Source organism: Chryseobacterium sp. CS2K3, assembly GCF_059515185.1.
This window is the reverse complement of record NZ_JCAKRW010000008.1, coordinates 57672-173014: the sequence shown is the minus strand read 5'-3', so window position 1 is coordinate 173014 and position 115343 is coordinate 57672. Positions and strand designations below refer to the sequence as shown.

The window sequence follows — 115343 nt, the reverse complement described above, 5'->3', positions numbered from 1 at the left end:
CCTTACGGTAGGAGCCAATAACGTATTCGATGTTTTTCCGGATCTTCAGACCTATAAAAATTCATACTATGGAGTATTCAAATATGCGCCCGTTCAGATGGGAACATTGGGAAGCTATTTCTTTGGAAGGCTTAATTTTAATTTTTAATCAGTAAATGAGTACTTCTTCACATCAGATTGGCTGGAAGACAGCTGCTGCCATCGTCGTTTCCAATATGATAGGAACCGGGATATTTACAACGCTCGGGTTTCAGTTATCCGATATTACCAATACCTATAGTATTTTCCTGTTATGGATTATTGGCGGGATTCTCGCCTTGTTCGGAGCTTTCTGCTATGCCGAATTAGGCTCACATTTTAAAGGAAATGGCGGAGATTTTATTTACCTTAAAGAAACTTATCATCCTTTATTCGGATATCTCATAAGCTGGATTTCCCTGATCATCGGTTTTTCTTCACCTGTGGCACTGGCTGCACTTGCAATGTCCAAATATCTTTCCGTATTTGATTATTCCTTCGGGAACGGTTTCGCAATTGCAGCTATATTTTTAGTTGCAATAACTTTGTCTTTTAGCTTAAAAACGTCAAGCCGGTTTCATAACTTCTTTACCTTCATTAAAATAGCCTTCATTATCGTATTGGTTATTCTTGGGGTTGGATTATCAGACGATCCACAAATTGGAAATAGTCTGAACTTTAGTGACAGCTGGCAGAACGAAATCATGCTTCCTGCCTTTGCTACTTCACTGGTTTTTGTTACGTATTCCTATACTGGCTGGAATTCCGCATCGTATATTGCAGGAGAAATAAAAGATGTTCAGCAGAATCTTCCCAAATCCCTGATCATAGGAACTGTTTTTGTAACCGTGAGTTATATTCTTGTCAATTATATTATGCTGAAACACGCTCCGGTAAGTCAATTAGCAGGAAAAGAAGATGTAATGGGTGAAGCGGCGGTGAATATGCTGGGACTTTCCTTTGGGAAAATTGTTAATATTTTCATCGCATTACAGCTTATTGCAACTATCAGTGGCTATCTATGGGTGGGTTCAAGGCTTACACAGGCTTTTGCAAAAGATACCCGTATTTGGAAACCGCTTTCAGCAGGAAATAAAAAAGGAATTCCGGTAAGGGCTATCTTTGCTCATGCAGTGATTGCCACAATCATTATTTTAACAGGAAGTTTCAAGGAGATTTTTGTCTACACGGCCTTTATCCTTCAGTTATTTGCAAGTCTGGCAATTTCAACGGTTTATTTTCTTAAAAAGAAAGACCGTAAAATATTTAAATCCAATGCATTTTACATATTTCCGACTGTTTTTTTACTGTTCAGTATTTACATCCTTTACTTTACATTCATCCATAATCCTAAAGAAAGTATGATCGGATTGGGAATAATTGCAGTAGGGCTCATTTTATATTGGGTAGACAGAAGACTTTCCAAGGACGTTTAGAGTAAAAATGATGTATATAAAATACAGACAGGTAAATTCACAAACCAGCCTTTTTACTATTTTGTCCCTTTATCCTTCATGCTCAAAAATTTATACTTTAATTTTGAATTAATAATTCTTATCTTTGCACCCACAAAAATTCCACAATGTCTAAATCATTAATTCCAAAATTAGAAGCTATAAAACAAAGATATAATGAGGTTGCAGACCTTATTATACAGCCTGATGTCATTTCAGACCAAAAAAGATATTCTTCTTTGAACAAAGAATATAGTGATTTGGGAAAAATTGTAAGAGTTTACGATCAGTACAAAGGTGCATTGGATAGCATCGAAGAATCTGACGAAATTATTGCTGACGGTTCAGACAGAGATCTTGTAGATCTTGCTAAAGAAGAAAAACTGGAAGCACAATCAAAAATTCCCGGATTGGAAGAAGAGTTAAAAGTTCTTTTAATTCCTAAAGATCCTGCTGATGACAAAAACGTTATCGTAGAATTACGTGCCGGAACAGGAGGTGATGAAGCTGCAATCTTCGTAGAAGATGTGTATAGAATGTATACCATGTATTTCAAAACAAAAGGCTGGAGACATGAAGTGACCGATTCCAATGAAGCTGCAAAAGGATATAAGGAATTGATCATGAAAGTAGAAGGTGAAGGCGTATATGGAATCATGAAATTCGAATCAGGAGTTCACCGTGTACAGCGTGTACCTGAAACAGAATCTCAGGGTAGAGTTCACACATCAGCAATTACCATTGCTGTTTTACCGGAAGCAGAGGAAGTAGATTTCGAATTGAATCCTGCTGATATTGAAATGCAGACATCGCGTTCAGGAGGTGCCGGAGGTCAGAACGTAAACAAGGTTGAAACCAAAGTACAGTTGACGCACAAACCTTCAGGATTAGTAGTAGTTTGTCAGCAAGCTCGTTCTCAGCTAGCAAACCGTGAATTGGCAATGGAAATGCTAAGAACAAAACTTTACGATATCGAATTACAAAAAGTACAGGGAGATATCGCTGCACAACGTAAATCTATGGTTTCCACAGGTGACCGTTCTGCAAAGATCAAAACATACAACTATCCTCAGGGAAGAGTAACAGATCACAGAATCAACAAATCTATGTACAATCTGGATGCTTATATGAATGGAGATATTGCTGAAATGATCGATGCCGTAATCATGGCAGAGAACGCAGAAAAAATGAAAGGAGAAGAAGAAAACTACTAAAGTTTTAAAATAAAAAATAGAAACCTCTGATTTTTTCAGAGGTTTTTGTTTTAATCACCAGTAATTAATTAAACTATGAAAAACTACAAAATTATTTTCGTGCTGTTGCTTACCATCATGGGGCAATACGTTTCTGCACAGACAGAAGTAAAGAAACCTAAAGAAGTTTTTGAACTGTTCTTCGGAACTTTTCTGAACAATGATGAGCCAACACGCTTAAAGCTTAATGATTATCTTAGACCCACTGTAGAAGGAAAAGATGCTTTTGAAGTAAACTTTAAAGAAAATACAGATGATATGATTAAAACAAGCGCAGACAGCTTTTTATCCATATTTCCTAAAGCTGCAGCCACAGCATGTCAAAAAGAGGCAGAAGACTATTTCAAAGCCGTATTTGCCAATTTCCGAAATGGTAAGCTGAACATCAAGAAAATCAATGTTGAGCCTAACGAATATGTAGAAGGACAGAAAATTGCAAAGGTAGAATATACCGTAAGCTTTAAAGTTCCTGCCAATCCTACTCCTGAACCCAAAACAGATCCTAAAAAGATAAAAGCAGACGAGCTGAAAAAGTTCCTGAACCAAATGATTCAGGATTTTACTACTGCAGATAAAACAATTACTACAGACCAGGAATTCAGCTTATACGAATTGAAAGAAGGAGATAAAATATACTACTGGAACGGTGGTCCGGATGAAATTGTTACCAATCTTACCGACTTCTATTTCGACAGTTTCTAAGTAATGAACTGCTGATTAATAGCTGTTTAAAAAATAAAAGTTCCGAATTCTCGGGACTTTTTTTATTTCACATACTTTATGTATTTTTGATAAAACCGTTCACTATGAATTTTAAACCTATATTATTAACTGCTGGAGTTCTGTTTTCAGCATCATTTTATTCTCAAACAATGAATTATCCAAAAGCATTAAAGGGAAGCCAGACTGATACTTATTTTGGAACTGCTGTTGCTGATCCGTACAGAGATCTTGAAAACGATTCCGATGCTACTAAAAAGTGGGTAGATGAAGAAGTAGCTTACAGCCAGAATTATTTGTCTAAAATTCCATTCAGAGATAAAATCAGAAATCAATTGAAAGATATCTGGAATTATGAGAAAATTTCAGCACCATTCAAAGAAGGAGATTATACATATTATTCTAAAAATGATGGGTTGCAGGCACAATCTGTATTATACAGAACAAACAATAAGACCAAAGCAACAGAAGTATTTTTAGACCCGAATAAATTCTCGGACAAAGGAACCACTTCATTGTCTAACCTTTCTTTCAACAAAAAAGGAAACCTTGCAGCATATTCTATCTCAGAAGGAGGAAGTGACTGGAATAAGATCATCATCATTGATGCTGTTACCAAAAAACAAATCGACGAAACATTACTTGATGTAAAATTCAGCGGAATTTCTTGGCAGGGAGACGAAGGATTCTATTACTCAAGCTATGACAAACCAAAAGAAGGAACCGTTCTTTCCGGGATGACAGATAAGCATAAGGTTTATTTTCACAAATTAGGAACAAAACAATCTGAAGATAAACTGATTTTCGGAGGAGAAAAAACGCCTAGAAGATACCTTGGAGCGCACGTTTCAGATGATCAGAGATATCTTATTATTTCTGCGGCTAATGCTACCAACGGAAATGAAATATATATCAAAGACCTTAAAAAAGGCGGTGATTTTGTTCAGATTACAAAAGGATTTGACGTCAATGCAAATATCGTAGATACACAAGGAGATGATCTTTTCATTTTTACAGATAAAGATGCTCCGAATATGCGTCTTGTAAAAACAACAATCAGCAACCCGGCTCCTGAAACATGGAAAGATGTTATTCCACAAACAGAAAACGTATTGGGAATCTCTACAGGGGGCGGATATTTCTTTGCTACCTATATGATTGACGCTATTGATCAGGTAAAGCAGTTTGATAAAACAGGAAAACTGATTAGAGAAATTGTACTTCCAGGAAAAGGAAACGTTGGCGGATTTGGCGGAAAAGAAAAAGAGAAAGATATTTACTACTCTTTCAGCAACTATATTACGCCGGGAACTACATACAAATTCAATGTAGATTCAGGAAAATCAGAAGTATACCAAAAACCGAAAGTGAAATTCAATCCGGATGATTACGTTTCAGAACAGGTATTCTATACTTCAAAAGACGGTACAAAAGTTCCTATGATGATCAATTATAAAAAAGGAACTAAGCTTGACGGTAAAAACCCAACAATTCTATACTCTTACGGAGGTTTTAACATCAGCTTACAGCCATCTTTCTCAGTAGTAAACGCTATCTGGATGGAAAACGGCGGAATCTATGCCGTTCCAAACATCCGTGGAGGAGGTGAATACGGTAAAAAATGGCATGATGCAGGAACAAAAATGCAGAAGAAAAACGTTTTTGATGACTTTATCGCGGCAGGAGAATATCTACAGAGCAAAGGTTATACTTCAAAAGAATATATGGCACTTTCCGGAAGATCAAATGGTGGTTTATTGGTAGGAGCAACAATGACTTTACGTCCAGACCTTGCAAGAGTGGCTTTCCCTGGAGTTGGAGTATTGGATATGTTAAGATATAACAAATTTACAGCCGGTGCAGGGTGGTCTTATGACTACGGAACAGCAGAAGACAACAAGGATATGTTTGAATACCTGAAATCATACTCTCCTGTACACAACGTAAAAACAAAAACTTGTTATCCTTCAACAATGATTATTACAAGTGATCATGATGACAGAGTAGTTCCGGCTCACTCATTCAAATTTGGAGCAGAACTTCAGGAAAAGCAAGGATGTAAAAACCCAATCCTTCTAAGAATCGAAAAGAATGCAGGTCACGGTGCCGGAAGATCTACAGATCAGGTAATCGGAGAAAATGCAGACCTTTTATCATTCGCATTATATGAAATGGGAGTGAAACTTTAATTCATAAAGAATAAAATCACTCTGGTCCAAAAAGCAGAACGATATCAAATTCTATAAAGTAAAAACCCCGGATGACATTCATCCGGGGTTTTATTTATTATTGCTAATTGTTTAGTTCTTCATAAACTTAGAGCTTAAATCGCCAATCTTATAAACATATATTCCCTTTGGAAGATTTTCTACATCAATAGAAATCTTACCTTCTGAAGCTGAAAAAGACTTGTTAACAAGTAATTTTCCGGTTACATCAAAAACCTCAATTTTATTTGCTCCGTTTCCGGGATTCATCACATTCAAAATTTTGTTAGTAGGAATCGGGAATGCAGATAATTTACTGCCAGCCTGAATTTCTTTTGCCGCTAAAACTGTTGAGGGTAATCCATAAACATCCGTTAATGGAATACTGCTGATATTGAAAGCTGTCGCACCACGAACAGTTAACTTATTGGTGTTTGTTGTAGCATCATGAAAAACGTGAAATTCTCCTCCGTAGAATGTATTGGGATTCGTATGAAAATCTTTGATTAGTGTTCCATCTTCATTGATTAATAATAGCTTATAGTAATTTTGTGTGTCATTAAAAACGCTTACCATAAATTCAAATTTACTATCAGTATTAAAGATATTTTTTGAGATTGAAAATTCTTCACCATAAAAATCTGACCTGTTAAAAGTAGCCGGCATTGGAATATTCACTGTTTTATAAAGTGAATAGTCTGAATTAAAAATTTTCAGTTTGTGATCAGTGGTCTTAGAAATATAAAATGTTTCTGTAGAAGTAGAATAAACAAAAGTATCTTCATTAGAGAACGAATGTTCAAGAGTTAATTGCGCAAAAGCAAAGTTTGCAGCCATCAAGGCTACAGCAGAAAATAATAATTTTTTCATGGTTTTAATTTTTAAATTTGAAGTGGCAAAGATACTGAAACTTATATTGAAAATACAATTTATAGTTCTATTAATTATCTTTTTGATGAGGTTTTTAAACAGAATTTAATATAAAAAGATTATAATTTAAAATGCAGATAATCACGAGGTTATTAATACTTATTCATTATTCTAAAAATGCTTAAATTTAGCATCTAATAAATCCGTAAATATGAGAAGAGAAGTTCAGAATAAAACTCCTCAATTTAATATAACTGAAAAAATAACTGAAATCTATCCTTTCGAAAAAGATGGACTCCAGTTGAAATCTTCCTATAAAAAAGAAGATGTTAAAAATGAATCTTTAACGGAAACCTCTCCGGGAATTGTCCCTTATTTAAGAGGACCGTATTCTACAATGTATGTTCAGAAACCCTGGACGATTCGTCAATACGCAGGGTTCTCCACAGCTGAAGAATCCAATGCTTTTTACAGAAGAAATCTTGCTGCAGGACAAAAAGGACTTTCAGTAGCTTTTGACCTTGCTACACACAGAGGATATGATTCTGACCATGCAAGGGTAGTAGGAGACGTAGGAAAAGCTGGTGTGGCAATCGATTCCGTGGAAGATATGAAGATCCTTTTCAACGAAATTCCGCTGGATCAGATTTCCGTTTCCATGACGATGAATGGAGCTGTGCTTCCGATTTTGTCTTTCTACATCGTAGCTGCAGAAGAACAGGGAGTAAAGCAGGAATTGCTTTCAGGAACTATCCAGAACGATATTCTGAAAGAATTCATGGTAAGAAACACTTATATTTATCCGCCTACACCTTCTATGAAGATTATTGCGGATATCTTTGAATATACTTCGAAGAACATTCCGAAATTCAACTCTATTTCGATTTCAGGATATCATATGCAGGAAGCAGGAGCTACTCCGGTACTGGAAATGGCTTACACTTTGGCAGACGGTCTTGAATACGTAAGAACCGGGATCAAAGCAGGAATGAATGTAGATGATTTTGCCCCACGTTTATCATTCTTCTGGGCAATCGGGATGAATCACTTCATGGAAATTGCCAAAATGCGTGCAGCAAGATATATCTGGGCAAACCTTTTAAAACAATTTAATCCTCAGAATCCAAAATCATTAGCATTAAGAACCCATTCGCAAACCTCGGGATGGTCTTTAACTGAGCAGGAGCCTTTCAACAATATTACCAGAACAGCTATTGAAGCATTATCTTCAGCATTGGGAGGTACACAGTCTCTCCACACCAATGCATTGGATGAAGCTATTGCCCTTCCTACCGATTATTCAGCTAAAATTGCAAGAAATACACAGATTATTCTTCAGCAGGAAAGCGGGATATGTGATGTTGTAGATCCTATGGGAGGAAGTAATCTTGTGGAAAGCCTTACCCAGCAGATGATTGAGGAAGCGATGAAGTACATTGATGAAGTAGAGCAGGAAGGAGGAATGACCAAAGCAATCGAAGCAGGAATCCCAAAAATGAGAATTGAGGAAGCTGCCGCTAAAAAACAAGCTAAGATTGATAGTGGCGAAGAATTCATCATTGGAGTAAACTCATTCAAATCATCACTAAAACAAGATGCGATAGAAATTCTTGACATCGATAATACCGAAGTTCGCAGAAAGCAGATCGAAAGACTAAATAATATTAAAGCAGAAAGAAATCCGGAAGCTGTAACAGAAATCTTAAACGAGATCCGCGAAAGCGCTAAAAACGGAAAAGGAAATCTGCTTGCCCTTTGCATCGAAGCTGCAAGAAGAAGAGTTACCCTTGGTGAAATGAGTGATGCCATGGAGGAAACCTTTGGAAGATATAAAGCAAACATTAAAACAATCTCTGGAGTATATGCAATGAATGCCGGTAAAAATGAATACTTTGAAAAAGCCCTGAACCTGACTCAGAAATTTGAAGAAGAAGAAGGACGCCGCCCAAGAATTATGGTCGCTAAAATGGGACAGGACGGTCACGACAGAGGAGCAAAAGTAGTAGCTACAGCATTTGCTGATATGGGATTTGACGTCGATGTAGCACCATTATTTCAGACACCGGAAGAAGTAGCGAAGCAGGCAGTAGAAAACGATATTCATATTTTGGGTGTATCTTCATTGGCTGCTGGGCATAAGACATTAGTTCCTCAGGTTGTAGAAGAACTGGAGAAGCTGGGAGCAGATGATGTTACCATTGTTGTAGGAGGTGTAATTCCACAACAGGATTATGAATTCCTTTATGCCAACGGAGCAGACTTTATTTTCGGTCCGGGAACCAACCTTCCGAAATGTGCCGTAGAAATTTTAGAAAAGTTATTAGCACAATCTTCTGACTAATAATTGGATATATTATAAATAAGGCTGTTTCAACTGAAACAGCCTTTTATTTTACTTTTTCTGAACGATTTTACCATCATCCATAATCTGGTAATGAACCTTGGTTGTCTTTTGACTATTCCCGTCAGTCTTATGATCTGTTGTCACAGTGATTTCTCCTGTTTTATTAATTTCATAACTACTGAACTCTTCTTTCTTATCATCACTTCCGGGATTAAACCAAATCCCATCTACATAAGCTTCGCCAACAATACTGTTATTCAGTACAGTAAGCAGATAGTAGCGGTAATCAAAATCTCCGCAATCCATAGGTACAAGAATTAGTTCAATATTCTTATATCGGGTTAAAGGAAAATATCTGAAATTTGGTTCTCCACAGCTGTACTTTTCTGAACCTTCCACCGCAAAATCTGTTTCTATAAATTTTATATCTACCTGAGGAAGGCTTTCAATAGGTAGGCTATAAAGCCCTGTTTTCAATAAAGATTCCGTTGGGGCAGGCGTATCTTTACTTTTTCTCCACTCTTCAAGAGAAATATCTTCTCCAGACACAGGATCTGAAATAGTCAGGATATTACACTCATTACTTGAAGCATGGAAAATATGATAAGTTTCAAAACGGTCTGGACCGTTATACCCTACAGAAATAGAATACTCCCAGCCGTTATTCGTTTTTGTACTGTCCACAAGAAAACCGATTTTACCTTTTCCCTGCGTCTCTGAATCCAGAAACTTAGCCTGATTTTTTATTTCCTCCAGATCCATAATTTTTTCCATAAAATGAGGCGAAAAACAGCCTTTCTCCAATACTTTTACCTCCTCCTTTTTTACAGGCTCTTCTTTCTTACATCCTATAAAAAACAGTAGAAGTAAGGCAAATAAAAATCTATACATAAAACTCTTTTTTCACAAAAATAAGACTTAAATAATTGAAGAATAAAAAAATAATTCTATATTTGCACCTGAAAATCAAGTTTAACCATTTAAAAACAACGAAGCAATGTTCAGAACAAATCAGAATTCTACAGTTGGATTACCCCTTATGGTGGTAAGGCTTCGCGGTTTGGTACACTCTTAGAAAAATAGTAAAATACAATATCAAAACCCGAAGTCGTAGAGATTTCGGGTTTTTTATTGCGCAATATTTCAAACTCACGTTTCCCCGAAATCTTTTAAGTGTTATTAAGAACAAAATAGGTTGAGGTTTGCCTCAAAACTATACCAGTTCATCATTATTAATCCACTCAACTAATATTTTAGTTGATTAAGAAAATAGCCTAAGAGCAAATCCGGTATTTCGGGTCTTGCATCTGGTATCCTGTGTCTTACATGGAAAATGATAACCTTCTGTTTTACCGGCTAAGAAGTCTGAGAAGCAGAAAAAGAACAATAAAAAAAGATGTAGAAAAACAGATAAGAAAAAAGTATAAACGTAGTAAGGAAGTCTGGAACATAAGAAAAAATATTCCATTGATTCCTTTGGAAAATCCCTACCAATTAGGATTCGTAAGGTTCTTTGTAGTAAGGGATGATGTTATGAGGAGTAGCGATGGAGAGTTCTTTGAAGAGCTTTTAAAGAAAATCAATACTTACATGTATTCCGGAAGCCGCCAGTTTTTAAAAAAGAAAAGAAAATTTGGACGAAGAATATATGTAGAAAGAGAGCAAAAACTTAAGCGTATTTCTTCATTTTCCTGGAGCTGTCCGAAATTTGGACTTACCCCTAGAGAAAGGCTGTATTTTATAAAAAAAGAAGAATACTGTCCCTTTCGGAAACGCTATGACACTTATTACGAATTTACTGAACCGTGGCGATATATTCTGAGGACAAGACCTCATATGATTACCCATCAAAAACCAATAGATGCCGAGCTTGAGAAAGAGCAGGCAGAACTGGATGAATATTTGGGACAGCATAAAATTGTAGGAATTCTTCAGAAAAAAATGCACGGAAAATCTAATCCATGGAAAATGGAATATGAAACAGATCTTATCAAAAGCAGGAAATACTTTACCTGCACAATGTCTGCAACAGAGATTGCAGAATGTTTTCAGGACTTGTAGTTCTGATGATTTTTAAAACAAAAACAATGGGAAATTTAAAACTAAAAGGAAAAGATATATTAAAACTGGGCTATCCAAATAATCAAAGTGTAAACGTTGCTTTGGAGGTCATGAAAAGAAATTTTGCAACCAAAAACATTCATTATGTAAAATCTCTTTTAAAAGAAATCCTGGTTCATCCGGAGAACTTTGAGAAAGACCTTACTTTCGGACAGATTGCAGAAACTTTGCTTTCATCCAAAAAAACAGAAAAAAGAATGCTGAACTCTCAGCGCGCAGGTTTTCAGATCTTCGGGAATAATATTTCAGAAGAAGCAAAAAATCAGCTGTACACAGCTTTGAAACTGCCAATTTCTACCCAAGGCGCATTGATGCCTGACGCACACAGCGGTTATGGACTTCCGATTGGAGGCGTTTTGGCTGTAGAAAATGCCGTAATTCCTTACGGAGTAGGAATGGACATCGGCTGTAGAATGAGTCTTAGTATTTTGGATACTCCCGTTTCATATCTGAACGGAGCAAGAGATAAATATGAAAAAGCTCTTGCCGAACATACAAAATTTGGGATGTATGAAACTCATAAATCTCATATTGACCATGAAATCTTCGATAGGGACACATTTGACTTAATCCCGATTCTTCGAAGATTAAAAGGTAAAGCCATTAAACAAATGGGATCCTCAGGAGGCGGAAATCACTTTGTAGAATTCGGAGAAGTAGAAATTACAGAAGAAGATGAACAGATCGGTTTACCAAAAGGAAAATATCTGGGAATCCTTTCTCATAGCGGCTCAAGAGGGCTGGGAGCTGAGATTGCTCAGTACTATTCAAGAGTAGCAGTTGATCAATGCCCGTTACCTAAAGAAGCACAACAGTTTGCATGGTTGGATTTAAGTACACATCTCGGCTTGGAATACTGGACAGCCATGAATCTTGCGGGAGACTATGCATCGGCATGTCATGATGATATTCACAGAAGACTGGTAAAAGCCGTAGGCGGAAGAGTAAAAGCTAGAATTGAGAACCATCACAATTTTGCATGGAAGGAAACTCACTATGGCAAAGAAGTAATTGTTCACAGAAAAGGAGCTACCCCAGCCAATGAAAATGAACTGGGAATGATTCCCGGATCTATGACGGCAAAAGGATTTATCGTCCGTGGAAAAGGAAATCCAGATTCTTTGAATTCAGCTTCACATGGGGCAGGAAGAGCTCACTCAAGAGGAGAATGCAGAAGTCTTTTTACTCAGAATGATATTAAAAAAGAATTGAAGCTAAAAGATGTTACACTGATGGGTGGAAATACAGAAGAAGCCCCAATGGCATATAAAGATATTCATGAAGTAATGAATGCGCAAAGTGAATTGGTAGACATTCTGGGAACATTTCAACCAAGAATTGTGAGAATGGACAAATAAATGGCTATTCATTAAAACGAAATGTTTTGTGCTGATATCCAAACCTTATAGGTTTTCAAAACCTATAAGGTTTAATAAAGATAGAGCATGAACAATTATTAAAAACAAAAAAATGGGAGCACCTCATAATATAAAAAGATACGGAGAAGTCTGGTCTGAACGCAGAATTCAGTTGGGACTTGAAGTTTTAGAAAAAATAAAGAATAAAGTCATTATATCAGGAGGATGGGCATGGCATTTTATGTCTGAAAAAGGACATACAGAATATAAACACGCCCATGATCATAAGGATATAGATGTCTTTGTAAGGAAAGAAAATGTAGCTGAAGTTGTGACAATCCTTTTACAGGACGGATTTCAGAAAGTATGGACCCGTTACGATCATTTGCCAAGTAAAGAAAATTTCAGGCGATATGAAAAAACAGTAGAATCAGAAGATGAAAAGTTTCATAGAATCACGATTGATTTTTTTGAAAGGAATGATCTTGAGACAGTGGAAACCAATGGGTTTACTGTGGTAAGACCAGATGTTCTGCTTTCATTCTACAGGAATATTCATTCCAGTGACAAATGCTGGGCGGTAACAGCTGCAAAAGAATTATTGGAAAAGGGTATAACCCCCATTGGTAAACCTTTATTAAGCAAAATACCAAAATAACAATGGAAAAATTAATACAGATAACTTCTGGAAGAGGTCCTTTAGAATGCCAGTGGGTTGTATCCAAGGTATTGAAAACCTTTCTTGAAGAAACAAAAGATAATAATATAGATTACGAAATCATTCACCGTGAAAATGGCGATGTAAATATGACCGTAAAATCAGTAAGTATACTCTTAAAAGGAAAGAATATCAAAGAATTTCTGGAGACCTGGCAGGGAAGCATCTGCTGGGAAGGGAAAAGTACTTTCAGAAAACTACACAAGAGGAATAAATGGTTTATTGGCATATTCGAATTAGAAAATTTTGAGACCATTGACTTCAATGAAAAAGACATCAGGTTTCAGACAACAAGAAGTCAGGGAAGTGGTGGGCAGAATGTTAATAAAGTAAATACAGCCGTTCGCGCTACTCACATCCCTACAAATGAATCCGTATTTGTACAGGATACAAGATCGCAACTGAATAATAAAAAGCTCTCTATTATCAGATTAAAAGAAAAAGTGTTGAGCACTTATATTCAGCAATTGGAAAACAGAATAAAAGAAACATGGAACCAGCATTTACAGGTAGAGCGAGGCAATCCGATCCGTACATTTTTAGGAACTGATTTTAAGAATATTCATCAGGATAAATCCTTTAAGAAAAAGAGAAATAACCTTAAAAACGAATTAAAAAATTACTGCAATGACCTTAACTAAAAATAAATACTATTTCGAAGCGCTGGACTATTTCCCTTACAATATGTCCGAATGCCTGGATGCTTTGAACTATGCACTTTCCTATGAACCGGAAGATGCAGACAGCCTATGCCTTATGGGAAGAGTGTATGCAGAGGTGTTAAAAGATTATGAAACAGGGAAAAAATACTTTGAAGAAGCAATGCAAAGTAATATAGCGAATGTCAATACACCCAAATTTTATATTGAATGTCTTTTAAGCAATGAAGATTACGAAGAAGCAGAAAAACTTATTGAATACGCTTTAAAAATAAAAGGAATTGATAAAGCGGAAATTCTAAACTGTAAATCACTTTTATTCGAAAGGAAAGGAGATCATAAAAAGGCTTTAGAAATACTCAAGGAAGCAAGAACCTTTAGCTATTGCAGAAGTACACTTGATATTCTGGAAGACAGAGAAAAACTGGTTCAGGAGAAAATGCCTGAAAATAATCAAACAGAGAAGGCTGAATAAGTCTTCTTTTTTTTTGTATATGCTTGTAAATCTATTCGTTATTATGTTTTTTTATTTATATTTTTATACATAAAAACTATCCCATGAACACAAAATTAGGTCTATTATCAGTATCAATGGCTGTATTTTTTTTCTCGAATCCTGTTAAAGCACAGAATACTTTAGATGTTATTAAAGAATATTACCAAAAACAGGAGGTATTGACTCAAAAGAATAGCAGTAGCGATAAAAGCGGAATTATTATTTTAAATGAAGATAATTCCAAGAGTTTGGGTGTAAATATTGTAAATATACAGCAGACCTTTAATGGGATAAGAGTATATAATGCATTAGGAAAAGTACTCATCAAAGAAGGTAAAATACTTTCTGAAAAAAATGCTTTCAGCAGAAACATTACGATTGCCGGATTAAAACAGCCTAAAACTCAGTTTTCAGAAGAAATTGTAAAACAGAGACTCGGGTTGAAAGAAGTAATGAATATCACTTACCTTCCTGATATATACTTTGAAAATAACGGGTTATTTATTCTTGCCAAAGAGATGATGGTTAAAGATAAAAGATCTTCGGATGTATGGCATGTAGTTGCAGAAGCAGAAACAGGAGAAATCTTACAGAAAACAAATCAAACGCATTACTGTAATTTTAGTAATAGCTCTGATAATGACCTAATAAAGCCGGTTTTAGAACCATTGTCATCTGTTGAGATCAATAAAGACAAAACGTTATCCCCTTCAGCAGCCTCCTATAATGTCTTTCCTTTACCCCTTGAGGCTCCGTCATTTGGTGCCCGGTCAATCGTTAATAACCCCTGGGACCAAACCGCATCCCCTGAAGGATGGCATTCTGACGGCACAAATAATTATACTAATACACGAGGGAATAATGCTTATGCTTATTCAGATCAGGATAATACAGATACTCCGGGATATTCCCCTGATGGCGGAAGCAGTCTTAATTTTAATTTTCCCTTCGCTGATGGACGGAATGAGAATCCTATGGCTTACCGAGATGCCGCAATTACAAATCTGTTTTATATGAATAATAAGTTGCATGATATCTTCTATAGATTTGGATTTACAGAAACAGCAAGGAACTTTCAGACCAATAATTTCGGGAAAGGAGGAATAGGGAATGATGCAGTAAGAGCGGAAGCTTTCGATGGAAGTGGTCTTAATAATGCATTTTTTAATTCCGGATACGAAATGATGGTGAACGGAACTCCTATTTCTGAGGCTCCAAGAATGCAGATGTATCTTTGGGACAGAATAGAAACCGCCAATGATCCTATTATAAGATATCAGTATAATTCTCCGGCATCAATGGTCAATAGACCTAAAGCGATAACGGCAGGAGCTGATTTTGGATCTCTTCTATTAAGCGGGCAGGCTGTAACAGGTGATGTAATGCTTTCTATCCCTGATGATGCATGCAGCCCTTTGGTCGCAGGAAGTATGAACGGCAAGATAGGATTTGCAAAAAGAGGAACATGTACCTACGCAAGCAAAGTAAAACGAATGGAGGAGGCAGGAGCTATTGGAGCAATTATTTATAATCCCTTAAGTGTAATTCCATTTACAATGCCCAATGATAATACAGCAGGACCTATCAATATTCCCTCCATTATGATGGGAAAAGTAGAAGGAGAAAATCTGATGAATCAGCTAAATTCTGGAGTAACGGTAAATGCTACCTTAAACTTTGATTATAAAGGTTTTAAACACTCAAGCTTGGATAACGGAATTGTCACCCATGAATTTGGACATGGTATTTCAGACAGATTGACGGGACAGGGATATAACTGCCTTAATTCTGCTGAACAGATGGGAGAAGGCTGGTCAGATTATTTCGCTTTATTACTTACAGCAAGACCAGGTGATACTTCAGGTATGGCAAGAGGATTAGGAACTTACATGAATGCAGAACCCACCACAGGAGGAGGCATAAGAATGGCAAAATATTCTCCGGATTTTAGTGTAAACAATTATACCTATGCAAAAACTAATGAAGCTTTTAACTCTCATGAAATAGGTTTTGTTTGGGCTACCATGCTATGGGATCTTACCTGGAAGTATATTGAGAAATATGGATATAACAGTGATGTCATTGCCAATACAACTTCAGGAAATGCAAGAGTTTTACAAATTATAATGGATGGTCTGAAATTACAACCCTGTAATCCATCCTTTATAGATGGAAGAAATGCTATTCTTGAAGCAGATGCTATAGGAAATGCAGGAGCAGACCAATGTATGATATGGAACACATTTGCGAAAAGAGGTCTTGGACTAGGAGCCTCTGCAGGAGCTGGTCATCTTAGTGATGATCAGGTAGAAGATTTTACGGTACCTCAGGAATGTATTGTTTCTTTAGTTTCCAAAAACGCTAAAGAAGAAAGAAAATTTATAGTATTCCCTAATCCGACTTATGACGAGTTTTTTGTAGGAAATACAGATTATTCTTCTAAGGAAATAATGATAAGAGTATTTGATATATATGGTAAGCTTGTATTTTCAGATTCCAGAGATTCTGTTTCAAAAAAGGCAATTTCTACAAAAGGATTTGTAAAAGGAATTTATATGGTACATATTCAGCAGGGTGATAAAGTACAAACAGAAAAACTGATTGTAAGATAAATTTTTACCATAAAAGAAAAAAAAATAAGCTTTCCTTGGAAAGCTTATTTTTTATTTACAGAGATCAGATAATCATACACCATTTGATGCTGATCATCAGTAAGTTTGGCTTTAGGAGCCATTCTGCTCAGTGTATTGATCCAGCCCTGATTATCATGCTTGGTGGGTTCCGGCAGTTTATGGCATTTTGAACAGGAATTTTCAAAAATGGTCTTTCCCTGAGCCAACTGTTCGGATGAGGTATACTTCGGTCCTGTTACAGCCGTACTTTTTGGTCCGCAGGAAATCAGGAATGCTGATGCTGCAATACCGCTTAAGATTAGTTTTTTCATACCTTTATTTGTTTGGTGAATTACTTTTTCACAGAAACAATGTAATCATAAACCCATTTGTGCTGGTCATCCGTAAGCTTTGCCTTTGGAGCCATTGCATTCATAATACCTACCCATTGTACAGAATTATGTGAAGCAGGATCAGGTAGCTTATGACATTTTCCACAAGAATTCTCAAAAATAGTTTTTCCCTGAGCGATCTCTTCAGCAGTAGATGTTGAAGTTCCGGCTGTAGCAGCAGTAGATGCTTTTGGAGTACAGGAAACTAAAAGGATAGCAGTAAACGATGCCGCAGCAATGAGTTTTTTCATGTTTCTTATTTTGATATATAACAAATGTAATAAATTCCGGAACCCGTTGATACAGCGTGTTGTAGTTTTAATTTAGAAGAAATAAAAATTAAATTAATACAAATATAAATGTGAAATCAAAAGAATTCAAGCTTTTGTCTTTTCATTGGATACCAGCTATTGACCATTCCCATTTTAATTATTAATTTTGAATCAATGAAATTTTCTACAGAAGAACTAACAGAAGGAATAAAATCAGGAAACAAACGCCTGATCGCGAAAGCTATTACTTTAGTTGAAAGTAAAAAGGCTGAGCACAGAATACAGGCGGAAGATCTTCTGAAAAGAATTATGCCTTTAACGGGAAATTCCGTAAGAGTTGGAGTAACAGGGGTCCCTGGTGCCGGAAAATCTACATTCATTGAAAGTTTCGGTAGATTGGCAATTGCTCAGGGTAAAAAAGTTGCTGTTCTTGCCATTGACCCAAGTTCTTCAATCAACAAAGGAAGTATTCTCGGGGATAAAACCCGTATGGAAGAGCTTGCCAAAGAAGAAAATGCATTTATCCGCCCCTCTCCGAGTTCAGGATTTTTAGGAGGAGTCGCCAATACAACATTCGAGACAATGATGATCTGTGAAGCTGCAGGCTATGATTATATTTTAATTGAAACCGTTGGAGTGGGGCAGTCAGAAGTTTTGGTCGCTGATATTACCGATGTTTTCTTATTCCTTAAAATTATCGGTGGTGGAGATGAACTTCAGGGAATAAAAAGAGGAATTATGGAAATGGTTGACGTCATTTTTATCAATAAAGTAGACCAGGATAATTTTCAGAAATCAAAAAATACAAGACTTGAACTAAAAAGAGCGCTGGATTTTATTCCACCTAAAGAAAAAGGCTGGAAAATTCCTGTATTATTGGGTTCTGCTTTAAAAAATGAAGGATTACAGGATGTTTATGATAAAATTTCAGAATTTATAGAGCTTAAAAAGAAAGAGGGAAGATTTGATGAGGTTCGAACCCAGCAGGCAGAAAAACGGTTTGAATATTGGGTTCAGGAATACATTTTATCCCTGATGAAGAAAAGCAATACAGTAGAAGAAGCCTATCAGATGCATAAAAAAAATGCTTCAGAGATGGTTTCCAATCCAAGCACTGAAGCAAAATTATTTGTTGAAAAATTTTTATCGGGTGAAAACAGACATTAAAGTTTTTCTTTTTCATGTTTTACCTCTATTTTAGAAATATATCCGTCATAAGAAATCGGTTGTCTATCATTACTTTTTATAGCAACAAATGCTTTACCGCTTTTGAAGATTTCTATAATGATCTCTTGTGTAGTTTTTACATCATTAGGCTTGATTTTTACAATCCATGTGCCTTTTTTGTTCTGAGTTTTATCAACGGTGAAGTCCTTTGAAGTGAATCTGTATCCGTTGTCATTCGTGTTTCCGTAAGTAGGATTAAATAATCTTCCGAAGTAAGGTAATACTACGTCTACACTATTTTTAGTAACATCAATAGTATAATCTCCGTTTAAGTTCAACATTCTGGTAGACGTTGAATTCGGCATCGAATTCATGACATTGATGACATCATAATTCGTGGGATTCGCTCTTTGTGCATAGAATGTAAACTCCTGGGAATCTACCAACGTATTCACTACTGCAGGATCTGAAGAACCCTGGGATGCACAGCTCTGAAAAAAGAACAATGCCCCGAAAATCATCAGAAGAGAAATATACTTTTTCATGATTGATATAAATTAATTAAATTTAAACAGCAAAATGTATGCAAATATATTCTTTCTGGAATATTTTGGAATAAAAATTGTTAAGGTTGAATTATTAACACTCAAACTATGAAAGTTACACATCTATTAGGATTTGGAGCATTCGCTCTGTCGATTGCTGCTTGTACTACCAACCCGATTACCGGAAGGTCGTCTTTACAGTTGGCGAATAATTCAGAAATTTTAACAATGTCTGCACAGGAATACAAAACGACATTGTCTAAAGGTAAGCTTATTACCGGAACAGCAGATGCAAAGAGAGTGGTAAATGTAGGAAACAGAATAAAAAGCGCAGCGGAAAGATATTACCAGAGTATAGGAAGATCAGCAGATCTTGCCAATTACAGCTGGGAATTTGCTCTTTTGCAAAGTAATGAACTAAATGCATGGTGTATGCCTGGAGGTAAAGTAGCTGTTTATACAGGAATTTTACCAATTACAAAAGATGACAACGGACTTGCTGTAGTAATGGGACATGAGGTTTCCCACGCACTGGCTGGTCACGGAAACGAAAGAATTTCACAAGCGATGATGGCTCAGTACGGAGGAGCTATTCTTGGAGGAGCTATTTCAAATGCTCAATGGGCAAGTGTTTTCCAGAAAGTATATCCTATCGGATCTCAGGTTGCCTTATTGAAATATGGTAGAGGTCAGGAGTCAGAAGCTGATGAAATGGGGCTTTACCTGATGTCTATGGCTGGATATGATCCAAGAGCTGCAATTCCTTTCTGGAATAGAATGGAAGCTGCTTCTTCAGGAGCAAGACAACCGGAATTCTTGTCAACTCACCCTAATCCGGAAACAAGAATCTCGGATATTAACAAAGACTTACCAAAGGCTTTAGAGTATTATAAGGCTGCGGGAGGAAAAATATAGCTTATTGCTTATTATAGAGAGGGAGGACTGGTTGATGAAATTAAGTCCTTCTTTTTGTTTATAATTGTTTTTTATGGGAAGAGAAAGTTTTGTGAAATAAAATGGTTATTAAAACATTCACAGAATTAAAATCTATTCCCGGGGAAAGGCTTATTAATTTTTAGTAAATTTGATAAGGCTTTTTAAATATAATCACTTAAACACAATATTATGAAGAGTTTATCAATTACCGGACTTATCCTTTTAGCTGTTTCAGCATTGCTTTTTTATCTTACTACTGATTTTGCTGTAGAGCAGATCAGAATTTCTCATGTCATGGGAATGATGGCTGGAGTAGGTATCGGGCTGATCATCGGAGGTATGGTAGGATATGTAAGTAAAGGAAGTGCTATAAAGGCTGAACAAAAGAAAAAAGAATTCAAACAGCTTCAGAAAGAAAAAGAAGAACTGGAGAAACAGGCAGCTGATATTGCAAAACGTCAGGCTGAACTTGATAATCAAAATCAAAATCCTCAAATATAAAATTTGAGGATTTTTAAAGTTGTTATTTTCGAGTGTTGATTAAAATTTATATCCCAGCCCTAGCATAAATAAATTAGGTCTGTTATCATATCTGATTTCCGAACCGGAAACTCTGTTGATAAAATTTCTTTCATCCTTGCTGAATGCACCTTCATATCTTGCATTTACAATAAGCTTTTTGATTTCAAGCTGTGCCCCGAATTGATATCCTACTGTAAAGTCATTTTTTGCATTTTCCTTGAAATCATTGTAAGTGTTGTCTTTACTCAGATTAAAGCTTCCTACAGGTCCTACAAATACCCCAAGCATATTTCCTAAAACGTTATATCCTAAAAGAACAGGAACGTCGATACGGTTGCTTTTTACATCAAAAGTCGTATTTTCAGTAGTGAATTCATTCTTAAAGTGAGTGTAATAAACCTCCGGCATTAAGAATAATGAAGTAGGCAATCCTACCTTTAATGAAAGACCCACGTTGAATCCTACATTGTTTTTCCCTGTTCCCTCTACGGCATCAGTCACTGTTCCTTTAATGTTGGACCATGAAGGTGAGCCGGTAGGAAAGATTAAGTTTGCTTTACCTGCCAGTGAAATCTGTGCAGAAGCCCACATTGAAAACCCTATTAACGCTATACTAAGTACCTTTTTCATTATCGTCTAATTTTGTATTCTCAATCGTTTTATTATTTTCAAGTAAATATTCTCTCAGTTCTTTGAATAGTTCTGAAGAATAAACGAAGTCAATCAGGTTTTTATTGCCTGCAGTGATCAGGATGTCCTTATTCCCTTCCCATTCTTTGATTCCGAGTCTTAGGTATACAATTTTTTCGCCAATCGTCATTACAGAGTTCATGTCATGCGTATTGATGATGGTTGTTGTATTATATTCCTTAGTAATCTCATATAGGAGATCATCGATGATTTTGGAGGTATAAGGGTCTAGCCCTGAGTTGGGCTCATCACAAAATAAATATTTGGGATTGTTTACAATAGCCCTTGCGATAGCCACCCTTTTCTGCATTCCTCCTGATATTTCAGACGGATATTTTCTTTCAGCCTTATCAAGATGCACTCTTCCGATTACCTCAAAAACTCTTTTCTTTTTCTCTCTGTAAGTAAGATTGGTAAACATATCCAGTGGGAACATAATGTTTTCCTCCACTGTTAAAGAGTCAAACAATGCACTTCCCTGGAATACGGTTCCGATTTCTGAGCGAAGATGCTGTTTCTCTTCACGGTTCATCGTATTCACATCGCGTCCATCAAACAGAATTTCTCCTGATGACGGCATATAAACATTCAATAAGCTTTTAAGGAATACTGTTTTTCCAGAACCACTTTGCCCAATGATGAGATTTACTTTTCCTTTATCAAATGACGTTGAAATTCCCTTAAGTACTTCAACATCGCCAAAATTTTTCTTAAGATCTTTTACCTCAATCATTAGCTTAATATTAATTGGGTTAAAATTAACTCGGAAATGATAATAAAAACCATTGTCCATACCACAGCTTGTGTACTTGCTCTACCTACTTCCAACGATCCTCCTTTCACAAAGTATCCGAAATAGGATGGTACTGTGGCAATAATGAATGCGAAAACTATGGTTTTGGTAAATGCATAATAGATAAACAGATTCGGCATATACATCTGAATCCCTACAATATAGTCATTCTCCGTCCAGTTACCTGTTAAAATCCCGGCAATATAACCTCCACCAATACCAAATACGATACTAATAGCAATAAGAAGGGGATTAAAAATCATACAGGCAATGATTTTCGGAAATATCAAAAAGTTGGGTGAGTTTACTCCCATAATATCCAACGCATCAATCTGTTCGGAAACCCTCATCGTTCCAATACTTGAGGCAATGTATGAACCTACTTTACCTGCTAAAATTAAACTGATGATGGTAGGTGCAAACTCCAGTACAAGTACCGCTTTTGTTGCATATCCTACAAATGAAGGCGGGATAGGAAAAGAAGAAGCATCAAAGTTATTAAACATTTGAATAGCAACTACAGCCCCCACGAATATTGATGTGAAGACTACAAGTCCGAAAGAATTTACTCCCAAATCATTAATTTCTCTCATGAACAGCTTCCAAAAAACCCTCATTTTCTGGGGTTTCTGCAGGGATTTTCCTAAAAGGATAATGTATTCCCCTATTGCTGTGAAAAACTTTTTTAACATACTGCTAAATTAGACTTTTTTATTGAAATAGGCTAGGGTTGAATTGAAGACTGAAGTCCGGAAAATGTTAAAATTATTCTAACCATGATCCCAGCTTTATTTTGCGTTTTTATCGCCCCCAATTACAAGAAGGACCGTTTTTAATATAATCACAAGATCCAGAACAAAACTCCAGTTCCTTACATAAAAGGCATCAGCCAATACACGTTTTTTCATCTCCACTTCCACATCACCAAAATCTCCGCGAAGTCCGTTTACCTGTGCAAGACCAGTAATACCGGGGCTTACCATACTTCTTAAACTGTATCTTCCGATTTTTGGTTTATAATAATTATCAACAGCCAGCATATGGGGACGGGGTCCTACAACAGACATTTGCCCTTTCAATACATTGATAAACTGTGGAAGTTCATCAAGGCTGGTTTTTCTCAAAAATTTACCTATAGAAGTTATTCTTGAATCATTTTCACTGGTGGTTTTTGTTGTGGATTCATTGTTTACCACCATTGTCCGGAATTTAATACAGTTAAATACCTCTTCATGGAAACCATATCTTTTCTGAAGGAAAAAAACCGGTCCTTTTGAAGTCATTTTAATCAAGAGGGCAATAATCGGAAACATCCATGAACAAACAAAAACCATTACCAATATTGAAAAGATAATGTCAAATGCTCTTTTCATCAGAAAATTGGAATAATAATCCAATGGGTATCTTGCCTGATTAAGAACAGGCTGGGTCTGAATATAAGCTAAATCATAAAGGAAAAAATCACTTTGAGTAATACTCGGAATCAGTGAAATATGAACCTTATTCTCTTCTGCCAATCTGAAAATTTCAGATTCTGATCTTTCATCATAGGAGTTTTCTGTAGATAGAAACAGGGTATGAATTCCGTTTTTTTTCCAGAGATTAACTAATTCATCAGCATTAATATCTTTATTTTCGTGTTCAAATATCCTGTATCCATAATCTTTACGATCTTTAAATATATTTTTTAAGATCTCAGTAGAATCACCATCTCCTAAAAACATAATGTTCCTGTAGTTTACCCCTAAAGATCTCAGGTATTTAATGGAAAAATAAATGAGTGATTTTGCCAGAAAAATGAAGATAAACAGATAAAATGAAAGCCAGTATATATCTGAATTAAAAAATACATTATTGCTGACCTTTCCGATAAGCAGAACGCCCAGAATAAAGAATATAAAGTGTACCAAAAGCCTTTCAAGATACAAAGTATAGGTTAAGTTTCTCGGGATATTATATATTTTTGTTCTACCACTCAGGAGTACCCAAAACAAAAATATGAGAATAAGGGAAAAGGTGTTTTGATACCAGGTTTCTTTATGGTATCTTAGGTTCTCGTTTCTGCTTATAAAAAAGAATATGAAGATAGATGCAATAACCATGAGGTCAAGCAAAATAATGATTGATTTCAGGTATCTAGAGTATCGAATTCTCTGCATCTATCAAGGTTATTACGGAAACGGCTAGCTAATGTACATCTTTTTATGGGATATTCAGATATTTATGGGTCTGAACGGATGCCTGCCATTCCGGATGCTCCAAAATGAAGTCCGTAATTTTAGGATACATATCATCTCGCTTGCTCCATTCACTTTGAAGATAAAGCTTGCAGTTTTCTGAAACTTTTGCAGCCTGTTCTTGTGCAAATGCAAAGTCATGATTATTGAAAACGATTACTTTAAGCTCGTGAGCCTTTTGATAAATTTCTTCTTTTGGAAGTCCTGTTTTCTTTGGTGAAAGAGTGATCCAGTCCAAATGTCCGCTCATTGGATAGGCGCCAGAAGTTTCAATGTGAATGGTACATCCAAGTTCCTTTAGTTTAGAGGTAAGGATTTCCAGGTTCCACGTTAGAGGTTCTCCACCTGTAAGAACTATTGTTTTACAATGTTTAGCCGCGGTTTCTGCAATTTCTACAGCATCCATCAACGGGTGAAGTGCTGGGTCCCAGCTTTCCTTTACATCGCACCAATGACACCCGACATCGCAGCCTCCTAATCTTATAAAATAAGCGGCTTTTCCAGTGTGTGCTCCTTCTCCCTGTAAAGTGTAAAAATGCTCCATCACAGGGAGCATTTTACCTTCTTTTAATAAAATATCTTGTTCTTTATTCATTTTAAAATTAGTCGTTATAGACCGAAGTTTTATAAGCAATGATGGTGTTTTTCATCAACATCGCTCTCGTCATTGGTCCTACTCCTCCGGGTACTGGTGTGATCCAGCTTGCTTTTGCTGCGCAGCTGTCAAAGTCTACGTCACCAGCAAGGTAATATCCTTTTGGAGAATCATCATCTACTCTTGTAATACCAACGTCTACAATTACAGCACCTTCCTTGATCATTTCTCCTTTTAAGAAGTGAGGATCTCCCAAAGCGGTAATAACGATGTCTGCCTTTTTAGTATATTCTTCGATGTCCTTAGTATATGAGTGGGTAAGAGTTACAGTAGAGTTTCCCGGGAAATCTTTTCTTCCCATAAGAATACTCATTGGTCTTCCTACAATTTTACTTCTTCCGATGATTACACAGTCTTTTCCTTTAGTCTCAATATTATATCTTTCCAATAATGTTAAGATTCCGAAAGGGGTAGCAGGTAAGAAAGTATCCATTTCAAGAGCCATTTTTCCAAAGTTTTCAGGGTGGAACCCATCCACGTCTTTTCTTGGATCAATAGCATTGATGATTTTCTCCTGATCTACCTGATCCGGTAAAGGCAACTGAACGATAAATCCGTCAACTGCTTTAGATTTATTCAGTTCATCAATTGTTTCCAATAGTTCAGATTCTGAAACTGTGCTTGGAAATTTGATTAAGCTTGATTGGAACCCTACCTCTTCGCAGTCTTTCACTTTAGCATTTACGTAAGCCTTACTTGCACCGTTGTTTCCCACAAGGATTGCTACAAGGTGCGGAGCTCTTCTTTTGCTTGCAAGGATTTTTTCCACTTCAGCTTTGATCTCAGCTTTTATTTCCTTGGATACTTTAAGTCCGTCAAGAATTTCTGCCATTTTTACTTTTTACTTTTATTTAGATTTATTTTTACTTTCTTTTTTACTATTTAAATTCTTTATAATAGTTAATCAATCCATTGGTAGAACTATCATGTGAATTTATGGTCTCATTGCTTTCAAGCTCAGGTAATATTTTATTAGCCAGTACTTTACCTAGTTCAACACCAAACTGATCGAAGCTGAAAATATTCCATATAACCCCCTGAACGAAGATTTTATGTTCATACAGAGCAATTAATTGTCCTAATGAAAAAGGAGTTAATTCCTTGAATAATATAGAGTTAGTAGGCGTGTTTCCATGGAAGACCTTGAAGTTTAATAGTCTGTCAATTTCTTCATCGGATTTTCCTGCATTAGTAAGCTCTTCTTCCACTTCTTCTTCTGTTTTACCGAAGGCAAGAGCTTCTGTCTGAGCGAAGAAGTTTGCTAATAATTTATCCTGATGATCAGAAACTTTATTACTGCTTTTCGCGTATGCAATAAAATCTGCAGGAATCAATTCTGTACCCTGGTGAATCAATTGATAAAAAGCATGCTGTCCGTTCGTTCCAGGCTCTCCCCAGATGATTGGTCCTGTTTCATATTCTACGAATTCTCCGTTTCTGTCTACACATTTGCCATTGCTTTCCATATCTCCCTGTTGAAGATAAGCAGCAAATCTGTCAAGATATTGTGAGTAAGGAAGAATAGCATAGCTTGTTGCGGCATAGAAATTACGATACCAGATTCCCAAAAGTCCCATTAATACCGGAACGTTTTCAGAAAAATCTGCAGTCTGAAAATGTTGATCCGTATCAAAAGCTCCTTTTAAAAGCTGTTCAAAGTTTTCATATCCTACTGCCAATACGATGCTTAGACCGATTGCACTCCAAAGAGAGTATCTTCCGCCTACCCAGTCCCAGAATTCGAAAATGTTTTCTTCCGCGATTCCGAAGTTTTTTACAGCTTCAATATTGGTAGATAAAGCAACAAAGTGTTTTGCTACGTCTTCCTGTTTTCCTGCCTTTAAGAACCAGTCTTTAGCAGAATTTGCATTAGTCATTGTTTCCTGAGTGGTAAATGTTTTGGAAGCAACGATGAATAATGTAGTTTCAGGATTAAGGTTTTTCACAACCTCTGCAATATGATTTCCGTCCACATTCGATACAAAGTGAACGTTAAGTCTTGTTTTAAAATGCTTTAAAGCAGAACACACCATCACCGGACCAAGGTCAGAACCTCCGATTCCGATATTCACAACATCGGTAATGTCTTTTCCACTGAAACCTTTATGCTCTCCAGAAATAATCTTTTCAGAGAAAGCTTTCATGTGATCCAGTACTCTTTTGATCTGTGGCTTTATATTTTCCCCGTCTACCAAAATTTCACGATCTGAAAAATCTCTTAATGCGGTATGAAGTACTGCTCTTCCTTCGGTTTCATTGATTTTATCCCCGGAAAACATCTTTGCAATAGCATCTTTAAGCTGGCATTCTTCTGCCAGTTGCAATAAAAGATCTTTAGTTCTGGAATCGATCAGGTTTTTAGAATAATCAAAAAGGTAGTTATCCTTTTGTAAAGAGAATTCATTAAAACGGTTTGGGTTATACTGGAACAGACTTCTTAGTTCAAGGTCACTTCCTGCAAAATGTTCGTCAAGGGCTTTCCAGCTGTTGGTTTGTATTGGGTTTATTTTTGATAGCATGTTTTGGGAATTTATAGTTCAGAAAAGAGTATATCGGATCAAATCTTTAGAAATCCATAACACTTTATTTCTGATCTGCAAATTTAAGGAAAAATAAAACCTCAGATAAATTTGATGATGATAAATAACAATTTTTTAAAAAACAAAACCTCAGAATTGCTCTGAGGTTTATTTTTACCTTCTTAAAAATGTTTTTTCGAAAAATTATTCATCCATTTCATTCAGAATATTTTCTAATTGTTTAGCATGTCTTCCATAGAAGTATTTTGTCCATAGAATTACACTTACAACTACGGATAGGGTCCCTATTAAAACAGCAAGAATTAAGGCTGACTGACTTGTATTTGTGAGCTCAGAAAGGCTTTTTCCTTTTTTCTCCAAAACATTATAAATTGCCAATCCAATAGTAACCAAGAAGTGTGGAAGCAGTAAAAACCCGAATGACTGGTATCTTTCCATATTCAATCTAAGCTCGTGGTAGATCTTCCAAAGGCTGTTTTTGGTGTTTCCTGTGTAAAGCTCCGTTTGTTTATAAAATTTATAAAATCCATACAGATAATATGTTGATATAACCACCATCATGGTGTAAGATATATAATAAATAATATATTGTGATGTCGGGAAACCTAGTTGAAAAGGGAAAAGCCCGATCAGAATAATAGCAATCACCTGCATTGGAAATTCCTTTTTCATACTTTTCTGAATTTTTTCAATAGGATGTTTACTTTCCTTTAGCTGTTCTATATTGTCAGGAATATTAACGTTTCCGTCCTCATTATTCCATTGTTCTTTTAATTGATCAAAGTTCATAACCTGATTTTTTTATGATTTGTTGTATTTTTTCTTTTGTTCTGTTGAGTTTTACCCGTGCATTTCCTTCACTTAATCCAAGATTACTTCCGATTTCTTTATGTGACATTCCTTCCATGAAATAAAATATGACGGCTTTTTCCAGGGAATTAAGTTCCTGTACGGCATGGTAGAAAATTTCAAGTTGCTTATCCTTGGCTGGGTTATAATCCTCTTGTTGTACCTCAAAATGTTGTGGAGTATCCGCATGGTTTTTAGACCTCTGTTTTTCCTTTTTTAAAAAAGTAATCGCAGTATTGATAGCGACACGATACATCCATGTGGAAAATTCGCTGTTTCCTTTAAAGTTTTGATAAGATTTCCAAAGCTGGATGAGGATTTCCTGCTGGAGATCTTCCCGGTCTTCCAGAGAATCTGCATAGATCCGGGAAGCTTTGTATAAAATACCTTTGTGCTGATTAACAAGCTTTAGAAAGGCGGTTTCAGTTGGATTACTCACAGTAATTTCATGGTTAGGTTGATGATTATTGAGTCACTGGCTTTACGGTGTATCCTTTTGATTTCAGGAGATGAATTAATCCATTTTCTCCCAAAAGGTGTCCGCTTCCCACTGCAAAGAAAGTACTTTTATCCTTCATGATTTGTGGCATTGTTTCTACCCATTTATTATTTCGGTCAGTTAAAACATATTTTTCCTGTTCCTTATTCATAAATCTTGGATCTTTGATAAGCTGGTCGAGATCTTTCAGATTTTCATTTTTAAATGCTTCAGTCATTTTTTTGGATGCAATACTGTATTCATTACCAAGCTTTAGCTGGGATATTGTTTCTTTCAGATTGTATGCTTTTCCTATTGCATAGATCTGATCATTTACTTTTTCCAGACCAGCTATCCTTTTTTTCTCTTCCAGTGCTTTTTTTAACAATTCGATTTCATACATTTTCACTTCATTTTGAGGGCAGGGAATCGCTTTCGTTGCAATAAGAGTATATAGTGCCTGTGGGCTGTGGTTATCTACTTTCTTCAGATCAGTTCCGTAATCTGCAAGTACATTATTCAGTTCTGTAGCTTCTGCCGGTGTCAATTGTTCAGATATTTTTTGATCTGCATTCATCATTTTCTGCATAGCAAGCATTTCGTTTTGATCTGTATAATTAATTTCCATTACAAAATTCTCAGCCTTGTTGAGTGCATTCCAAACCTTAGGTTTGATCTCGAAATCTTTGCTGCATAAGACATGAAATGTTCCTGCAATATAGGATGGTTTCGAAAGACCATTTCCGGATACTTCCCATAGAAGACTGTTGTTGTCTGTGTTCTTTTTTTTGTGCGTTTGTAGTGATAGAACTCATTGATAATAATGCGGCAAATCCAAGTTTAATTAAAGTTTTCATATTATTGATTTTTTGATTTTCTGTTCTTTTAAACAGTAGGTAAGGGGAGTATTATAATCGTTACAGTTTTTTTTGAAAAAAATAAAAACCTCCCGCAAACAGGAGGTTGTAAAATCTAAAATTATGTTGATAACCATTTGGTTAGATGCGCTTAGTCTTGGCTTTTTGGGAGCTCAGGTTTTACTGATTTTCTTTTTCTTAAAAAATAAACCAATGCTCCTGCGATTATTAAAATTGGCCAGATATTGATAAGTCCTACAATGATTTTCTGTATTAAATAAAACCCATACACAAACCCGTCTTTTGCATCATAGATAAAATTATATCTGTATTTATTGTCAATACTTTTTGTATTGGTGACTGCAATTTCTGCAATACGAAGCTTAGGTTCCTTGATATAAATATCAACAGTGCTGTATTTAAGATGATCAGCCATGTTCATGACATTGAGTTTTTGAAGATTTCCTTCAGCCATGTTGTCATTATCAAGGGCTACTTTATCTTTATTCGTTTTTATCTTTTCGATATTTTCAGAAGTCTGTTGATTTCTTTTCGCTTCCAGTTCCGAATATTTAATATTAGCAGTTACATCTTCCGCATTAATGGATCTTGAATTAAGAAATAATTTATTGGTATTAATGGAGGTTAAAAAGTCACCTAGTTTTTCAGTAGGAACTCGCACCTGCATTGTGTTTTCAGTCTGATATTTTTTAATGAGCATTGCTTCCGTATCAGACGTATTGTAAGTTTCTTCAGACATTACATTACTTTGAAGATTACTTTTGGTAACAAAACCTCCAAGTTCCTGAACAGATTTTTCAATTGAAATGGTCGCATTATAAACATCCTTCACTTCCATATTGATGTCAGCTGTTTTGATAAACTTTTTATCTTTTACTTCCATGCTGGCAGCAGAGGAAACACTGTCTGCTATTGTCGCTGCTGCAGAATCTGCAACTTCATAGCTTTTAAGTTCACTTTCGGAAGACGCATCCATTTTTTTACATGAATAAATTCCTAATAAAAGAACTGCTGATAATGATAATTTGATGTAAGTTGTTTTCATAGCGTAAGATTTTTGAGATTTTGCTTGAGTCAAAGTTCAGAAAGGATACTTTGTAACTTTTGAAAATTAGACGTAAAAAACTTGTAAAGGTAATTTTGTATTTTAATTACTTGAATATCATTGATTTGTAAAATAGCGGAAAATGTATGCTTTTGTTTTCGGAGTAATTTTTGCTTATCTTTTTACAAACCAAAATCACAATTATCATTATGTCAAATACCTTTTCTAAAATCAGAAATGCTATTGGGTTGTTTACTTCCATAGATTTCGATCAGCTAAGTGCCATTTCTCAAAAAGTAGATTTACCTAAGCTGATGCATAATTTTTCAAAACTAGATGATAAACAGCTCTCCGGACTCATGAAAATGCTGGATACCGATAAGAAAAAGAAAGAGCTTCCTCCTATTGATGGCGACTTTTATGATATATACCATACTTTAAGCCCTGAGCAAAGAGAAATTCAACTGAAAGTAAGAGCTTTTATGGAAAAAGAAGTAAAACCTTTAGTAAATCATTACTGGCTCAGAGACGAATTTCCTTTTGAATTGATTCCTAAATTTCAAAAACTGGATATCTGCGGAGTTACCTACGAAGGATATGGCTGTCCAGGAATGCCTTTTCTGATGGAAGGAGTTATTGCGATGGAAATGGCAAGAATTGATGCCTCTATTGCTACTTTTTTCGGAGTACAATCCGGGTTGGCAATGGGTTCTATCTACATCTGTGGCTCAGAAGAACAAAAGCAAAAATGGCTTCCACAAATGCAAAAATTCGAAAAAATAGGAGCTTTTGGTCTTACAGAACCGGAGGTAGGTTCAGGAGCGGCAGGAGGACTTACCGTAACATGTAAAAAGACAGAAGAAGGCTGGGTGTTAAATGGGCAGAAAAAATGGATAGGAAATGCCACTTTTGCAGATCTGGTGATCATTTGGGCTAGAGATTTAGATAGCGGAGAAGTAAAAGGCTTTATTGTAGAAAAAGATAATCCTGGATATTCTGTAGAGAAAATCAAAGGAAAAATGGCTCTTCGCATTGTTCAGAACGGATTAATCACATTGAAAGACTGTGTGATTACAGAAGAAAACCGCTTACAAAATGCCAATTCATTTAAAGATACAGGAAAAGTATTGAGAATGACAAGAGCCGGAGTGGCATGGATGGCAACAGGATGTGCAAGAGGAGCTTATGAAAGCGCTTTAGCCTATACTCGGACTAGAGAACAATTCGGTAAACCTATTGCTTCATTCCAGATGATTCAGGGGCATCTGGTAGAAATGTTATCCAATCTTACAGCGATGCAAACCATGGTGTTCAGATTATCGGAAATGCAGGATGAAGGCATTTTAAAAGATGAACATGCTTCTTTGGCAAAAGTATTCTGTACATTAAGAACGCGTGATATTGTTTCCAGAGCCCGGGAAGTGATGGGCGGAAATGGGATTCTTCTGGAATATGATGTCGCAAGATTTGTAGCGGATGCTGAAGCGATTTATTCTTACGAAGGAACAAAAGAAATCAACTCGCTCATCGTAGGAAGATCGATTACGGGATTCAGCGCATTTGTGTAAATGATAATAGTAAGTGAAGATTGATAGAAACTATCAATCCTCATTTATCCGACCAAAGCTTTGTATTTCTCTCTGTTGTCAATCAATATCCAGATATTAATGACAAATAATATCCCGGAGATACAAATACCTGCAGTTGATGGATCTCTGTATACATTATGAATCAAGATTCCCGTCAATACAGGCAGAATAATGATTGCGCCTAATGCTCTTGTTTTTGGAAAGATAAATAATAGCCCTCCTATTACTTCTACAACACCCACTAATGGTAATAGCCATCCGATTTCTCCGAATGCAGAATATATTTTCATTTGTGCCTCAGTAAGTGGAGGAGCAGGATTGTAATGAAAAAATTTATCTAATCCCGCGTTGATAAACATAATTCCGAATAAAAGGCAGATGATGAATTTTAAAATTTTCATATTAAATATTTTATATCAAATGTAAAATAAAAATGCAATTTTATTGTGATTTTATAAATAAATAATAATATTAAATTGGTTAATAGATAATTTTAAGTTCTGTATTGTTTTATTATTTATATTTGGAATACAATAAAACTTATAACTATGTTTAAAAATCTTAAAAAATTGAATCGCACAGACTTGAGAGAAATTCAGGGAGGTGGACGTATCGAATTATGTGATATCGGACCAGTGGGGTGTCCATGTAAAATACCGCCTGGAGATCCTTGTTTAGGAGGAGGTTCTGGAGGCGGAGGCGGAACAGATCCTAACCTTGGATATTGTCATGACAATCAATCTTATATTCCTTGTGAAGAATCCTGTCCGAACGGAATGAGACCACTTTGCGCATGGGGTGTATAAGAGGTATAAATAACGTAAGGCTGCTTGAAAAAAGCAGCCTTATTATTTTTATAGTTATTACTTAATCATTAAAGAACTAGTCCATTTCTTTCAAAGTAATATTCTTAGAGATTTTGTAACTCTTTTTCTTCTTATTGGGTTTTTCTTCTTCACCGAGTAATTTTCCCCAAGGTCTTAGATCATCTACACGCTCACAGATAATCTTGATGATAGCAATCGCGGGAATACATAGAAACATCCCTGCAATACCCCAAAGGTGTTCTCCCAACAGGATTCCGATGAATGAAAATAAAGCATTGATCTTTACTTTTGACCCTACTACAAAAGGTAAAACAATATTTCCGTCCACAGCATGTACAGCAATATAACCCATTGCTACATAAATGCAAGTTGAAGGACTGGATGTTGCAAAAGCTATAAAACAGGAAATTAAAAGAGATATAAATATTCCAAGATAAGGAATCACATTCAGAAGACCGGTAAGAACTGCCAGAAGAATGGCATATTTTACACCTAAAATCGTAAGAAGAATCGAAGTAAGAACTGATACAATGATCACCTGAAGAAATAATCCGAAGATATATTTTTTGGTCATAACTCGGATCTCATTTACAGCCTCCTGTACACTTGCTTTATGTCTTTCATTGAAAACCGTAACAATAAAATTGTTTAAAAGCCTTCTGTAGTTTAAAATGAAGATGAAAAATAAAGTAAAGAATATAATGAAACCAAATCCGGTTGAAAATATCCCGAAAGTGAAACCAAGAATTGCTCCAGATGAAGATAAAAGCTTATTCAGTCCTTGATTGATATAATCTACCTGCTCATCCACTTTTACATTAAACGTTTTCGAAACCCAATGCTGAAGACCTTCAAATACTGTTGTAAACTGTTCTTTGAGATGAGGGATGTCCTTGCTGAAATCAGACAGCTGAGTTGTAAAAAAGTAGATGATCCCACTTAAAATAATCAACATGATAAAAACCGATGTCATCGTTGAGACAGATCTTGGAAATCTTAATTTTCTTTCCATGAATGTAGCTGCCGGTAAAAACAGCATTGCCATTAAAAATGCAAGGAAGAAAGGAGCTAAAATACTTTGCCCCAATGCTAAAAGATAGCCGAGTCCAATGATTGAAATAACAACCAGGGTGAGCTTGACAAGGAAAGGAAGTCTAAGAAAATTCATAATCTAAAAATCTGCAGTGTGGAATAAAATTAAGAAAAACCTAGTGAACTGACATGCTTTTTATTCAATCCCTAACAATTTTTTCTTTCTGCTGATCAAATTTCGTTCCTAAATAGAATATAAAAAGCAGAAACACGTTCTGAAATTCAAAACGTGTTTCCTTATTGAGAAGTTGATATGTTAATAAGTTGAATTATTTTTCGATGGCAATCTCTATTACCTCTTCCATTCTGCTGACGTAGTGTACTTTCAGATTCTTTAAATAATCTTTTTTGATCTCTTCTACATCTTTTCTGTTAGCCTCACAAAGAATCACATCCTTTACTCCCGCTCTTGTAGCAGCAAGAAGTTTTTCCTTAATTCCGCCTACAGGAAGTACTTTTCCTCTTAAAGTAATCTCTCCGGTCATGGCAAGATGGGGCTTTATCTTTTTATTTTTAAAAGAAGAAACCATAGACGTTAGCATGGCAATACCCGCAGAAGGTCCGTCTTTAGGAGTAGCACCTTCAGGAACATGAACGTGAATATTTTTTTTATCAAGATCTTCCTGAGCGATTCCCAATTCATCATGTTTAGCCTTAATATACTCCAAAGCAATTGTTGCAGATTCCTTCATTACAGTTCCCAGGTTTCCGGTCATTGTTAAAGTTCCTTTTCCGTTGCTTAATATACTTTCGATATATAAAATATCTCCTCCCACACTTGTCCAGGCAAGACCTGTAACTACACCCGGAACCCCTGTGATTTCCGATAAACTTTTCGGTCTTGGAACGCCAAGGATCTCGTCTACCTTTTCAAGGGATATTTTAGGATCATATTCTTTTACCAAAGCTGTCTGTAACGCAACCCATCTTGCAATGGCAGCAATTCTTTTTTCCAAAGTCCTTACGCCACTTTCAGAAGTGTGTGCTTCGATGATATGTTTAAGTTCAGGGTTTCCAAGCTTGAATGACTTAGCATCCAAACCATTTTCCTCCTGTTGTTTTTTAATTAAATGTCTCTTCGCAATCTCAATTTTTTCCTCCAGTGTATATCCGGCAATCTGGATGATTTCCGTTCTGTCCAAAAGAGGAGTTTGTATCGTCGAAAGTGAATTGGCTGTAGCAATAAACATCACTTTTGATAAATCGTAACCCATTTCCAGGAAATTGTCGTAGAAAGACTTATTTTGTTCAGGATCAAGAACTTCTAAAAGTGCAGAGCTCGGGTCTCCATGAAGACCTTGCCCGATTTTATCGATCTCATCAAGAACAATTACCGGATTTGAGGTCCCTGATTTTTTGATAGACTGCAAAATTCTTCCAGCCATCGCTCCGATATATGTTTTTCTATGTCCGCGGATTTCACTTTCGTCATGCAGACCCCCTAAAGATAATCTTACATATTTTCTTCCTAAAGAATCAGCAATCGACTTTCCTAATGATGTTTTACCTACTCCCGGAGGTCCTACCAACAATAAAATAGGAGACTTCATGTTATTTTTTAACTTTAAAACAGCCATGTGCTCCAATATTCTTTTTTTGATGTCTTCTAATCCGAAATGCGCTTTATCTAAAACTTTTTCAGCCTTAGCAATATCAAAAATATCTTTAGTATAAGTTTCCCAGGGAAGATCTGTAAAGAAATCAAGATAATTTCTCTGTACATTATAATCCGGAGAATTAGGGTTTTGACGCTGTAATCTGCCAATCTCTTTCTGGAAATGATCTTCTACTTCCTGGCTCCATTTTTTCGTTTTTGCCTTCGCAATAAGATCCTCTACATCACTTTCGGGACCGCCGCCCAACTCTTCCTGGATGGTTCTGATCTGTTGGTTCAGGAAATATTCTCTCTGTTGCTTATCAAGATCCTTTGAAGTTTTCTGATGAATCTGGTTTCTCAGTTCCAGTTTTCTGAAATCCTCATGCATCATTTCATAGCATTTATTTGCCCTTTCCATCATGCTCTTCTCTTCAAGCAGTCTTTGCTTTTCAAGGGATGGGAAACTTGCATTGGTACAGATGAAATTCAGAAGATCATCATTATTATTGATGTTTTTGATCGCAAAATTAGCCGCATTAGGAATATTCGGATCAAGCTCAATAATTTTTAAAGCAAGTTCCTTAATGTTTTCCAGCAATGCTTCATATTCTTCCTGATTTTTAGGCTTTGTATCCTTTAATTTTGAAATTTCAGCTTTGAAATAAGGTTTGTTATCAACAATTTTTTTGATCTTAAATCTATGGAAACCTTTAGTAATAGCTGTAATATTGCCTTCAGGCAGTTTTATAATCTTAATGATCTTTGCCAGTGTTCCCGTCGTATAAATATCCTTCTCCATGGGCTGTTCAAGATCCGAATTTTTCTGGCTTACAATTCCAATGAAATCTCCGTTTTTCTGTGCTTCCTCAAGAAGTTGTATCGATGTTTTTCTTCCGGCGGTAATAGGAATCACTACGTTAGGGAACATAACCATATTTCTTACAGGAAGTATAGGGAATATTTTCTGTTCGGAATTTTTATCAGTCTCCGCAAAATCGGAAAGATTGATTTCTTCAGTTACGATATCAAACCCGTCGCTGATCATTTCTTCTAAACTAATATCTTCAAATTCTGTCATAATAAATCGAATGACAAATTGTCATTTTCGTTTTTAGTCGTTATAGGGATTTTTAATAATAAGCCCTGAAAACGTGTGGCATATTATAATACAGTAAAATGCACAATACTTATGCCATTTGTTTTTTGTTAAAAAATATGGTCAAAATTTCCTTTTTTGAATAATCTTTGGGATTTAAAAGTAAAATAAAGAACTTCTGTTTCTCTAATTTCTTAAAAATGTGTATTTTCGCAAACTGATAAAAAACTATAATTTATAAAATGGCAATTTTAGGACAGATTAGGAGTAAGCCTTGGCTTTTAATGGGAGTAATAGCCTTAGCGCTTTTGGCGTTCTTGGTGAACCCAGATAGTATCGACAAGGTTTTTGGTAAGAATCCTGATGTTTTAGGAAAAGTAAATGGTGAGAAAATCACCCGCGAAGAGTTCAATGATCAGCTTTTCGTGCTGCAGCAACAGGCTGAACAACAGGGTCGTCCAAAAAACGGTCTTGAAGAGCAGGCTTGGCAGTTACTTGTACAATCTAAGCTTATCAAGCAGCAGTTTGAGAAATTGGGCTTTGAAATGACTGATGATTATTTCTGGAACCAAATCCAGTATGATCAGATGTTCGCTCAAAATCAACAGTTCTTTGATGAGAAAGGTAACTTTAAAACTCAAGAGCTTAAAAAAGAAATTGAAACATTACAAAACACCAATCCTCAAGGATATGCTCAGTGGTTGAAGACAAGAAAAACTATTGAGTACAGATTGATGGCTAGACAGGTGTTTACCAATATTTCAGCAGGGATTACTACAGGTAAAAAAGAAGCTGAGGAATTGATGAAAGAAAGAGATCAGCTTGCTGACATCGACTTTGTAAAAGTAGATTATGCTGCATATCTTCAGAAAACGAAGATCAATGTATCTACAGAAGATCTTGCAAACTACATCAAGAAGCATCCGGTAATGTTCAAAGCTGAACCTAGCAGAAATATCGGTATTGTATATTTCCCTTCTAAACCAAGTGCAGCAGATGATGCAGCAGCTTTAAAGGAGATTACAAAACTGTACTCAGGCGGAACAGATGCAAGTGGAGGAGCTGAAAACTTCCAGAATACAAAGAACGACTCTATGTTTGTGATGGCAAATTCTGATATGCCTTTCAATCCTCAATATGTAACGCCTACGCAATTGCCTGCAACTATACAAGGTCAGATCGCTAGTGCTGCGGTAGGACAAACATTTGGTCCGTATAAAGAACAAAACTTTTATGTAGTTTCTAAACTTGTAAACAAGAAAACTTCAGATTCTACATTATCAAGACATATCCTTATTGCTTTCAAAGGAAGCCCTGCAGGAGAAGGTGTAACAAGATCTAAAGAGCAGGCTAAGAAATTAGCAGATTCTATCGGAGCAATAGTAAAAGCTACACCAGCTAAGTTTACTGAGTTTCTTAAGCTTTCTAACGATCCAAACTCTGCTGCTCAAGGAGGAAGCTTAGGATGGACAACTCCAGAAACTCCTTTTGTACCGGAATTCCTTACTTATTTAGCGAACAATCCTAAAGGAGCAACAGGGGTGGTAGAAACTCAGTTCGGTTATCATATCATCAATATTGAAGATAAGAAATCCGGATCTATGGGATATAAAGTAGCAAACCTTGTAAAGGAAATCAAAGCTTCAGATGCTACAGAAACTGAAACAGACAGAAAAGCGAAGAAATTCATTCAGCAAATCCAAGGAAAATCATTTAATGATTTCGTGAATGTTGCTAAGAAAGATAACTATCAATTCTCTAATCCTAAAGCAGCAAAAAGATTTGAAGGTCAGCTTCAGGGCTTAGGAACTGAAAAAGACGGAGAAATTCTTGCTTGGGCTTTTGATAAGAAAAGATCTAAAGGAGATACTGAATTATTTACAGTTGACGGAACAGGAGACAGAATTGTAGTGTACCTTAACGGAAAACAGGAGGCTGGTCTTGCAGACCCTGAATCTGTAAGAGATCAGATTGAAGTCATTGTTAAAAATAAATTGGCTGCAAAACAAATTTCTGATAAAATTGCAGGAGCAAAAGCTTCAAACTTAGATCAGATTGCAAAATTGTTTGCTACGTCAAAACAATCAGCTCAGGTAAATATGCTGAACCCTTCAGTGGCTGGAGCTATGGAACCTAAAGTTGCAGGAGCTGCATTCGGTGTTGCGAAAGGAAAACTTTCTAACCCGGTTGAAGGTGGAACAGGAGTTTATGTACTGATCAAAAAATCAGAAACTGTAAACAAACAACCTGGTGACCTTAAGCAGTTCACAGAGTCTATTACTCAAAGAAATGCAGGAATGTTCGGACAGGCTTGGATGAAGAGTCTTCAGGATAATGCAGATATTGAGGATTATAGAATCGAGATCTGGAACAAAGTTGGAAATCAGCAACAATAAGAGATTCATCTCATTAATATAAAAGCGACAAATAAATTTGTCGCTTTTTTTGTATTTAACGCAGAATAATAAAGGAAAAGATTTATTTAAAATGTACTATATTTGCTTATTAGAAAAAAATTAGCAAGTGAAGTTCAGTAAAGAATTAAAAGCTGGTGTGATTACACTTCTAGCTATCGTAGGCTTTGTGGTGTTGTTTCAATTTATGAAAGGGAAAAGCCTTTTTACTACCGACAATATATTTTACGCAAAATATGACAATGTAGAAGGTCTTGCACAGTCTGCAGCTGTATCTATCAACGGTCTTAAAGTAGGACAGGTTGATAAAATTATACCCCAAACAGCAAAGGATGGTAAAATTAGTTTTGTTGTAAAAATTACGGTAGATAACAAATTTGAATTCTCAAAAAATTCAACTCTGGAAATCTTCGAACCTGGATTAATGTCAGGTAAAGAAATGAGAGTAAACCTAATGTATGGAGGTGTTACAGCAAAAGACGGAGATACATTACAAGGTGCCTTTAAGCTAGGGATGATGGGAAGTCTTTCTTCTCAGGTAGGTCCGGTGAAAGATCAGCTACAGGGAGTATTGCACAGAGTAGATTCCCTTATGGCTAACGCCAACCAAATTGTAGATGCTCAAAACAGAGCTGAAATCAAAGCATTATTATCAAACCTTAATAAAACAGTAGGAGCATTACAAACTACTGCAGGAAGCGTAAATACACTAGTGGGACATAATGATCCTAAGCTTCAGAAAGTATTGGATGATGCCAGCCTTACAATGCAAAGTGGAAAGGTAACATTGGATAAATATGGAAACCTGGCACAAAGTATAGATACAAAACAATTGAATACAACCATTGCAAATCTTGATGCAACCGTTGGAAAATTGAACCAGGTAATTGGTGGAATTGATAAAGGAGAGGGAAGTTTAGGTAAACTGATGAAGGATGAGCAATTGTACAATAACCTGAATTCAGCATCTTCCAACTTGAATTCATTGATTGAAGATATGAAAGCGAATCCGAAGAGATATATCAATTTCTCGGTGTTCGGTAAAAACAATAAAGACTAATACCCCTTATGCAGTACATCGATAACATTATTTTCCTGATTTTATTAGTTGCCGGATTTGGATTATTTGCCAAAAGCCTGCTGAAAATTTATAGAAATATCAGGTTAGGTCACGAAATCAATAGAAACGACAGGAAATCAGAACGCTGGAGTACCATGGCACGAGTAGCTATGGGACAAAGCAAGATGGTGAAACGACCTGTTGCCGGGATTTTACACCTTTTCGTGTACGTAGGTTTTGTTATTATCAATATTGAGCTTATTGAAATCATTGTTGATGGAATATTTGGAACCCATCGTTTCCTAGCTTCAGTTTTCGGAGACGGATTCTATAGTTTCTTTACTGCAACCTTAGAAATTCTAGCACTTCTTGTTGTGATTGGAGTTGTGGTATTTTTCATCAGAAGAAACTTTTATGGAGTTAAGAGATTAACCATGAAAGAACTTTTCGGATGGCCAAAACATGACGCAAACTGGATTCTTATTATCGAATTTGCATTAATGATGGCTTTCTTCAAAATGAATGCTGCGGATTTCATTCTACAGCAAAGAGGCTTATTGCCAGATCACGGAAGCTTTCCCATCAGTTCAGCAGTATTAGGACCTATTTTCAGTGGATTTAGTGATGGATTCTTACACTTTACGGAAAAAGGAGCTTGGTGGTTCCACTTCGTAGGAATTCTTTTCTTCATGAATTACCTTTATTATTCAAAACATTTACATATTATATTGGCTTTCCCAAGCACATGGTATGCAAACCTTGATAAAAAAGGGAAGTTCAATAATCTTGATTCTGTAACAAAAGAAATCAAATTAATGATGGATCCTAATGCGGACCCTTATGCCGCTCCGGCTGAAGGTGCAGAAGCAGATGCTCCGTCTAAATTTGGTGCAGAAGATATATTTGATCTTAATCAGGTACAATTACTTAATGCATATTCATGTACAGAATGTGGACGTTGTACTTCCGTTTGTCCGGCAAACATTACCGGTAAAAAACTTTCTCCGAGATTGATCTTAATGAAAACAAGAGACAGATTGGAAGAAGTGGGAAGAAATATCGATAAAAACGGAAAATTTGTTGATGACGGTAAAAAACTGTTAAACGACTATATCACCAAAGAAGAACTTTGGGCTTGTACTACATGTAATGCATGTACGGAAGCTTGTCCGGTATTGCTTGATCCGCTATCCATTATTTTCGAAATGAGAAGATTCCTGGTGATGGAACAGTCGGCAGCACCACAGGAACTGAACCTGATGATGACAAACGTTGAAAACAACGCAGCACCTTGGCAATATAATCAGGCAGATCGTCTGAACTGGGCAAACGATTAATATCCGGTCATGAAAAAACTGATTTCCCTATTTCTGCTTATCTTTTCAGGGCTTCTATTGGCGCAATCTGCTGATCAGAAAAAGATCCTTGAAGATTCCAAAAAATTCATCTCTTTGTTTGAAAATAAAGACTATGAAGGAATGATGGATTTAACACACCCAGCAATATTTGAAAAAATTGACAGGAAAATTCTGACAGATACGTTCGATAAGCTATTTGAAGGAAATGATGAGTTTAAAATGGAACTGATGAGCTCAAATAACGATGTATTCAATGTTTCAGATATTTTTAATGCTCAGGACAATCTCAAATATGCATTCAGTACTTATCCCATGAAGATGAAAATGATCTTTTTGAAAGAGTCATTTGATGAGGAGAAAAAGAAAATGATGATTGGACTAATGGAGGTTCAGGGAATGAATGCAAAATTTATAAACGATACGACCTTGGAAATGAGTAAGCTGAGTATGATTTTGGCACTCAATGACAAAACAACAGGAAATACCTGGAAGTATCTTAACTATGACGAAGCTAATCCTTTATATATTTCAATCGTACCCGTAGAGGTTATGAAAAAAGCAAAGGAATACTATGCTAATTTACTAATTAAACAAAAAGAAAATGCAAATTAAAACAATGGCAGAATATGCTGCCGAAGGAAGATCCCCGGAAGTTTTATTTTGGGTTGGATGTGCTGGAAGTTTTGATGACCGTGCCAAAAAAATTACAAAAGCATTTTGCAAGATATTAAATAAGATAGGAGTTGAATTTGCCGTTCTCGGACAAGAGGAAAGCTGTACCGGAGATCCTGCAAAAAGAGCCGGAAATGAATTTGTTTTCCAAATGATGGCTCTTACGAATATCGAAGTTTTGAATGCTTACGAAGTTAAAAAGATCGTAACAGCTTGCCCGCACTGCTTCAATACCCTTAAAAACGAATATCCGAGCCTGGGTGGAAACTTTGAAGTCGTTCACCATACCCAATTCCTGAAAACGTTAATGGAAGAAGGAAGACTGAAAATTGAAGGAGGAGCTTTCAAAGGGAAAAAGATCACTTTCCATGATCCGTGTTATCTGGGGAGAGCTAATGATGAGTATGAAGCACCAAGACTATTGCTTGAAAAACTCGATGCTGAACTTGTAGAAATGAAGCGTTGCAGAACTAATGGTCTTTGCTGTGGAGCAGGAGGAGCTCAGATGTTTAAAGAACCTGAAAAAGGAAATAAAGACATCAACATTGAAAGAACAGAGGAAGCTTTGTCTTTTGAGCCTAAAGTAATTGCTACCGGATGTCCATTCTGCAATACAATGATGACAGACGGAGTAAAACACTTCAATAAAAACACTGAAGTAGCTGTAAAAGATATTGTAGAACTTCTTGCTGAAGCAGACGATTTATAAAGATTATCTTTACCTTATAAACGAAAACTCAAGCGTTGGCTTGGGTTTTTGTGCATTATAAACTCAGGAATATTTCGTAATTTTATCCTTTAAATTGAAAGGATATGAAAATTGAAGAATCCAATATTGTAGAAACTAACGACTACAGAGTTATTATATACCCGGCATCAAGACCATTTGAAACAAAAGAGGCAAAAGCAATTACAGAAAAACTGTTTGATTTCCTTGCAACATGGGCAGCTCATGGAAAACCGCTTTCTTCATCTTTTAAAATTGAGAAAAATCAATTCATCATCGTATGCGTAGATGAAGAGAAAGAGATGGCTTCAGGATGCAGCATTGATGCTTTAGGGAAGATCATGAGAGAAATAGATGAAGAATATCAACTTGGATTATTCGACAGAATGAAAGCAAGCTTTATCGAAAATGGAGAAGTGAAAACATTAAAGCTTATTGATTTTAAAACTAAGGTCAGAAACGGTGAGCTATCCAAAGACATCGAAGTATTTGATTTTTCTAAAAACACATACCTTGATTTCTTAAGTCATTTTGTATTACCATTTGAAAAAAGCTGGGCTTCTTCCATAAAATAAATTCCATTGAAAATTCTTTTTATATCCTCATGGTTTCCTAATAGGTTTGAACCTACTAACGGGAATTTTGTACAACGTCATGCAGAAGCTGTTGCATCATTGCATGATGTAGAGATATTACATACCATCGGAGATTCTGCACAGCAGGAAGAATTTATATTTGAAGATAAAAAAATCAATGGGATAAGGACATTGATTGTATATTATAAAAGCACAAAAAATCCAATTCTGAATTTCAGAAGCAGGATGCTTGCCTACCAGAAAGGTTTCTCACAATTGCAGAAGCCGGATCTGGTACACGCAAATATTTTACACAGCTCAATGTTTTTTGCTGTTTATTTGAGAGAACAGTATAAAATTCCTTTTGTGATTTCAGAACACTGGTCTGGCTTTCTTGAAGTGAACAGATCAAAACTTTCTTTTACTAATATACTCACAGCACGTTTTATTGCCCGAAAAGCGGCGTATTTACTGCCTGTAAGTACTATTTTGATGGATAACCTGAAAAAACTGAAAATTGGCAAAAATAAACGTGTCATTGGCAATGTGGTAAATACAGATCTATTTATTCCTAAAAAAGAAGCCCATTCAACCTTTACATTTCTTCATATCTCCAATCTTATTCCGCTTAAAAATCCTGATGTGATGATTGAAGCTGCCGTCCGGTTGAGAAATGAATTTCAGAATTTTGAATTTCATATCGGCGGAGACGGAGATGTTGCGCGATTGAATAAACTTATAGAAAAACATAACGCAAAAAGTTATATCAAGACCTTTGGAGAAATTTCTCACAAAGAAGTGGCATTGAAAATGAGAAAAAGTGATTGTTTTGTCCTTTTCAGTGATTATGAAAGCTTCTCCTGCGTGCTTCTGGAATCATTATCTTCAGGAGTTCCGGTAATCGCAACCAGAGTAGGAGCAATCCCTGAAATTGTCAGAGAAAATCACGGAATTATTATTGATAAATCTGAAGAAGAACTCTACACTGCAATGAAAAAAATGCTTTCAGGAAACTATAAGACAGATTCTAAAGAAGAACTTCATAGGTATGTAGCAGGCAAGTTTTCGATGAATGCAATCGCCAAAGAATTTGATGAAGTTTATAAAAGTCTTGTGTAATGACATTATAAATTCAAATCGGTTGATTTTCTGTTGATCACATACAATGAAAAGCTTAAAAGATTTTATCAGCGCATTTTTTGCCAATAAAGGACAGCATGTATTTCTGTCCCTGTTGATAACGAAAATATGTGCTTTTTCAGGCTCACTTTTCATGATCAGGATCTTACCGGAAAAAGATTTTGGCTTATTGAGTATTGTGGCTTCTGTTTTTGCCATTTTTGCACCTTTCAGCGGGTTTGGAAGTCCCCAAAGCCTTATAAGGTTTGGATCTTTAAGCCATTCTGAAGAAGAAAAAGAACAACTTTCAGGCTATCTTTTCAGGAAAGGCTTTTTATATCAGATGATTTTAAGTGTGATATTTTTTTTGTTGGCTTTCATATATGTAAGTCATTATCATCACATTTTTTATATATTTTTCTTCTTTACTGTTCGTTTGATAGGATTTTACTTTTTGACACATATACAGGCAGATCGTCGTATGTTTCTGAAGAATAAAGAGTTTGCGATGGTGAATAATGTTGTCAATATCTCAGGTTTGGTAATGATGATTGTATTTTCCATGCTTTGGGGATTATACGGATATTTAATCACGAATGCTATTTCTCCCTTTCTTTCCCTGTTTTGGTTTAAAAAATCATCATGGAAGACCGTAAACTTTTCTCTCAAATTCACGAAAAAAGAAATATGGAGTTTTGCTTTACATGCATCCATAACCGCTTTATTGTCCGATGCTTTCTTTTCTGCAGATATATTGCTTCTGAATTATTTTAAAAATGAAAGCGTTGTAGCCAATTACAAAGTAGCACTGCTTATTCCTGCAAATATTACCTTTCTTGCACTTTCTTTTATGCAGAGTGATTATCCTGTGATTGCTAAAAATTATCGGAATAAATCCTTTTTGACCCATTATATCATTAATTATTATAAAATCTTTATTCCTATTTCCCTTGTCATTCTGATTTCAGGAAGCATTTTAAATACTTTTATCATCAGAATGTTTTTTGGAGAACAATATATTGAGAATGCATTTTCTTTTACATTATTACTTGGAGTATTCTGTGGAAGCATGCTGTTAAGAAATCTCTATGGAAATATGTTATCCGCGGTAGGTTTGATGAAAAGAAATACTTTTTATTCAATTCTTTCATTAGTTTTATTAGGGGGATTTTCTTACATATGGGTTCCGCAGCATGGTGTTGTGGGGATGGCAGTTTCGTTGGGAACTTCTTTAACTCTGGTAGGATTTTTAATGATGTTTTCCTTTTTCACTTATCTTAGAAAGTTGAAATAAAGTATATTTGCGCTATGAGAAACATTGTTTTTGGAATATTGGTTATTGTTTTTGCACTGGCAAGCTGTGGTCAGGATGATGAATCTTTGCAAAGAATTGATCAGGTACTGAATATTTATATGAAATCAGATACCAACCAGGATTTGTTGAACGCTAAGAAAAGTGGATCTTACAGCAGTTTTTCTGTTAATGATTTTTTAGGTGACAAAGATATATCTCCTGTGAATACTTTTGCGCTTAAAATGAGACAGGATTCTACTTATTATCTGGAATATATTGCAGGAGCCAAAAGAAAAAAACTAGATTCTGCTGGTACTACTTACTATTCAAGAGTTCGGGTTACATTAACGAAAAATGTTGATAATAAACCTGAATCAATTACAGATACTCTTGAAATCCATTATCGAAATTCACCAAATTTATTTCAGGTTTCAAAAGTTTTTTACAATAAAAAGCCTGTATTTTCAAAAGAAGCAGATAATCCGGCTTGGATTAATAACGTTACTATCACAAAATAATTTTAAATTTGTAAAATTGTTAGCTTATATTAAGCTAAATATAATATTTAACATCTAAATAAAATGTTACAAGTCAATTTTTTACGCGACAATAAGGAACGCGTTTTAGAAGGTCTTAAAAAAAGACAATTCAAGAATCTTGAGTTGGTAGACGAAGCTATTGCTACTGACGAAGAAAGAAAAAGAATCCAATTTGAATTAGATTCCCAGCTTTCCGAGATCAATAAAATCTCCAAGGAAATTGGACTTTTAATGAAGGAAGGTAAGAAAGAAGAAGCGGAATCAGCAAAATCTAAAACAGCACAGTACAAATCGTCGAGTTCAGAATTGAAAACTCAACTGGAAGTTAAGGAAACAGAATTGTTGAATATTCTTTATCAGCTTCCAAACATTCCAAATGAATTGGTAAAAAGCGGAGCTTCTGCAGATGATAATGAGATTATTTTCCAGTCTCATACCGTAGAAGGTCTTGGTGAAGGTGCTATTCCTCACTGGGAACTTGCTAAGAAATATAACCTTATCGATTTTGAATTGGGAGTAAAAATCGCAGGGGCTGGTTTCCCTGTTTATTTAGGAAAAGGTGCAAGATTACAAAGAGCATTGGTTCAGTATTTCCTTGACAAAAATGTTGAAAAAGGATATACGGAGGTGAACCCGCCTCACGTTGTAAATGAAGCATCTGGTTTTGGAACAGGACAATTGCCTGATAAAGAAGGGCAAATGTATTATATTAACGAAGATAATTTGTATTTGATTCCTACAGCGGAAGTTCCTGTTACGAACCTTTATCGTGATGTTTTATTGGATGAAAAGGATCTTCCCATCATGAATACCGCTTTTTCTCAATGTTACAGAAGAGAAGCTGGAAGTTATGGTGCCCACGTAAGAGGTTTGAACCGTCTTCACCAGTTTGAAAAAGTTGAGATCGTAAGAATTGAAAAGCCTGAAAATTCTTATGCCGTTTTAGAAGAAATGGTAGAGCATATTAAAGAAATCCTTACAGATCTTGAACTTCCTTTCAGAGTATTGAGGCTTTGTGGTGGGGATACAGGTTTTGCAGCTGCAATGACGTATGATTTTGAAGTATGGAGTGCTGCTCAGGAAATGTGGCTTGAAGTGAGCTCTGTTTCCAACTTTGAGACATTCCAGGCAAACAGATTGAAATGTCGTTATAAAGCGGATGGTAAATCTCAATTGGTTCACACGCTAAACGGTTCAGCAATGGCATTGCCAAGAATCATGGCTGCATTACTTGAAAATAATCAGACAGCGGAAGGGATTAAGCTTCCTAAAAAGATCGCTGAATATGCAAGATTTGATCTGATTAACTAAAAGATAAAATGTATATTAATCTAAATAAAAAAACCACTGAAATTTCAGTGGTTTTTGTTATTCCAATAGGACGGTATTATTTTGTTTCAAAATTTTCTATTGCAACAATGCTTGCTTGGTTTTCCATTGATCTTGGGTAAGCTAATGTTTTGCTTTCAGGTCTGTAAAGCAAAGCCTGGCTATATACTTCTCCACCTCCATAATGAGGATCATTTCCTGTTGCTTTAGAAAGTGAATGAAGTACACTGTCTCCATTATTATCAAAATTAATTGCCGACAGATTTAATAACGATCCTGCCTTTAAAATATAATTTCCTTTAATATTCACTAGTCCCAAAGAATGATTTTCAAGCTCATGAAGCCTATCGCTGTTTAGCTTATTTACAGCTTCTACTTTACCGGTAGTACTATTGATTGCTACAATTCTTGGATCTCCTGCTTTATAAGCTGTTTCGGTAATCATCATAGTTCCCATAGGAGATTTTACCTGCCTTGTCCCTGCATCCAGTTTACTTTCTGTGAAAATATAAATTTTATCTCCGCTTACATAGGTATAGGGAATAAATAAGTCAGCTATTTTACTGCCATCATTGTATTGCTTAACGACATCATTGGCTATAATTTTTCCTTCTTTAATATCATAAAGCATTAGATTTTCGAAATTACTGGCATTAAATTTTACCGTTTTAGGAGTACTATTAAAGGCAATTAAGTAGTCTTTATCTCCAATTGATACAGCTGTTTCGCTTATGATCTTCATTTTTTCTGTGAAGAATTTTTCTTCCTGTCCCGAAGCTGTTACAAAAAGAAGAGAAGCGTTTTGATTAGCAGATCTTAACAGTCCGATATTCCCTGAATTAGTCACAAAGAAATCAGTATCCGAACTTCCTGCTTCTCCGGTAATATCTTTAGTCCAGACAGATTTCAGACTTCCGGTATCAATGACATTGATGCTTATTTTTACAGGTTCCTTTCTTGGAGAGTGTTGATAAAAAACAACTGCTGCATATCTGCCATTTTCTGATCTTTCAAAATATGTAGTCCCGGATTTCATGGTAGACTCGATAGGGTATGAGGCTAATAGTTCCTGGGTAAATGTAGTTGTACTTTTATCAAAAATTATTTTGTAGATATCTTTCTTTTTTACCTTTCCGGCATAAGTTTCTGTGATGAAAACAATTTTATTTCCAGATTCAAAACTGCCAAGATAATTAATAGGGGCATATTTCTCTATCTGTGGCATTTCGTAAGGGTAAGTCTGCTTCAGGTTATTAGAATTATCAAACTTTCTTACTAATATTTTATTGTTGCTGCGGATACTGTTTTCATTAATGCTGCTCTGCATATAATAAGTATCGGCACCTCCCGAAATAAGTTTTACATCTTTTTCCTGTGTAGGATCAAAGGTAAACTTAGTTCCATACTTAAATGTAGTCTGAGCGAACGTAATTGAAGAGATGCAGATCGCCAATACTGTAAATGTTTTAAGCTTCATATGATTATTTATAAATCTGGGTTTCCAATTGCTTTAATTCTGCTTTTTCACTGTATGATAAATCCAGATCTACTAGCTTTTCCTGCATATCATTAAGATACTTTTCTGCGTCTTTTTTGTTTTCTAGGGCAACATTCAGCCTTATTAGGTTGAAATTGATGTACTTTCCGATTTTTGCATTATAAGGAGCTTTTTTGTCTTTATAATTTACTTTTTGAAGTGCCTGCTCCCAAAGATCTGTTCCTTTTTTCATATTAGCAAATGCAATGTTATTATTAGTTTGATCAGAGTTCGCCTGTAGTTTTCTTAGATTGGTTGTTACATAAATATGCGCTTTTTCTAAATCATCAAATTCACCTTTGTTTTTTACAAACTCCAATTTTACTTGCTTATTAAGCGTTTTATATCCGTAATTGTCATTCAGGAAAGTGTTGATTGCCTTGATGTTGTTCCCAAGATATTTTTTTTCTTCTATAGCTTTATTGATGTTATCAGAAGGTTGAGAGGATACAAAAACGAAATCCTGAGAAATGGTAGTATTAATTTTCTCTGTTCCGTTTTCCTTTACAACAATTTTTGTAGGTTGATTGGCATAAGTTTGCCCAGCATTGTCCTGGAAGTTTACTTTTTCCATTGTTACATAAACATCTACATTGGGATTCCCTTTTTTATAACCGTCAATTGCAATTTGGGAAGCTAAAACATTGTCATCTACAATAAAATAATCATTGAGATTGGGCTCACTGTATACTGGTGGAGATGGCTTTCTATAAACAGGTTTAGTAGGAAGCTGAAGTTGTGGTTTCTGCCCTTTATCCTGCAAAGCCAGACGCTCTAAAAGACTCAGTTTTTTAAACTCTGCAGATTCCAAAGCAAATTTTTCTTTTGCTTTTATGATTTCTTCATTATAATCTTTAAGAGCCTGCTGATAGTCAGTTTGACTTTCAGCGATGGTATTGCTGAAATTGGCAACGGCATCCTGATGATCTTTTTTGGCTTGTTTTATTACGTCTTCCTTAGTTAGATTATAAGGAGATTTTACAGTTATATGATAAGTTCTGGAGTTTTCGCTAATTGAAGTTTGCGGCGCTTTTAAAACACGAAAATCTACGGTTTCAGAATTGATGCTTTGTGCATATAAACTAGCTGCCGAGATCAGAGTAAAGGACAGTAAAAGTTTTTTCATGGTTATTTATTAATTAATGCTCAAAGATAATATTTTTAAGTAAAACTAAAGTTTCTATATATATTATATTCAATTACATTAAAAATAAATAAAAAAAAGACTACAGTACAGTCTTTTTTTTGTTATTCAGTTACAACGATTATTTTCTTATCAGCATTTTTAAACTTTGTATCCTGATCATACTTTGCTTTAATATCGTAATTGATCTTTACAGTATAATCATCAACCTGTTGTAGCCAATCATGTTTACCAGTAACGGATTTTATTTTGTTCTCAAACTTAAGAGTAGTTGTGATACTTTTTAAGAAGGTGGTCATCATACCTGCTACACTCTGAGGATCTGCAGTTCCTTTTGCTGCCATTGCCGCTTCAAAATACTTCAGATTGAAGTTTTCTGTGTCAATTGTAAGCGTTTTTCCGTCCCATAAATTAAAGATATTCTGTTCTACAGGTATTTTCTCCTTTTGGGTATAATTAATAAGTTCCTGATAATCATTTTGAGTTAGGTTCTCAGTTTTCAAAGACAAACCTGTAGGCTGATCATTTTCTTTGTTAGATTTCATGAAGATTTTTTTCATGATTCTGATATGATCAGGATTTGTAGTCTTAGATGCCTTGTTTTTTTGTTCCAGTTCGTAAAGACTTGTCCACGTAGAAGGAAATTTATTCATATCACTGAACTCATTGTCATTTTTTAAAGAGTCCGGGGTCATTGCTTTCATCTCAGATATGAATTGTTTCATGTCAATATCCGTTACAGACGATGACGTCGCATTATTATGATAAACAATTTCAGAATTGATGCTACAGGATTGTAATACAAACAGGCTTATTAAAAATAATAAAATACTTTTATACATGGTAGATCTAAGTGCTGATTAATGACAGTTTACAGCTTCATTAAGACCTTTTGATACAGTCATAGATTCAGCTTTAGGAGAAACGTAAGGAATTCCCAGTTCTAAGCCTCTAAGAATGAAGAGACCTCCCAAAATGATCATAATGATGGGAACAGCTTTTAGAATTTTTGTCCTGAAAGCCTGATTCATGAGATTTCCAGCCAAAACGATGGCAAACATGAACGGAAGAGTTCCCAAACCAAATAAAGCCATATATAAAGCTCCCTGCCATATTCCTCCGCCTGCAAGACTTGCGGTAAGTGCCATATACACCATTCCGCATGGTAAAAAGCCATTTAGAACGCCTGTGGTAAATCGGGAACGGTAATCTGCTTTTTGAAGTACGCGTCCGAGATTTGTTTTTACAGAATATAAAAATTTGGATAAAAAGGGAATCTTTGAAGCAAAATCCTTTCCTCCAAACGAAAATACTGCCATGATGATCAATAAAATACCAGCAGTAATTGTAAGATACTTCTGAAAGCCTGCCATCTCAAATCCTTGCCCTATAATACCCAAAAGAGCACCCAATAATGAATAGGTAAAAATCCTTCCGAATTGGTAGGTAAGGTTCTGAAGATAAAAATTGGCAGCCTGTTTTTTAGTTAATCCCATCGATAAAGCAATAGGACCACACATTCCGATACAGTGAAAGCCGGAAGCGAAGCCTAAAGCGATAGCCGATACAACAAGTCCTATTTCCATATCACGTCATAATCCATTCGATAGTCTGTTTTGTCTTTTGTCCAACTCAATCTTAAGGTATAATTCCCCATTTTCAATACTTGTGCAGGAATTACAAAGGTATGGTTGGCATCAAGGTTTACAGATTTTTTGATGTCTAAATTCTGGTCGTCGGTTCTGTTTAATACAAATTTTACCGTAGTATTAGAAGCTGTATATTCTTGTGGAAAAGTGATTTTAATTCCATTCGTATCCTGGCTGTATACAGGTTTTTCCTGTAACTCGTCAGCTCTTTTCTTGGCATCAATTACATCCTGGTACTGTAATTCCTCTTCATAATAATTATCTGTTACCATTTCAGAGTTCTTTTGCCCGTTCGGGAATAGGAACATCATGGATAATATAAAAACTATGAATGCAAATAATGCAATTACAACACCGTGTCCCCAACTAAAGTTCTTCATTTCTTTTAATTAAAATTGTAGTTTGAATGGTCCTTCAAAATATGTCTGGTAAGAATCCACAAGGTTTCCTTTCATATCGTAAACCCCAATTGTGATATTCTGTTTGGAAAGTTTCATTTCATCCTCCGGGAAGCTGATATTGATGGTTCCCTTAGAAATCTTATCTCTGTCTACCTGAATTTTGCTTGATGCACTATAAGTGATCTCACCATGAGCAGGAGCAATTACCTTAATAGTAACCAATTTTTTCTCATTGGTTTTATTCAGGAATGTATAATTATAGGTATTAATAATTTTCCCTTCTTTTACAAAGAATGTACTTCCTGCCGGTTTAATGAATTTTGCTTCCATCTCACCACGGCTGTAAAGAAGATATCCTAGGAATCCAACCAATAAAAACAAGAATATGGAGAATCCTTTCATTCTTCCTGTAAACTTGAAAGGAATTTCTTTTTCAATTTCATTTTCCGAAGCATATCTGATAAGCCCTTTTGGAAGACCAACTTTATCCATTACTTCATCACAGGCATCTATACAGGCTGTACAGTTGATACATTCCAGCTGTTGTCCGTCTCTGATATCAATTCCTGTAGGACAAACTACCACACATTGGTGACAGTCGATACAATCTCCTTTCCCGGCTGCTTTTCTGTCTTCTCCTTTTCTCCATTTTGATCTGTTTTCTCCTCTTTTGAAATCGTAGAAAACATTAATAGTATCCTTATCAATCAATACACCCTGAAGTCTACCGTATGGACAAACCAACGTACATACCTGCTCTCTGAACCATGCAAATACAAAGTAAAATGCAGCAGTAAGAAGAATCATTACGATAAAATTGGTAGGGTGGGCAAATGGTCCTTCGGAAACAATTTTGAATACTTCTTCATACCCCACGATATACATAAACATAAAGTGAGTAATAATTAAAGAAATAACAATGTAAACAGACCATTTTAAAGTCCTTTTCCAAATCTTTTCGCTGTTCCACTCTTGTCTGTCCAGCTTCATTTGCTTGTTTCGGTCACCTTCAATCAAATATTCTATTTTACGGAAAATGGATTCCATAAAAATTGTCTGAGGGCAAATCCACCCGCAGAAAATTCTTCCGAATGCAATCGTAAAAACGATAATAAAAATTAATGATGCGATAGCTCCTAAAGTAAGGATAAAAAAGTCCTGTGGATAGAAAGGCTGTCCAAATATGAAAAATTCTCTGTCTATTACATTGAACAATAGCAATGGATTACCATTGATCTTGATAAATGGTAGTGAGAAATAAATAATTAATAAAAGATAGCTTACAATGTTTCTATAGTTGGTATATTTCCCTTTAGGCTTTCTTGGGAATACCCACTTTCTCTTACCGGATTGCTCCATTGTCCCTATAGAATCTCTGTAAGTTTCAGGGTCCAGAACCTGTCCCTGTCCGCCTCGTACTTCTATTTCTTCTATGTCTGACATATTGTAATGTGTTTAAAAAAGAAAAAACATAATTCGTTACTATTTTTAAGGTAATAACAAATTATGTTTTTTTCATATGTTTCTAATTTTTTAAATTATTCTTTTTCCCAATGTGCTTCAGTTCCTTGAGGAGCTGCTCCTCCTTGAGCCTGAGTCACTGGTGGTAATTCCTGGTTAATGTGATATACATATGCTGCAATCTTTTCAATTTCAGCTCCAGAAACCTCTCCGTTCTTACCGAATGCTCTCATCGCAGGGTTAGTAGGAGAACCATTCCAGTCCATATGGAATACGTTTTTAAATAACGTTTTCTCTGGTTGGTTGATCCAGAAGTTATCTGTCAAGTTTGGACCGATACCTCCACTACCGTCTTCTTTGTGACAAGAAGCACAGTTTGTTTTGAATAATTCTTTTCCTTCTGCAATGTTATCAGCTGAATATTTAGCTGTTTCAATTGTTACAGGCGGCTGCTCGCTTTCATATTTTGCAATGCTTGCCATTTGCTCTTTGTATTCTTTTTCATATTCGCTTAATGGGTGAGCGAAATCTGTAAATGAATAAGCTGCAATATATACAATACAAAAAGCAGTCCCAAAATAGAATAAACCTACCCACCACTTCGGTAATTGATTATCCAACTCCATGATTCCATCGAATCCGTGGTCGATAAGGATATCTTTTTCCTCAGTATCAGATTGCTTTTTAAATGCAGCGGCATACATTCTTTTGAAGAAAGGTATTTTTTTCTCAGCCAAATAAGCAGCTTTCTCTTCCGGAGATAATTTTTTGAATTTGTTGTTTTCAATCAAATCTCCAATAGCACTGTGGATGAAGGCAAGGATACTTCCTATTACAACAGTTCCCCAGAAGTAAGGCGAAGCTAGGAACGCGTAGCTCTGCACAAACAAATAATAAAAAACTATTAAAAGTCCGATTATTATCAAGATGTTTACAACAACAGGTGTTCTTTGTTTCATAAAAAATAGTTTAATTTTTTAAATTAAAATCGTCATCTTCATCCTCTCCAAGGGGAGCTTCTTCTTCCTCTTTGTAATATTTTTTAGGCTTGCTAAAAACATAGATTACCAGAGCAACGAAGAACAGCATAAAGAAAATCAGAGCCAGTGTCTGGTAGAAGCCAGCATTTTCTGTATTGGATAATATATCTTTAAAGTTCTGAGGAATCATACTAACCTTTTAATGTTTTAGTTATTACTTGCTGTTTTAATTTCAGTTGTTTTAATATCTGTTCCTAATCTCTGTAGGTAAGAAATAAGAGCTACAATTTCTTTTTTCTCTAGTTCTCCCTGAGGTCTCTTAGCATAAGCCTCTTTCAAGTCATTTGCTTCTGAGAAGATATCTTTTACAATTTTAGCCGATTGGTTGTTTGCCCACTTGTCTGCAGAGTCAATTTCAGCTTTTGTGTAAGGTACATCAAATGTATTCTTCATCAGCTTCATTTTATCTACCATTTTAGATCTGTCTAAGTCAGTAGCAATTAACCAAGGGTAACGAGGCATGATAGAACCTGCAGATGTAGATCTTGGGTTATACATGTGCTTGTAGTGCCAAGAACTTGGGTTTTTACCTCCTTCTCTATGTAAATCCGGTCCTGTTCTCTTAGAACCCCATAAGAATGGTCTGTCATATACGAACTCACCTGCTTTAGAGTATTGTCCGTTTTTACCGTTGAATCTTACGATCTCATCTCTGAATGGTCTGATCATCTGAGAGTGACATGCGTTACATCCTTCACGGATATAGATATCTCTACCTTCTAATTCAAGCGGAGAATAAGGCTTCACTGCTGAAATGGTAGGTACACTTTTCTTAAGGGATAGAGTAGGGATGATTTCAACCATACTTCCGATTGAGATGGTAAATAATGATAATACTGTTAAAAGCATTGGCATTCTTTCCAACCAAAGGTGGAATCCTTCTCCTTCTTTACGTTTGTTTCCGATATTTGCTAAAGCAGGTGCTTCTGCAGGAACTTCTTTTTGGAATGAACCTTTTCTTACGGTAGCAATTACGTTAATGATCATTAGGATTGCTCCAGAGATGTAGAATAAACCTCCTACGAATCTCATTTTAAAGTAAGGAATAATCGCAGTTACTGTATCCAACCAGTTTTTCCATAATAAGGTACCGTCCGGGTTGAATTGCTTCCACATTAATCCTTGTGTGAATCCTGAAATATACATTGGTACTGCATAGAAAATAATTCCTAAAGTCCCTAACCAGAAATGCCAGTTAGCTAATTTTACAGACCAAATTTTTGTTCTCCACATAATTGGTACAAGGTAATAGATAACCCCGAATGCCATGAAACCATTCCATCCAAGAGCTCCTAAGTGTACGTGACCGATAACCCAGTCTGTAAAGTGACCAATTTTGTTGATGTTTTTAGTTGCCAATAAAGGACCTTCGAACGTTGCCATACCATAACAAGTAACAGCTACTACGAAGAACTTAAGGATAGGATTTTCTCTTACTTTATCCCAAGCTCCTCTTAAGGTAAGAAGACCATTTAACATCCCCCCCCAAGATGGTGCGATAAGCATGATAGAGAAACCAGTTCCTACTGCCTGAGCCCATGCTGGAAGAGCTGTATATTGAAGGTGGTGAGGACCAGCCCAAATATATACGAAGATTAATGACCAAAAGTGAATAATAGACAGTTTATATGAGAATACCGGTCTGTCTGCTGCTTTTGGTAAGAAATAATACATTAAACCTAGAACCGGAGTCGTCAATACGAATGCAACCGCATTGTGACCATACCACCATTGTACGATGGCATCTTTTGCTCCTGCATATGCAGAATAAGACTTCCAGCCAGAGAATGATAATGGAACCTCAAGATTGTTGAAGATGTGAAGCATTGCTACTGCAACCCAAGTACCTAAATAGAACCAGATGGCTACATAAAGGTGTCTCACTCTTCTCTTCGAAATAGTCATAATCATGTTTACCCCGAAAATGATCCAAGAGATAGCAATCAAAATATCAATTGGCCATTCGTGCTCAGCATATTCTTTAGAAGTATTAATACCCATAAAGAAGGTAATGAACGTAGCCACGATCATAAACTGCCAAGTCCAGAAGTGGATCCAAGATAATGTATCACTATACATTCTTGTTTTCAATAATCGCTGTGTAGAGTAATATACCCCTACATAAACGATATTACACACGAACGCGAAGATCACGGTATTTGTGTGTAGCATTCTGATTCTACCAAAACCGAATGCACCATGAGTGTTTATTAAACCTTGAATATTACCCGATGCTAAACTTTTAATGGTTGTATCATCTGTCCCGAAAAAGAACTCTGGTAATTCAGGGTAGAAAAGCATTAATGCCGCCGTAAGCCCAAACGTAAATCCTATGAAACCAAAGATAATGGTCGCATAGAGAAACGCACGGACAATACTGTTGTCATAACTAAACTTTTGTGTTTCCATATCAACTATTCACTATTTTTCTCAATTTTTATTATTTTCTCCTATTTCTTTTTCGTCTTTATTTTTGTCGCCAGTTTCATCTTTTTCTTTGACTTCATCATCAAAAAGGATTCTGACAGCAGGAGATTCATCATCTTCAAACTGCCCTTTTCTGGCATACACTATAAATACGACCAGGAAGATCGCAGCTAAAGAAACACTGCAGACGATCATTAAATATAGAATATCCATTGGACAACAAAATTAACCTATTTTCGGGGTTCAAATTTAGTGAAAAATAATGACATTCATCACGAAATGCGGATTTCAGCTAATTTAAAATCAGTCTAAATAAGCGGGTTTACGCCTGTTTTTTGAAGTATTTTCGACCCAGTATCCATGTTGAAACTGTCGTAAATGTAACTACCGTGATGGAGCTTGCAGGCATAATGAGAGCCGCAAATAGCGGATGCATGTGTCCTGTAACTGCGTAACTTAACCCAACAATATTGTAAAGAAAACTGATTATAAATGTCATTTTCACAATGGTGATAGAGCCCTTACAAACGTTCAGGTAATTGTCCAGACTCACTACTTTTTCCCCGTTCATGATAACGTCAGAAGAAGGAGTGAAGCTGTTGGTGTCGTCCGCGATAGCAATACCTACATTGCTTTGTTTTAAAGCTCCGGCATCATTCAGTCCGTCTCCCAGCATTGCTACTTTCATATGCTGATCCTGAAGGTTTTTAATGTAATTCAACTTGTCCTCCGGGCTTTGATTGAAAGCCATTCCCTTATAATTTGGAATAAGTTCTTTCAGCTGAGTTTCCTCTGAAGAATTATCTCCGCTCAGGATAAATATTTTGTAGTTGGTTAATTTTTGGAATAAATCTTTAAGCCTAGGACGGTATTCATTTTTGAAAATAAACTTACCTAAGAATTCGTTATTTTTACTGATATATACCGCTGTTTCTAAGTTCTTTGGTTCCTGATTATTATATCGTGCGGATCCAATTTTATAAATATTTCCTCTTACACTTGCTACATATCCTTTTCCTGAAATCTCCTGGAAGTTTTCAACCGGGAAATAATCGTCATTCACTTCAATGAAGTCATAAAGTGATTTGGAAAGCGGGTGGTTTGAGTTCTTCAGTAAGCTTTTGATATTCAGTAAATCAAATTCCTGAATTATGCTGCCATCGTATTTGATGTTAGCTTTTTTTCTATGAGTTATTGTTCCTGTTTTATCAAAAACAATAGTATCCAATTTTGCGATTTTTTCAATCGTTAAAGTGTCTTTTACGTAAAACTTATTTCGACCTAAAATCCTCATAATGTGACCAAAAGTAAACGGTGCAGAAAGTGCAAGCGCACATGGGCAGGCAATAATAAGAATGGCTGAAACGACCTGGAACATTTTCTCTAAATCGATGAAAGCCCAATAAATTCCTGAGATCAGTGCAATGCCTAAAATGATGAATGTGAAATATTTACTGATATTGTTTGTTAATGTATCAAGCCCTGTTTCATGTTTTTTGAAAGCTTCCTTATTCCATAGCTGGGTAAGGTAACTTTGGTCTACATCTTTGATCACTTCAAGTTCTAAAGATGATCCAACCTGCTTACCACCTGCGAAAATTTTATCTCCAGGCTGTTTGCTGATACTTTCGCTCTCTCCCGTAATGAAACTGTTGTCTATATTACCTTCTCCGTTAATAAGAATTGCATCTACAGGGATGATTTCCTGGTTTCTAACCAAAATTCTGTCACCCACTTTTATCTCAGAAAGAAGAATATTTTCCTGTTTCCCGTCAAAATCTACTTTTGTTACGGCTATAGGATAGAAAGATTTATAATCTCTGTCATATGATAGCGCGCTATAAGTTCTTTTCTGGAAGAGTTTTCCCATCAGCATGAAGAATAAAAGCCCGCAAAGAGTATCAAAATACCCTGGACCATAGTCGGTGGCTACTTCATAAATACTTCTTCCGAAAAGAACAAAGATTCCCAATACAATGGGAACATCAATATTAACAATTTTATTTTTGAGTCCGTACCATGCGGATTTGTAGTAATCTGAAGCCGAGTAAAATACAACCGGACATGCCAGTAAGAACATCAATACTCTGAAAAGTCCTTTGTAGTGCTCCATCCAATAATCTTCACCGCCTACATATTCGGGGAATGCTAAGAACATTCCGTTTCCAAAAGCGAAGCCGGCAATAGCAAATTTTACAAGGAGAGATTTGTCCAGATGATCAACATTTTTTTCAGCAGTTTCAAGACTGATGACAGGTTTGTATCCCAAATTGGTTAAAAAATTAGCTAGTTCGCTTAATTTTAAGTCGTTATGATTGAATGAAACCTGTAAGGTCTTTCTTGTAAAGTTAACCTGTGAGTATTTAATATGGTCATTCAGCGTATGAAGACTTTCTAATAACCAAATACAAGAAGAACAATGGATTACAGGGATTTTGAATGTAACAAGACTGGTGTTTCCCTCAGAGAAATCAGTGACTTTTTCAAAGATTTCCGGGGTATCAAGATAAGCGAACTGAGTAGAACTTTCATCACCGGGACGAATTCCGGCACCCTTATTCAGCTCATAGAAATTACTTAAATTATTCGTGTTCAGAATTTCATAAACAGATTTGCATCCGTTGCAACAGAAAGTCTTTTCATCAAACAAAATTCTCTCTTTTTCTATACCTTGACCACAATGAAAACAGTTCTCGCTCACCTCCCTAAAATATTGAACTACAAAATTATAACAATTTTTTTTGTTTATCGAGTTAAAAAGTTCTATTTTTGTGATAAATATCATATAAACATGCCGCAGGAACAACAGATAGCAATTGAAGAGAGGTTCGCCAGAGTTTTTAATGATAAATCATTTAAGGAAAGACTTTCTAGCGCAGATTTTGAAAAATATATTAACGGTAAAAAAAGATTGAGTTTTCAGAAACACGATACTATTTTCGAGGACGGAGAAACTCCCAAGGGAGTGTTTGTGCTTGAAAAAGGAGCCGCTAAACTTTCAAAATCAGGAGCTTTTGGAAAAGATCAGATTTTAAGATTTATCAAAGAGGGGGATATCATCGGCTATCGTTCTTTGCTTTGTGGAGAAAACTTCCAAGCAAAAGCAGAAGCCATGACGGATATTGAGTGTGTTTTCTTACCGGCAGATATCTTCATGTATCTATTGGAAGTAGACCCACAGTTATCTTTCGTAATGCTTCAAAAAATTTCATACGAATTAGGAGAATCTTCTAATACGATTACCTTCCTTGCACAGAAAACGGTGAGAGAAAGACTTGCGGAAATACTACTGCTTTTAGAACAGAAGTTGGGAGTAGATCCTGAAGGTTTCATCAAAATCTCCTTAACCCGAGAAGAAATTGCCAATATTATCGGTACAGCTACAGAAAGTGCCATTCGTCTGATTTCCGAATTCAAACAGGATAGCCTGATTGAAGTGGACGGAAGAAATATCAAAATTCTGAATCACGACAAACTCATGAAACTCGGTCACGTAGTTTTATAAAAATCATACAAAACTTAAGTCGGCTCAATGCCGACTTTTTAACTTTTAAAAATAGATAAATTATGTCTGTTCACTCTGAAATTAAAAAAGTTACAACTGAAACCTTGCGTAAAATGAAATTCGACAAGGAAAAAATAACAATGCTTACTGCTTATGATTTTACCACAGCAAAAATGGTAGATGCAGGTGGAGTAGATGCTATTTTGATTGGAGACTCTGCGGCAAATGTAATGGCTGGTTTTGAAACTACGTTGCCTATTACTTTAGACCAAATGATCTACCATGCTCAAAGTGTGGTAAGAGGAACTGACAGAGCTTTGGTGGTAGCGGATCTTCCTTTCGGAACTTATCAGAGTAATCCTGAAAAAGCATTAGAGTCTGCCGTAAGAATGATGAAAGAAGGAGGAGCGCATGCAGTGAAAATTGAAGGAGGAAAAGAAATTTCAAAATCAATTAAAAAAATCATCAATGCCGGAATTCCTGTCATGGGACACTTAGGATTAACACCGCAATCGATCTATAAATTCGGAACTTATAAAGTAAGAGCAAAAGAAGAGGCGGAGGCTGAAAAACTGATCGCTGACGCACAGCTTTTGGAAGAATTAGGATGTTTTTCTGTGGTTTTGGAGAAAATTCCAGCTGATTTAGCTAAGAAAGTGACTGAAAGTATCTCTATTCCTACTATTGGTATTGGAGCAGGTGCAGACTGTGATGGTCAGGTACTTGTATATCATGATATGGTTGGGATGAACAAAGGTTTCAGTCCTAAATTCTTAAGAAGATACCTTGATCTTTATACTGAAATTACAGGAGCCGTTTCTCAATATGTAAAAGATGTAAAGAACGTAGATTTTCCAAACCAAAACGAAAGTTATTAATTCATGCAGAACCAACAACAATCTATCCAGGGAATTTTATCTATTGCAGCATTAGTTTGCTTAGCTATTGGCTGGTTTAATTTATTTTCTCCGGAGATCAATCATTTACTTTCCAGAAAGGTATTCTATGTTTTAATAGGGGCAAGCTTCTTTATTCAGGCGCCGTTACTTACGAATAAAAATTTCATGTATGCAATGTATGCAGCGGCAGGAATTTGTGTAGTAGGAGCATTTTTACCGGATTCATCAAATCTTTCGGCACTTAAAACAATTGGTCTTTTGGCAGGGATTATTCTTTCAATGTCCAATAGAAGCAGAAACAGGTAGTCTGAAAAATTATGAAGGAGCAGATTGTATATGAGGATAACCATCTTCTGGTGATCAATAAAAAAGTCGGGCAGCTTGTACAGGGTGATAAAACCGGCGATGAATCACTATTAGAATCAATTAAGAATTATATAAAAATAAGAGATGCTAAGCCGGGTAATGTTTTTCTCGGCTTGGTTCATCGTATAGACCGTCCTACTTCAGGCTTGGTAATCTATGCAAAAACTTCCAAGGCACTTTCGCGTCTTACTCAGATGGTGAAGAACCGTGAGGTTAAGAAAACCTATTGGGCTGTTGTGGGAAAAGAAATGATTCCACAGACTCAGAGGCTGGTTCATTATTTAAAGAAAAACGAGAAGAATAATAAAGCTATTGTTTTCCCGAAGGCTACAGAAGGAGCAAAAGAAGCGATCCTTACTTATCATGTGATAAAAACATTGGATAATTATCTACTTCTTGAAATTGATCTTGAAACCGGAAGACATCATCAGATCCGTGCTCAGTTATCCAAAACAGGAGTTCCAATTAAAGGAGATCTTAAATATGGTGCTCCACGCTCTAATCCGGACGGAGGAATTAATCTTCATGCAAGAAAATTAGAATTCATTCATCCTGTTACCAAAGAAGAAATTGAAATTATAGCTCCTGTTCCGCAGAATGATGCGATTTGGAGAGCTTGTGAAGAATAAATTATTAAAAGGTTAGAAATAAAGTTTCTAACCTTTTTTATTTCTATTCAAATTCAATTTTGCCCGTTCTGAAAAAATACCTAACTTCGTCCCACACTTTAGGGGTGTCTGTTTTTACAGACTGAGACTTTACCCTTTGAACCTGATCTGGATCATACCAGCGTAGGGAAAAGTAGATGACTTTTGCTGTACATTCTATTGTACAATAATAGCCATTCCTAAAGTATATTTAAATTATTAGGAATGGAACTTATTATCAACCACACCCGAAAAACATTCGATATACTTCCGGAAAACCTGGAAGCACTATTGGCTATGGAATTACCCGGAAAAAAGAAAGGTATTGCTGTAGCGCTCAATAATCGTATCATCCCACTGTCTGCCTGGGCAGAAACATCCCTTAAAGATCAAGATTCAGTTTTAATCATTACTGCCACTCAAGGCGGTTAATTCTCATACTTAATACCAATATTATGGCTCATTCAATCACATGTTCGCCATTTCCGAACTCAAAGAAAATTTATATTGAAGGAAAAATTCATCCTATCAATGTAGCAATGCGCGAAATAAAGCTTAGTCCTACAAAGCTTACCAATGGAAATTTTGAAGAAAATGCTCCGGTTACTATTTATGACACATCAGGTCCTTATACGGATGAAAACGCAGTAATCGATATCCAGAAAGGATTACCAAGAATAAGAGAACAATGGATTCTGGACAGAAAAGATGTCAATATTCTGGATGGAATTACTTCAGAATACGGAAAAGCCCGTTTAGCAGATCCTAAACTTGATGAATTGCGTTTCTCCTATGATCATAAGCCAAAAGTAGCACAGGAAGGAAAAGAACTTACCCAGCTTTATTATGCAAAACAGGGAATCATCACGCCGGAAATGGAATATGTTGCCATCAGGGAAAATCAAAAAATTGAGCAGCTTAATTCCGTTCCAAAAGAAATGGCTTGCCAGCACATCGGAAATAGTTTCGGTGCCAATACGCCCAAGAGTAAAATTACTCCGGAGTTTGTAAGAGACGAAATTGCAGCAGGAAGAGCTATTATTCCCAATAATATCAACCATCCGGAAAGTGAACCAATGATCATCGGGCGAAACTTTCTGGTGAAGATCAATGCAAATATCGGAAACAGTGCTGTTTCATCAAGTATTGAAGAAGAAGTGGAAAAAGCGGTTTGGGCTTGTAGATGGGGCGCAGATACCATTATGGATCTTTCCACAGGAAAAAATATTCATGAAACAAGAGAATGGATTATCAGAAATAGTCCGGTCCCTATTGGTACAGTTCCTATTTATCAGGCATTGGAAAAAGTAAAAGGAGTTCCTGAAGATCTGACTTGGGAGGTTTTTAAAGATACACTGATTGAACAGGCGGAACAGGGCGTTTCTTATTTCACCATTCATGCAGGAGTACTTTTAAGATACATTCATCTGACCGCAAACAGAGTGACAGGAATTGTTTCCAGAGGAGGGTCTATCATGGCAAAATGGTGCCTTTATCATCATAAAGAAAACTTTTTATACACTCATTTTGAGGAGATCTGTGAGATCATGAAGAAGTATGATGTGGCTTTCTCTTTAGGGGACGGGCTACGTCCGGGATCTATTGCAGATGCTAATGATGCGGCCCAGTTTGCAGAACTGGAAACTTTAGGTGAACTGACAAAAATTGCCTGGAAACATAATGTACAGGTTATGATTGAAGGTCCGGGGCATGTTCCGATGCATATGATCAAGGAAAACATGGAGAAGCAATTGGAAGTGTGTGACGAAGCTCCATTTTATACCTTAGGTCCGTTGACGACTGATATTGCACCAGGATATGATCATATCACTTCAGGAATCGGAGCGGCAATGATCGGATGGTTTGGATGTGCAATGCTTTGTTATGTAACACCAAAAGAACACTTAGGTCTTCCCAATAAAGAAGATGTAAAAGTAGGAGTAATTACCTATAAACTTGCAGCTCATGCAGCCGATCTGGCAAAAGGACATCCGGGAGCTCAATACAGAGATAACGCGTTAAGTAAAGCAAGGTTTGAATTCAGATGGGAAGACCAGTTCAACCTTTCATTAGATCCGGATACGGCAAGAGCGTATCATGACGAAACACTTCCGGCTGACGGAGCTAAAATCGCTCATTTCTGTTCAATGTGCGGACCGAAGTTCTGCTCAATGAAGATCACACAGGAAATCCGTGAGTCTGCAGAGCAGGGAATGTTTGATAAGTCCCAGGAATTTATTGAAAAAGGAAAGGAAATTTATATATGATACTCGTCATCACTCCTGAGACAATAGTTCCAAACGAATCGGAAACCATCAATCAGATGTTTCATGAAGGGCTGGATTTTCTTCATATCAGAAAACCGTGGTTCAGCAGAGAAGAGATGACTGAATTTATCAACAGTATTAATGAGTCATTTTATGCGCAGCTGGTATTGCACAGTCATTATGATCTTGCGAAAAATTATAAAATTTCCAGATTTCACTTTAGAGAAGAAGACAGGAAAAAGGGAAAATATAAGCCTTTTATGAATGGAAATACAATTTCAACGTCTGTTCATGAGATTACTACTTATAATACCTTGGAAAAAGAATGGGAATATGCCTTCATAAGCCCATTCTTTCCAAGTATTTCCAAAAAAGGATATGGAATTGATTCAACAGTAAAAGAAACTTTACGGGAAAGAAACAATCCGGATGTAAAGCTGGTGGCTTTGGGTGGTATTGATGACAGCCGTATTCGGAATGTTTTTGAGCTTGGAGTTGATGGAGCAGCTTTGTTAGGAGCAATTTGGGAAAGTGATGAACCATTAAACGTTTTTAGAAAATGCAGAAAGAACGCCCTTTTGTTATAAGTATCGCAGGGTTTGATCCAAGTGGAGGAGCGGGATTGTTATCAGATATTAAAACGCTGGAACAACTCCATATTATGGGAATGGGTGTATGTACTGCACTTACATTACAGACTGAATCACAATGTTTTAGTTTAAAATGGAGACCCATAGATAAAATTATACAGGAAATTAAGGTTTTGATGAATCATTATCCCGTTTCTGTAGTTAAAATCGGAATTGTAAAAGACGCAGAATTTCTGAAAGATATCATTAATACGATTAAGGCTTGTAATAATGAAACTCAAATCGTTTGGGATCCCGTTTTGAAAAGCACATCAGAATTCACTTTTTTCAATCTTGAGACACTTCCTCTGCTAAAGAATATCCTGAACAAGATCAGTCTTATTACTCCAAACTATAATGAATATAGGGTTTTAAAAGATAATAATCTTTTATCAGATCAAAATTTATGCTCCATACTTATTAAAGGAGGACACAGAGAAGATCGTTTGGGAACGGATGTTTTAGTTGAAGAAGGAGCAGAAACTCTTTTAAACCCAACAGATGAAAAGAGCATATACTATCCTAAACATGGATCTGGATGTGTTCTTTCTTCAGCCATTGCAGGAGAGCTGGCAAAAGGAGCAAATCTGAAAACAGCCTGTAAAAACGGAAAATTATATATCGAGAAATTTTTAAAAAGTAATCCCTCTTTATTGGGAACACATTCATAGTCATATGGAAAAATTACAATACATCTCACAGGGAAAGACGATGCAAGAGCAGGAGCTTAATATCCGAAAAGCTTTGGACAATGGGATAAAATGGGTGCAAATCCGCTGGAAAAATGCTCCGGAAAATGAGTTGATCACCCTTTGTGAAACTTCTAAGCAGCTTTGTTCAGAATATCAATCGGTTTGTATTATCAACGATAATGTTCAGCTGGCAAAAAAGATTGATGTTGATGGCGTTCATTTAGGATTAAGTGATGGTTCTATCAACGAGGCAAGGCTTATTTTAGGTGAAAATAAAATCATTGGAGGAACTGCCAATACCATCTCTGATGTCCTTCAAAGAATAGAAGAATCTTGTGATTATATCGGTTTAGGACCTTTAAAATTTACTTCTACAAAAGAAAATCTCAGTCCTATTCTTGGATTTGAAGGTTATCAGGGAATTATTAATCATTTAAAGGAAAAAACTGTGGAAATACCAAAAATATTTGCCATTGGAGGAGTCACTTTCGAAGATATTCAGTCTTTACAGGAGGCAGGAATTTATGGAGTAGCCGTATCAGGTCAAATTACAAACGAGCCGTCCATCATTAATGAATTTAAAAAAGCAATGATTTATGCATAATCAAAAATTAATAATAGCAGACAGAACCTTTGAATCAAGATTGTTTTTAGGAACAGGAAAATTCGGATCTCTTCAGGATATGGCAGCTTCAGTTGTAGCTTCAGAATCCAATATGGTCACCATGGCATTGAAAAGAATTGATGCTCAATCTGAAGAAGATGATCTTTTGGATTCATTGAAAGGTACCAATGTTCACCTTTTGCCCAACACATCGGGAGCAAGAACGGCAAAAGAAGCGGTGTTAGCAGCGCAATTGGCAAGAGAAGCCCTGGAAACTAACTGGGTAAAGCTGGAAATTCATCCGGATCCGAAATATTTACTTCCTGATCCTATTGAAACCTTATATGCGACAGAAGAACTTGCTAAGCTGGGGTTTGTTGTCATGCCATATATTCATGCTGACCCTGTTCTATGTAAACGTCTGGAAGATGCAGGAACCGCTGTAGTCATGCCTTTGGGAGCACCTATTGGAACTAATAAGGGATTAAGAACTTTAGACTTCTTAGAGATCATCATCAGCCAGAGTAATGTTCCTGTAGTTGTAGATGCAGGGATAGGTGCACCTTCAGACGCGGCAAAAGCTATGGAAATGGGAGCAGATGCCGTCCTTGTTAATACCGCAATTGCAGTAGCCAGAAACCCTGTGAATATGGCTGTAGCTTTTAAAGAAGGAGTTATTGCCGGAAGAAGAGCATTTGAATCCGGTCTGGGAGCTATTGCTGATCATGCAGAAGCTTCAAGCCCGCTAACTTCTTTTTTGTTTGAATAAAAATCAGAATCATGAATAGTTTTAAGGAGGTTTTCGAACAGTACCAGTGGGATGAAGTAAAAACCAGACTTGAAAAAGTAACAATTTCCGAGGTTCGGAACAGTCTTCAGAGAAGAAACAAGACAATGGATGATTTTCTGAACCTGCTTTCACCGGCAGCTTCTCAAGAATTGGAACTGATGGCAACAATGACAAGAGCGCTTACCCAAAAACGCTTTGGAAAGACCATTCAGCTGTATGCGCCATTGTATTTAAGCAATGAATGTCAAAATATTTGTACCTATTGTGGTTTTAGTCTTGATAATAGCCTAAGAAGAAAAACACTTACCGATTCAGAACTTATGATAGAAACCTCCGTTTTAAAATCAATGGGAGTTAATCATGTTTTGCTTGTAAGTGGAGAGGCAAATAAAATTGTCGGAGTTCCTTACTTTCAGAATGCCGTTCGTTTATTAAGACCTCATTTTTCCAGTATTTCTATTGAAGTACAACCTTTGGAAGAAAAAGAGTACAAGTTGCTTCATGAAGAAGGAGTACATTCCGTATTGGTATATCAGGAAACTTATCATGAGGATGTTTATAAAGAATATCATCCAAAAGGAAAAAAATCCAACTTTCACTACCGCCTGGAAACTCCGGACAGAATAGGAAGGGCGGGAATTCATAAAATGGGTCTCGGCGTGTTACTTGGTTTGGAAGACTGGCGTGTAGATAGTTTTTTCAACGCTCTTCATATCGATTATCTACAGAAGCAATATTGGAAAAGTAAATTTTCAGTATCATTTCCGAGACTCAGACCGGCAGAAGGAATTATTGAACCCAACTTTATCATGGAAGATAAAGATCTGCTGCAACTGATCTGTGCTTACAGGATATGGAACGAAGATCTTGAGATATCAATATCCACGAGGGAAAATGAAACCTTCAGGAATCATATTGTTTCACTGGGAGCTACCACAATGAGCGCGGGATCAAAAACAAATCCGGGTGGATATGCTGTGGATAAAGAATCTCTGGAACAATTTGAAACCAGTGACGAAAGAAGCATGGAGGAAATTAAATCTATGATTAAAAAATCAGGGTATGATCCGGTAATGAAGGATTGGGATTCTGTTTATAGCGGTGTTTAAATAGTATAGCTTAGCATGAAACAGGAAGACATTTTTAAAAGATACAGCCGGCAGATTTTTATTGATGAAATAGGTTTAGAAGGACAAAAGAAGATCATGGCTTCGAAAGTACTTGTCATAGGAGCAGGAGGATTGGGCAGTCCGGTCATTCAATATCTGGCGGCGGCTGGAGTGGGAAACTTAGGAATTGTGGACTTTGATCGTGTGGAACTTCACAATCTGAATCGTCAAACTATCCACAACGAAAATGGTGTAGGAGAGTACAAAGTAAAAAGTGCTGAAAAGTTTGTTCAAAACCTTAATCATCAGGTGAAAGTAGTTGCTATAGAAGAAAAGATTAATGTTTCTAATGTTTCAGAAATCCTTTCTCAATACGATGTTATGATAGATGGATCAGATAATTTCTCTACAAGATACCTGGTGAATGATGCCTGTGTAGCTTTAGGAAAAACATTGGTTTATGGAAGTATTCTCGGCTTTTCAGGACAGGTAGCAGTATTTAATCATAAGGGAAGCAAAAATTTGCGTGATTTATTTCCTGATCCTCCTTTCGATGAAGATGTTCCGGATTGTGACAGTTTGGGGGTTTTGGGAGCTCTCCCGGGAATTGTAGGCAGTATGATGGCGCTTCAGACCTTGAAAATTATTACAGAACTTCCCGTAACTTTAAATCAGTTAACATTGATTGATACACTGAACTGGAGATTCGAAACCTTAGATTTCTAACATCAGCTCAATCTGTGAAATATACTTCCCATGCTATAAGGAAATAAAAATGAGGCAGTAATTGTATCACTGCCTCATTTTTGGTTATTAATCATTTAATCTATTACTGTCCTTGCTGCATAACTCCGCCATTATCCTCTTTTTTGGTTTGGTTCAGGATATTAGCATCCTCTTTTGCCAATTTATTTTTTGTTGGAATTTTATAATTGATGGAAATTCCGAAATTTCTGGTATCATATTTACTGCTGATCATTACAGGATTTCCTGACGGTGGATTAGAACGTACCTGCATCATTTGTCCGTTGAAAATATCATTCGCAAAAACAGAAACTGTCAGACGGTTACTCATGAATTTCTTTGTCAGCGTAAGATCAAGAGAGTTGTTGAAAGGTTTCTCTGCGGTAAAATAGAAATATCCTGCTTTGGGAGTTAGGTAGCTGTAATTGGCAGTCAGCTTAATATCTTTAGGCAAGATAATCTGAGTCATGATATTGAAAATCCAGAATCCCTTATTATTCAGATTATCAATTTCATGTTTCTGATAGCCGGCATATAAATACATGAAATTTATTTTATCAGGATTAAAATTAAACTTCATAACATCCTTTAAAGGCTTACTGAAAATCATAAAAGGCACTGGTAATCCAATATTAAAGTTGTGAATTCTCATATTCGAAATATTCACTTGCTCGTTAAAGAGTTTTCTTCCGTCCTTTTTGATAATCTGTGCCACCTGATTGCTTGCAGAGCTTACACTATACCCAATAAAAGCATAGTCAAATGCTGAAACTTTTATTTCATAGTTATCGAAAATGGTAGGCTGTAGATTCGGGTTACCATTTACTTCAGTACTTGGTCCGGAAAATGTTACATTATTTGGGTTTAGAGCTGAAATACTTGGCAAACTAATTTTTCTGTTGTAATTGGCAGCAATATAAACCTGATTCATCATGCTATATTGTACACTTGCATTCGGGAAAAATTTAAATTTATTGAAAGGAATCAAATCAGCTTGTTTCAGCTTTTCATCTTTATCAAAATACCTTGTAATTCCTGAAATATCATAGTTTTCAGCACGGGTACCCAGTGTGAAATCGAACTTTTTCAGTTTAGCCTGAAATTCAAGATAAGTGGAAGCAGTTTGTCTCTGGTATTCAAGATTGGTCAAGCCAAAACTTTTTGTATCATAATTTTGTTTTTCATACAATCCGCCAAAGCTTACTTTTCCACCATCAAGAAGTTTGATTGGCTGGGCGTAATCTACTTTGAAATTAGCTATGTTCATCACAGCTTTATTGTTCAGAATATCTTTTAAACCATTGGTAGGGCTGTCAAGAGGAACTCCAGGGTAGCCTACAAACATACCATCCTGAAAGTAATTGTCCTGTGAGAATTTAGTATCAGACCTTGTATAGCCAAATTGGAAATCAAGCTTTTGAGATTTGTCAGCAAAACGTTTCTGATACGTTACTACTGCTTCTTGCCTTGAAGTATTGGTATGGGCAACATCCGAAGAATTATAAAAAGCCTCTCTTAAATCCTTTACATCTCTCTTGAATGGTAAATCACCATGTCCGTCACTTAAAGTATAGTTATCATTATTGTTATGATAAATATCGTAGTTTAATAATAACCTGTCCTGCCCTAGATCAAAACTCAATCCTGACTTTGCAAAATATCCGCGTGCATATCTGTCTGTATGACTTTTTAAAAGTTCATCCTGCTGACCATTAAGCATACTTTCACGGTAATTTTGCCCTACATTAAGCTGCCATCCGAAATATTTATTTCTTGCATTTAAATTTACGGAATTGGTAGTTCTGCTTCTGTATTGATCATAATTTGTGAAAGAATAATTTCCGGAATAAGTAGCCGTTAAATATTTATTGGCATTTTTATTCGTAATGATGTTCATAATAGCACCACCGGATGTTGCAGGAAACTCTGCTCCCGGTTGCGTAATGACTTCAATTCTTTCTACAGAGTTGGCAGGCATTCCTTCCAGAAAAGAAGTCAGATCATTAGAAGTAATGTTTAAAGGTCTTCCGTTAAGGAATACTTCCAGCATTTTCCCCTGATACATCATTCCCGCAATATCAGTTGCTACAAGCCCTGGAAGCTTCTTTATGCCTTCCAGAACGTTTCCGTTATTCAGTTGAGGTTGTTCAGAAAAATCAAAAACAGTACGGTCTGCCTTTTGTTCAACGGCTTTTTTAGTTTTGGTAATGACGATTCCGTCAATTTGTTTCTCATTGGTTGTGTTCTTGCCTTTTTCCTGTGAAAAAATAAACACAGAACTTAAAAGCGATAAAGCGAATATAGTTTTTTTCATAATGTATTACTACTATTCGGTTAGACGCTGAAAAGATAAATTTGTTACAGACAACTTAGATTATTTTATTTATTTCATAACAGGATATCTTGCTGCTTTGTTGTGAAAGATAGTTTTAGATGATCAGGAAAATGATCATAAACATTTAAGGGTATCCGTATGTAAAATTTATGAATTTGAAACTGGGAGCTGGAAGCAATACAGACCAAAAATTTTGTGTTTTTTGTCCTTTTTAAAGGTGATTTTTATGGTCATAATCAATTTTTGTATAATTAACATTAACTTCCAGCTTCTTTTCCAGCTTCCACTTTCTAACTCTTTTTTAATTACAAACTCTCATGGTTATTAGTTTTTGTATAGAGAAGGTTAAAAGTTTTTAGGTTATTGAGCTCTTTGTTTTTCTTCAAAATTTACTGCTCTGGTGTCGGATTTAACTTTCTGATTTCCAAAATCATAAGTTATACTTAGAGTAAGCCTTCTTGCATCCCAATAATTATTAAAAGATTGAGTGTTATCAGCATAATAAGCGTCTCCTATAAATTTGCCTTGTTTAAAAATATCAGTCACTGAAAGATTAACCTGTAATGCTTTTTCCATAAATCTTATTTTTATTCCGGCATCAAGACTTCCCATGTTTTTTTGATAAGTATTTCCATCTCTGGATGGTAATGTTTCCCAATAGTTCACGAATAAAAAAATTTTTTTTGCTTTATTGAGCTGAAAAGTGTTTTTTAAAGAATAATAAAATGACTGTCCACTTTTTGGAATAAGATTGAATTTCGTAATCTGTGTTTCATTATAACTGAAAGAAGTAGAGATATTGGTTTCCCAGAATTTAAAAAAGGTATCTGTATAAGTGAAATTAATGCCATAAGTATTCTGATTGTAGTAATTATAATAACTGCTGGTAACAGCTTTTTTGTTCAGAAACAAGATTTGTCCCGAATTATTTGTTGTTCTTTGATAATATGCATTGGCAGAAAACTTATTTTTAAAAATATAATTAAGCTCAATATTGTCATTGAAAGAAGGCTGTAACTCTGGGTTTCCTGTAGAATAGCTGCGCGGATTAGAATACCATCTGAAAGGATTCAGGGAATGGAAATTCGGACGGTTAATTCTTCTGGAGTAGTTAATGCTGAACAAATTACTGCTATTGGCTTTATAAGACAGATACGCAGAAGGAAAGAACTTTCCATAATTGTTGTCAGTCTGGGATTGTGCAGTAGGAGAGATGCTGTTGGTTTGAACATATTCATAACGTATACCCAATTTAGCTGACCATTTTTCTCCAAAATCTTTGCTGGCGCTAAAATAGGTAGCGTAATTTTTTTCATCATATTCAAACTGATTGGTTTTACCAGGATCAATTTCATAATTATTGTTTTTCAGATCAAAATATTCAATATCTGATTTGTTAGAAAACTGACTGAATTTAGCACCAGTTTCTACCTGTAACTTTTTAAGATTTAATGTGAGATCTGCCTGTGCAGAAGAGATTTTGTAATCTACAGCGGACAGGTTTCGAACCGTTTCTTTAGACTGATCAGAAAGATCTGTAGTGATAAAGTTGACCTGAGTATCCGGTGTATTTCCATAATAATTATATCCCAGACTCAATTTATGGTCTCCAAATTTATGATCGAAATAAGTATTTAACATTTGTGTGGTAAAAGCAGAACGATGCTTAGAATCCGTTTCTGTTAATAGTGTTGGCATATTTCCGGTGAAATAATTTTGGGTTGAATAGATATCCATATCAATATCACCTTTGGTAATGTCATAGATGAATCCTATTGTAGATGTATCAGAAAGAGAGTAATCAACATTGGCATTAAGGTCTAGTCCTTTATACATATCTTTTCTTTCATCTCTGCTGTAAGATGATTCTTTCCCTACAATCTGATAGTTTTCTACAGTACGTTTTGCGGTATCAAATCCCTGAAATTTCAATGTAGCCTTTACCTTTTTATTCTGATAATTAATTCCTGTTGCATCACCAAAGCTACCGTAAGTTCTTTGGTGATAATAAGTATTTAAATAGCCACTCCACCCAAGATTTACATTCTTTTTTAGTACAATATTGACGATTCCACTATTTCCCTGAGCCTCATATTTTGCAGGCGGAGTGGTAATTACTTCAATCTTCAGGATATTTTCAGAACGGAGATTCTTCAGGTAATTCGTAAGCTCCGCTCCGGAAAGATTAAGCATTCTATCATTCACCATTACTGAAACACTATTTTTTCCGGCAATTGAAATAATTCCTTTGTCTTCATCTACTTTAAGCAGGGGAGTGCTTGAAAGTATTTCAGTCCCACTGCTTCCGTTTGATAACATTGAGTTTTGAACATTATAAACAAGACGGTCTACTTTACGATCTACTAAAGCTTTTTTACCGTTTACCGTTACCGTTTCAATCGTTTTTACTTGGTTGGCAGAATCTTTCGTTTGTCCTGATGCAAAAGAACTTAATAAAGTAGCGATAAGAAGAGTATGTTGTTTCATGAGTGTATCAGACCCTGTTTTATTATTTTGTATAGCAAAGGTATTGGTCATGGCTTTCTCCTGAAATAGCCTTTAGATAAAAGGGGAGATTTAGCCTGTAAGATCATTTTTGTCGATAAAATAAGTCCGTTTATCGAAAACTAGCTTTTTGATGAGGTGTATCTGCTATTTTTGTGTTATGAAACAAAAACAGCTGCTTTTTCTGCATCTCTTCTATTGGATGATGTATTTTGTGGGAACTATTATTATTCCTTATTTTATTTTTAATAAAGAGCATCTTATCTTTGGATTAACCTACTTCATGACCAGCTTTATATGTTTTTATTTCAACTACTTTTTTATTGTTCATCGGTTTTTCGATATCAAGAAACTGTATAAGACTATTATTGGTTTTGTGATTAGTGTAACCTGCTTTGTTTTGGTGCGCTATCTTACGGAGGAGATTCTGTTACAGTATTTCCAGGGATTCGGTAATTATCCGGAAGGGACAGAGTTCTGGTATTATTTTTTCGATAATATTTACAATAGTGTGACTCCTATTTTTATAAGCACCGTTTTTTCTTTATTTAAAATATATTCTTCGCTTGATGCTGAGAGGCTTCAGCTAGTGGAGGAAAAGAAAAATGCAGAGCTAAAAGCTTTAAAAACCCAGATTAATCCTCATTTTATCTTCAATACATTAAATAACATTTATTCATTGGTGTATCAGAAATCAGAAAAGGCATTACCTGCTATCGAAGAGCTGGGACAGCTATTGAGATACAGTACAAAAGATCTTGAAAAAGACTCAATTTCTCTGGATAAAGAGATTGGTTACATCGACAGTTTAATTGAACTTGAAAAGTTGAGACTCAGAAATCCGGAATTAATTCTTGTGGAAAAAAATATTGAGCATCCTCATTTGAATATTTCACCGATGCTTCTGGTTCCATTTGTTGAAAATGCTTTTAAACATGGAGATCTTCGTGGGAAAGGGTTTGAACTGAAAATTTTCGAGCAGGATAAAGTACTGCATTTTTATCTTTTAAACTTTAATAAAGATAAAATGAAAGATTCAGTTTCCGGAATTGGGATTCAGAATGTGAAAAAAAGACTGGAGATATTATATCCAAAGCATGAGTTGAGTATTAAAGATTCCGAAACAGAATTTATTGTAGATTTAATAATTGATTTGCGGGATGAGTAAAATAAAATGTATCATTGTTGATGACGAACCTCTGGGCATTTCACTTCTGGAGCAGTATGTACAGAAAATACCTTTTCTTGAGCTGGTTTTGTCTACAGAAAATCCTATTGATGCACTAGAATATATTCAGAATAATGATTCAGATCTTATTTTTTTGGATATCCAGATGCCTGAGCTTACCGGAATTAATTTTATGAAAGTTGTAGGAGCCAAACAAAAGTATATTTTAACAACAGCTTATTCAGAATATGCTTTGGAAGGCTATGAGCATAATATTGTAGATTATCTTCTGAAACCCATCTCTTTTGACCGTTTTCTTAAAAGTGCTATGAAAGCCAAGGAGCGGTTTTCTTTTCAGGAAGAAGATACTTATTTTTTCGTTAAATCATCAGGGCAGCAGCATCGCATCAGTTTTAATGAAATCCTCTATATTGAAAGCATCAAAGATTATGTAAATATCCGTACCATTTCCGAGGAATATATCGTTCTGGATACCCTTAAATCTATGGAGAATCAGCTTTCTGAGAAATTTGTAAGGATTCATAAATCTTTCATCATTAACCTGGATAAGATCAAAAGTATTGGTGCTAAAAAGCTGTTGTTATCAGAACAGGAAATTCCGATAGGAGATAGTTATAGAGCGAATCTGTTAGAGCGATTAAAATAAAATAAGGGATCAAACCTTATAGGTTTCAAAAACCTATAAGGTTTAGAAGTATAAAACCATTAAGAATCTGCGTAATCAATAAAATCTGCGTGAGATTAAAAAATCAAGCAGATTTTTTAGCTAAAGCCCTTGGAATTGTTAGTTATGAAAGCGGGACTTTAGCCCGCTACTATTCAAATTTATAGCTTTATGAATAAATATGAGTGTGTTATTATACTGTAGTAGAAATAAAAAAGACGACTTCAATAGAAGCCGCCTTTTTATCATTAATCGATCTAACAATTAATTCTTATTATTTCTCTTGTTGTTTAATCAGGTTCAGAGCAGAACCAGCTTTAAACCACTCGATTTGCTGATCGTTATAAGTATGGTTTGCCATGATGATATCTTTAGTTCCATCTTTGTGAATGAATTCTAAAGTCAGTTGTTTTCCTGGCGCAAACTGGTCAAGATCTAAGAAGTTAACAGTGTCATCTTCCTGAATTTTATCATAGTCAGCTTCATTAGCAAAAGTAATTCCTAGCATTCCTTGTTTTTTAAGGTTTGTTTCGTGAATTCTTGCAAATGATTTTACCAATACAGCTTTTACACCAAGGTGTCTTGGTTCCATGGCTGCGTGCTCTCTTGAAGAACCTTCACCATAGTTTTGATCTCCTACAACAATTGTCGGAACACCTGCAGCTTTATAAGCTCTCTGTACGGCAGGAACTTCACCATACTCACCTGTTAATTCATTTTTAACGTGGTTGGTTTCCATGTTGTAAGCATTTACAGCTCCGATTAACATGTTGTTTGAAATATTGTCAAGGTGACCTCTGTATTTCAGCCATGGTCCAGCCATAGAAATATGGTCGGTAGTACATTTTCCGAAAGCTTTGATCAATACCTTAGCACCTTCAATGTTTTTACCATCCCAAGCAGGGAATTCTTCTAATAACTGAAGTCTGTCTGAAGTAGGGCTTACGTTAACAACAACACTAGAACCATCTTCAGATGGAGCCTGGTATCCGTTGTCATCTACTGCAAAACCTTTTGAAGGAAGTTCGTATCCTTTAGGCTCGTCAAGTTTTACCTGCTCACCAGCTTCATTTGTTAAAGTATCAGTAATCGGGTTGAAATCCAGTCTACCTGAGATCGCAACAGCAGCTACCATTTCCGGAGAAGCTACAAATGCATGGGTATTAGGGTTACCGTCAGCTCTTTTTGCAAAGTTTCTGTTGAAAGAGTGAATAATAGAGTTTTTCTCTCCTTTTTCCGCACCTTCTCTGTCCCATTGTCCGATACATGGTCCGCAAGCGTTGGTAAAGATTCTTGCGTTTTCAAATTTTCTGAAAGAATCTAAGAAACCGTCTCTTTCAGCAGTAAATTTTACCTGCTCAGAACCTGGATTGATCCCTAAAATAGCTTTAGGTTTTACCCCTTTAGATACGGCATCTTCTACAATAGAAGCAGCTCTTGATAAATCTTCATAAGAAGAGTTGGTACAAGAACCGATAAGTGCCCATTCAACCTCTAAAGGCCATCCGTTTGCTTCGGCTTTAGCTCTGAATTCAGCAACTGGAGTCGCTAAGTCTGGAGTGAAAGGACCATTTAAGTGAGGAGTCAACTCAGAAAGGTTGATCTCTATTAATTGATCAAAATATTGTTCAGGGTTTGCATATACTTCAGCATCACCTGTTAAGTGTTCCGCAATTTTATCCGCTGCATCTACTACATCCTGTCTTCCTGTAGCAGCCAGATATCTTCTCATTGAATCATCATATCCGAAAGTAGAAGTTGTAGCTCCGATTTCTGCACCCATGTTACAGATAGTACCTTTACCCGTTGCAGAAAGAGATTCCGCACCTTCACCGAAATACTCTACGATACATCCTGTACCTCCTTTTACGGTAAGGATTCCGGCTACTTTTAAGATAACATCTTTAGCAGACGTCCATCCGTTCATTCTACCGGTTAATTTAACCCCGATAAGTTTAGGCATTTTAAGCTCCCAAGCCATTCCTGCCATTACATCTACTGCATCAGCACCTCCTACACCGATTGCTACCATTCCTAGTCCTCCGGCGTTTACAGTGTGTGAGTCAGTTCCGATCATCATTCCTCCAGGAAAAGCATAGTTTTCCAATACAACCTGGTGAATAATACCTGCTCCCGGCTTCCAGAACCCGATTCCGTATTTATCACATACAGAGCTCAGGAAATTGAATACCTCGGAATTTTTGTTGATCCCTTCCTGTAAATCTTTATCAGCACCTACTTTTGCCTGGATCAGGTGATCCGCATGTGCAGTTGAAGGAACTGCTACTTTAGCTTTTCCAGCCTGCATAAATTGTAAAAGTGCCATTTGCGCAGTCGCATCCTGCATTGCTACTCTGTCCGGTGCAAAATCTACATAAGAGTTTCCTCTTTCATGTGCTTGTGTCGCATTTCCTTCCCAAAGGTGGGTGTAAAGGATTTTTTCTGAAAGGGTAAGAGGTTTTCCCACAATTTGTCTTGCTGCTGCAATTCTTTCAGGGTAACGCTCGTACACCTTTTTGATCATATCAATATCAAAAGTCATATTTTAATTTAGTTTTTATTCTGTTCTTTTTCCATTTAATGTTTCTTTCTCCGGATTTTGAAAAAGAAAAATCATTTTTATACATCAAAAAACGTTCCTATAATGCATAAATAGAGCGATTTTACTTTTAAAACTGAGAGATTTTATAACTTTCAATTTAAGAAAAAATAGATTTTGTTTTTGGAATTTTGTGAGAAAAAAATTGTATTCATATTAAAATGGAAACATTCTAAACAAAAAATGGAAGATTTTAAATCCTTAAGGACTAAAATCTTCCATTTATATTTCAAAAGCCTTGCGACTTATGTAACGCTGTTAGTGTGCGTGTGTACTTGTCAATTCTTTGATAGAAGGTACAAAAGTAGTCAGGTCAATACCTTCAACTGCAGCCTTGTACTCATCGATGCTAGGAATACGTCCGATAATAGCGGATAATACAACTACAGGTGTAGATGCTAATAGAGATTCTCCTTTTTTACGTTCAGAATCTTCTACTACTCTTCCTTGGAAAAGACGGGTTGAAGTTGCTAATACAGTATCACCTTTAGCTGCTTTTTCCTGGTTACCCATACAAAGGTTACATCCAGGACGCTCAAGATACATGACATTTTCATATTCTGTACGAGCTTCACCTTTAGGCGCATTGTCGTTAAATTCGAATCCTGAGTATTTTTCTAATAATTCCCAGTCTCCTTCAGCTTTTAATTCGTCAATGATATTATAAGTAGGAGCTGCTACCACAAGAGGAGCATTGAATTCTACTTTACCTTGTTGTTTTTCAAGGTTTCTCAACATCTGTGAAACGATTTTTAAGTCTCCTTTGTGAACCATACAAGATCCTACGAAACCAAGATCTACTTTTTTCTCACCTCCATAGTAAGAAAGATCTCTGATGGTATCGTGAGTGTATCTCTTAGATACATCTTCGTTATTTACATCCGGGTCAGCAATCATAGGTTCTACGATTACATCAAGGTCTACAACAACTTCAGCATAATATTTAGCATTGGAATCTGGAGTCAACGCTGGTTTTTCACCTGACTTGATCTCTTCAATTCTTTTATTAGCCTTATCAATTAATCCTTGAAGAACTTTGTTATGGTTGTCCATTCCTTTGTCGATCATGATCTGGATTCTGCCTTTAGCAATTTCCAGTGATTCGATCAATGTATTGTCTTCAGAAATGTTGATAGACGCTTTTGCTTTCATTTCAGCCGTCCAGTCTGTAAATGTGAATGCCTGGTCAGCAGGAAGTGTTCCGATGTGAACCTCAATGATTCTTCCCTGGAATACGTTTTCTCCTCCGAATTGCTTCAACATCTGAGCCTGAGTAGCATGTACTACATCACGGAAATCCATGTGAGGCTTCATTTCACCTTTGAATGTTACTTTTACAGATTCCGGGATTGGCATAGATGCTTCACCGGTAGCTAATGCAAGAGCAACGGTTCCTGAGTCTGCTCCGAAAGCAACTCCTTTAGACATTCTTGTGTGAGAGTCACCTCCAATGATGATTGCCCACTCGTCTACCGTAATATCGTTAAGAACTTTGTGAATAACGTCTGTCATAGCGTGGTATTCACCTTTCGGGTCACGTGCAGTGATCAAACCGAAATCGTTCATGAATTTCATTAATTTAGGAATATTTGCCTGAGCTTTCTTATCCCAAACTGAAGCAGTGTGACAACCTGATTGGTAAGCACCATCAACAGTTGGAGAAATTACAGTTGCCGCCATTGATTCAAGTTCCTGAGAAGTCATAAGACCTGTCGTATCCTGAGAACCAACGATATTCACTTTTACACGTACATCAGAACCTGCGTGTAATACTTTTCCTGGTGTTGTTCCTACAGCATTTCTGTTGAAGATTTTTTCTACAGCTGTAAGACCTTGTCCTTCGTGAGAAATCTCTTTTGACGGAGCAAAAACAACAGGCGCTTCAATACCTAATGTCTGAGCTGCAAATGTTTGTAGTTTTTTACCAAAAACAATGGCATAAGAACCTCCGGCTTTGATAAATTCCATCTTTTGCGGAGTGAAAGACTTGGTAAGGTCAATCAGTTCTTTGTCCCCGTTATATAATTTCTTTTCTTTTGTATTAATTGTTAAAACAGTTCCTGTAGCTACTGAATAAGCTTCTTCAAGAACTACTTCACCATTTTCATTACGAACAACGTTTCCGTTTTCGTCTACTTTCTTTACCCAGTTTTTAAGGTCAATACCAATACCTCCGGTAACGTCTACCGTAGTAAGGAAGATTGGAGAGATACCGTTTGTTCCTCCTACAATTGGAGCGATATTCACGAATGGTACATATGGGCTTGCTTGTTTACCTGTCCATAAAGCAACGTTGTTTACCCCTGACATTCTGGATGAACCTACCCCCATTGTTCCTTTTTCAGCAATAAGCATAACGCTGGCATCAGGATGTTGAGCCTGTAAAGCTTTTATTTCTTCCTGCGCCTGAGGAGTGATCATACATTTTCCATGAAGTTCACGGTCTGATCTTGAGTGAGCCTGGTTACCAGGAGAAAGTAAATCTGTTGAAATATCACCTTCACCAGCAATGAAAGTAACTACTTTGATTTCTTCTGCAACCTCAGGAAGTTTAGTGAAGAATTCTGCTTTTGCATAGCTTTCTAAGATTTCTTTTGCGATCTCGTTACCGCTATTGTATGCTTCTTTTAAACGGGTAGTATCTGCTTCGTAAAGGAAAACCTGTGTTTTAAGAACTTCTGCAGCTTGTTGAGCGATGTCAGCATCGTTACCTAAAGCTAGATCTAATAATACTTCGATTGATTTACCTCCTTTCATGTGAGATAATAATTCGAAAGCAAATGCAGGAGATATTTCTTCTACTACGGATTCACCTAAAATGATTTCCTTTAAGAATTTAGCTTTTACGCTTGCTGCGCTTGTTGTTCCCGGTAAGGTGTTATAAATGAAAAATTTAAGAGAGTCTGCCCTGTCTGCATTATCTGAATCTTTAATCTGTGCAATAATTTCGCTTAGTAATTCAGCACCATCAATTGGCTTTGGATGAAGCCCCTGGCCTTTTCTTTCTTCAATCTCTTTGATGTAATCCTTATAAATATTCATAATAGAAGTCTTTCACTTTTCAGAGTAGATGTATACAACAGTTGTGAAAGCTGTCATTTCTCCTTTTCCGATCCACTTTAATAACAATTTGAACTCTTGCATTTTGGAATGCAATATGAACCAGCCAAAGAGCGTATAGTCTACGTCTTTCTTTTAAAGTTTTTTAAAATTATTTACTCATTCAAATTGTCCCCCAAAATTACGAATTTTTAATTTTTTAACAGAGTTAATTTATTTAGATTCTTTATAAATATGAATTTTATAATATCTATTTTTGGTCGTATTTTTGTAAACAAATGATGAATATGAAAAGTATCCTGAATGTTTTGTTCGTTTTTATTTCGATTTCCGTTTTTTCACAGACTAAATCTGTTAAGAAAATCGGTGTGAAAAATGCTGTGAAGACCCCGATGAAAAAAGGAAATACGGTGTCCAGACATAATCCTGATCTTGTAGTTATAAACAAAGATCTGCCTTTACTTATTCCTAAAAAGAAAGGCGATAAATTTGGATATATCAATCAAAACGGAAAATTCATTATTCAACCTGAATATCATATTGCTGTATTTTTTTATGAAGATTGTAACCTATTGAATTCTCCCAATGAAAAAGTGAGGAAATTTGGGACAGGAGACTATGCAACGGTAGAGAAAGATATGATTTCCTATCGTGTGGATCAATCTGGGAAAAGAGTTTATCAGTTTAAAGATTCCGATCTTGGGAAATGTAAGTTTGCAGAATATAAGCATCAGTTATTTCAGGCATATATCTTAAACGGATTCTATGGTATTATTGAAAAATCAAAGTTTGTAAATGCCGCAGATTACAGACAATATCAGATCTATCCTCAATACCAGTATCTTTATATCATGGAAGGAGATGATGTTGCTGATCCTATGATTGTAGCTTCCAATAATGATAAATTCGGAGTTATTGATGTTAATAATAAAATTATAATTCCTTTTGAATATGCAAACATTAAAAGAAACTTCAGCTGGAAACTTGGAAAGATGTTTGAAGTAACCAAAGACGGAAAAAATTACTATTACATTGATGCCAATAATAAAACATACTAGCATATAGAATTGAGTAAAGAATGATGAATAATTCGTCTCTCAACCCAATATCCTGTATCCCGAATTTTACATTCATATATTTTTCGTAATTTCGCGGCTGAAATAAAGGGGTGCTTTTACAGGCTGAGATTATACCCACCGAACCTGGAACAGGTAATGCTGTTTAGGGACATCGTCTCCATGGAGGGGCGAATTTGTATAATATCTTATCGATCCCCTTTTATTCATTAAATGTTAAAGATTTATAGAATGAAAGGATTATTTTTTTTAGGGCTAAGCGTAGCCTCTGTGGCTTTTATCCAGGCTCAAAATAAGGATTCTCTGAAAATCAGGGAAATTGAAGCGGTAAACTTTACGAAAAGACTTCCTGTTGCTAAGGAAATTATTAATGTTCAGAAAGATTTAGACGGTAGAAACTTAGGACAGGATCTTCCTATTCTTTTAAAAAATCAAACATCCATTATCTCTACATCAGATGCCGGAAACGGGGTAGGATATACAGGATTTAGAATTCGTGGAGTATCAGGATCGGCAATCAATGTGATGATGAATGGTGTTCCTTATAATGATTCCGAAAGTCAGGGGACCTTTTTTGTGAATGTTCCGGATTTGACGAGTTCCGCATCACAAATTGTCATTCAAAGGGGAGTAGGAACTTCTAACAACGGGGTATCGGCGTTTGGCGCAAGTATCAATGTGATTTCAAAAGAACCTGAAGAAAAGTTCTATTTCAAAACAGATGACAGCTATGGTTCCTTTAATACATATAAATATTCAGCGGAAGTAGGTTCCGGGAAATTCTGGAAAAACCGTCTTTCTGTAATGGGAAGATATACCCGTATTCATTCAGACGGATATATTGACAGAGCATTTTCTGATCTTCATTCTTATAACTTTACTGCTTTATTTGAAGAAGGAAAAACCAAGCTACGCCTAATGGCATTTGGAGGTAAAGAAAAAACTTACCAGGCATGGAACGGAATCAGTAAACAGATGTTGGAAACCAATCCTAAATTCAATGCTTCAGGAGCAATTTATGATGCTGATTATAAAAATATTATAGGTTTCTATGATAATGAGACCGATAATTACAGACAAAATCATTATCAGTTGCTTTGGGAACAGAAATTCACTGACCGCTGGAACCTTGAAACGACCTTTCATTATACAAAAGGAAGAGGATATTACGATAATTATAAACAGGGATATGCTTTTTCAAAATATAATTTACCCAATATTATAGAGGCTGGAGAAACCATTAAATATTCAGATTTTATAAGAAAGAAAATGCTGAATAACGACTTTTATGGAGTGGTATCAACACTTTACGGAAAATTTGAAAATCTTGATTTGAATTTTGGAGCCGTAGCGAATCAGTATTATGGAAGACACTATGGAAATGTTACCGGTGTATTTTTTCCACAGATTAATGAAAGTGAATATTACAGAAACCGCTCAGTGAAAAATGAAGTATCTGGTTTTGCAAAGGCGTTGTTCAGAATGGATAATTTTGAGTTTTTTGGAGATTTGCAGCTTAGAAGTATAAACTACAATACGAAAATCATCACAGCTGGAGATGGTGAAGGTGCCAATCTTGATAAAAACTGGTTGTTCTTTAATCCAAAAGCTGGAGTAAATTATAAGATCAATGGCGGAAAAGTATTTTTATCTTATGCTCATGCTCACCGTGAACCCAACAGAGAAGATTTAATGGCAAATAATGACGTTAAACCTGAAAAACTTCACGATTTTGAAGCTGGTTTGGAAAAGCAGTTTGGCTTTTTATCTTTAACAGCGAATCTTTATTATATGTACTATGTCAATCAATTGGTTTTGAATGGACAGCTTAATAATGTAGGAGCATTTATCAGAACCAATTCAGGGAAAAGTTACAGAAGAGGTATTGAAGTAGGTGCTTTGGCAAAACTCTCAAAACAATGGGAAGTTACAGGTAATGTCAGCCTAAGCCAAAACAGGAATCAGGATTTTAATATTAAAGGTACAGATGTTCCGGTAAGCTTAGGAAATACACAGATTTCATTTTCGCCAAACGTTATTGCCAATTTGGGAATAAAATTCAATCCGACTCAGAATTTCCAGTTTGCATTAACAAATCAATATGTTGGAAAACAATACCTGGACAATACGGAGGATCAAAATTTACAGCTTAAAGATTATTTCCTGACAGATTTTAATGCGCAGTATCAGTTTAAAATCGCTAATAATGATATTGCACTGAAATTACTGGTAAATAATTTATTCAATAAGAAATATGTGAATAACGGATCTGTTTATGAAGGCAGCGCATCTTATTTCGCTCAGGCAGGAACGAACTTTATGTTTGGAATAAGCTGGAAAATACAGTAATTGGCTAAGATGACACTGGAAAGCACAGGCATGCAGATATCTGAATTTACTTTTTAGATGTTTTGCCTCTTTTTAACAATTCCTAAGCTTAATAAAGAAGTTTAAATAATCGTATACCTATTTTAATACGGAATACTCAAGAGACTGTTTCGGCAGTCTTTTTTTATATAAGTTAAATATCTTTAAAAGTCATGAAAAAGTTATAAATTTGCCACCAAATGAATATTTCAGCATACATTTTAGAATATTTAAAACAATTTGGAACTGCCACGGTTCCAGGCTTTGGGGTGTTTTCTCTGAAAAATTCTAAGGCAATTATCAATTCTGAAAACGGAAGTATCCTGCCACCAGCAAGTCAGATCGAATTTACAATAGATTATGAATTGCAGGCTGAAGAGCTTACGGCTTTTATAGCCCAACAAAAACAAATGTCTTTGGAAGCTTCCAGAAGTGATCTGAAGATACAGACTGATTTTTGGAAGAAAAAGCTTCAGGCAGAACAGGTTCTCGAAATTCAAAATCTGGGGACGATCTTTATTGAAGAAGGAAACACTCATTTCAAAGGAAAAAGAGTAGAAGCGGGACGTCCGGATTTTTATGGATTGGAAGAAATCAGATTTTCTGATATTAACAATGGCGAAAAAGTAAGTGCTTCGGAAAACAGTGAGAAAGATTATAAATTCAAAAAAACAATTCTTTGGATATTTCTTCTGATTATCCCGATTCTGGGTATTGCTTACCTTGCTTTTACGCAGAAAGAACTTCTTTTTGGAAAGAAATCCTTTAATAAAGTTTCTGTACAGACTTCCACTCACAGAATTGTAAAAGATACCGTTAAAGTAACAGTACATTCACCTGAAACTGCGGTTTCAGACTCCCTTAAGAAAGATTCATTGGTAAAACCTGCCGGAACAGCTGTAAAACCAATTCCGGTGGCTCCAAAAAACACTAAGAATAAATGGCAAAAATAAAAACAGCGTCAGAATCTCTGACCATTATGACCAATATCGTTCTTCCGAACGAAACCAACTCTCTAAGAAATCTTTTCGGTGGTGAGCTTTTAGCAAAAATGGACAGATGTGCATCTATTTCTGCAGCAAGACACTGCGAAAGAAGAGTAGTAACAGCTTCTGTAAACCATGTTTCCTTTAATCACCCAATTCCGGAAGGAGGAGTTGTAGTATTGGAATCAAAAGTTTCAAGAGCATTTTCTACATCTATGGAAGTATACGTAGATGTATGGTCTGATGACCCGATTAATCAGAAAAAAATTCATACCAACTCAGGTATTTATACTTTCGTTGCCGTAGATGAATTCAACAGACCGATTCCGATTCCGGATATGATTCCTGAAACTGAAGAAGAAAAAGAAAGATATGCAGCGGCATTCCGTAGAAAAGAACTTTCATTGATTCTTTCGGGAAGAATGAAACCTTTGGAATCTGTAGAGCTTAAGAAATTATTCCAGGAGCCTGAAGAACCACAAGCTTCTAAGAAGGACAAAAAATAAAAACTAAAAAATGCTTTTAATACTGGAACTTCCAAATTAAAAGCATTTTATTTTTATATCCGTTTAAAATAACAGACACTTTTGTCAAAAAAATGATAAGGTGTTATTTGTGAAACCAATTTGTATCATTTGTGTTTAAATTATGAAGATACTCCTTTTAGATAAAAATCACCCGCTTATTACCGAACAGCTTTTAGCTAAGAACTTTATTTTGGAAGAAGACTTTACTTCCTCTTATGATGAGGTTTGTGATAAAATCAAAAATTATGATGGTATCATTATCAGAAGCCGTATCCCTTTAGATAAAAACTTCCTTGAGCAGGCGAAAAACCTGAAATTTATTGCAAGAGTTGGTGCAGGGATGGAGAATATTGATATTCCTGTTGCTGAGAAACTAGGCATTCAATTAATCAACTCGCCGGAAGGAAACAGGGATTCTGTGGCGGAACATGTCGTTGGAATGTTGCTGTTGATTATGAACAGACTTTTTATAGCTTCTCAGGAAGTGAAAAATGGCATCTGGAAACGTGAAGAAAACAGAGGTGATGAGCTGCTGGGAAAAACAGTAGGATTGATAGGTTACGGAAATATGGGAAAAGCTACTGCAAAAAGACTTTCAGGTTTTGGATGTAAAGTAATTTTCCATGATATACTTCCCGGACTTTCCGATGAATTTGCCACACAGGTTACTCTGGAAGAACTAAAACAATCTGCAGAAATATTGAGTTTACATATTCCTTTAACTTCTGAAAGCCATTATCTTATTGATGAAGACTTCATTTCTGAGATGAAAAATGACTTCTATTTCGTAAATACAGCAAGGGGGAAAAATGTGAAAACGAAAAGTTTAGTAGAAGCGTTGAAATCAGGGAAGGTGAAAGGTTCCTGTTTAGATGTTTTGGAATATGAAAAGTCATCTTTTGAAAACCTTGAAACAGAAAATGAAGATTTAAAATACCTTTTGGAATCAGAAAAAGCAATTGTTACTCCACACATTGCAGGATGGACCCATCAGAGTAAGGAAAAACTAGCTCAGTTTATTGTAGATAAAATTGTAGCTTCATATTGTCAGACCACTTAAGTAAAAAACTAAGAAGAAAGATTTAAAAATGATTAAAGGCGAATTTGCAAAATGTGAATTCGCCTTTTTATTAATTAAAGTTTTATCGTGATTTTAAAACCTTATTACTGTAATCTGAAGGTGTCCAATATCTAATATTTGCTTTATCAGTAATTTTAGCAATTTTGTTCTTCACAATTTTATCATTTTTAGATTTCTATTTTCCTTTCATTAATGTTAAATTATTCATAATGTGCCCCTCATATTACAATTTAATTTCGACTTTTATTAAATTGCCGCTCATTTTTGAAACTTATGAAGACGCGTAATCTAGTACTTGCTGTAACTGTTGCTTTATCCCTTTTTTCCTGTAAAAATAAATCTGAATCCAAACAGGCTTCAGCTGAAAACACAACTAATCTTCCCAATTACGGAAATGTAGATTTAGGGAATGTTTTTACTAAAGCTGACGGGCAGCTTTCCAATAAAGAGTCATTAACAGGTTATATTGATCAATACTATAAAAAAGTATGGGAAGGTGGTGATCTTAGCGGTGGAATTCTTGTTGCTAAAGGAGATGAGATTTTGTACGAAAATTACAGGGGATTCGGAAGGGAAGGCAATCAGATGCCAATTGATAAAAATACACCATTACATGTAGCTTCAGTTTCAAAAACATTGACGGCTATGGCGATGATGAAATTGGTAGAAGCAGGAAAAATAAAGCTTTCCGATCATCTTACGCAGTTCTTTCCAGGATTTCCTTATCCTAATGTGACGGTTCAGACCTTATTGGATCAAAGAAGCGGACTTCCGAAATATGAATATTTCATTACCCAGATAAAACCTGCACCGGCAGAGCTATCCAAACCATTTATTACCAATCAGGATGTTTTGAATATGATTATTAAATACAAACCTGAGCTGGCAAGAGATACGGATACCGGATTCATGTATTGTAATACAAACTTTGCCTTATTGGGACTATTAATTGAAAAAATAACGAAAACTCCTTTTCCACAGGCAATGAAAGAAATGATTTTCACGCCTTTGAAAATGAATAACACTTACATTTTCCAGGAAAAAGATATTCCTACAGCTTCACAATCCTTCTATTACGGAAAAAATAAGCTGTATCCTCTGGACAGGCTGGATCTTATTTACGGAGATAAAAATGTATATACTACGCCAAGAGATCTATATAACTTTTCAAAAGCAATGTTCTCAAAAAATTTCCTGAAGCCTGAACTGATGCAGATGGTATTTACTCCTTACAGTAACGAAAAAGCCGGAATGAACAATTATGGCTTAGGTTTCAGAATGAAAATATTTGATAACGGCGAAAAACTTACTTATCACAACGGATGGTGGCATGGAACGAACTCTGTATTTGCTCACCTTTTAAAATCTAAAGTTACCATCGTAGCAATTGGAAATAAATACTCAGGTAAAGTATATACCGCACTTGCATTATCAGGATTATTTGAAAATTTCCCTTTACAGCAGGAGAAACTTCAAACCGTAATGAACGATAATAAAGATAGTTTGAATAGCGGACACGAAGTTTTTGGAGAATAATGTTTACTTTTGCTTAAACATTTTCATGAAAAGGTTTCTTCTATTATTCGTTATCAGTTTTCTTGTACACTCTTGTGCAAGGGTAGGATCTCCTGTAGGAGGACCAAAAGATACATTGGCACCAAAGTTTTTAAGTTCAAATATTGATACTACAAGAGTAAATGTAAAAAGAGATATCCACGAGCTTCGTCTGGATTTTGATGAATATGTTACTTTAAAAGACATCAATAAGAATTTAAATATTTCGCCTCCTATTAAAAATATAAAGCGAATTATTCCATCTAATATTGCCAATAAATTTGTACTGATTCAATGGTCAGATACTCTTCAGGCAAATACCACCTATAATTTCAATTTTGGAAACGCAATTGCAGACAATAATGAGTCAAATATCCTGCGTTATTTCAATTTTGCATTTTCTACAGGTGACAAACTGGATGATACCTATATAAGTGGTGAAGTAAAAGATGCTTTGCAGATCAAAAAGAAAGCCGGTAGTAATGAGAATAAACTTGTAGTAGGGCTGTATCAGGCAAAAGATACAATGAACTACAAACAAAAGCCATATTATATTACCAAAGTGGATGACGACGGATATTATGAACTGAACTATCTTTCACCAGGAAAATATAAGATCATTGCTTTTGAAGATGAAAACGGGAATTCGGTATACGATCCGGGAAAAGAAAAAATAGGATTTAAAAAAGAAGTTATAGACTTGGAGAAATCTATTTCAGGATTAAATCTAAGTGTTTATCCTTCAAGAAAACCTGTGAAATATACAGAAATGAAGGAAATTGCCGGAGGAGTTGTTATGTTATTTGAAGGACATCCGGAAGAAGTAAAAGTAGCATCTCTTAATGAAAAAATCAAAGACGTAAAAATAACACATCGCCCGAAATCAGACTCCGTAAGAATCTGGTTTGATGCTGTGAAAGATAATGTAGGACAGGAAACAACAGAAAAACTGGTATTTAGCCATGATAAAGGATTGAAAAAAGACAGTATCTATTCAGCTTCATTATTCTATAAATACAATAAGAAAAACTCAATGGACCTTGTTAGTGATAACAGCGGAGGTTCATTGGCTCCAAAATCGGACTTTAAAATTTCATCCAATTACATTATTGATAAAATTGACCCTGCAAAATGGTCCCTTACGATCAAGGGAGACAGTTTGACAGCTCTGCCTTTTACTGCAAAAATTTCGGCAACCAATCCATATCAGATTCAGGTACAGTCTGATTTTGTAATTGGAAAAAATTATCAGCTTACAATTCCAAAAGAAACAGTATCATCGTTTTATGCTAAAAATACGCAATCAAAACGTTTTGATTTCGAAGTGGATAAGGTAGAAGAGTTTGGCAGTCTGGAGTTTACTCTTTTAAATCCTCCTGTTTCTAAATATTGGATTCAGCTGATGGATGAATCTGAAAAAGTAGTTTATCAAAAATATACCAAAGGAGATAAAGTCAAGTTTGATATCCTAAAACCTGCAGAGTATATTGTAAGGATTTTGGTAGATAACAACGAGAATAATTATTGGGATGAAGCAGACTTTGCTACAGAAACATTTGCGGAAGATGCTTATGTTTTCTATAAAAAAGCAGTCGTAAGAGCCTTATGGGAAACAAGAGAAGATTGGGATCTTAAAGATACAAGAACACTTGACAATCCTAAAGGAGCACCTGCTCCTACTCCGGTACCACCTGTAGATACCCCCGTTTCTACACAGGAAAAGGAATCAGTAAAGCAAGAGGTAAAAAAAGAAATAAAATCCAATAATGCAATTATAACTCCCGTAAAATAGGCTGATGAAGATGGTAAAGAAAATAGTATTTTGGACACTTGTAGCGTTTGCTATTATTCAGTTTTTTCCAATTGATAGAGTAAATAAGCCGGTAGATTCCAAAGTGAATTTTGTTCAGATGAAACAGACCCCGGAAAAAGTAAGTACTATTCTTAAAAATGCTTGCTATGACTGCCATTCTGATGAAACAGTATATCCTAAATATGCTTATATAGCACCTATTTCATGGTCTGTGAAAAGCCATGTGAACGATGGTCGTCAGCACCTTAATTTTTCTGTTTGGGGAACCTATAATAAGGAGTTAAAAGAAAATATGCTTGATCGATCTATGGAAGCTCTTAAGCATAAAACAATGCCATTACCAGGCTATGTTGTCTATCATAATGAAGCTAAACTTTCAGAAGCAGAAAGAGCATTGCTTATTCAGTATTTTGATGAAATGCTGAAATCTAAAACATACTGAAAAATATAATATTATACATGATTTTGCAATATTGTCATGCTGACAAAGGAAGAATCTCATTGTATATAGTTATCTAAGATATAATCCCACAGACTTCACAGGTCATCACAGAGTTTACGCTGTGTAATTCGTGAATTCTGTGGGAAAATTGTTTTCGTGCCATAAAAAAACTCCCGCAGATTTTACAAAATAAGCAGTGGATAATCCAATAATCTGCTGTATCTGCAAAATCTGCGGGAGCTTATATTACAAAAATTATTTATTTAAATAGCTTTCAAAAAATCTCTTCTGAGAATCAAAAGCAATATCTTCAAGATCAAGTTCTTTTAAAGGAATCCATACCGCTTCAGAAATCTCCGAAAGCTCAAGGTTTACCTCAAACTTTTCCGAAACATTATACTCATAAAAGAGATCAATCGTATTATAATCAATTTCCTTATACTGATACACATTTGGAAGACTTGTAAGATATTTTAGGTTTGAAATATCGACATCCAGCTGAAGCTCTTCAAAAAGCTCTCTTTTGCAGGTTTCTTCCGCACTTTCTTTAGGATCCACAAATCCTCCGGCTAGATCCAGTTTTCCTTTTTTAGGATCTCTGTTTCTTCTGGTAAGGTAGATTTCGTCACCACATCTTATGACAACCGCTACAGCGCCTGCCACATTATTGTACAGTGTGAAACCACATTCGGGACAGTTCCATTTTTTTTCACCGTCCCAATGCAGAGTTTCTTTGCCACAGCTCGGGCAATATTTCAATAATTTCATATGTTATTGAGTAACATTAATATTTCTCGGGTGATAACTTAAGATAACGTCTCTTAATTCTTCCGTTTTCAGATGTGTATAGATTTCCGTTGTTGTAATGCTGGAATGTCCAAGCATTTCCTGAATATAACGAAGATCTGCACCATTCTGTAATAAATGTGTTGCAAAAGAATGTCTGAATGTATGTGGTGATATCTTTTTGTTAACCCCTGCTTTATCTGTAAGTTCTTTAATAATAAGGAATACGATTACTCTAGACATGGAAGTGCCACGGCTGTTTAAGAATAAAGTATCCTCGTATTTCTTATTGATTTTTCCTTTAGAGCGTACTTCTTTAATATAGCTTTCCAGCAGTTCAGCGGTGTAATCAGCCAAAGGAACAAAACGGGTTTTATTTCCCTTTCCGTGTACTTTGATGTATTGCTCTTTGAAGTTGATATTGGAGATCTTAAGATCAATCAGTTCAGAAACACGGAGTCCGCAACCATAAAGCACTTCAATAATGCTGTGGTTTCTTCTTCCGAGATCCGTATCGACCTCAATGGCTGCAATAATTTTATTAATGTCTGGTAAACTTAAGGTATCAGGTAGATACAGTCCTAATTTAGGACCTTCAAGTAACGCTGCGGGATTGTCTTCACGATATTCATCCTCCAGCAGAAATTTAAAAAATGCTTTGATGGAAGATATCCATCTTGCCTGTGATCGCTCACTGAATTTCTGTTTAGAAAGATTGAAAATGTATTCCTGCAGGTTTTCGTAACCGATAGAGTCTGGACCGACGTTTGCCAGATCTTCTTGTGCGTAATCTTTTAATTTCTTGATGTCCCGAACATAGGCATCGAGAGTGTTTTCTGAAAAATTTCTTTCGAAGCGAAGAAATATTTCAAAATCTTTGATCTTTTCATCCCAAGTCATATTTGTGCTTATTTTTTTAGTTCACAGTCCGATATTTGTTCTATTTCAATGTTATGGTTTCTCAGGAACGATATCCCATCGTCATCCGAATACTCATTAATGTACACCAGTCTTGAAATTCCTGCCTGAAGAATCAGCTTACTACACTCTTTACATGGCGACAGCGTTAAGTATAACGTAGCGCCTTTTGCAGATTGTGTAGAAGCAGCTAACTTTAATATAGCGTTGGCTTCCGCATGCAATACATACCAGTGCGTTTTCCCTTCTTCATCTTCACAGCAGTTTTCGAATCCCATAGGAGTCCCGTTGTAACCATCTGAAATAATCATCCTATCTTTTACGATAAGAGCCCCTACCTGTTTTCTCTTACAGTAGGAGAGTTTTGCCCATTCCTGAGCCATTTTTAGATAAGCTTTATCAAACTTATTCATACCGCAGCATTAGTTTTTCGAAATAATTTGGATTAAAATCTTTTTGAAAGACTAGAAGTTCGGCTTTCTTTTCTCAAGGAAAGCAGTTACTCCTTCTTTCTTATCTTCCATTTCAAAAAGTTCCCCGAAATATTTAATTTCAGTTTCAAAACCTTTCTCTGTATCAGATAAATTCACGGCGTTAATAGCCTTAGATATTGCCATTGGTGAATTGTGGGCAATAGTGTTCGCTAATTCTTTCGTTTTGGTTAATAATTCTTCAATAGAGTATACTTCATTTACCAACCCGATCTCTTTGGCTTTTTGAGCAGGGATCATTTTGGCAGAGAAGATCATTTCGTTGGCAATACCTTTTCCTACAAGCTTTGGAAGCCTTTGAGTTCCTCCATACCCAGGAATCAATCCTAAGGTTACTTCCGGAAGTCCTAATCGGGCGTTTTCCGATGCATATCTGATATGGCATGCCATGGCAAGCTCTAAACCTCCTCCTAATGCAAATCCGTTTACGGCAGCAATGACAGGCTTAGACATGTTTTCAATTTTGTTGAACAAAGTGTTTTGTCCGTTTCTTGCAAGTTCCTCAGCTTTTTCCTGCCCGAAATCACTGAATTCTTTGATGTCAGCTCCAGCTACAAAGGATTTTTCTCCACTTCCTGTAAGGATAATAACTCTACATGAATTGTCAGAATTAAGCTCATCCAATGCTGTACTGATTTCCTGAATTGTTTTTGCATTTAATGCATTTAAACTCTCAGGTCTGTTTATTGTAATGATAGATAATTTATCTTCCTTTTTTAATAATATATTTTCGTAACTCATTTTTCCACTTTGAAATATCATCCTTTGCAAATTATGAATTTTTTACAAAAAAAAGGAAAAAATATTATTTTTTTTTCCTTTTTTTTTATTTATTGTTCAATATGATTATTTGGAATGATTCATCATATTTGCATCAATATTAATATTTAATTGTGAAGCTACTTTCATGCCAAGCTCAATGTTAGCGCGGAAAAAGTGACACAATTGTCTGTTAATAATCTCCTCTCTTTTAGGTCCGCTGATTCCTTTCATACTTCCCACAATATTTTGAATCAGATTATTTCTGTCTTCCGCATTCATTGCTTTTGAATAAAGAAGCCCAGGCTGAGTATAATGATCATCGTCATTCTCATTTCTGTTATAGTTCGCAACATGTGCGCTATCTAATTCATATTCAAAGTTTTTATAAGATGCATCAGGTTTGATATCATCAAAACTATTGGGATAATAATTCGGCTTATCCTGATAATGGCTTGAGTCCGCCATATAGCCATCTCTCTGATAATTGTTAACAGCAAATGGGCATCTGTTCACTTCAAGTTGGTGAGCATTCACTCCAACTCTGTAGCGATGAGCATCCGGGTATGAGAATAATCTTCCCTGAAGCATTTTGTCTGGTGAGAAGCTGATTCCATTAATTAAGCTGCTTGGAGAGAAAGTAGATTGTTCAACATGAGCAAAATAATTAACAGGAACTTCATTCAGTTCCATTTCTCCAACTTCAATCAATGGGAAATCATCGTGGAACCACACCTTTGTTACATCAAAAGGATTCCATCTGAAATCTTTTACCTGCTCTTCCGTCATTACCTGAATGTACATGGTCCATTTCGGAAAATCACCATTTTCAATTGCATTGCAAAGGTCTTCCTGTGCGAAGTCAGGATTTTCCCCAGCCATCTTTACAGCCTCTTCATCTGTGAAATTTTTTACTCCTTGTTTTGTCTTGAAGTGAAATTTCACCCATACTCTTTCATTTTTATCATTGATCATTGAGAAAGTATGTGAGCCAAAGCCATGCATGTGCCTGTATCCGTAAGGAGTTCCTCTGTCTGACATTAATATCAGAACCTGATGAAGTGATTCCGGATTTAAGCTCCAGAAATCCCACATCATAGTGGCACTCTTTAAATTGGTTTTCGGAACTCTCTTTTGGGTATGAATAAAGTCCGGGAACTTTTTAGCATCCTTAATGAAGAATACGGGTGTATTGTTTCCTACAAGGTCCCAGTTTCCGTCTTCTGTATAAAATTTTAAAGCAAAACCTCTTGGGTCTCTTGCGGTGTCTGCGCTTCCTTTTTCACCTCCTACTGTAGAAAATCGGGCAAACATTCTGCACGAGTTTCCTACTTTTGAGAATAATTTTGCCTTGGTATATTGACTGATGTCGTGAGTTACGGTAAAAGTACCATAAGCACCGCTTCCTTTGGCGTGTACAATTCTTTCAGGAATTCTCTCCCTAACGAAGTGTGCAAGATTCTCCTGAAGAATAAAGTCCTGCAGCAATACCGGACCTCTTGGTCCTACCGTTTGGGAATCCTGATGCTCAAAGTAGGGCGCGCCATTGCTTAACGTTAATTTTTTAGAATCCATATAATTGATGATTTGAATAATTGTTTTCTTTTTCTAAATCCAAGTGTAAAGGTAGTGAATATCAAATTTACTTGAATTTTTAATTGCTAATAGCAAAAACGTTATATCTTTGTAATAGATAATATTAATCAAATGAACATTCAGCAACTGGAGTATCTTATCGCCGTTGATAAGTATAAACATTTTGGAAAAGCAGCTCAGGCTTGCTTCATTACCCAGCCTACCTTAAGTGCAATGATACAGAAATTTGAGGATGAATTGGATGTTAAGGTTTTCGACAGAACTACGCACCCGATCCGTACCACAGATGTTGGTCTTCAGATCATTGATCAGGCTAAGGTGATTATAGAATCTGTCAATGAGCTGAAAAACAAAGCTAACCTTTTGAATAATATTTTAGGAGGAACTATCAATCTTGGAATTATTCCTACTGTTTCTTCATTTATCCTTCCTACGGAGATTTTTAAATTTCTTGAAGAAAACCCGAAAATTCAGATGAATGTGAAGGAAATGACAACAGATAATATTATTAAGGCTTTGAAAGCAGGAGAGCTGGATGCCGGAATTATCTCTACTCCTTACGATACTGCTGATGAGTTTTATCAGGATTTCTTGTTCAATGAAGAATTGATGATCTATAGTTCCAATACTGAAGCAAACAAAAAGAACGCTTACATCATTCCTGAAGAACTGAATGTAGAGAAAGTATGGTTACTAGAAGAAGGAAACTGTCTGAGAAACCAATTTGAAAATATCTGTCATCTGAAGGAAAATACTCTGAAACCTAAAAACTTAGATTTCTTAGCATCCAATATTCAGACTTTAGTACATATGGTAGATAAAGTAGGAGGAATCAGTATTCTTCCGGAGCTTGCATTAAGTCAGCTTTCTGAAGAGCAGAAAAAGAATGTTTTCAGATTCAAAAAGCCTTTCCCTTACAGAGAGATCAGTATCATTTACTATAAGCCTACCTTTAAGCAAAAGATCATTGACGAATTATCACATTCTATCAAAAACTCTTTAGAACTTAAATTAAATTATCACGAAAGTCCGAAAGAATTTGTAAGCATAAAGCCACAGTAATCTAAAGGCTTTAAAATGATATAAGTCATTAATTTAAAGAAAAATATAATTAGTAAACAAAATTTTTGAGTATTACAAAAATAGTACTTAAATTTGCTGACGTTTACGACGAGGAAAAATTTGACCTGATTGCAACCTCTATAAAAAAATGCTAAAACAGTATTCTTTTTTCTGGGCAATTTTATTCTTATTTTTCGTCAATCATATTTTTTAATTTAAAAAACCAAAGAATAATATGTCTTACTTATTTACATCTGAATCTGTTTCAGAAGGACATCCGGATAAAATAGCCGATCAAATTTCCGATGCATTAATCGATCATTTCTTAGCATACGATAAAAGTTCAAAAGTAGCATGTGAAACTCTTGTAACTACCGGACAGGTGGTATTGGCAGGAGAAGTAAAATCTGATGCTTACCTTGATGTTCAGACTATTGCCAGAGAAGTAATCAACGGAATTGGCTATACAAAAGGAGAGTATATGTTCAATGGAGATTCTTGTGGAGTAATTTCTGCAATTCATGAGCAGTCTCCGGATATTAACCAAGGGGTTGATAGAGCTGTAAATGATGAGTCTTTTGAAGCAAAAGCAAATGCACAGGGAGCTGGTGACCAGGGGATGATGTTTGGATATGCTACGAATGAAACGGCAAACTATATGCCTCTTGCTTTAGACTTAGCCCATACAATTCTTAAAGAACTTTCTGCGATCAGAAGAGAAAATAAAGAAATTGCTTATTTACGTCCTGATGCAAAAAGCCAGGTGACTATTGAGTATTCTGATGACCACAAACCAATCAGAATTGATTCTATCGTAGTTTCTACTCAGCATGACGATTTCGGAACTGAAGAAGAAATGCTGAATAAGATCCGTGAAGATATCAAAAACATTCTTGTTCCTAGAGTAGTTGCTCAGCAGACAGAAGAGATCAAAGCATTATTTAATGATCAAATCAAGTATCATATCAACCCGACAGGTAAATTCGTAATCGGTGGTCCTCACGGAGATACAGGTCTTACAGGTAGAAAAATTATCGTAGATACTTACGGTGGTAAAGGAGCTCACGGTGGTGGTGCTTTCTCTGGAAAAGATCCTTCAAAAGTAGACAGAAGTGCTGCATATGCAACAAGACACATTGCTAAAAACTTGGTGGCTGCTGGTGTTGCAGATGAAGTTTTGGTACAGGTTTCTTACGCAATTGGAGTTGCTGAACCTTGTGGTTTATATATCAATACTTACGGAACTGCTAAAGTAGACCTTCACGATGGTGATATTGCTAAGAAAGTGTCTACAATCTTTGATTTAAGACCTTATGCTATTGAGCAGAACCTGAAATTGAGAAACCCGATCTATCAGGAAACGGCTTCTTACGGTCACATGGGGAAAGAGCATTATGTAGCTGACAAAACATTCAATAAAGGACAGAAAAACGAAATTACGTTGGAAGGTCTTGAGTTCTTTACTTGGGAGAAATTAGACAAAGTAGATGAAATTAAAGCCGCTTTTGGAATTTAATTTATTCTTCTGAACAAATATTATGAACTGCTTTACCTTCCGGTAAGGCAGTTTTTTTTAATTTTACACCTTAATAAATTGAAAGATGATGAATTTTCGAACTGCAGTTACTATTCTATCCCTGTTTTTACTTAGTACACTGGTAAAAGCGCAGTATACCATGCATAAAATGATTAGTGTAGGGTATACCTATCAAAATCAGAGTTTTGGAGAAGTAGGCGGTAAATTGCTTTTTCTAAAAAATGATGATGTCATTTACAGATTAGGAGGCTCTGCGCTGATGGGTTCCACGGATTCAAAGTTTGCCATCATGCCGAAACTTCAGGCTGATGTTATGCTTAACTTTCAAAAAGATATGGATTTCTACCACTCCTATTATTTACTGCTAGGGGCAGAAGGTACCAATAAATATGTTGCCCCGAAGATAGGAGTAACTTTATTTGGAATGCTTGATCTTACAGGAGGCTATGCTTTTCCTATTGGAGATACCCGTTTAAATGGAAAAGAAATGAAAGGGTTGAATATTAATTTTACATTAAATATCCCTACCGTGTTAATTCATGATATGTTTAAGTGATTTTTTTTAAATTTTTATGATGAAAATTTAATAATTGGTTAACAGTTATTAAAAAATTATTATATTTACGTCATAATATAATTGTACCAACTATCGAATAGACTCTACTCTGAAGAACTGTTTTGTGTATGCAGCAGAAACCGGATAATTTATCTGGTCGATAGCTGGTCTGCAAATATTTATATTGAGAAGAGTTATGAAATCAAAATCGGATAGTTTACTAATTTCGCTTTACCAGAAAGGTGATGAGGGAGCGTTATCAACCCTTATTCATCGCCATCAGAGAGAACTGTTTACATTCATTTTTTACAAAATTAATGATGAAGATCTAGCCAACGATATTTTTCAGGATACATTCATGAAGATCATTGTAATGCTGAAAGAAGGACGCTATAACGAAGAAGGAAAATTTATTCTTTGGGCAAAAAGAATTTCCCACAATTTAATCATCGACCATTTCAGACTGAAAGCTAAAAATATCAAAGTTTCAGAAACAACTTTTGAAACTGATGAGTATTCTATTTTTGATTTGATCAGGGAACCTTCTGAAAATATCGAAGATCAGCTGGTGACTAATCAAATTCAGGAGGACTTATTGAAGATGCTACAATTTCTTCCTCTTAATCAGCAGGAAGTTATTAAATTGAGATTCTTTGACGGGCTTAGCTTTAAAGAAATTGCGGATCATACGGATATGAGTATTAATACAACATTGGGAAGAGTACGATATGCGTTGATAAACCTGAGAAAAATCATGGAAGAAAATAACATAATATTAACCAGATAGATAATATTTTGTAAAACTTCTCGTTTTTAAGGAAAACATAATTCGCTTATGAAAAAAAATGACTCCTTAAAAGTGAAAACTTTGAAACCTAAAAAGCAAACCATTGATTTTCTGCTCAATTTTTCTAAAAGCCTTGAAATTGTGAAAAGCAAGAGCAAGAATTATCCTATTACAAAAAATTAAAATTATTAACTTTGTGCTGTATGAAAATGCAGCACATTTATTTTGACCTGGACAATACGCTCTGGGATCATCGCAGAAATGCCTATTTAACAATCAAAGATCTTTTCGATAAACAGGTAATTACTTCGAAGTACAATATCGACTTTGAAGAATTCCATGCTGTTTACCATGATATCAACGAAGATTTATGGGAAAAGATCAGGGATGGACTGATAGGCAAAGAGTATTTGAGAGAACACCGTTTTTATGATTCCTTCATGCATTTTGGAGTGGATGATAAAGAGCTGGCACTTTATTTTGAAGAACATTTTCTTGATAATATTGTAAGCCACAATGAACTGGTGGAAGGAGCTGAGGATATTTTGGATTATCTTAAGGCTAAAAATTATACATTACACATTATTTCTAACGGTTTTCAGGAAGTAACGGAAAGAAAATGTACGTTATCCGGAATTGCACCTTATTTTGAAACCATTACAAGTGCAGATGCTGTAGGCGTAAGAAAACCAAATCCAAGAATTTTCGAATATTCCCTGGCTCTTTCTGATGCTAAAAAAGAAGAGAGCATCATGATCGGTGATGACTGGATCGCAGATGCTATCGGTGGAAGAGATTTCGGGATGGATTCTATTTTCTTTGATGTCTATAAAGAAGACAAGAAGGGAACAGGATTAAAAGCGATTACCCATCTTCAGCAGATTAAAGAATATCTATAATTCTTATGTTTTAAAGCTGAAATAAAGCTTTGAAAATATTTTATTGAACCATTAAGGCTGTTTAGGCTATTAAGAAGATTAAGATAACTGTTGTTGCCTCAGGCAAGGCTATTTCAACAGAATCAGACTTAATTTCCTTAATGACTTATCTTTTCCTTAATGGTTTTTTTATTTATTATTTCCTTCATTTCATCCCCTTTACTTTTTACGTTTTTAGGTTATTCCCAATTCTTTCCCAAATTGATTTGGAACTTTGCTCTATAATAATGACAGAAAAACTTAATATTATGGAAAATGTAAAGAAAATCACAGGGGTATTTATTTTAATGTTCTTATTAGTTAGCGGATTGTTTTCAGCACAAGACCGAGCTATTAATCCAAATCATTTACCTAAGACCGCTAAAACCTTTCTAGCCGTTCATTTTAAAGGAATTCCTGTATCCTCTGCAATCGAAGATAGAGAAATCTATGGAGTAGATGAATATAAGGTGTATCTGAATAATGGAATGAAAATGGAATTTGACAGTTATGGAAACTGGAAGGAGGTAGATGGAAAGCACCAGAAAGTTCCTTATGGTTTTATTCCTGCTTCTATCAAGAACTACAGCAGTAGAAATTTCCCGAATACCTATATTATAAAGATAGAAAAGAAAAGATGGTCTTATAAAGCGGAGCTTTCCAACGGATTGGAGTTAGAGTTCGACAGAAACGGAAATTTCAAAAAAATTGATGATTAACAGAAAATAAAAAGTAACAATAAAATTTTAGGATTATGGTTAACTGGAGTTTAATAAACAGTAACGGAAGAAAACGTTCTTCCAGTAAGATTAGAAAGAGTATTGTGTCTTTTATGACAAAGCATCACCCGGGCAGTGTAGTAAATTTAATTGAAAAAAAATATAATGCCTATAAAATTCATTTGATGAATGGGCTTTGCCTGATTTTTGATGCAGATGGACGTTATGTAAAAACTAATTAATTTTTATAAGGGAGCTGGAAGTCGGAGGATGGAGGTTGTAGATGATAGAAAAGTAACATCCAGCCTCCCTCTTCACGCTTCCTCCTTATAATTTCCTATATTTGATATAAGTTATCCAAGCAGCCTATGAAGATTTTAATAGTAGAAGATGAACCGGACTTAAGGGATACTGTGCAGAAGTTTCTGGAAGCAGAGCATTTCATTGTAGAATATGCTGAAAATTACAACTCAGGACTTGAAAAAATTATTTCCTATGAATATGACTGTATTTTGCTGGATATCATGCTGCCGGATGGCAATGGCATCGATCTTCTGAGGGAAATTAAAAAAATGCATAAAAAAGATCCTGTCATCATTCTTTCAGCTAAAGATTCTGTAGATGATAAGGTAACGGGGCTTGAGATAGGAGCTGATGATTATCTTGCAAAACCTTTTCACCTTGCAGAGCTGATGGCGAGAATAAGGTCTGTGATCAGAAGAAAAAATCAGGATGGCGAGAATATTATCAGGTATAAAAATATAAGAATCGATCCTGAGAACCGAAATGTAAAAATCGGAGACGAAGAATTGGTTCTTAACCGAAAAGAATATGATCTTTTATATTACTTCGTTATTCACCCGGAAAAAACATTACAAAAAACCACGTTGGCAGAAGCTATCTGGGGAGACTATATAGATCAGGCAGACAGTCTTGATTTTATTTATTCACAAATCAAAAATCTTCGTAAAAAACTGAAGACACTTAATGCAGATGCAGATTTTCAGGCTGTTTACGGAATAGGATATAAATTCGTCTGATGAAAGTTTCATTGAAATATTATACAATTAAGTACCTCATTATGATTCTACTGCTGATTATAGCAGTTTGGGCAGCGCTTTTCTATGCCTATATTCTGGATGAGGTGCATGATAATGTGGATGATGGACTAAAAAACAGGAAAATTCAGATCATAAAAGCAGTGTATCTTAACCCACAATTGCTGAAAAACAATGAATTCGGATTCAACGAATTTAAGATCAATCCTATCACAGCCGGAGAATATCAAAACAAAAGCAGGCTTTATAATAAGATGTATTATATGGAGTATGATGATAAGGATCAGCCATATCGTGTACTTGAAGCAGACTTTATCGATCAATTTAAAAATAATCAAAGACTTGTCATAAGAACTTCAACGGTAGAAGAGGATGAGTTGATCTACGATCTTACAACTGCTTTGATTGTTCTTTATGTCTTGTTAGTGATCAGCATTGTTGCCGTAAACGGGTACCTTCTTAATAAAGCAATGCGTCCGTTCTATCAGATTCTCGATAAGCTGAAGAAATATCAGTTCGGAATTCCTTTTTCCAAAGAAGATCAGGATTATACCATTAAAGAATTTGAAGAGCTGAATGTTGAAATCAATGAAATGATTGAAAGAAATGAACTGGTTTTCTATCAGCAGAAACAGTTTATTGAGAATGCGTCTCATGAGCTTCAGACTCCTTTAGCTATTGTTATTAATAAAATTGACCTTCTTATCCAAAATGAAGATCTTGATAAAAAGAACCTGAATTTTCTTACTGAGGTTAAAAATGATCTGAGAAGAATGGTGGGATTGAATAAATCTTTATTAATGCTTTCAAAAATTGAGAATAGTCAGTTTACTGTCATTTCGAGTGTCGATTTTAATACGATGATCAGGACATTGGTTCAGAATTATGAAGACTTTATAGAATTTAAAAGTGTAGAAGTTAATATTATTGAGAAAGGAATATTTAAAGCTGAGTTTAATCAGGACCTTGCAGATATTTTATTATCTAACCTGCTTAAAAATGCTGTTAAATACAATAATGAAGAAGGAACATTAAATATTTTTATTGAGAATAACAGAATCATATTTCAAAATAGTGGAAGGCAGGTTCCGCTGGATAAATCCAGAATATTCAACCGTTTTTATAAACAAAGCTCTGATCATACTTCTACAGGTTTAGGATTATCTATTATTAAAACGATTATTAAGCAATATCCGGGTTGGGATATTAGTTATGAATTTGAAGATCAGATGCATTACTTCATCCTTACAAAAAATAAAATTTCATAAAAAAACAATCGGCTGTCTCAATTCTGAGACAGCCGATATTTATACATAAAGCTAGGATTAATATCCTAAGCTTGTTCTTACTCTTTTCAGTGTTTCCATAGCAACAGGTCTTGTTTTCGCTGCGCCTTCCTGAAGTTTTGCTTCCAGTTCATCAAGGTGAGTCATATAATAATTAAATACTTCTCTTTCCTTTGCAAAACGAGCTAAAATAAGGTCTAAAAGCTCTTTCTTAGCATGACCGTATCCGAAGTTACCAGCAAGATATTTTGCTCTTAATTCCTCAGTCTGCTCAGGAGTTGCAATAAGCTCATAAATCTGGAATGTTTTATCAGTTGCCGGATCTTTAGGCTCTTCTAAACTCTTAGAGTCGGATTCAATGCTCATCACCTGCTTCTTCAGCTCCTTTTCAGGTAAGAAGATATTGATGATATTTCCCATAGATTTAGACATTTTACGACCATCTGTTCCAGGAACATATTTGGTATCTTCCTGAAGTTCAGATTGTGGCAATACAAAAACCTCACCCATCTGATTATTAAATCTTGAAGCAACATCTCTTGCAATTTCCAAATGCTGAAGCTGATCTTTCCCTACAGGAACAATCTCTGCATCATATAATAGAATATCTGCAGCCATCAGAATAGGATAGGTAAAAAGACCTGCATTCACATCCTGAAGACGATCAGCTTTATCCTTAAATGAATGTGCTAATGTTAATCTTTGATAAGGGAAAAAACATGATAAATGCCAAGAAAGTTCACAGGTTTCAGCGATATCACTTTGTCTGTAGAAAAATGTTTTTTCGGTATCTAATCCACAAGCAAGCCAAGCCGCAGCAATCTCGTAGGTATTCTGTCTTAAAGTATGCGCATCTTTAATCTGGGTAAGCGTATGAAGATTCGCAATAAATAAAAATGATTCATTTCCTTCCTGCTTAGAAAGTTCAATTGCAGGAATAATAGCCCCTAATAAATTTCCAAGATGGGGTGTTCCGGTGGCTTGAATGCCGGTAAGAATTCTTGACATTTGTTTAAAATTTATATTTAAAAATTAATGAATTGCAAATTTACGAGGTTTGCCGGGAATAATGAATGAAAAAAGATTAAAAGATTAAAAGAATCAAGAATCAAGAATCAAGAATCAAGAATCACTTTTGATAAATTATATGGGGGTGGGCTTTAGCCCAGCCGATTTAAAGGAAGAAACCATTCATTGGTATTAGTCAACACCTATCAGCCTGTAATATTTCACGATACTTATACCCATCATCTGTGAAAATCTGTGGTTAATAAAAATTAAGGGATCACAATTTTTTCCCCGCCAAATTTTGGTTCTACCCCAAACATCAGATCCCAGTAGGCTTTAGCTTTAGCCAGATATTCACGCAGATTGGTCTTTAAACCTGTATATTTATTCACATCCTCTGCATTATATCCAAAAGCATCCATTCCATTGTGCTTGGCAAGAAAAACCGCTCTTTCATTATGGAATTTCTGAGAAATGATCACCAGTTTAGTCTGTCCGAAAATATCTTTTGCCCTTACTACAGAATCCAAAGTTCTGAATCCGGCATGGTCCAGAATGATTTTATCCTGTGGAACTCCCTGCTGAACTAATGCAGCCTGCATATCTTCCGGTTCATTATAATCTTTGGTGCTGTTGTCACCACTTACAATAATGTAGTGTATTTTTCCGCTTTTATACAGGTCAGCAGCCGCTTTTATTCTGTTGTAGAAATAAGCGTTGGGCATTCCGTTGTTCAGTGTTTTTCCGGTTCCCAGGAGTAATGCTGTTTTGGCTTTAGGAACATCAGCAATATTATAAGATACAGATGTTGAGCTATCTTTCCTAATGCTGTAATTTGCCCAGGCAATAAAAATAATTCCTGCCACAAAAAGAAGCAGGAAAATTTTAAAAATATTTTTAATTATTTTTTTCATCAGAAATAAATCTTTTAGAATTCAAGTCCGTTCGGGAAAGCTTTTTTTCTGAAAATTAATAAGAAGGCAGCTCCTACGGTAATCGCTGAATCAGCAACGTTGAAAATATATTTAAAGAATTCAATATGTTTTCCTCCTATGATGGGCCAGTTGTTAGGAACATACCAGTCTACTACCGGGAAATGAAGCATATCTACAACGCATCCTTTCATAAAGGTGGAATATCCATGTCCAAAAGGGACAAATTTTGAAACGCCGCCATAGCCGATCCATCGGTCTGTACTTGCATCATAAACCGTTCCGCTGTCAAAGATCATCCCATAGAACATTCCGTCAATAAGGTTTCCGATAGCTCCGGCAAAGATGATTGCCATTGGAATCAAAAGATAATTCGAAGCTCCTTCTTTTATCCATTTTTTGAACATATACACCATTCCCCCGATCAGGAATATTCTTAAGATAACAAGGAAATACTTTCCTATAATTCCTCCGAAGTGAAAGCCATACGCCATTCCTGGGTTCTCAACAAATGTCTTATTGAAAAACCCATCTATAACAGGAATACTTTCATTAAGCTCAAAATGAGTTTTAATATAAATTTTTGAAGCCTGGTCTATTAACAATACCAAAAATGTAATCGCTAAGATCTTTTTCATTACTCTCCTTTAGGTTTTGAAGGTTTTGACGCAGGTCTTACGTTTTTATTATCGCTTGCTTTCTTAACCACTTTTTGTCCGTTATATGAACTTTTCACATGAGCTTTCTCAAACTTAATGTTCATTTCTTTCAAAACGCTTTTTAGGGCGCTCAATTCCATAGAATTTTTAGGATGTACTATGATTGATTCCATTTCTTAGTATTTAAATTTTTACATTTTGGACAGCTCGTCAAGTCTTTTCCGGTCTTTTTCGGAAAGGTCATTGATTCCGTTTTTGCCCATCTTACTCAAAAGTCTGTCGATTTCCTTTTCCCTGTCGCGTTTATCAGAATTAAACTGGTCATCAATGGTGTAGTTGGTATGCTTTTTAGGAAAGAATCTGTTTTTGATCCATTCTCTGTTGAAAAAAGCCAGTACTACAGCTACAATAATCACCAAAATTAATACTTCGCTCATGGGTATACATTAAAAATTAGGTTTATAAAGTATCCGGAGATACAATATAAACCCAATATTATTTTACAAACCTTACGGCTATTTCTGCATGTTTTTCGCTTCGATGCTTAAGGTAGCATGAGGAACGGCTAAAAGTCTTTCCTTAGGAATCAATTTTCCTGTTACTCTACAAACACCGTAAGTCTTGTTTTCGATTCTGATTAAGGCATTCTTAAGATCACGAACAAATTTTTCCTGTCTTCCTGCCAGAATAGAGTTCTGCTCTTTGCTCAAAGTCTCTGCACCTTCCTCAAATGCTTTGAAAGTAGGTGAAGTATCATCAGTCCCGTTATTCTGGTCATTGATGAAACTTTCTCTGATAAGCTGAAGATCTTTCTCCGCCTTTTCTATTTTTTTCTTTTATGATCGCTCTAAATTCCTGTAAATCAGCATCGCTGTATCTAACTCTTTCGTCTGACATATTCTTTCTCTTTTTTAATAAAATTATGAAATGGAATTTGAAATACAATAACTACATGTTAATTTTTTTCGATATTTATCTTAAAATTAACCTCATCTATTTCGATTTCGTTAAAATTTGAAAGTGAAGATACAATTTCTATTTTACTTGACAAGACTTCGGAAGAAATATATTGCTCATTTTTCTTAATATCTTCAAGGAAGGGTGAATTTTCTTCAATAGAGATATTAATCCTGTCTGTAAGTTCGAAATCTTTCTCTTTTCGCAGGTTCTGAACTCTGTTGATGAATTCTCTTGCGATACCTTCAGATTTTAACTCATCGGTTAACGTCAAATCTAATGCCACAGTTGTTTTACCATCAGAAGTTACCGTCCATCCAGGGATATCTTTTGTAGAAATTTCCACATCATCAAGTGTGATCTCATAACCCTGAACATCAAGTTTTCCTTCTTTTTCAAGACCTGCAATCTGTTCTGTGGTAAGATTGCTGATCTCTGCGCCTACTACCTTCATATCTTTTCCTAGTTTAGGACCAAGAGCTTTGAAGTTTGGCTTTATCTGTTTTACAATTAAGTGAGATGCTTCTTCAGCATTGATTAACTGTAATTCTTTAACGTTTACTTCCTGCTTGATAAGATCTGCTACAGCTAAAATCTGGTCTTCGGTCTTTTTATCTAATACAGGAATTAATACTTTTTGTAATGGCTGACGAACTTTTACATTCTCTTTCTTTCTTAAAGAGAAAACCATACTTGTAATGTTCTGTGCCAGGTGAGTTTTTTCAACAAGATCCTGATCGATTAAGCTTTCGTCAACAACCGGGAAGTCCGTTAAGTGTACAGATTCACAGTTTTCTTTACCAGTTACTTTATTCAGATCCTGATATAGCTGATCCATAAAGAACGGAGCAATAGGAGCTGACAATTTAGCAACTACTTCAAGACAAGTATATAAAGTCTGATAAGCAGAGATCTTATCATCAGAATAATCTCCTTTCCAGAAACGTCTTCTGCATAATCTTACATACCAGTTACTCAAGTTATCGTTCACAAATGTACTGATCGCTCTTGCCACTCTTGTAGGTTCGTAATCTTCGTAGAATGCTTTTACTTCTTTGATCAATAAATTCAGTTCAGAAAGGATCCATCTGTCGATTTCAGGGCGGTTCTCTACTTCTTTTTCTGAATAATTGAATCCATCCACATTCGCATATAAAGCAAAGAATGAATAGGTATTATAAAGGGTTCCGAAGAACTTTCTTCTTACTTCATCAATTCCTTCAATATCAAACTTCAGGTTTTCCCATGGGTTTGCATTAGAGATCATGTACCAACGGGTAGCATCCGGTCCGTATACAGAAAGTGTTTCAAAAGGATCTACAGCATTTCCTAAACGTTTTGACATTTTCTGTCCGTTCTTATCCAGAACAAGACCGTTACTCATTACATTTTTATAAGCAACAGAATCAAAAACAGCCGTTCCGATTGCGTGTAAAGTATAGAACCATCCACGAGTCTGGTCAACACCTTCTGCAATGAAGTCTGCAGGGAATGCTTTATTGTTGTCGATTAATTCTTTATTTTCAAAAGGATAGTGCAATTGAGCATACGGCATAGAACCTGAATCGAACCAAACGTCGATCAGGTCGCTTTCACGTTTCATTGCTTTTCCTGAATCAGAAACTAAAACTACTTTATCTACTACATTCTTGTGAAGATCTACAAGCTCGTAGTTCGATTCAGACATATTTCCAATGATGAAACCTTTGAATGGATTTTCAGTCATGAATCCAGCAGCAATCGATTTTTCAATCTCGTTGTAAAGCTCTTCTACAGAACCGATGATCTTTTCTTCTTTCAGGTCATCTGTTCTCCAGATCGGCAATGGGATACCCCAATATCTTGAACGGGATAAGTTCCAGTCGTTTACATTTTCCAACCAGTTAGCAAAACGTCCTTCTCCGGTAGCTTTAGGTTTCCAGTTGATTTCTTTGTTAAGATTAACCAATCTGTCTTTTACAGCAGTCATCTTCACAAACCACGAATCCAACGGATAGTATAATACCGGTTTGTCAGTTCTCCAGCAGTGTGGGTAGGAGTGAACATATTTCTCTACTTTGAATGCCTTGTTCTCTGTTTTCAACAAGATCGCAAGCTCTACATCCCAAGATTTTTCAGGAGCAGTTCCTTCATCGTAATATTCGTTCTTGATATATTTTCCTGAGAATACTTCAGGTACATTCTCACCCTGGATAAATTTACCTTGTAAATCTACCAATGGAACAAGATTATCGTTCTCATCCTTTACCAACATTGGTGGGATCTCAGGCTGAGCCATTTTAGCTACTCTCGCATCATCAGCACCAAAAGTAGGAGCCGTGTGTACGATACCTGTACCATCTTCAGTCGTTACGAAATCACCCAAGATTACTCTGAAAGCATTTTCAGGGTTATCATTTGGCGTAAACCAAGGAACCAATTGTTCATATCTTGTATCAACAAGTTTTTCTCCGGTAAATTCTTTTAAAATTCTGAAAGGAATTACTTTCGTTTCTGGAGTATAGTTAGCAAAATCCTCATCAGTTCCTTCTGCATATTTCTTACCGAAAACTTTAGGTAGTAATACACTGGATAAAACAACCGTAATTGGCTCGAATGTATATTGGTTGAATGTTTTAACTAAAACATACTCAATATCTCTACCTACTGTCAATGCTGTGTTGGATGGTAATGTCCAAGGAGTTGTCGTCCATGCAAGGATATGTACATCTCCATCAACATCGTTGAACAAAGCAGATGAATCTTTTTTCGCTTTAAACTGAGCTACAACAGTTGTATCTGAAACATCACGATACGTTCCAGGCTGGTTTAATTCGTGAGAAGAAAGTCCTGTTCCTGCTTTTGGAGAGTAAGGCTGGATTGTATATCCTTTATACAACAAGCTTTTGTCGTATAACTGCTTCAACAGCCACCAAACCGTTTCCATATATTTAGACTTGTACGTAATGTACGGATCATCAAGGTCTACCCAATATCCGATTTTCTCAGTAAGGTTATTCCATACATCAGTATAACGCATTACCGCTTCACGACAAGCTTTATTATAATCTTCAATAGAGATTTTTTTGCCAATATCTTCTTTTGTAATTCCTAATTCTTTTTCTACACCCAGTTCCACAGGAAGACCATGCGTATCCCAGCCCGCTTTACGGAAAACCTGTTTCCCGTTTTGAGTCTGGTAACGGCAGAAAATATCCTTCAATGCTCTTGCCATTACGTGGTGAATTCCAGGCATACCGTTTGCTGAAGGCGGACCTTCGTAAAAAACAAACTCAGGATTTCCCTGACGAATCTCAACACTCTTATTGAAAGTTTTATTTTGTTTCCAAAATTCCGCTACATTCTCTGCTACGTCAATAAGGTTGAGGTTTTTGTATTCTTTAAATTGGCTCATTGTAAATATCTCAATATTCGTTGATTAATTAAGTCTGCAAATTTAGTGAATTTTGTCGGTTTATAAGATATGTTTTATTTAGGTAATTTCTATTAAAAACTTCAATTTCAGAAATATAAATGAAAAGAGTGATGAAAAGTGAATAAAGAAGGATGGAAGAGCGGATTTAATTTACGGTTTTTATGTGGATTTGGAAAAAAATAAACCACCCGGGATGGCTGTATCTATTAATTAATCGACTTGTTCTTTTATCTTGATTTTAGATATTTGAATTATGTGAAATGATATAAACTTTATCCTTTATCTATAATTCAAAAAAGTCTTTTATTTCTATGTATCTATGAGGACCTTGTACATATAGTAGATCCAAGGTTTCAGCATCTGCATAAACATAAAATGATTTTCCATATAGATCATCAGACAAGCTTACTACAATCACATCCTTTAAAGAATTATCTCTCATGATCTCCTGTTCTTCATATCTGGAACATCTTATAGATATCGTCGGATCTTTTTTGATGAGTTCTTTAACCTTTTCTAATACTTCCGCTTCTTTCTTTTGTTTATTTATCATGATTAATATTATTTAATAATTATTTGACTAATATTCATTCCAGTGTTTTTGCAATCTTTAAAGCTTGATTGAGCATTAAGATTTTTTCAAAGTTTACTTTTCTAGTTGTTTTTTCGCTTTTTATTTGTGAAAGTCGATGTATAAAATTTTGGGTTGCTACTTTAGCAGCATAAAAGAACATTTTTCCTTTATAAAGCAATCTTATCTCTTTCGCAGCATTTTCTACAAAAATTACTTTTATGTTTTGATCGATGGTGCAAATATCATAAATATCATTGGGAAGTGATAAAACTTGGTGTGTAATAAATAAATGATAGCTTGATAAATGGAAAAGAATTAAAAATAGGCTCTGTAATCTATACCATCCGTAGGAAAATAAAATCTGTTAAAGCATAATAGCATGATCATTGCTTGAAATCTCGTATATTTAAGTAGAACTAAACCCAAATGCTGTATGAAAAACCTTCCCAAACTGATGGTTATTATTTGTTTGATCAATACAATCATCATGAACGCTCAAAATAACTATCCCCAAAACTATTTCCGCAATCCGTTGAATATTCCTATGCAGCTGGCTGCCAATTTTGGAGAGGTAAGAACCAATCATTTTCACATGGGATTGGATCTGAGGACTAATAGTCAGGAAAATTTATCTGTACTGGCTGCAGCAGATGGCTATGTAAGCAGAATAAAAGTAGAACGATACGGCTTTGGAAATGCAATCTATATTACCCATCCCAATGGGTTTACAACTGTATATGCCCATTTGAATACATATTTCGATAAGCTTGATGAATATGTAAAACAAAAGCAGTATAAAGACGAAAAATGGGAACAGGATATTACCTTCCAGCCGGATCAGTTTCCGGTTACAAAAGGACAGCTTATTGCTTTGAGTGGAAATACCGGAGGTTCTGCAGGACCGCATCTGCATTTTGAGATAAGAGATTCCAAAACAGAAGAATGTCTCAATCCTTTGTTGTTTGGATTTAATATTCCGGATTCTATAGCCCCGATCATCAGCGGACTTTACTGGTATGACCGTCGTTTTAGTACTTATGAGCCAGGAGCTAACGGAGTTGCCATTAAAAAGACAGGAAATACCTATACCACAGATATTGTTAAAGTAAACTCTCCAATGATAAGTTTTGGGATAAAAGCTGTAGACAAAGCTAACCAGGGATTTAATCTGGGAATTTATAAAGCTGAACTGCTGATGGACGGAAAGCTGATGTATGGTTTTACAATCGATAAAGTAAGCTATGATGACACCCGTTATCTGAATGGTTGCATTGATTATACCAAATTTAGCAGGGATAAAATGGCAATCCAGCATTTATCTGTTTTACCAGGAATGAAACTGCAGAACTACAGTACTCCCGGTCTTTCAGGAGTTATCAGCCTTCAGGATGAAGATATTCATACCATTGAAATTGTTTTGAAAGATGCCAATGGAAACACCAGTCGATTAATAACAAAGGTTCAGCTTGGTAAAGTGTCAGAAAAAATTCCTCAAATGGCAAATGTTGTTCTTCCCAATAGCGGAAAAACAATTACTACAGATCATGCAGAAATCAGTTTCAGTAAAAATGCAATGTATGATGCAGTGAATTTCAGCATGTACGAAAAGAACAGTGGTGACGGAAATACAGTTTCCAATACCATTGTATTACAGAATCCTTATCTTCCGGTTCATGATTATTATACTTTAAAAATAAGACCGAATAGAAGCCTTTCTAGAGAAGAGAAAGATAAAGTAGTGACGTTATTTAACTATGGTAGTGATAAAGATGCGGTAAAAGCAAAATGGAATGGCGATCAGGCAGAGGCGCAATTCAACAGACTAGGGACCGCAGAATTGATTTTAGATAATAGTTCACCATCAGTTTCCCCCAATTGGAAAGAAGGAGCTGTTGTAAACGGCAGTACTTTACGCTTAAAAGGGAGTACAAAAGTGGGTGATATTGTATCATTCCGGGCAGAACTCGATGGCAAATGGCTGCGATTTTCACGTGTGAAAAATGATTTTGTCTATGTTTTTGATGAAAAATGTCCTAAAGGCTCCGGATCACATACCTTAAAAGTGACTGCTATAAATACAGCAGGTAATACCACTGTACAAACTTTTATCTTCCAAAGATAAACGAGGGATATGGAGAAACTTTTAATTTAATTAAATAAATTTGCTCAAAATTAAAATCATTGGAATTTCATCCGTTCATCGAAAAATCAAGCGCTCAGGAAATCAGAACATTTCAGGAAGAGAAACTTCAGAAGCTTTTGGCTTATCTTGAGGGTAATTCACCTTTTTACCAGAGACTATTTAAGGAAAACAATATCAATATCGGAGAGATCCGTACTTTGGAAGATCTGAAAAAGATCCCTACAACCACCAAAAATGATTTACAGCAATACAATCATGATTTTTTCTGTATTACTCCGGATAAGATTGTAGACTATAGTACTACATCAGGAACTTTAGGGGATCCGGTAACTTTTGGATTATCAGATAGTGATCTTGAAAGATTAGCTTATAATGAAGCCATATCGTTTGCCTGTGCCGGAATCCAGAAAGGTGACGTGGTACAGATGATTACAACCATTGATAAACGTTTTATGGCAGGGCTTGCCTATTTTTTAGGACTAAGAAAAATGGGGGCGAGTGTGGTCAGAATGGGACCGGGAATCCCGGAATTGCAATGGGACTCTATTTTCAGATATAAACCTAAATATCTGATCACTGTTCCATCTTTTCTGTTAAAAATGATTGATTATGCCGAAAAGCATGGCTTGGATTATAAAAATTCAAGTGTTTATGGTGCTGTATGTATAGGCGAAAGTATCAAAAATCAGGATTTTACAGATAATATTCTTTCCCAGAAGATCAAAGAGAAGTGGAATATCAAACTTTTTTCCACTTATGCATCTACGGAAATGAGCACAGCCTTTACTGAATGTGAATTTCAGATTGGGGGACATCATCATCCGGAATTGATCATAACCGAAATTCTTGATGACGAAGAAAATGTAGTAGCAGAAGGAGAAAGCGGAGAACTTACCATTACAACTTTGGGGGTAGAAGCAATTCCTTTATTGAGATTTAAAACAGGAGATATTGTAA

General features: G+C 35.7%; 107 protein-coding genes, 1 pseudogene and 1 riboswitch (2 of these 109 cut by a window edge). Of the genes and pseudogenes, 60 read left to right on the top strand and 48 right to left on the bottom strand.

Annotated features, from left to right (window positions below):
- The 5 genes from AC5YGG_RS15070 to AC5YGG_RS15050 all read left to right on the top strand — a co-directional run.
- On the top strand, positions 1-148 hold the final stretch of the coding sequence (locus AC5YGG_RS15070) for a TonB-dependent receptor plug domain-containing protein (protein WP_496145288.1). 2276 nt of this gene lie to the left of the window's left edge; only the last 148 of its 2424 coding nucleotides appear in the window; its start codon lies off the left edge, out of view; it ends in the stop codon at positions 146-148.
- A gap of 7 nt (positions 149-155) precedes the next feature.
- A complete protein-coding gene (locus AC5YGG_RS15065) occupies positions 156-1454 on the top strand; it encodes an APC family permease (RefSeq protein ID WP_496145287.1) in 1299 nt (432 codons plus the stop codon).
- 146 nt (positions 1455-1600) lie between these two features.
- Positions 1601-2686: a peptide chain release factor 1 gene (gene prfA / locus AC5YGG_RS15060; RefSeq protein ID WP_496145286.1), complete on the top strand. Its 1086-nt coding sequence runs from the start codon at positions 1601-1603 to the stop codon at positions 2684-2686.
- Between the two features lie 75 nt (positions 2687-2761).
- The gene (locus AC5YGG_RS15055) at positions 2762-3427 is read left to right on the top strand and encodes a hypothetical protein (protein ID WP_496145285.1); all 666 of its coding nucleotides are present in this window, start codon (positions 2762-2764) and stop codon (positions 3425-3427) included.
- 104 nt (positions 3428-3531) lie between these two features.
- Positions 3532-5634 (top strand): prolyl oligopeptidase family serine peptidase, encoded by a 2103-nt coding sequence (locus tag AC5YGG_RS15050; RefSeq protein WP_496145284.1) that lies wholly within the window; start codon positions 3532-3534, stop codon positions 5632-5634.
- A 111-nt stretch (positions 5635-5745) separates the two neighbouring features.
- On the opposite strand, the gene AC5YGG_RS15045 is transcribed toward AC5YGG_RS15050, so the two are convergent.
- Positions 5746-6522 (bottom strand): T9SS type A sorting domain-containing protein, encoded by a 777-nt coding sequence (locus AC5YGG_RS15045; RefSeq protein ID WP_496145283.1) that lies wholly within the window; start codon positions 6520-6522, stop codon positions 5746-5748.
- A 211-nt stretch (positions 6523-6733) separates the two neighbouring features.
- Here AC5YGG_RS15045 and scpA point away from each other — a divergent pair, with 211 nt between their 5' ends.
- Positions 6734-8863, top strand: coding sequence for a methylmalonyl-CoA mutase (gene scpA / locus AC5YGG_RS15040; RefSeq protein ID WP_496145282.1), 2130 nt, complete (start codon positions 6734-6736; stop codon positions 8861-8863).
- Between the two features lie 51 nt (positions 8864-8914).
- On the opposite strand, the gene AC5YGG_RS15035 is transcribed toward scpA, so the two are convergent.
- A complete protein-coding gene (locus AC5YGG_RS15035; protein WP_496145281.1) occupies positions 8915-9757 on the bottom strand; it encodes a hypothetical protein in 843 nt (280 codons plus the stop codon).
- Between the two features lie 435 nt (positions 9758-10192).
- Between AC5YGG_RS15035 and AC5YGG_RS15030 the strand changes: the two genes are divergently transcribed.
- From AC5YGG_RS15030 to AC5YGG_RS15005, 6 genes are all read left to right on the top strand, one after another.
- Positions 10193-10927 carry a hypothetical protein gene (locus AC5YGG_RS15030; protein WP_496145280.1) on the top strand — a complete coding sequence of 245 codons (735 nt, stop codon included), beginning with the start codon at positions 10193-10195 and terminating at the stop codon, positions 10925-10927.
- A gap of 26 nt (positions 10928-10953) precedes the next feature.
- Complete coding sequence (locus tag AC5YGG_RS15025; protein WP_496145279.1) at positions 10954-12345, top strand: RtcB family protein; 1392 nt, start codon at positions 10954-10956, stop codon at positions 12343-12345.
- A 112-nt stretch (positions 12346-12457) separates the two neighbouring features.
- Entirely contained in the window at positions 12458-13003 is a 546-nt protein-coding gene (locus AC5YGG_RS15020; protein WP_496145278.1) for a nucleotidyltransferase domain-containing protein, read from the top strand.
- Positions 13004-13005: 2 nt separating this feature from the next.
- A complete protein-coding gene (gene prfH, locus AC5YGG_RS15015; protein WP_496145277.1) occupies positions 13006-13704 on the top strand; it encodes a peptide chain release factor H in 699 nt (232 codons plus the stop codon).
- Positions 13691-14197, top strand: a complete 507-nt coding sequence (locus tag AC5YGG_RS15010) for a tetratricopeptide repeat protein (RefSeq protein ID WP_496145276.1) — start codon at positions 13691-13693, stop codon at positions 14195-14197. The genes prfH and AC5YGG_RS15010 overlap by 14 nt, the downstream gene beginning before the upstream one ends.
- Positions 14198-14280: 83 nt before the next feature.
- Positions 14281-16830, top strand: a complete 2550-nt coding sequence (locus AC5YGG_RS15005) for a T9SS-dependent M36 family metallopeptidase (protein ID WP_496145275.1) — start codon at positions 14281-14283, stop codon at positions 16828-16830.
- A gap of 44 nt (positions 16831-16874) precedes the next feature.
- On the opposite strand, the gene AC5YGG_RS15000 is transcribed toward AC5YGG_RS15005, so the two are convergent.
- A complete protein-coding gene (locus AC5YGG_RS15000; RefSeq protein WP_496145274.1) occupies positions 16875-17162 on the bottom strand; it encodes a cytochrome C in 288 nt (95 codons plus the stop codon).
- A 20-nt stretch (positions 17163-17182) separates the two neighbouring features.
- Entirely contained in the window at positions 17183-17473 is a 291-nt protein-coding gene (locus AC5YGG_RS14995; protein ID WP_496145273.1) for a c-type cytochrome, read from the bottom strand.
- Between the two features lie 195 nt (positions 17474-17668).
- Between AC5YGG_RS14995 and meaB the strand changes: the two genes are divergently transcribed.
- Complete coding sequence (meaB, locus tag AC5YGG_RS14990; protein WP_496145272.1) at positions 17669-18661, top strand: methylmalonyl Co-A mutase-associated GTPase MeaB; 993 nt, start codon at positions 17669-17671, stop codon at positions 18659-18661.
- Here the strand turns inward: meaB and AC5YGG_RS14985 are convergent.
- Positions 18658-19206, bottom strand: coding sequence for a DUF4251 domain-containing protein (locus AC5YGG_RS14985; protein WP_496145271.1), 549 nt, complete (start codon positions 19204-19206; stop codon positions 18658-18660). The genes meaB and AC5YGG_RS14985 overlap by 4 nt on opposite strands.
- 108 nt (positions 19207-19314) lie before the next feature.
- Between AC5YGG_RS14985 and AC5YGG_RS14980 the strand changes: the two genes are divergently transcribed.
- Together AC5YGG_RS14980 and AC5YGG_RS14975 are read left to right on the top strand one after the other, a co-directional pair.
- Positions 19315-20121: a M48 family metallopeptidase gene (locus AC5YGG_RS14980; protein ID WP_496145270.1), complete on the top strand. Its 807-nt coding sequence runs from the start codon at positions 19315-19317 to the stop codon at positions 20119-20121.
- A gap of 210 nt (positions 20122-20331) precedes the next feature.
- Positions 20332-20643, top strand: coding sequence for a hypothetical protein (locus AC5YGG_RS14975; RefSeq protein ID WP_496145269.1), 312 nt, complete (start codon positions 20332-20334; stop codon positions 20641-20643).
- A 39-nt stretch (positions 20644-20682) separates the two neighbouring features.
- Here the strand turns inward: AC5YGG_RS14975 and AC5YGG_RS14970 are convergent, their stop codons facing one another.
- The 12 genes from AC5YGG_RS14970 to AC5YGG_RS14915 all read right to left on the bottom strand — a co-directional run bounded on the left by AC5YGG_RS14970 (position 20683) and on the right by AC5YGG_RS14915 (position 30829).
- Positions 20683-21294 (bottom strand): outer membrane beta-barrel protein, encoded by a 612-nt coding sequence (locus AC5YGG_RS14970; protein ID WP_065396384.1) that lies wholly within the window; start codon positions 21292-21294, stop codon positions 20683-20685.
- Positions 21278-22087, bottom strand: a complete 810-nt coding sequence (locus AC5YGG_RS14965; protein WP_496145268.1) for an ABC transporter ATP-binding protein — start codon at positions 22085-22087, stop codon at positions 21278-21280. The genes AC5YGG_RS14970 and AC5YGG_RS14965 overlap by 17 nt, the downstream gene beginning before the upstream one ends.
- Positions 22087-22839: an MlaE family ABC transporter permease gene (locus tag AC5YGG_RS14960; protein WP_496145267.1), complete on the bottom strand. Its 753-nt coding sequence runs from the start codon at positions 22837-22839 to the stop codon at positions 22087-22089. Before AC5YGG_RS14960 ends, AC5YGG_RS14965 begins: the two co-directional genes overlap by 1 nt.
- A 96-nt stretch (positions 22840-22935) precedes the next feature.
- The gene (locus AC5YGG_RS14955; protein WP_496145266.1) at positions 22936-24306 is read right to left on the bottom strand and encodes an exopolysaccharide biosynthesis polyprenyl glycosylphosphotransferase; all 1371 of its coding nucleotides are present in this window, start codon (positions 24304-24306) and stop codon (positions 22936-22938) included.
- A 43-nt stretch (positions 24307-24349) separates the two neighbouring features.
- Positions 24350-24979 carry a 7-carboxy-7-deazaguanine synthase QueE gene (locus tag AC5YGG_RS14950; RefSeq protein WP_496145265.1) on the bottom strand — a complete coding sequence of 210 codons (630 nt, stop codon included), beginning with the start codon at positions 24977-24979 and terminating at the stop codon, positions 24350-24352.
- A gap of 7 nt (positions 24980-24986) precedes the next feature.
- Entirely contained in the window at positions 24987-25871 is an 885-nt protein-coding gene (locus tag AC5YGG_RS14945; RefSeq protein ID WP_496145264.1) for a bifunctional 5,10-methylenetetrahydrofolate dehydrogenase/5,10-methenyltetrahydrofolate cyclohydrolase, read from the bottom strand.
- Between the two features lie 46 nt (positions 25872-25917).
- A complete protein-coding gene (gene pgi, locus AC5YGG_RS14940; RefSeq protein ID WP_496145263.1) occupies positions 25918-27558 on the bottom strand; it encodes a glucose-6-phosphate isomerase in 1641 nt (546 codons plus the stop codon).
- A 204-nt stretch (positions 27559-27762) separates the two neighbouring features.
- Positions 27763-28368: a hypothetical protein gene (locus tag AC5YGG_RS14935; RefSeq protein ID WP_496145262.1), complete on the bottom strand. Its 606-nt coding sequence runs from the start codon at positions 28366-28368 to the stop codon at positions 27763-27765.
- Positions 28358-28867 (bottom strand): RNA polymerase sigma factor, encoded by a 510-nt coding sequence (locus AC5YGG_RS14930; RefSeq protein ID WP_496145261.1) that lies wholly within the window; start codon positions 28865-28867, stop codon positions 28358-28360. The genes AC5YGG_RS14935 and AC5YGG_RS14930 overlap by 11 nt, the downstream gene beginning before the upstream one ends.
- A 25-nt stretch (positions 28868-28892) precedes the next feature.
- Complete coding sequence (locus AC5YGG_RS14925; RefSeq protein WP_496145364.1) at positions 28893-29624, bottom strand: TraB/GumN family protein; 732 nt, start codon at positions 29622-29624, stop codon at positions 28893-28895.
- The gene (locus AC5YGG_RS14920; RefSeq protein ID WP_496145260.1) at positions 29572-29763 is read right to left on the bottom strand and encodes a hypothetical protein; all 192 of its coding nucleotides are present in this window, start codon (positions 29761-29763) and stop codon (positions 29572-29574) included. The genes AC5YGG_RS14925 and AC5YGG_RS14920 overlap by 53 nt, the downstream gene beginning before the upstream one ends.
- Positions 29764-29914: 151 nt before the next feature.
- Positions 29915-30829: a DUF4349 domain-containing protein gene (locus AC5YGG_RS14915; protein ID WP_496145259.1), complete on the bottom strand. Its 915-nt coding sequence runs from the start codon at positions 30827-30829 to the stop codon at positions 29915-29917.
- A 209-nt stretch (positions 30830-31038) separates the two neighbouring features.
- Here AC5YGG_RS14915 and AC5YGG_RS14910 point away from each other — a divergent pair, with 209 nt between their 5' ends.
- Positions 31039-32397 (top strand): acyl-CoA dehydrogenase family protein, encoded by a 1359-nt coding sequence (locus tag AC5YGG_RS14910; protein WP_496145258.1) that lies wholly within the window; start codon positions 31039-31041, stop codon positions 32395-32397.
- A 44-nt stretch (positions 32398-32441) separates the two neighbouring features.
- On the opposite strand, the gene AC5YGG_RS14905 is transcribed toward AC5YGG_RS14910, so the two are convergent.
- Positions 32442-32819 (bottom strand): MauE/DoxX family redox-associated membrane protein, encoded by a 378-nt coding sequence (locus tag AC5YGG_RS14905; protein ID WP_496145257.1) that lies wholly within the window; start codon positions 32817-32819, stop codon positions 32442-32444.
- A gap of 147 nt (positions 32820-32966) precedes the next feature.
- Between AC5YGG_RS14905 and AC5YGG_RS14900 the strand changes: the two genes are divergently transcribed.
- The gene (locus AC5YGG_RS14900; protein WP_496145256.1) at positions 32967-33224 is read left to right on the top strand and encodes a bacteriocin-like protein; all 258 of its coding nucleotides are present in this window, start codon (positions 32967-32969) and stop codon (positions 33222-33224) included.
- Between the two features lie 76 nt (positions 33225-33300).
- Here AC5YGG_RS14900 and AC5YGG_RS14895 read toward each other — a convergent pair whose 3' ends face one another.
- Together AC5YGG_RS14895 and lon are read right to left on the bottom strand one after the other, a co-directional pair.
- Positions 33301-34413, bottom strand: coding sequence for an AI-2E family transporter (locus AC5YGG_RS14895; protein WP_496145255.1), 1113 nt, complete (start codon positions 34411-34413; stop codon positions 33301-33303).
- A 193-nt stretch (positions 34414-34606) separates the two neighbouring features.
- The gene (lon, locus tag AC5YGG_RS14890) at positions 34607-37012 is read right to left on the bottom strand and encodes an endopeptidase La (RefSeq protein WP_496145254.1); all 2406 of its coding nucleotides are present in this window, start codon (positions 37010-37012) and stop codon (positions 34607-34609) included.
- 260 nt (positions 37013-37272) lie between these two features.
- On the opposite strand from lon, the gene AC5YGG_RS14885 reads away from it, so the two are divergent.
- The 10 genes from AC5YGG_RS14885 (at position 37273) to serS (ending at position 48099) form a co-directional block, all read left to right on the top strand.
- Positions 37273-39426: a peptidylprolyl isomerase gene (locus AC5YGG_RS14885; protein WP_496145253.1), complete on the top strand. Its 2154-nt coding sequence runs from the start codon at positions 37273-37275 to the stop codon at positions 39424-39426.
- A 127-nt stretch (positions 39427-39553) separates the two neighbouring features.
- Entirely contained in the window at positions 39554-40504 is a 951-nt protein-coding gene (locus AC5YGG_RS14880; protein WP_496145252.1) for an MlaD family protein, read from the top strand.
- An 8-nt stretch (positions 40505-40512) separates the two neighbouring features.
- On the top strand, positions 40513-41841 hold the full coding sequence (locus AC5YGG_RS14875) for a 4Fe-4S dicluster domain-containing protein (RefSeq protein WP_496145251.1): 1329 nt from the start codon (positions 40513-40515) through the stop codon (positions 41839-41841).
- A 9-nt stretch (positions 41842-41850) separates the two neighbouring features.
- Positions 41851-42474, top strand: a complete 624-nt coding sequence (locus AC5YGG_RS14870; protein WP_496145250.1) for a hypothetical protein — start codon at positions 41851-41853, stop codon at positions 42472-42474.
- Positions 42464-43243, top strand: a complete 780-nt coding sequence (locus AC5YGG_RS14865; protein ID WP_065396404.1) for a (Fe-S)-binding protein — start codon at positions 42464-42466, stop codon at positions 43241-43243. The genes AC5YGG_RS14870 and AC5YGG_RS14865 overlap by 11 nt, the downstream gene beginning before the upstream one ends.
- A 104-nt stretch (positions 43244-43347) precedes the next feature.
- Complete coding sequence (locus tag AC5YGG_RS14860) at positions 43348-43836, top strand: hypothetical protein (RefSeq protein WP_496145249.1); 489 nt, start codon at positions 43348-43350, stop codon at positions 43834-43836.
- A 6-nt stretch (positions 43837-43842) separates the two neighbouring features.
- Positions 43843-44955 carry a glycosyltransferase gene (locus AC5YGG_RS14855; protein ID WP_496145248.1) on the top strand — a complete coding sequence of 371 codons (1113 nt, stop codon included), beginning with the start codon at positions 43843-43845 and terminating at the stop codon, positions 44953-44955.
- 46 nt (positions 44956-45001) lie between these two features.
- Positions 45002-46249 (top strand): oligosaccharide flippase family protein, encoded by a 1248-nt coding sequence (locus AC5YGG_RS14850; RefSeq protein ID WP_496145247.1) that lies wholly within the window; start codon positions 45002-45004, stop codon positions 46247-46249.
- 14 nt (positions 46250-46263) lie between these two features.
- Positions 46264-46767 carry a hypothetical protein gene (locus AC5YGG_RS14845; protein WP_496145246.1) on the top strand — a complete coding sequence of 168 codons (504 nt, stop codon included), beginning with the start codon at positions 46264-46266 and terminating at the stop codon, positions 46765-46767.
- A 63-nt stretch (positions 46768-46830) separates the two neighbouring features.
- Positions 46831-48099, top strand: coding sequence for a serine--tRNA ligase (serS, locus tag AC5YGG_RS14840; protein WP_496145245.1), 1269 nt, complete (start codon positions 46831-46833; stop codon positions 48097-48099).
- A gap of 76 nt (positions 48100-48175) precedes the next feature.
- Here serS and AC5YGG_RS14835 read toward each other — a convergent pair whose 3' ends face one another.
- From AC5YGG_RS14835 to AC5YGG_RS14785, 11 genes are all read right to left on the bottom strand, one after another.
- On the bottom strand, positions 48176-49594 hold the full coding sequence (locus tag AC5YGG_RS14835) for a hypothetical protein (protein WP_496145244.1): 1419 nt from the start codon (positions 49592-49594) through the stop codon (positions 48176-48178).
- 4 nt (positions 49595-49598) lie between these two features.
- Positions 49599-50780 carry a hypothetical protein gene (locus tag AC5YGG_RS14830; protein WP_496145243.1) on the bottom strand — a complete coding sequence of 394 codons (1182 nt, stop codon included), beginning with the start codon at positions 50778-50780 and terminating at the stop codon, positions 49599-49601.
- A 122-nt stretch (positions 50781-50902) separates the two neighbouring features.
- Complete coding sequence (locus AC5YGG_RS14825) at positions 50903-51523, bottom strand: hypothetical protein (RefSeq protein WP_496145242.1); 621 nt, start codon at positions 51521-51523, stop codon at positions 50903-50905.
- A gap of 135 nt (positions 51524-51658) precedes the next feature.
- The gene (locus tag AC5YGG_RS14820; RefSeq protein ID WP_496145241.1) at positions 51659-52384 is read right to left on the bottom strand and encodes a sulfite exporter TauE/SafE family protein; all 726 of its coding nucleotides are present in this window, start codon (positions 52382-52384) and stop codon (positions 51659-51661) included.
- On the bottom strand, positions 52375-52827 hold the full coding sequence (locus AC5YGG_RS14815) for a FixH family protein (protein ID WP_496145240.1): 453 nt from the start codon (positions 52825-52827) through the stop codon (positions 52375-52377). Before AC5YGG_RS14815 ends, AC5YGG_RS14820 begins: the two co-directional genes overlap by 10 nt.
- Before the next feature lie 9 nt (positions 52828-52836).
- Positions 52837-54291: a cytochrome c oxidase accessory protein CcoG gene (gene ccoG / locus AC5YGG_RS14810; protein ID WP_496145239.1), complete on the bottom strand. Its 1455-nt coding sequence runs from the start codon at positions 54289-54291 to the stop codon at positions 52837-52839.
- Between the two features lie 95 nt (positions 54292-54386).
- Positions 54387-55268, bottom strand: coding sequence for a cbb3-type cytochrome c oxidase N-terminal domain-containing protein (locus AC5YGG_RS14805; protein ID WP_496145238.1), 882 nt, complete (start codon positions 55266-55268; stop codon positions 54387-54389).
- 10 nt (positions 55269-55278) lie between these two features.
- The gene (locus tag AC5YGG_RS14800; protein WP_045501410.1) at positions 55279-55479 is read right to left on the bottom strand and encodes a cbb3-type cytochrome oxidase subunit 3; all 201 of its coding nucleotides are present in this window, start codon (positions 55477-55479) and stop codon (positions 55279-55281) included.
- Between the two features lie 17 nt (positions 55480-55496).
- Positions 55497-57758, bottom strand: coding sequence for a cytochrome-c oxidase, cbb3-type subunit I (ccoN, locus tag AC5YGG_RS14795; RefSeq protein WP_496145237.1), 2262 nt, complete (start codon positions 57756-57758; stop codon positions 55497-55499).
- Positions 57759-57779: 21 nt separating this feature from the next.
- Positions 57780-57989: a cbb3-type cytochrome oxidase assembly protein CcoS gene (gene ccoS, locus AC5YGG_RS14790; protein WP_068939164.1), complete on the bottom strand. Its 210-nt coding sequence runs from the start codon at positions 57987-57989 to the stop codon at positions 57780-57782.
- 109 nt (positions 57990-58098) lie between these two features.
- A complete protein-coding gene (locus tag AC5YGG_RS14785; protein ID WP_496145236.1) occupies positions 58099-60477 on the bottom strand; it encodes a heavy metal translocating P-type ATPase in 2379 nt (792 codons plus the stop codon).
- Between the two features lie 90 nt (positions 60478-60567).
- Here AC5YGG_RS14785 and AC5YGG_RS14780 point away from each other — a divergent pair, with 90 nt between their 5' ends.
- The 12 genes from AC5YGG_RS14780 (at position 60568) to AC5YGG_RS14725 (ending at position 70010) form a co-directional block, all read left to right on the top strand.
- A complete protein-coding gene (locus tag AC5YGG_RS14780; protein WP_065400912.1) occupies positions 60568-61281 on the top strand; it encodes a Crp/Fnr family transcriptional regulator in 714 nt (237 codons plus the stop codon).
- 62 nt (positions 61282-61343) lie between these two features.
- A complete protein-coding gene (panB, locus tag AC5YGG_RS14775; RefSeq protein WP_065396421.1) occupies positions 61344-62159 on the top strand; it encodes a 3-methyl-2-oxobutanoate hydroxymethyltransferase in 816 nt (271 codons plus the stop codon).
- A gap of 3 nt (positions 62160-62162) precedes the next feature.
- Positions 62163-62486: a hypothetical protein gene (locus AC5YGG_RS14770; protein ID WP_496145235.1), complete on the top strand. Its 324-nt coding sequence runs from the start codon at positions 62163-62165 to the stop codon at positions 62484-62486.
- Positions 62487-62494: 8 nt separating this feature from the next.
- A complete protein-coding gene (locus AC5YGG_RS14765) occupies positions 62495-63175 on the top strand; it encodes an RluA family pseudouridine synthase (RefSeq protein ID WP_496145363.1) in 681 nt (226 codons plus the stop codon).
- Between the two features lie 90 nt (positions 63176-63265).
- Positions 63266-63361: riboswitch (TPP riboswitch) on the top strand.
- 57 nt (positions 63362-63418) lie between these two features.
- Complete coding sequence (gene thiS, locus AC5YGG_RS14760) at positions 63419-63625, top strand: sulfur carrier protein ThiS (RefSeq protein ID WP_496145234.1); 207 nt, start codon at positions 63419-63421, stop codon at positions 63623-63625.
- 23 nt (positions 63626-63648) lie between these two features.
- Positions 63649-65460: a phosphomethylpyrimidine synthase ThiC gene (gene thiC / locus AC5YGG_RS14755; protein ID WP_496145233.1), complete on the top strand. Its 1812-nt coding sequence runs from the start codon at positions 63649-63651 to the stop codon at positions 65458-65460.
- Entirely contained in the window at positions 65457-66047 is a 591-nt protein-coding gene (locus tag AC5YGG_RS14750) for a thiamine phosphate synthase (protein ID WP_496145232.1), read from the top strand. Before thiC ends, AC5YGG_RS14750 begins: the two co-directional genes overlap by 4 nt.
- The gene (locus AC5YGG_RS14745) at positions 66020-66760 is read left to right on the top strand and encodes a hydroxymethylpyrimidine/phosphomethylpyrimidine kinase (protein WP_496145231.1); all 741 of its coding nucleotides are present in this window, start codon (positions 66020-66022) and stop codon (positions 66758-66760) included. Before AC5YGG_RS14750 ends, AC5YGG_RS14745 begins: the two co-directional genes overlap by 28 nt.
- A 4-nt stretch (positions 66761-66764) precedes the next feature.
- Positions 66765-67385, top strand: a complete 621-nt coding sequence (locus AC5YGG_RS14740; RefSeq protein WP_496145230.1) for a thiamine phosphate synthase — start codon at positions 66765-66767, stop codon at positions 67383-67385.
- Positions 67378-68154, top strand: a complete 777-nt coding sequence (locus AC5YGG_RS14735) for a thiazole synthase (RefSeq protein WP_496145229.1) — start codon at positions 67378-67380, stop codon at positions 68152-68154. The genes AC5YGG_RS14740 and AC5YGG_RS14735 overlap by 8 nt, the downstream gene beginning before the upstream one ends.
- 11 nt (positions 68155-68165) lie before the next feature.
- A complete protein-coding gene (gene thiH / locus AC5YGG_RS14730) occupies positions 68166-69284 on the top strand; it encodes a 2-iminoacetate synthase ThiH (protein ID WP_496145228.1) in 1119 nt (372 codons plus the stop codon).
- Positions 69285-69299: 15 nt separating this feature from the next.
- Positions 69300-70010 (top strand): HesA/MoeB/ThiF family protein, encoded by a 711-nt coding sequence (locus AC5YGG_RS14725; RefSeq protein WP_496145227.1) that lies wholly within the window; start codon positions 69300-69302, stop codon positions 70008-70010.
- 103 nt (positions 70011-70113) lie between these two features.
- On the opposite strand, the gene AC5YGG_RS14720 is transcribed toward AC5YGG_RS14725, so the two are convergent.
- The gene (locus AC5YGG_RS14720) at positions 70114-72342 is read right to left on the bottom strand and encodes an outer membrane beta-barrel protein (RefSeq protein WP_496145226.1); all 2229 of its coding nucleotides are present in this window, start codon (positions 72340-72342) and stop codon (positions 70114-70116) included.
- A gap of 381 nt (positions 72343-72723) precedes the next feature.
- Entirely contained in the window at positions 72724-74901 is a 2178-nt protein-coding gene (locus AC5YGG_RS14715) for a TonB-dependent receptor domain-containing protein (protein WP_496145225.1), read from the bottom strand.
- A gap of 127 nt (positions 74902-75028) precedes the next feature.
- Here AC5YGG_RS14715 and AC5YGG_RS14710 point away from each other — a divergent pair, with 127 nt between their 5' ends.
- Both AC5YGG_RS14710 and AC5YGG_RS14705 read left to right on the top strand, forming a co-directional pair.
- Positions 75029-76036, top strand: coding sequence for a sensor histidine kinase (locus AC5YGG_RS14710; RefSeq protein ID WP_496145224.1), 1008 nt, complete (start codon positions 75029-75031; stop codon positions 76034-76036).
- On the top strand, positions 76029-76703 hold the full coding sequence (locus tag AC5YGG_RS14705) for a LytR/AlgR family response regulator transcription factor (protein ID WP_496145223.1): 675 nt from the start codon (positions 76029-76031) through the stop codon (positions 76701-76703). The genes AC5YGG_RS14710 and AC5YGG_RS14705 overlap by 8 nt, the downstream gene beginning before the upstream one ends.
- Before the next feature lie 292 nt (positions 76704-76995).
- Here AC5YGG_RS14705 and AC5YGG_RS14700 read toward each other — a convergent pair whose 3' ends face one another.
- A complete protein-coding gene (locus tag AC5YGG_RS14700; RefSeq protein WP_496145222.1) occupies positions 76996-79263 on the bottom strand; it encodes an aconitate hydratase in 2268 nt (755 codons plus the stop codon).
- Positions 79264-79578: 315 nt separating this feature from the next.
- Positions 79579-82362: a bifunctional aconitate hydratase 2/2-methylisocitrate dehydratase gene (locus AC5YGG_RS14695; protein WP_496145221.1), complete on the bottom strand. Its 2784-nt coding sequence runs from the start codon at positions 82360-82362 to the stop codon at positions 79579-79581.
- Positions 82363-82667: 305 nt separating this feature from the next.
- Here AC5YGG_RS14695 and AC5YGG_RS14690 point away from each other — a divergent pair, with 305 nt between their 5' ends.
- From AC5YGG_RS14690 to AC5YGG_RS14655, 8 genes are all read left to right on the top strand, one after another.
- Positions 82668-83438 (top strand): WG repeat-containing protein, encoded by a 771-nt coding sequence (locus AC5YGG_RS14690; protein ID WP_496145220.1) that lies wholly within the window; start codon positions 82668-82670, stop codon positions 83436-83438.
- A gap of 249 nt (positions 83439-83687) precedes the next feature.
- On the top strand, positions 83688-85805 hold the full coding sequence (locus AC5YGG_RS14685) for a TonB-dependent receptor (RefSeq protein WP_496145219.1): 2118 nt from the start codon (positions 83688-83690) through the stop codon (positions 85803-85805).
- A gap of 218 nt (positions 85806-86023) precedes the next feature.
- Positions 86024-86776 carry a hypothetical protein gene (locus tag AC5YGG_RS14680; protein ID WP_496145218.1) on the top strand — a complete coding sequence of 251 codons (753 nt, stop codon included), beginning with the start codon at positions 86024-86026 and terminating at the stop codon, positions 86774-86776.
- Entirely contained in the window at positions 86764-87315 is a 552-nt protein-coding gene (locus tag AC5YGG_RS14675) for an acyl-CoA thioesterase (RefSeq protein WP_496145217.1), read from the top strand. The genes AC5YGG_RS14680 and AC5YGG_RS14675 overlap by 13 nt, the downstream gene beginning before the upstream one ends.
- Positions 87316-87457: 142 nt before the next feature.
- A complete protein-coding gene (locus tag AC5YGG_RS14670) occupies positions 87458-88396 on the top strand; it encodes a 2-hydroxyacid dehydrogenase (RefSeq protein WP_496145216.1) in 939 nt (312 codons plus the stop codon).
- 294 nt (positions 88397-88690) lie between these two features.
- Positions 88691-89953, top strand: coding sequence for a serine hydrolase domain-containing protein (locus AC5YGG_RS14665; protein WP_496145215.1), 1263 nt, complete (start codon positions 88691-88693; stop codon positions 89951-89953).
- 25 nt (positions 89954-89978) lie between these two features.
- Complete coding sequence (locus AC5YGG_RS14660; RefSeq protein ID WP_496145214.1) at positions 89979-91763, top strand: Ig-like domain-containing domain; 1785 nt, start codon at positions 89979-89981, stop codon at positions 91761-91763.
- A gap of 4 nt (positions 91764-91767) precedes the next feature.
- Entirely contained in the window at positions 91768-92226 is a 459-nt protein-coding gene (locus tag AC5YGG_RS14655) for a heme-binding domain-containing protein (protein WP_438561055.1), read from the top strand.
- Between the two features lie 255 nt (positions 92227-92481).
- Here AC5YGG_RS14655 and AC5YGG_RS14650 read toward each other — a convergent pair whose 3' ends face one another.
- The 5 genes from AC5YGG_RS14650 to AC5YGG_RS14630 all read right to left on the bottom strand — a co-directional run bounded on the left by AC5YGG_RS14650 (position 92482) and on the right by AC5YGG_RS14630 (position 96755).
- Positions 92482-92994 (bottom strand): NUDIX hydrolase, encoded by a 513-nt coding sequence (locus tag AC5YGG_RS14650; RefSeq protein ID WP_438561056.1) that lies wholly within the window; start codon positions 92992-92994, stop codon positions 92482-92484.
- Positions 92995-92997: 3 nt separating this feature from the next.
- The gene (xerD, locus tag AC5YGG_RS14645; RefSeq protein ID WP_496145213.1) at positions 92998-93912 is read right to left on the bottom strand and encodes a site-specific tyrosine recombinase XerD; all 915 of its coding nucleotides are present in this window, start codon (positions 93910-93912) and stop codon (positions 92998-93000) included.
- A gap of 8 nt (positions 93913-93920) precedes the next feature.
- Positions 93921-94343 carry a deoxycytidylate deaminase gene (locus tag AC5YGG_RS14640; RefSeq protein WP_496145212.1) on the bottom strand — a complete coding sequence of 141 codons (423 nt, stop codon included), beginning with the start codon at positions 94341-94343 and terminating at the stop codon, positions 93921-93923.
- A 51-nt stretch (positions 94344-94394) separates the two neighbouring features.
- Entirely contained in the window at positions 94395-95162 is a 768-nt protein-coding gene (locus AC5YGG_RS14635; protein WP_496145211.1) for an enoyl-CoA hydratase/isomerase family protein, read from the bottom strand.
- 105 nt (positions 95163-95267) lie between these two features.
- The gene (locus AC5YGG_RS14630) at positions 95268-96755 is read right to left on the bottom strand and encodes a catalase (RefSeq protein WP_496145210.1); all 1488 of its coding nucleotides are present in this window, start codon (positions 96753-96755) and stop codon (positions 95268-95270) included.
- Between the two features lie 132 nt (positions 96756-96887).
- Between AC5YGG_RS14630 and AC5YGG_RS14625 the strand changes: the two genes are divergently transcribed.
- The 9 genes from AC5YGG_RS14625 (at position 96888) to AC5YGG_RS14585 (ending at position 104680) form a co-directional block, all read left to right on the top strand.
- Positions 96888-97838, top strand: a complete 951-nt coding sequence (locus AC5YGG_RS14625; RefSeq protein WP_065400946.1) for a LysR substrate-binding domain-containing protein — start codon at positions 96888-96890, stop codon at positions 97836-97838.
- Between the two features lie 235 nt (positions 97839-98073).
- Positions 98074-99354 carry a methionine adenosyltransferase gene (metK, locus tag AC5YGG_RS14620; RefSeq protein ID WP_496145209.1) on the top strand — a complete coding sequence of 427 codons (1281 nt, stop codon included), beginning with the start codon at positions 98074-98076 and terminating at the stop codon, positions 99352-99354.
- 85 nt (positions 99355-99439) lie between these two features.
- Positions 99440-99931 carry a hypothetical protein gene (locus AC5YGG_RS14615; protein ID WP_496145208.1) on the top strand — a complete coding sequence of 164 codons (492 nt, stop codon included), beginning with the start codon at positions 99440-99442 and terminating at the stop codon, positions 99929-99931.
- 196 nt (positions 99932-100127) lie between these two features.
- A complete protein-coding gene (locus AC5YGG_RS14610) occupies positions 100128-100718 on the top strand; it encodes an RNA polymerase sigma factor (protein WP_496145207.1) in 591 nt (196 codons plus the stop codon).
- A 203-nt stretch (positions 100719-100921) separates the two neighbouring features.
- The gene (locus AC5YGG_RS14605) at positions 100922-101617 is read left to right on the top strand and encodes a YjjG family noncanonical pyrimidine nucleotidase (RefSeq protein WP_496145206.1); all 696 of its coding nucleotides are present in this window, start codon (positions 100922-100924) and stop codon (positions 101615-101617) included.
- A gap of 266 nt (positions 101618-101883) precedes the next feature.
- Positions 101884-102354, top strand: coding sequence for a PepSY-like domain-containing protein (locus AC5YGG_RS14600; protein ID WP_496145205.1), 471 nt, complete (start codon positions 101884-101886; stop codon positions 102352-102354).
- 35 nt (positions 102355-102389) lie between these two features.
- Positions 102390-102596, top strand: a complete 207-nt coding sequence (locus tag AC5YGG_RS14595) for a hypothetical protein (protein WP_496145204.1) — start codon at positions 102390-102392, stop codon at positions 102594-102596.
- Positions 102597-102722: 126 nt separating this feature from the next.
- A complete protein-coding gene (locus tag AC5YGG_RS14590; protein WP_496145203.1) occupies positions 102723-103394 on the top strand; it encodes a response regulator transcription factor in 672 nt (223 codons plus the stop codon).
- Positions 103394-104680, top strand: a complete 1287-nt coding sequence (locus AC5YGG_RS14585) for a sensor histidine kinase (protein WP_496145202.1) — start codon at positions 103394-103396, stop codon at positions 104678-104680. The genes AC5YGG_RS14590 and AC5YGG_RS14585 overlap by 1 nt, the downstream gene beginning before the upstream one ends.
- A 57-nt stretch (positions 104681-104737) precedes the next feature.
- On the opposite strand, the gene trpS is transcribed toward AC5YGG_RS14585, so the two are convergent.
- The 8 genes and pseudogenes from trpS to AC5YGG_RS14545 all read right to left on the bottom strand — a co-directional run bounded on the left by trpS (position 104738) and on the right by AC5YGG_RS14545 (position 112222).
- The gene (gene trpS, locus AC5YGG_RS14580; protein ID WP_496145201.1) at positions 104738-105706 is read right to left on the bottom strand and encodes a tryptophan--tRNA ligase; all 969 of its coding nucleotides are present in this window, start codon (positions 105704-105706) and stop codon (positions 104738-104740) included.
- Positions 105707-105975: 269 nt separating this feature from the next.
- Entirely contained in the window at positions 105976-106620 is a 645-nt protein-coding gene (locus AC5YGG_RS14575; protein ID WP_496145200.1) for a SanA/YdcF family protein, read from the bottom strand.
- A 14-nt stretch (positions 106621-106634) separates the two neighbouring features.
- Positions 106635-107276, bottom strand: coding sequence for a lipoprotein signal peptidase (locus AC5YGG_RS14570; protein WP_496145199.1), 642 nt, complete (start codon positions 107274-107276; stop codon positions 106635-106637).
- Complete coding sequence (locus AC5YGG_RS14565; RefSeq protein ID WP_160138027.1) at positions 107276-107470, bottom strand: DUF2683 family protein; 195 nt, start codon at positions 107468-107470, stop codon at positions 107276-107278. Before AC5YGG_RS14565 ends, AC5YGG_RS14570 begins: the two co-directional genes overlap by 1 nt.
- An 18-nt stretch (positions 107471-107488) precedes the next feature.
- Positions 107489-107734 (bottom strand): DUF6576 domain-containing protein, encoded by a 246-nt coding sequence (locus AC5YGG_RS14560; RefSeq protein WP_496145198.1) that lies wholly within the window; start codon positions 107732-107734, stop codon positions 107489-107491.
- A 78-nt stretch (positions 107735-107812) separates the two neighbouring features.
- Positions 107813-108194, bottom strand: a pseudogene (locus AC5YGG_RS14555) (TraR/DksA family transcriptional regulator).
- Between the two features lie 58 nt (positions 108195-108252).
- Positions 108253-111648 (bottom strand): isoleucine--tRNA ligase, encoded by a 3396-nt coding sequence (gene ileS, locus AC5YGG_RS14550; protein WP_496145197.1) that lies wholly within the window; start codon positions 111646-111648, stop codon positions 108253-108255.
- A gap of 304 nt (positions 111649-111952) precedes the next feature.
- Entirely contained in the window at positions 111953-112222 is a 270-nt protein-coding gene (locus AC5YGG_RS14545; protein WP_496145196.1) for a hypothetical protein, read from the bottom strand.
- A gap of 454 nt (positions 112223-112676) precedes the next feature.
- On the opposite strand from AC5YGG_RS14545, the gene AC5YGG_RS14540 reads away from it, so the two are divergent.
- Together AC5YGG_RS14540 and flxY are read left to right on the top strand one after the other, a co-directional pair.
- Complete coding sequence (locus tag AC5YGG_RS14540) at positions 112677-114365, top strand: M23 family metallopeptidase (protein ID WP_496145195.1); 1689 nt, start codon at positions 112677-112679, stop codon at positions 114363-114365.
- Positions 114366-114424: 59 nt separating this feature from the next.
- On the top strand, positions 114425-115343 hold the 5' portion of the coding sequence (gene flxY / locus AC5YGG_RS14535) for a flexirubin biosynthesis putative acyl-CoA ligase FlxY (protein WP_496145194.1). 374 nt of this gene lie beyond the right edge of the window; 919 of the gene's 1293 nt are visible here — the first part of the coding sequence; its start codon is at positions 114425-114427; its stop codon lies beyond the right edge, outside the window.

What these genes read in the sequence shown, in the direction of transcription:
- AC5YGG_RS15065 (WP_496145287.1), top strand. Translation starts at nt 156, where the DNA reads ATGAGTACTTCTTCACATCAGATTGGCTGGAAGACAGCTGCTGCCATC.
- prfA (WP_496145286.1), top strand. Translation starts at nt 1,601, where the DNA reads ATGTCTAAATCATTAATTCCAAAATTAGAAGCTATAAAACAAAGATAT.
- AC5YGG_RS15055 (WP_496145285.1), top strand. Translation starts at nt 2,762, where the DNA reads ATGAAAAACTACAAAATTATTTTCGTGCTGTTGCTTACCATCATGGGG.
- AC5YGG_RS15050 (WP_496145284.1), top strand. Translation starts at nt 3,532, where the DNA reads ATGAATTTTAAACCTATATTATTAACTGCTGGAGTTCTGTTTTCAGCA.
- AC5YGG_RS15045 (WP_496145283.1), bottom strand. Translation starts at nt 6,522, where the DNA reads ATGAAAAAATTATTATTTTCTGCTGTAGCCTTGATGGCTGCAAACTTT.
- scpA (WP_496145282.1), top strand. Translation starts at nt 6,734, where the DNA reads ATGAGAAGAGAAGTTCAGAATAAAACTCCTCAATTTAATATAACTGAA.
- AC5YGG_RS15035 (WP_496145281.1), bottom strand. Translation starts at nt 9,757, where the DNA reads ATGTATAGATTTTTATTTGCCTTACTTCTACTGTTTTTTATAGGATGT.
- AC5YGG_RS15030 (WP_496145280.1), top strand. Translation starts at nt 10,193, where the DNA reads ATGGAAAATGATAACCTTCTGTTTTACCGGCTAAGAAGTCTGAGAAGC.
- AC5YGG_RS15025 (WP_496145279.1), top strand. Translation starts at nt 10,954, where the DNA reads ATGGGAAATTTAAAACTAAAAGGAAAAGATATATTAAAACTGGGCTAT.
- AC5YGG_RS15020 (WP_496145278.1), top strand. Translation starts at nt 12,458, where the DNA reads ATGGGAGCACCTCATAATATAAAAAGATACGGAGAAGTCTGGTCTGAA.
- prfH (WP_496145277.1), top strand. Translation starts at nt 13,006, where the DNA reads ATGGAAAAATTAATACAGATAACTTCTGGAAGAGGTCCTTTAGAATGC.
- AC5YGG_RS15010 (WP_496145276.1), top strand. Translation starts at nt 13,691, where the DNA reads ATGACCTTAACTAAAAATAAATACTATTTCGAAGCGCTGGACTATTTC.
- AC5YGG_RS15005 (WP_496145275.1), top strand. Translation starts at nt 14,281, where the DNA reads ATGAACACAAAATTAGGTCTATTATCAGTATCAATGGCTGTATTTTTT.
- AC5YGG_RS15000 (WP_496145274.1), bottom strand. Translation starts at nt 17,162, where the DNA reads ATGAAAAAACTAATCTTAAGCGGTATTGCAGCATCAGCATTCCTGATT.
- AC5YGG_RS14995 (WP_496145273.1), bottom strand. Translation starts at nt 17,473, where the DNA reads ATGAAAAAACTCATTGCTGCGGCATCGTTTACTGCTATCCTTTTAGTT.
- meaB (WP_496145272.1), top strand. Translation starts at nt 17,669, where the DNA reads ATGAAATTTTCTACAGAAGAACTAACAGAAGGAATAAAATCAGGAAAC.
- AC5YGG_RS14985 (WP_496145271.1), bottom strand. Translation starts at nt 19,206, where the DNA reads ATGAAAAAGTATATTTCTCTTCTGATGATTTTCGGGGCATTGTTCTTT.
- AC5YGG_RS14980 (WP_496145270.1), top strand. Translation starts at nt 19,315, where the DNA reads ATGAAAGTTACACATCTATTAGGATTTGGAGCATTCGCTCTGTCGATT.
- AC5YGG_RS14975 (WP_496145269.1), top strand. Translation starts at nt 20,332, where the DNA reads ATGAAGAGTTTATCAATTACCGGACTTATCCTTTTAGCTGTTTCAGCA.
- AC5YGG_RS14970 (WP_065396384.1), bottom strand. Translation starts at nt 21,294, where the DNA reads ATGAAAAAGGTACTTAGTATAGCGTTAATAGGGTTTTCAATGTGGGCT.
- AC5YGG_RS14965 (WP_496145268.1), bottom strand. Translation starts at nt 22,087, where the DNA reads ATGATTGAGGTAAAAGATCTTAAGAAAAATTTTGGCGATGTTGAAGTA.
- AC5YGG_RS14960 (WP_496145267.1), bottom strand. Translation starts at nt 22,839, where the DNA reads ATGTTAAAAAAGTTTTTCACAGCAATAGGGGAATACATTATCCTTTTA.
- AC5YGG_RS14955 (WP_496145266.1), bottom strand. Translation starts at nt 24,306, where the DNA reads ATGCAGAGAATTCGATACTCTAGATACCTGAAATCAATCATTATTTTG.
- AC5YGG_RS14950 (WP_496145265.1), bottom strand. Translation starts at nt 24,979, where the DNA reads ATGAATAAAGAACAAGATATTTTATTAAAAGAAGGTAAAATGCTCCCT.
- AC5YGG_RS14945 (WP_496145264.1), bottom strand. Translation starts at nt 25,871, where the DNA reads ATGGCAGAAATTCTTGACGGACTTAAAGTATCCAAGGAAATAAAAGCT.
- pgi (WP_496145263.1), bottom strand. Translation starts at nt 27,558, where the DNA reads ATGCTATCAAAAATAAACCCAATACAAACCAACAGCTGGAAAGCCCTT.
- AC5YGG_RS14935 (WP_496145262.1), bottom strand. Translation starts at nt 28,368, where the DNA reads ATGAACTTTGATCAATTAAAAGAACAATGGAATAATGAGGACGGAAAC.
- AC5YGG_RS14920 (WP_496145260.1), bottom strand. Translation starts at nt 29,763, where the DNA reads ATGAAAACTTTAATTAAACTTGGATTTGCCGCATTATTATCAATGAGT.
- AC5YGG_RS14915 (WP_496145259.1), bottom strand. Translation starts at nt 30,829, where the DNA reads ATGAAAACAACTTACATCAAATTATCATTATCAGCAGTTCTTTTATTA.
- AC5YGG_RS14910 (WP_496145258.1), top strand. Translation starts at nt 31,039, where the DNA reads ATGTCAAATACCTTTTCTAAAATCAGAAATGCTATTGGGTTGTTTACT.
- AC5YGG_RS14905 (WP_496145257.1), bottom strand. Translation starts at nt 32,819, where the DNA reads ATGAAAATTTTAAAATTCATCATCTGCCTTTTATTCGGAATTATGTTT.
- AC5YGG_RS14900 (WP_496145256.1), top strand. Translation starts at nt 32,967, where the DNA reads ATGTTTAAAAATCTTAAAAAATTGAATCGCACAGACTTGAGAGAAATT.
- AC5YGG_RS14895 (WP_496145255.1), bottom strand. Translation starts at nt 34,413, where the DNA reads ATGAATTTTCTTAGACTTCCTTTCCTTGTCAAGCTCACCCTGGTTGTT.
- lon (WP_496145254.1), bottom strand. Translation starts at nt 37,012, where the DNA reads ATGACAGAATTTGAAGATATTAGTTTAGAAGAAATGATCAGCGACGGG.
- AC5YGG_RS14885 (WP_496145253.1), top strand. Translation starts at nt 37,273, where the DNA reads ATGGCAATTTTAGGACAGATTAGGAGTAAGCCTTGGCTTTTAATGGGA.
- AC5YGG_RS14875 (WP_496145251.1), top strand. Translation starts at nt 40,513, where the DNA reads ATGCAGTACATCGATAACATTATTTTCCTGATTTTATTAGTTGCCGGA.
- AC5YGG_RS14870 (WP_496145250.1), top strand. Translation starts at nt 41,851, where the DNA reads ATGAAAAAACTGATTTCCCTATTTCTGCTTATCTTTTCAGGGCTTCTA.
- AC5YGG_RS14865 (WP_065396404.1), top strand. Translation starts at nt 42,464, where the DNA reads ATGCAAATTAAAACAATGGCAGAATATGCTGCCGAAGGAAGATCCCCG.
- AC5YGG_RS14860 (WP_496145249.1), top strand. Translation starts at nt 43,348, where the DNA reads ATGAAAATTGAAGAATCCAATATTGTAGAAACTAACGACTACAGAGTT.
- AC5YGG_RS14850 (WP_496145247.1), top strand. Translation starts at nt 45,002, where the DNA reads ATGAAAAGCTTAAAAGATTTTATCAGCGCATTTTTTGCCAATAAAGGA.
- AC5YGG_RS14845 (WP_496145246.1), top strand. Translation starts at nt 46,264, where the DNA reads ATGAGAAACATTGTTTTTGGAATATTGGTTATTGTTTTTGCACTGGCA.
- serS (WP_496145245.1), top strand. Translation starts at nt 46,831, where the DNA reads ATGTTACAAGTCAATTTTTTACGCGACAATAAGGAACGCGTTTTAGAA.
- AC5YGG_RS14835 (WP_496145244.1), bottom strand. Translation starts at nt 49,594, where the DNA reads ATGAAGCTTAAAACATTTACAGTATTGGCGATCTGCATCTCTTCAATT.
- AC5YGG_RS14830 (WP_496145243.1), bottom strand. Translation starts at nt 50,780, where the DNA reads ATGAAAAAACTTTTACTGTCCTTTACTCTGATCTCGGCAGCTAGTTTA.
- AC5YGG_RS14825 (WP_496145242.1), bottom strand. Translation starts at nt 51,523, where the DNA reads ATGAAACAATTCATATCTGAGATGAAAGCAATGACCCCGGACTCTTTA.
- AC5YGG_RS14820 (WP_496145241.1), bottom strand. Translation starts at nt 52,384, where the DNA reads ATGGAAATAGGACTTGTTGTATCGGCTATCGCTTTAGGCTTCGCTTCC.
- AC5YGG_RS14815 (WP_496145240.1), bottom strand. Translation starts at nt 52,827, where the DNA reads ATGAAGAACTTTAGTTGGGGACACGGTGTTGTAATTGCATTATTTGCA.
- ccoG (WP_496145239.1), bottom strand. Translation starts at nt 54,291, where the DNA reads ATGTCAGACATAGAAGAAATAGAAGTACGAGGCGGACAGGGACAGGTT.
- AC5YGG_RS14805 (WP_496145238.1), bottom strand. Translation starts at nt 55,268, where the DNA reads ATGAAACAAAGAACACCTGTTGTTGTAAACATCTTGATAATAATCGGA.
- AC5YGG_RS14800 (WP_045501410.1), bottom strand. Translation starts at nt 55,479, where the DNA reads ATGATTCCTCAGAACTTTAAAGATATATTATCCAATACAGAAAATGCT.
- ccoN (WP_496145237.1), bottom strand. Translation starts at nt 57,758, where the DNA reads ATGGAAACACAAAAGTTTAGTTATGACAACAGTATTGTCCGTGCGTTT.
- ccoS (WP_068939164.1), bottom strand. Translation starts at nt 57,989, where the DNA reads ATGGATATTCTATATTTAATGATCGTCTGCAGTGTTTCTTTAGCTGCG.
- AC5YGG_RS14780 (WP_065400912.1), top strand. Translation starts at nt 60,568, where the DNA reads ATGCCGCAGGAACAACAGATAGCAATTGAAGAGAGGTTCGCCAGAGTT.
- panB (WP_065396421.1), top strand. Translation starts at nt 61,344, where the DNA reads ATGTCTGTTCACTCTGAAATTAAAAAAGTTACAACTGAAACCTTGCGT.
- AC5YGG_RS14770 (WP_496145235.1), top strand. Translation starts at nt 62,163, where the DNA reads ATGCAGAACCAACAACAATCTATCCAGGGAATTTTATCTATTGCAGCA.
- thiS (WP_496145234.1), top strand. Translation starts at nt 63,419, where the DNA reads ATGGAACTTATTATCAACCACACCCGAAAAACATTCGATATACTTCCG.
- thiC (WP_496145233.1), top strand. Translation starts at nt 63,649, where the DNA reads ATGGCTCATTCAATCACATGTTCGCCATTTCCGAACTCAAAGAAAATT.
- AC5YGG_RS14750 (WP_496145232.1), top strand. Translation starts at nt 65,457, where the DNA reads ATGATACTCGTCATCACTCCTGAGACAATAGTTCCAAACGAATCGGAA.
- AC5YGG_RS14745 (WP_496145231.1), top strand. Translation starts at nt 66,020, where the DNA reads ATGCAGAAAGAACGCCCTTTTGTTATAAGTATCGCAGGGTTTGATCCA.
- AC5YGG_RS14740 (WP_496145230.1), top strand. Translation starts at nt 66,765, where the DNA reads ATGGAAAAATTACAATACATCTCACAGGGAAAGACGATGCAAGAGCAG.
- AC5YGG_RS14735 (WP_496145229.1), top strand. Translation starts at nt 67,378, where the DNA reads ATGCATAATCAAAAATTAATAATAGCAGACAGAACCTTTGAATCAAGA.
- thiH (WP_496145228.1), top strand. Translation starts at nt 68,166, where the DNA reads ATGAATAGTTTTAAGGAGGTTTTCGAACAGTACCAGTGGGATGAAGTA.
- AC5YGG_RS14725 (WP_496145227.1), top strand. Translation starts at nt 69,300, where the DNA reads ATGAAACAGGAAGACATTTTTAAAAGATACAGCCGGCAGATTTTTATT.
- AC5YGG_RS14720 (WP_496145226.1), bottom strand. Translation starts at nt 72,342, where the DNA reads ATGAAAAAAACTATATTCGCTTTATCGCTTTTAAGTTCTGTGTTTATT.
- AC5YGG_RS14715 (WP_496145225.1), bottom strand. Translation starts at nt 74,901, where the DNA reads ATGACCAATACCTTTGCTATACAAAATAATAAAACAGGGTCTGATACA.
- AC5YGG_RS14710 (WP_496145224.1), top strand. Translation starts at nt 75,029, where the DNA reads ATGAAACAAAAACAGCTGCTTTTTCTGCATCTCTTCTATTGGATGATG.
- AC5YGG_RS14705 (WP_496145223.1), top strand. Translation starts at nt 76,029, where the DNA reads ATGAGTAAAATAAAATGTATCATTGTTGATGACGAACCTCTGGGCATT.
- AC5YGG_RS14700 (WP_496145222.1), bottom strand. Translation starts at nt 79,263, where the DNA reads ATGACTTTTGATATTGATATGATCAAAAAGGTGTACGAGCGTTACCCT.
- AC5YGG_RS14695 (WP_496145221.1), bottom strand. Translation starts at nt 82,362, where the DNA reads ATGAATATTTATAAGGATTACATCAAAGAGATTGAAGAAAGAAAAGGC.
- AC5YGG_RS14690 (WP_496145220.1), top strand. Translation starts at nt 82,668, where the DNA reads ATGAAAAGTATCCTGAATGTTTTGTTCGTTTTTATTTCGATTTCCGTT.
- AC5YGG_RS14685 (WP_496145219.1), top strand. Translation starts at nt 83,688, where the DNA reads ATGAAAGGATTATTTTTTTTAGGGCTAAGCGTAGCCTCTGTGGCTTTT.
- AC5YGG_RS14680 (WP_496145218.1), top strand. Translation starts at nt 86,024, where the DNA reads ATGAATATTTCAGCATACATTTTAGAATATTTAAAACAATTTGGAACT.
- AC5YGG_RS14675 (WP_496145217.1), top strand. Translation starts at nt 86,764, where the DNA reads ATGGCAAAAATAAAAACAGCGTCAGAATCTCTGACCATTATGACCAAT.
- AC5YGG_RS14670 (WP_496145216.1), top strand. Translation starts at nt 87,458, where the DNA reads ATGAAGATACTCCTTTTAGATAAAAATCACCCGCTTATTACCGAACAG.
- AC5YGG_RS14665 (WP_496145215.1), top strand. Translation starts at nt 88,691, where the DNA reads ATGAAGACGCGTAATCTAGTACTTGCTGTAACTGTTGCTTTATCCCTT.
- AC5YGG_RS14660 (WP_496145214.1), top strand. Translation starts at nt 89,979, where the DNA reads ATGAAAAGGTTTCTTCTATTATTCGTTATCAGTTTTCTTGTACACTCT.
- AC5YGG_RS14655 (WP_438561055.1), top strand. Translation starts at nt 91,768, where the DNA reads ATGAAGATGGTAAAGAAAATAGTATTTTGGACACTTGTAGCGTTTGCT.
- AC5YGG_RS14650 (WP_438561056.1), bottom strand. Translation starts at nt 92,994, where the DNA reads ATGAAATTATTGAAATATTGCCCGAGCTGTGGCAAAGAAACTCTGCAT.
- xerD (WP_496145213.1), bottom strand. Translation starts at nt 93,912, where the DNA reads ATGACTTGGGATGAAAAGATCAAAGATTTTGAAATATTTCTTCGCTTC.
- AC5YGG_RS14640 (WP_496145212.1), bottom strand. Translation starts at nt 94,343, where the DNA reads ATGAATAAGTTTGATAAAGCTTATCTAAAAATGGCTCAGGAATGGGCA.
- AC5YGG_RS14635 (WP_496145211.1), bottom strand. Translation starts at nt 95,162, where the DNA reads ATGAGTTACGAAAATATATTATTAAAAAAGGAAGATAAATTATCTATC.
- AC5YGG_RS14630 (WP_496145210.1), bottom strand. Translation starts at nt 96,755, where the DNA reads ATGGATTCTAAAAAATTAACGTTAAGCAATGGCGCGCCCTACTTTGAG.
- AC5YGG_RS14625 (WP_065400946.1), top strand. Translation starts at nt 96,888, where the DNA reads ATGAACATTCAGCAACTGGAGTATCTTATCGCCGTTGATAAGTATAAA.
- metK (WP_496145209.1), top strand. Translation starts at nt 98,074, where the DNA reads ATGTCTTACTTATTTACATCTGAATCTGTTTCAGAAGGACATCCGGAT.
- AC5YGG_RS14615 (WP_496145208.1), top strand. Translation starts at nt 99,440, where the DNA reads ATGATGAATTTTCGAACTGCAGTTACTATTCTATCCCTGTTTTTACTT.
- AC5YGG_RS14610 (WP_496145207.1), top strand. Translation starts at nt 100,128, where the DNA reads ATGAAATCAAAATCGGATAGTTTACTAATTTCGCTTTACCAGAAAGGT.
- AC5YGG_RS14605 (WP_496145206.1), top strand. Translation starts at nt 100,922, where the DNA reads ATGAAAATGCAGCACATTTATTTTGACCTGGACAATACGCTCTGGGAT.
- AC5YGG_RS14600 (WP_496145205.1), top strand. Translation starts at nt 101,884, where the DNA reads ATGACAGAAAAACTTAATATTATGGAAAATGTAAAGAAAATCACAGGG.
- AC5YGG_RS14595 (WP_496145204.1), top strand. Translation starts at nt 102,390, where the DNA reads ATGGTTAACTGGAGTTTAATAAACAGTAACGGAAGAAAACGTTCTTCC.
- AC5YGG_RS14590 (WP_496145203.1), top strand. Translation starts at nt 102,723, where the DNA reads ATGAAGATTTTAATAGTAGAAGATGAACCGGACTTAAGGGATACTGTG.
- AC5YGG_RS14585 (WP_496145202.1), top strand. Translation starts at nt 103,394, where the DNA reads ATGAAAGTTTCATTGAAATATTATACAATTAAGTACCTCATTATGATT.
- trpS (WP_496145201.1), bottom strand. Translation starts at nt 105,706, where the DNA reads ATGTCAAGAATTCTTACCGGCATTCAAGCCACCGGAACACCCCATCTT.
- AC5YGG_RS14575 (WP_496145200.1), bottom strand. Translation starts at nt 106,620, where the DNA reads ATGAAAAAAATAATTAAAAATATTTTTAAAATTTTCCTGCTTCTTTTT.
- AC5YGG_RS14570 (WP_496145199.1), bottom strand. Translation starts at nt 107,276, where the DNA reads ATGAAAAAGATCTTAGCGATTACATTTTTGGTATTGTTAATAGACCAG.
- AC5YGG_RS14565 (WP_160138027.1), bottom strand. Translation starts at nt 107,470, where the DNA reads ATGGAATCAATCATAGTACATCCTAAAAATTCTATGGAATTGAGCGCC.
- AC5YGG_RS14560 (WP_496145198.1), bottom strand. Translation starts at nt 107,734, where the DNA reads ATGAGCGAAGTATTAATTTTGGTGATTATTGTAGCTGTAGTACTGGCT.
- ileS (WP_496145197.1), bottom strand. Translation starts at nt 111,648, where the DNA reads ATGAGCCAATTTAAAGAATACAAAAACCTCAACCTTATTGACGTAGCA.
- AC5YGG_RS14545 (WP_496145196.1), bottom strand. Translation starts at nt 112,222, where the DNA reads ATGATAAATAAACAAAAGAAAGAAGCGGAAGTATTAGAAAAGGTTAAA.
- AC5YGG_RS14540 (WP_496145195.1), top strand. Translation starts at nt 112,677, where the DNA reads ATGAAAAACCTTCCCAAACTGATGGTTATTATTTGTTTGATCAATACA.